Annotated in this window: 88 protein-coding genes and 1 pseudogene (2 of these 89 cut by a window edge); 38 read left to right on the top strand and 51 right to left on the bottom strand. The window is 43.5% G+C overall.

The window, feature by feature from the left end; all coding sequences use genetic code 11:
- On the bottom strand, nucleotides 1-788 hold the 5' portion of the coding sequence (locus OQJ75_RS02340) for a site-2 protease family protein (protein ID WP_265970721.1). Its footprint begins 295 nt before the window's first position; 788 of the gene's 1083 nt are visible here — the first part of the coding sequence; it begins with the start codon at nucleotides 786-788; the stop codon falls past the left edge of the window.
- A gap of 358 nt (nucleotides 789-1146) precedes the next feature.
- Between OQJ75_RS02340 and OQJ75_RS02335 the strand changes: the two genes are divergently transcribed.
- From OQJ75_RS02335 to OQJ75_RS02325, 3 genes are all read left to right on the top strand, one after another.
- Nucleotides 1147-2400 carry an outer membrane protein transport protein gene (locus OQJ75_RS02335; protein ID WP_265970722.1) on the top strand — a complete coding sequence of 418 codons (1254 nt, stop codon included), beginning with the start codon at nucleotides 1147-1149 and terminating at the stop codon, nucleotides 2398-2400.
- A gap of 18 nt (nucleotides 2401-2418) precedes the next feature.
- Nucleotides 2419-4950 carry a VolA/Pla-1 family phospholipase gene (locus tag OQJ75_RS02330; RefSeq protein WP_265970723.1) on the top strand — a complete coding sequence of 844 codons (2532 nt, stop codon included), beginning with the start codon at nucleotides 2419-2421 and terminating at the stop codon, nucleotides 4948-4950.
- 264 nt (nucleotides 4951-5214) lie between these two features.
- Nucleotides 5215-5772: a PhnA domain-containing protein gene (locus tag OQJ75_RS02325; protein WP_017074335.1), complete on the top strand. Its 558-nt coding sequence runs from the start codon at nucleotides 5215-5217 to the stop codon at nucleotides 5770-5772.
- 86 nt (nucleotides 5773-5858) lie between these two features.
- On the opposite strand, the gene OQJ75_RS02320 is transcribed toward OQJ75_RS02325, so the two are convergent.
- The 7 genes from OQJ75_RS02320 to aspT form a co-directional block, all read right to left on the bottom strand.
- On the bottom strand, nucleotides 5859-7010 hold the full coding sequence (locus OQJ75_RS02320; protein ID WP_265970724.1) for a BamA/TamA family outer membrane protein: 1152 nt from the start codon (nucleotides 7008-7010) through the stop codon (nucleotides 5859-5861).
- A 258-nt stretch (nucleotides 7011-7268) separates the two neighbouring features.
- Entirely contained in the window at nucleotides 7269-8174 is a 906-nt protein-coding gene (locus tag OQJ75_RS02315) for a LysR family transcriptional regulator (protein ID WP_265970725.1), read from the bottom strand.
- Between the two features lie 155 nt (nucleotides 8175-8329).
- Nucleotides 8330-8755 carry a hypothetical protein gene (locus OQJ75_RS02310; RefSeq protein WP_265970726.1) on the bottom strand — a complete coding sequence of 142 codons (426 nt, stop codon included), beginning with the start codon at nucleotides 8753-8755 and terminating at the stop codon, nucleotides 8330-8332.
- A 16-nt stretch (nucleotides 8756-8771) separates the two neighbouring features.
- The gene (locus OQJ75_RS02305) at nucleotides 8772-9944 is read right to left on the bottom strand and encodes a patatin-like phospholipase family protein (protein ID WP_265970813.1); all 1173 of its coding nucleotides are present in this window, start codon (nucleotides 9942-9944) and stop codon (nucleotides 8772-8774) included.
- Between the two features lie 225 nt (nucleotides 9945-10169).
- A complete protein-coding gene (gene pdxY, locus OQJ75_RS02300) occupies nucleotides 10170-11027 on the bottom strand; it encodes a pyridoxal kinase PdxY (RefSeq protein ID WP_265970727.1) in 858 nt (285 codons plus the stop codon).
- A 201-nt stretch (nucleotides 11028-11228) separates the two neighbouring features.
- Nucleotides 11229-12827, bottom strand: coding sequence for a bifunctional aspartate transaminase/aspartate 4-decarboxylase (locus OQJ75_RS02295; RefSeq protein WP_265970728.1), 1599 nt, complete (start codon nucleotides 12825-12827; stop codon nucleotides 11229-11231).
- A gap of 153 nt (nucleotides 12828-12980) precedes the next feature.
- Nucleotides 12981-14696: an aspartate-alanine antiporter gene (gene aspT, locus OQJ75_RS02290; RefSeq protein ID WP_265970729.1), complete on the bottom strand. Its 1716-nt coding sequence runs from the start codon at nucleotides 14694-14696 to the stop codon at nucleotides 12981-12983.
- 471 nt (nucleotides 14697-15167) lie between these two features.
- Between aspT and OQJ75_RS02285 the strand changes: the two genes are divergently transcribed.
- The 6 genes from OQJ75_RS02285 (at nucleotide 15168) to OQJ75_RS02260 (ending at nucleotide 23359) form a co-directional block, all read left to right on the top strand.
- Complete coding sequence (locus tag OQJ75_RS02285) at nucleotides 15168-15380, top strand: DUF1656 domain-containing protein (protein WP_010429574.1); 213 nt, start codon at nucleotides 15168-15170, stop codon at nucleotides 15378-15380.
- Between the two features lie 10 nt (nucleotides 15381-15390).
- Complete coding sequence (locus OQJ75_RS02280; RefSeq protein WP_265970730.1) at nucleotides 15391-16257, top strand: HlyD family secretion protein; 867 nt, start codon at nucleotides 15391-15393, stop codon at nucleotides 16255-16257.
- 9 nt (nucleotides 16258-16266) lie between these two features.
- On the top strand, nucleotides 16267-17622 hold the full coding sequence (locus OQJ75_RS02275; protein ID WP_265970731.1) for an FUSC family protein: 1356 nt from the start codon (nucleotides 16267-16269) through the stop codon (nucleotides 17620-17622).
- Between the two features lie 322 nt (nucleotides 17623-17944).
- Nucleotides 17945-19603, top strand: a complete 1659-nt coding sequence (locus OQJ75_RS02270) for a hypothetical protein (RefSeq protein WP_265970732.1) — start codon at nucleotides 17945-17947, stop codon at nucleotides 19601-19603.
- A gap of 130 nt (nucleotides 19604-19733) precedes the next feature.
- Nucleotides 19734-21818 (top strand): carboxylesterase family protein, encoded by a 2085-nt coding sequence (locus OQJ75_RS02265; protein ID WP_265970733.1) that lies wholly within the window; start codon nucleotides 19734-19736, stop codon nucleotides 21816-21818.
- Nucleotides 21819-21901: 83 nt separating this feature from the next.
- A complete protein-coding gene (locus OQJ75_RS02260) occupies nucleotides 21902-23359 on the top strand; it encodes a phospholipase D family protein (RefSeq protein WP_265970734.1) in 1458 nt (485 codons plus the stop codon).
- Nucleotides 23360-23461: 102 nt separating this feature from the next.
- Here the strand turns inward: OQJ75_RS02260 and OQJ75_RS02255 are convergent, their stop codons facing one another.
- The 7 genes from OQJ75_RS02255 to OQJ75_RS02225 form a co-directional block, all read right to left on the bottom strand.
- A complete protein-coding gene (locus tag OQJ75_RS02255) occupies nucleotides 23462-24343 on the bottom strand; it encodes an aspartate/glutamate racemase family protein (RefSeq protein WP_265970735.1) in 882 nt (293 codons plus the stop codon).
- A 111-nt stretch (nucleotides 24344-24454) separates the two neighbouring features.
- Nucleotides 24455-26173, bottom strand: a complete 1719-nt coding sequence (locus OQJ75_RS02250) for an autotransporter assembly complex protein TamA (RefSeq protein WP_265970814.1) — start codon at nucleotides 26171-26173, stop codon at nucleotides 24455-24457.
- 198 nt (nucleotides 26174-26371) lie between these two features.
- Entirely contained in the window at nucleotides 26372-27658 is a 1287-nt protein-coding gene (locus OQJ75_RS02245; protein ID WP_265970736.1) for a DEAD/DEAH box helicase, read from the bottom strand.
- A 201-nt stretch (nucleotides 27659-27859) separates the two neighbouring features.
- Entirely contained in the window at nucleotides 27860-28600 is a 741-nt protein-coding gene (locus OQJ75_RS02240) for a DUF1223 domain-containing protein (RefSeq protein ID WP_265970738.1), read from the bottom strand.
- Nucleotides 28601-28752: 152 nt separating this feature from the next.
- On the bottom strand, nucleotides 28753-28941 hold the full coding sequence (locus OQJ75_RS02235) for a hypothetical protein (RefSeq protein WP_017059812.1): 189 nt from the start codon (nucleotides 28939-28941) through the stop codon (nucleotides 28753-28755).
- 312 nt (nucleotides 28942-29253) lie between these two features.
- Nucleotides 29254-30255 (bottom strand): TerC/Alx family metal homeostasis membrane protein, encoded by a 1002-nt coding sequence (locus OQJ75_RS02230; RefSeq protein ID WP_265970739.1) that lies wholly within the window; start codon nucleotides 30253-30255, stop codon nucleotides 29254-29256.
- A 561-nt stretch (nucleotides 30256-30816) separates the two neighbouring features.
- Nucleotides 30817-32556 (bottom strand): bifunctional metallophosphatase/5'-nucleotidase, encoded by a 1740-nt coding sequence (locus tag OQJ75_RS02225; RefSeq protein ID WP_265970740.1) that lies wholly within the window; start codon nucleotides 32554-32556, stop codon nucleotides 30817-30819.
- Between the two features lie 238 nt (nucleotides 32557-32794).
- On the opposite strand from OQJ75_RS02225, the gene OQJ75_RS02220 reads away from it, so the two are divergent.
- Entirely contained in the window at nucleotides 32795-34561 is a 1767-nt protein-coding gene (locus tag OQJ75_RS02220) for an ATP-dependent endonuclease (protein ID WP_265970741.1), read from the top strand.
- A gap of 177 nt (nucleotides 34562-34738) precedes the next feature.
- On the opposite strand, the gene OQJ75_RS02215 is transcribed toward OQJ75_RS02220, so the two are convergent.
- Together OQJ75_RS02215 and OQJ75_RS02210 are read right to left on the bottom strand one after the other, a co-directional pair.
- Nucleotides 34739-35233, bottom strand: a complete 495-nt coding sequence (locus OQJ75_RS02215; RefSeq protein WP_017631155.1) for a DUF1097 domain-containing protein — start codon at nucleotides 35231-35233, stop codon at nucleotides 34739-34741.
- 204 nt (nucleotides 35234-35437) lie between these two features.
- Nucleotides 35438-36343 (bottom strand): LysR substrate-binding domain-containing protein, encoded by a 906-nt coding sequence (locus OQJ75_RS02210; RefSeq protein WP_010429535.1) that lies wholly within the window; start codon nucleotides 36341-36343, stop codon nucleotides 35438-35440.
- 259 nt (nucleotides 36344-36602) lie between these two features.
- Between OQJ75_RS02210 and focA the strand changes: the two genes are divergently transcribed.
- Nucleotides 36603-38054, top strand: a complete 1452-nt coding sequence (gene focA / locus OQJ75_RS02205; protein ID WP_265970742.1) for a formate transporter FocA — start codon at nucleotides 36603-36605, stop codon at nucleotides 38052-38054.
- 393 nt (nucleotides 38055-38447) lie between these two features.
- Here focA and OQJ75_RS02200 read toward each other — a convergent pair whose 3' ends face one another.
- From OQJ75_RS02200 to OQJ75_RS02190, 3 genes are all read right to left on the bottom strand, one after another.
- The gene (locus tag OQJ75_RS02200; RefSeq protein ID WP_017059819.1) at nucleotides 38448-39017 is read right to left on the bottom strand and encodes a YceI family protein; all 570 of its coding nucleotides are present in this window, start codon (nucleotides 39015-39017) and stop codon (nucleotides 38448-38450) included.
- A complete protein-coding gene (locus OQJ75_RS02195; RefSeq protein ID WP_017067366.1) occupies nucleotides 39014-39553 on the bottom strand; it encodes a cytochrome b in 540 nt (179 codons plus the stop codon). The genes OQJ75_RS02200 and OQJ75_RS02195 overlap by 4 nt, the downstream gene beginning before the upstream one ends.
- 153 nt (nucleotides 39554-39706) lie before the next feature.
- Nucleotides 39707-39952, bottom strand: coding sequence for a DUF2164 domain-containing protein (locus OQJ75_RS02190; protein WP_017059821.1), 246 nt, complete (start codon nucleotides 39950-39952; stop codon nucleotides 39707-39709).
- A 290-nt stretch (nucleotides 39953-40242) separates the two neighbouring features.
- Here OQJ75_RS02190 and OQJ75_RS02185 point away from each other — a divergent pair, with 290 nt between their 5' ends.
- Together OQJ75_RS02185 and OQJ75_RS02180 are read left to right on the top strand one after the other, a co-directional pair.
- Nucleotides 40243-40875 (top strand): hypothetical protein, encoded by a 633-nt coding sequence (locus OQJ75_RS02185; RefSeq protein ID WP_017631160.1) that lies wholly within the window; start codon nucleotides 40243-40245, stop codon nucleotides 40873-40875.
- A gap of 577 nt (nucleotides 40876-41452) precedes the next feature.
- Nucleotides 41453-42190, top strand: coding sequence for an EAL domain-containing protein (locus tag OQJ75_RS02180; protein ID WP_265970743.1), 738 nt, complete (start codon nucleotides 41453-41455; stop codon nucleotides 42188-42190).
- Between the two features lie 231 nt (nucleotides 42191-42421).
- Here OQJ75_RS02180 and OQJ75_RS02175 read toward each other — a convergent pair whose 3' ends face one another.
- Genes OQJ75_RS02175 through OQJ75_RS02165 form a run of 3 tightly spaced genes read right to left on the bottom strand, consistent with a single transcriptional unit; the run spans nucleotide 42422 to nucleotide 47621 of the window.
- A complete protein-coding gene (locus OQJ75_RS02175; protein ID WP_265970744.1) occupies nucleotides 42422-45481 on the bottom strand; it encodes an efflux RND transporter permease subunit in 3060 nt (1019 codons plus the stop codon).
- Complete coding sequence (locus tag OQJ75_RS02170) at nucleotides 45478-46533, bottom strand: efflux RND transporter periplasmic adaptor subunit (protein WP_265970745.1); 1056 nt, start codon at nucleotides 46531-46533, stop codon at nucleotides 45478-45480. The genes OQJ75_RS02175 and OQJ75_RS02170 overlap by 4 nt, the downstream gene beginning before the upstream one ends.
- Nucleotides 46533-47621 (bottom strand): efflux RND transporter periplasmic adaptor subunit, encoded by a 1089-nt coding sequence (locus OQJ75_RS02165; protein WP_265970747.1) that lies wholly within the window; start codon nucleotides 47619-47621, stop codon nucleotides 46533-46535. Before OQJ75_RS02165 ends, OQJ75_RS02170 begins: the two co-directional genes overlap by 1 nt.
- Before the next feature lie 150 nt (nucleotides 47622-47771).
- Here OQJ75_RS02165 and OQJ75_RS02160 point away from each other — a divergent pair, with 150 nt between their 5' ends.
- Entirely contained in the window at nucleotides 47772-48518 is a 747-nt protein-coding gene (locus OQJ75_RS02160) for a TetR/AcrR family transcriptional regulator (RefSeq protein WP_265970748.1), read from the top strand.
- Between the two features lie 97 nt (nucleotides 48519-48615).
- Here OQJ75_RS02160 and OQJ75_RS02155 read toward each other — a convergent pair whose 3' ends face one another.
- The 3 genes from OQJ75_RS02155 to OQJ75_RS02145 form a co-directional block, all read right to left on the bottom strand.
- Entirely contained in the window at nucleotides 48616-49887 is a 1272-nt protein-coding gene (locus OQJ75_RS02155; RefSeq protein ID WP_086713919.1) for a DEAD/DEAH box helicase, read from the bottom strand.
- A 57-nt stretch (nucleotides 49888-49944) separates the two neighbouring features.
- Nucleotides 49945-50556 (bottom strand): ACP phosphodiesterase, encoded by a 612-nt coding sequence (locus OQJ75_RS02150; protein ID WP_265970749.1) that lies wholly within the window; start codon nucleotides 50554-50556, stop codon nucleotides 49945-49947.
- Between the two features lie 205 nt (nucleotides 50557-50761).
- Nucleotides 50762-50890, bottom strand: coding sequence for a hypothetical protein (locus OQJ75_RS02145; protein WP_017059831.1), 129 nt, complete (start codon nucleotides 50888-50890; stop codon nucleotides 50762-50764).
- A 447-nt stretch (nucleotides 50891-51337) separates the two neighbouring features.
- Between OQJ75_RS02145 and OQJ75_RS02140 the strand changes: the two genes are divergently transcribed.
- Both OQJ75_RS02140 and OQJ75_RS02135 read left to right on the top strand, forming a co-directional pair.
- Nucleotides 51338-52561, top strand: a complete 1224-nt coding sequence (locus OQJ75_RS02140; protein WP_265970750.1) for an aromatic amino acid transport family protein — start codon at nucleotides 51338-51340, stop codon at nucleotides 52559-52561.
- A 148-nt stretch (nucleotides 52562-52709) separates the two neighbouring features.
- Nucleotides 52710-54134, top strand: a complete 1425-nt coding sequence (locus OQJ75_RS02135; RefSeq protein WP_265970751.1) for a methyl-accepting chemotaxis protein — start codon at nucleotides 52710-52712, stop codon at nucleotides 54132-54134.
- A 402-nt stretch (nucleotides 54135-54536) separates the two neighbouring features.
- Here the strand turns inward: OQJ75_RS02135 and OQJ75_RS02130 are convergent, their stop codons facing one another.
- From OQJ75_RS02130 to OQJ75_RS02120, 3 genes are all read right to left on the bottom strand, one after another.
- Nucleotides 54537-55262: an HAD-IA family hydrolase gene (locus tag OQJ75_RS02130; protein ID WP_265970752.1), complete on the bottom strand. Its 726-nt coding sequence runs from the start codon at nucleotides 55260-55262 to the stop codon at nucleotides 54537-54539.
- A 303-nt stretch (nucleotides 55263-55565) separates the two neighbouring features.
- Nucleotides 55566-57374 (bottom strand): HD domain-containing phosphohydrolase, encoded by a 1809-nt coding sequence (locus OQJ75_RS02125; RefSeq protein WP_265970753.1) that lies wholly within the window; start codon nucleotides 57372-57374, stop codon nucleotides 55566-55568.
- Nucleotides 57375-57434: 60 nt separating this feature from the next.
- Nucleotides 57435-57929, bottom strand: a complete 495-nt coding sequence (locus OQJ75_RS02120) for a hypothetical protein (protein WP_265970754.1) — start codon at nucleotides 57927-57929, stop codon at nucleotides 57435-57437.
- Nucleotides 57930-58177: 248 nt separating this feature from the next.
- On the opposite strand from OQJ75_RS02120, the gene OQJ75_RS02115 reads away from it, so the two are divergent.
- From OQJ75_RS02115 to OQJ75_RS02100, 4 genes are all read left to right on the top strand, one after another.
- Nucleotides 58178-58654 (top strand): CreA family protein, encoded by a 477-nt coding sequence (locus OQJ75_RS02115; protein WP_215405687.1) that lies wholly within the window; start codon nucleotides 58178-58180, stop codon nucleotides 58652-58654.
- A 128-nt stretch (nucleotides 58655-58782) separates the two neighbouring features.
- Nucleotides 58783-60087, top strand: coding sequence for an inosine/guanosine kinase (locus tag OQJ75_RS02110; RefSeq protein WP_248376253.1), 1305 nt, complete (start codon nucleotides 58783-58785; stop codon nucleotides 60085-60087).
- A gap of 294 nt (nucleotides 60088-60381) precedes the next feature.
- Nucleotides 60382-62130 (top strand): formate--tetrahydrofolate ligase, encoded by a 1749-nt coding sequence (locus OQJ75_RS02105; protein WP_265970755.1) that lies wholly within the window; start codon nucleotides 60382-60384, stop codon nucleotides 62128-62130.
- Nucleotides 62131-62352: 222 nt separating this feature from the next.
- Entirely contained in the window at nucleotides 62353-64257 is a 1905-nt protein-coding gene (locus OQJ75_RS02100) for a diguanylate cyclase (protein WP_265970756.1), read from the top strand.
- A 60-nt stretch (nucleotides 64258-64317) separates the two neighbouring features.
- On the opposite strand, the gene OQJ75_RS02095 is transcribed toward OQJ75_RS02100, so the two are convergent.
- Nucleotides 64318-64923, bottom strand: coding sequence for a beta-phosphoglucomutase family hydrolase (locus tag OQJ75_RS02095; protein ID WP_265970757.1), 606 nt, complete (start codon nucleotides 64921-64923; stop codon nucleotides 64318-64320).
- Nucleotides 64924-65010: 87 nt separating this feature from the next.
- On the opposite strand from OQJ75_RS02095, the gene arfB reads away from it, so the two are divergent.
- Nucleotides 65011-65421 (top strand): alternative ribosome rescue aminoacyl-tRNA hydrolase ArfB, encoded by a 411-nt coding sequence (arfB, locus tag OQJ75_RS02090; RefSeq protein WP_017630397.1) that lies wholly within the window; start codon nucleotides 65011-65013, stop codon nucleotides 65419-65421.
- Between the two features lie 92 nt (nucleotides 65422-65513).
- On the opposite strand, the gene OQJ75_RS02085 is transcribed toward arfB, so the two are convergent.
- The gene (locus OQJ75_RS02085; protein WP_248393292.1) at nucleotides 65514-65831 is read right to left on the bottom strand and encodes a helix-turn-helix transcriptional regulator; all 318 of its coding nucleotides are present in this window, start codon (nucleotides 65829-65831) and stop codon (nucleotides 65514-65516) included.
- 201 nt (nucleotides 65832-66032) lie between these two features.
- On the opposite strand from OQJ75_RS02085, the gene OQJ75_RS02080 reads away from it, so the two are divergent.
- A complete protein-coding gene (locus tag OQJ75_RS02080; protein WP_265970758.1) occupies nucleotides 66033-66359 on the top strand; it encodes a hypothetical protein in 327 nt (108 codons plus the stop codon).
- A gap of 125 nt (nucleotides 66360-66484) precedes the next feature.
- On the opposite strand, the gene OQJ75_RS02075 is transcribed toward OQJ75_RS02080, so the two are convergent.
- From OQJ75_RS02075 to OQJ75_RS02065, 3 genes are all read right to left on the bottom strand, one after another.
- Nucleotides 66485-67537, bottom strand: coding sequence for a S1 family peptidase (locus tag OQJ75_RS02075; RefSeq protein ID WP_260811671.1), 1053 nt, complete (start codon nucleotides 67535-67537; stop codon nucleotides 66485-66487).
- A 251-nt stretch (nucleotides 67538-67788) separates the two neighbouring features.
- Complete coding sequence (gene gcvT / locus OQJ75_RS02070) at nucleotides 67789-68922, bottom strand: glycine cleavage system aminomethyltransferase GcvT (RefSeq protein WP_139685130.1); 1134 nt, start codon at nucleotides 68920-68922, stop codon at nucleotides 67789-67791.
- A gap of 448 nt (nucleotides 68923-69370) precedes the next feature.
- A complete protein-coding gene (locus OQJ75_RS02065) occupies nucleotides 69371-69994 on the bottom strand; it encodes a helix-turn-helix domain-containing protein (protein ID WP_017105927.1) in 624 nt (207 codons plus the stop codon).
- 441 nt (nucleotides 69995-70435) lie between these two features.
- Between OQJ75_RS02065 and OQJ75_RS02060 the strand changes: the two genes are divergently transcribed.
- The 3 genes from OQJ75_RS02060 (at nucleotide 70436) to gcvP (ending at nucleotide 75129) form a co-directional block, all read left to right on the top strand.
- Nucleotides 70436-71728 carry a serine hydroxymethyltransferase gene (locus OQJ75_RS02060; RefSeq protein WP_019822188.1) on the top strand — a complete coding sequence of 431 codons (1293 nt, stop codon included), beginning with the start codon at nucleotides 70436-70438 and terminating at the stop codon, nucleotides 71726-71728.
- A gap of 51 nt (nucleotides 71729-71779) precedes the next feature.
- Nucleotides 71780-72160 (top strand): glycine cleavage system protein GcvH, encoded by a 381-nt coding sequence (gene gcvH / locus OQJ75_RS02055; RefSeq protein WP_004730871.1) that lies wholly within the window; start codon nucleotides 71780-71782, stop codon nucleotides 72158-72160.
- A gap of 89 nt (nucleotides 72161-72249) precedes the next feature.
- Nucleotides 72250-75129 (top strand): aminomethyl-transferring glycine dehydrogenase, encoded by a 2880-nt coding sequence (gene gcvP / locus OQJ75_RS02050; RefSeq protein ID WP_265970760.1) that lies wholly within the window; start codon nucleotides 72250-72252, stop codon nucleotides 75127-75129.
- Nucleotides 75130-75285: 156 nt separating this feature from the next.
- Here gcvP and OQJ75_RS02045 read toward each other — a convergent pair whose 3' ends face one another.
- From OQJ75_RS02045 to OQJ75_RS02035, 3 genes are all read right to left on the bottom strand, one after another.
- The gene (locus OQJ75_RS02045; RefSeq protein ID WP_265970761.1) at nucleotides 75286-76119 is read right to left on the bottom strand and encodes an alpha/beta fold hydrolase; all 834 of its coding nucleotides are present in this window, start codon (nucleotides 76117-76119) and stop codon (nucleotides 75286-75288) included.
- A 340-nt stretch (nucleotides 76120-76459) separates the two neighbouring features.
- On the bottom strand, nucleotides 76460-77443 hold the full coding sequence (locus tag OQJ75_RS02040; RefSeq protein WP_265970762.1) for a DUF4238 domain-containing protein: 984 nt from the start codon (nucleotides 77441-77443) through the stop codon (nucleotides 76460-76462).
- 105 nt (nucleotides 77444-77548) lie between these two features.
- Nucleotides 77549-78202, bottom strand: a complete 654-nt coding sequence (locus OQJ75_RS02035) for a hypothetical protein (RefSeq protein ID WP_265970763.1) — start codon at nucleotides 78200-78202, stop codon at nucleotides 77549-77551.
- A 424-nt stretch (nucleotides 78203-78626) separates the two neighbouring features.
- Between OQJ75_RS02035 and OQJ75_RS02030 the strand changes: the two genes are divergently transcribed.
- Entirely contained in the window at nucleotides 78627-80009 is a 1383-nt protein-coding gene (locus OQJ75_RS02030) for an MATE family efflux transporter (RefSeq protein WP_265970764.1), read from the top strand.
- Nucleotides 80010-80141: 132 nt separating this feature from the next.
- Here OQJ75_RS02030 and OQJ75_RS02025 read toward each other — a convergent pair whose 3' ends face one another.
- Both OQJ75_RS02025 and OQJ75_RS02020 read right to left on the bottom strand, forming a co-directional pair.
- Nucleotides 80142-80687 carry a type II secretion system protein gene (locus OQJ75_RS02025; protein WP_265970765.1) on the bottom strand — a complete coding sequence of 182 codons (546 nt, stop codon included), beginning with the start codon at nucleotides 80685-80687 and terminating at the stop codon, nucleotides 80142-80144.
- Between the two features lie 320 nt (nucleotides 80688-81007).
- Entirely contained in the window at nucleotides 81008-81892 is an 885-nt protein-coding gene (locus OQJ75_RS02020) for a LysR family transcriptional regulator (protein ID WP_265970766.1), read from the bottom strand.
- Nucleotides 81893-82045: 153 nt separating this feature from the next.
- Here OQJ75_RS02020 and OQJ75_RS02015 point away from each other — a divergent pair, with 153 nt between their 5' ends.
- Nucleotides 82046-82651 carry a short chain dehydrogenase gene (locus OQJ75_RS02015; protein WP_265970767.1) on the top strand — a complete coding sequence of 202 codons (606 nt, stop codon included), beginning with the start codon at nucleotides 82046-82048 and terminating at the stop codon, nucleotides 82649-82651.
- A gap of 75 nt (nucleotides 82652-82726) precedes the next feature.
- Here OQJ75_RS02015 and OQJ75_RS02010 read toward each other — a convergent pair whose 3' ends face one another.
- From OQJ75_RS02010 to OQJ75_RS01980, 7 genes and pseudogenes are all read right to left on the bottom strand, one after another.
- Nucleotides 82727-83353 carry a LysE family translocator gene (locus tag OQJ75_RS02010; RefSeq protein WP_248376242.1) on the bottom strand — a complete coding sequence of 209 codons (627 nt, stop codon included), beginning with the start codon at nucleotides 83351-83353 and terminating at the stop codon, nucleotides 82727-82729.
- Nucleotides 83354-83614: 261 nt separating this feature from the next.
- A complete protein-coding gene (locus OQJ75_RS02005) occupies nucleotides 83615-84475 on the bottom strand; it encodes a delta-class carbonic anhydrase (protein WP_248399829.1) in 861 nt (286 codons plus the stop codon).
- A gap of 359 nt (nucleotides 84476-84834) precedes the next feature.
- Complete coding sequence (locus OQJ75_RS02000; protein ID WP_265970768.1) at nucleotides 84835-85314, bottom strand: hypothetical protein; 480 nt, start codon at nucleotides 85312-85314, stop codon at nucleotides 84835-84837.
- Between the two features lie 137 nt (nucleotides 85315-85451).
- Nucleotides 85452-85819: pseudogene (locus OQJ75_RS01995) on the bottom strand (VOC family protein).
- 135 nt (nucleotides 85820-85954) lie between these two features.
- Nucleotides 85955-86323: a hypothetical protein gene (locus tag OQJ75_RS01990; RefSeq protein WP_248376240.1), complete on the bottom strand. Its 369-nt coding sequence runs from the start codon at nucleotides 86321-86323 to the stop codon at nucleotides 85955-85957.
- A gap of 263 nt (nucleotides 86324-86586) precedes the next feature.
- Complete coding sequence (locus tag OQJ75_RS01985) at nucleotides 86587-87396, bottom strand: hypothetical protein (RefSeq protein WP_265970769.1); 810 nt, start codon at nucleotides 87394-87396, stop codon at nucleotides 86587-86589.
- Between the two features lie 160 nt (nucleotides 87397-87556).
- A complete protein-coding gene (locus OQJ75_RS01980) occupies nucleotides 87557-88888 on the bottom strand; it encodes a D-serine ammonia-lyase (RefSeq protein ID WP_265970770.1) in 1332 nt (443 codons plus the stop codon).
- 133 nt (nucleotides 88889-89021) lie between these two features.
- Here OQJ75_RS01980 and OQJ75_RS01975 point away from each other — a divergent pair, with 133 nt between their 5' ends.
- A complete protein-coding gene (locus tag OQJ75_RS01975; RefSeq protein ID WP_265970771.1) occupies nucleotides 89022-90215 on the top strand; it encodes an MFS transporter in 1194 nt (397 codons plus the stop codon).
- 30 nt (nucleotides 90216-90245) lie between these two features.
- Here OQJ75_RS01975 and OQJ75_RS01970 read toward each other — a convergent pair whose 3' ends face one another.
- Both OQJ75_RS01970 and OQJ75_RS01965 read right to left on the bottom strand, forming a co-directional pair.
- Nucleotides 90246-91043, bottom strand: a complete 798-nt coding sequence (locus OQJ75_RS01970; RefSeq protein WP_265970772.1) for a helix-turn-helix transcriptional regulator — start codon at nucleotides 91041-91043, stop codon at nucleotides 90246-90248.
- Between the two features lie 24 nt (nucleotides 91044-91067).
- Nucleotides 91068-91601, bottom strand: a complete 534-nt coding sequence (locus OQJ75_RS01965; protein ID WP_260811657.1) for a YbhB/YbcL family Raf kinase inhibitor-like protein — start codon at nucleotides 91599-91601, stop codon at nucleotides 91068-91070.
- A gap of 243 nt (nucleotides 91602-91844) precedes the next feature.
- Here OQJ75_RS01965 and OQJ75_RS01960 point away from each other — a divergent pair, with 243 nt between their 5' ends.
- From OQJ75_RS01960 to OQJ75_RS01940, 5 genes are all read left to right on the top strand, one after another.
- Entirely contained in the window at nucleotides 91845-93254 is a 1410-nt protein-coding gene (locus OQJ75_RS01960; protein WP_265970773.1) for a DUF3404 domain-containing protein, read from the top strand.
- Nucleotides 93232-93879, top strand: a complete 648-nt coding sequence (locus OQJ75_RS01955; RefSeq protein WP_265970774.1) for a response regulator transcription factor — start codon at nucleotides 93232-93234, stop codon at nucleotides 93877-93879. Before OQJ75_RS01960 ends, OQJ75_RS01955 begins: the two co-directional genes overlap by 23 nt.
- Nucleotides 93879-94691, top strand: a complete 813-nt coding sequence (locus OQJ75_RS01950; RefSeq protein ID WP_265970775.1) for a DUF2861 family protein — start codon at nucleotides 93879-93881, stop codon at nucleotides 94689-94691. The genes OQJ75_RS01955 and OQJ75_RS01950 overlap by 1 nt, the downstream gene beginning before the upstream one ends.
- 103 nt (nucleotides 94692-94794) lie before the next feature.
- A complete protein-coding gene (locus OQJ75_RS01945; protein WP_265970776.1) occupies nucleotides 94795-97194 on the top strand; it encodes a glycoside hydrolase in 2400 nt (799 codons plus the stop codon).
- A 248-nt stretch (nucleotides 97195-97442) separates the two neighbouring features.
- Nucleotides 97443-98300, top strand: coding sequence for a polysaccharide lyase family 7 protein (locus tag OQJ75_RS01940; RefSeq protein ID WP_265970777.1), 858 nt, complete (start codon nucleotides 97443-97445; stop codon nucleotides 98298-98300).
- Between the two features lie 188 nt (nucleotides 98301-98488).
- Here the strand turns inward: OQJ75_RS01940 and OQJ75_RS01935 are convergent, their stop codons facing one another.
- Entirely contained in the window at nucleotides 98489-99400 is a 912-nt protein-coding gene (locus OQJ75_RS01935; RefSeq protein WP_248376231.1) for a LysR family transcriptional regulator, read from the bottom strand.
- A gap of 129 nt (nucleotides 99401-99529) precedes the next feature.
- Here OQJ75_RS01935 and OQJ75_RS01930 point away from each other — a divergent pair, with 129 nt between their 5' ends.
- The 5 genes from OQJ75_RS01930 to OQJ75_RS01910 all read left to right on the top strand — a co-directional run bounded on the left by OQJ75_RS01930 (nucleotide 99530) and on the right by OQJ75_RS01910 (nucleotide 105696).
- Nucleotides 99530-100594: an HlyD family secretion protein gene (locus OQJ75_RS01930; protein WP_265970778.1), complete on the top strand. Its 1065-nt coding sequence runs from the start codon at nucleotides 99530-99532 to the stop codon at nucleotides 100592-100594.
- Between the two features lie 3 nt (nucleotides 100595-100597).
- Entirely contained in the window at nucleotides 100598-102148 is a 1551-nt protein-coding gene (locus OQJ75_RS01925) for a DHA2 family efflux MFS transporter permease subunit (protein ID WP_265970779.1), read from the top strand.
- Nucleotides 102149-102435: 287 nt separating this feature from the next.
- Nucleotides 102436-104025, top strand: a complete 1590-nt coding sequence (locus OQJ75_RS01920) for a response regulator (protein ID WP_265970780.1) — start codon at nucleotides 102436-102438, stop codon at nucleotides 104023-104025.
- Nucleotides 104019-104351 carry an Hpt domain-containing protein gene (locus OQJ75_RS01915; RefSeq protein WP_265970781.1) on the top strand — a complete coding sequence of 111 codons (333 nt, stop codon included), beginning with the start codon at nucleotides 104019-104021 and terminating at the stop codon, nucleotides 104349-104351. Before OQJ75_RS01920 ends, OQJ75_RS01915 begins: the two co-directional genes overlap by 7 nt.
- A 448-nt stretch (nucleotides 104352-104799) precedes the next feature.
- Complete coding sequence (locus OQJ75_RS01910; RefSeq protein ID WP_265970782.1) at nucleotides 104800-105696, top strand: sigma-70 family RNA polymerase sigma factor; 897 nt, start codon at nucleotides 104800-104802, stop codon at nucleotides 105694-105696.
- Between the two features lie 224 nt (nucleotides 105697-105920).
- Here the strand turns inward: OQJ75_RS01910 and OQJ75_RS01905 are convergent, their stop codons facing one another.
- Both OQJ75_RS01905 and OQJ75_RS01900 read right to left on the bottom strand, forming a co-directional pair.
- A complete protein-coding gene (locus tag OQJ75_RS01905) occupies nucleotides 105921-106274 on the bottom strand; it encodes a hypothetical protein (protein ID WP_265970783.1) in 354 nt (117 codons plus the stop codon).
- 195 nt (nucleotides 106275-106469) lie between these two features.
- Nucleotides 106470-115343, bottom strand: partial view of a tandem-95 repeat protein gene (locus OQJ75_RS01900; RefSeq protein WP_265970784.1) — the final stretch only. It continues 13797 nt past the right edge of the window; only the last 8874 of its 22671 coding nucleotides appear in the window; the start codon falls outside the window, past its right edge — the gene reads right to left on this strand; it ends in the stop codon at nucleotides 106470-106472.

The raw sequence follows: 115343 nt of genomic DNA, 5'->3' as shown, positions 1-115343 counted from the left end.
ATCGAAAAACTGATGCTTTTCAACACGTGGCCACCATCGAGCGGCAAAATCGGCAATAGATTGAACAGGTTTAATAGAGCATTAAACACCGCAAGCCCGGCGAAGAACATCTCGCCAGTTGCCCAGTACAAGACCGTAAATATCAACGACAATATCAAGCCAAACAGTGGGCCCATGATAGAAATAACCACATCTTGCCATCGAGTATTAATCTTTTCGTCTGAAAGCGCTAATCCACCAAGGAATGGGATCAAGTAGATCCCTTTTGTCTTCATCCCAAAGTACTTCATCGCTCTGATATGACCGTACTCATGGAACATAAGACAAGCGATCAAGGCCAGTGCGAACTGAATAGAAAACAGCCATGAATACGCCGCTAAACTCGTAGAAGCAAGCACGACTTTAATCAACTTAGCACTCTTCAGCGCTTTCATTCCGAGCGACACCAAACCAATCAAGCTAAAACGTTTTTCAGGCTTAGGTGCCACAACCGGAGTTTGTTGTTCGATATCTTTGGTGCTGCGATTTCCTTCGGTAATGGTTTGCCCATTAACCGATGCTTTATACGTCATCTCAAAGGGTTGCCACTGAACGGTCGATTCAACGTGACACTGCAACGTTTCCTCACCCGAACGAAGCGTAAATGTGTGCGTTCTCACATCGTCGTCTTCTGAAGTCGCATCCAATTGAGACACTAACGTGTTGTCCCAAAACAACTGCTGCCACCCTGCCATTGATCCTTCTAAACGAAGCGGTTTACCAAGAAACTTTATCGCGAGTAATTCCAAACTAAAAATTCCAATTTAATGACTTCTAACGAGTGTCGATATTATGCCGATTTAGCGATCGGCGGTAAACATAAACAAAGTTGTTACATATTGAGCAATTGAACACTATTTGCACCAATAGCTGACATAAACATTCTGGTCACACCTCCAACCACGAACAAGCCATTGATTGTAATTATATTATTAGTGTTAAAGTGCCGCCCCTCAAAAATATAACCTCACAAAATAACAACTCTTTCTTTGACTTTATATAAAACATGAATTTAACATGCTGTTTACATTGGAGCTTCAACACCAACAATGCTCAGTGTGTTTTCAAACGATAATAATGAAATTCGATGCCCTAGGAGGGTCAAGGATGAAAACAATACAACGCTCTCTCGTTTCACTTTCAGTACTATTTGCATGTAACTCACTTGCGGCTGGCTTCCAAGTTGCTGAGCATTCTGCTTCAGGTCTTGGTCGTGCCTTTTCAGGTGAAGGTGCAGTAGCTGATAACGCGAGTGTACTAGCGAGAAACCCCGCCGCAATGACCCTATTTGATACAGCCCAATTTTCAGGCGCGGTTTCTATCGTTGATCCAGAGGTTAACGTCACTCAAACCAAAATTAATGATAGCGATTTCAATCAGAAGTCTTCTGACGTAGCCCCTTTGCAAATAGTCCCAGCCGCTTACTACATCAGTCCGATCAATGAAAAGTGGGCATGGGGGATTGGCATGTTCACTACATATGGCGTTGCTACTGATTATCCCGACGATATTTATGCAGGTGATTTAGCTGGTGACACATCACTAATTTCAGTCAACTTAAATCCAAATATCGCGTACAGAGTTAACGATAGTTTTAGTGTTGGAGCTGGCGTGAACTTTGTTTATGCAGAAGCCGAACTCAACAGACACAAAGGCAGCCTCCCTGTTGGTGGTTCACCAAGCGACAAATTGATCTCGATGACTGGTGAGACTTTTGCTTTTGGTTGGAATGTGGGCGCGTTGTATGAACTGAACGAATACAACCGATTTGGATTTGGCTACCGATCATCCGTCGAGCTCGATTTTGATGACGGTGAGTTCACAGACTACACAGGTTTAAAAATGGAAAACGACGCTCCTGGCAAAACCACAGGACGTCTAGAAATTGAACTGCCCGATATCTTCGAATTATCAGCTTTTCATCAACTTAACGATGCTTGGGCAATACACTATGGTTGGCAGTTAACTAAGTGGAGTAAGTTCAAAGAGTTAAAAGCCACTAGTTCAGATTGTAAAAACAATGAATGTTTCTTAAAAACCGAACATTACGAAGACAATCAGAGATGGTCTGTAGGTGCAACTTACATGGTTAATGAAAATTGGACGGTACGAGCGGGTCTAGCGTATGACGAGCAAGCTGGTGAAGCGACATTAAGCATTCCAGACAGTGATCGTATGTGGTATTCAGCAGGTATCACCTACTCTATTTCAGAGAATATGACTGTCGATGCAGCATTTGCATTGGTACAAAGTGAAAGCGGTTCGTTTACCGAAACCGATGCTGCCGACGACAAGTTAACATTTGATGCTCAAGGCGCTGCTTACCTTTCAGCGATACAAATTAACTATACCTTCAACTAACCGTACGGGAATAATTACATGAACAACAAATTTTCTTTATCTCTCGTATGCTCGGCATTACTGCTGGCAGGCTGTGGGGACAATACTGAAAGCTCTGGTTCTATCTATTCAAATGCAATTGAACAGTCATTAGCACGCAGTTCTTCAGTTAGCTTTACACTTCTTGGCAACGAAGCAGATATCCCTCTTCCTTCATTTTTCCTATTCGATACAAACGACCATACGTTGAATATTCCGTTGGACGCTAACTCAACGGGTTTGCTAAATGATCCAGCAGTTGCGATGGGAGAAGCTGATGGTTGGAGTACTATCATGCCATTTACTATTAATGTGAATCTGCCAAGTGATAGGACACTTAAGAATGATGTTGTAATGAACGGGACGACACCATTTAGCGCGCACCTAAATGCCGGTGTAAAAGTTGCTAAAGTGGATGTTGACCTGAGCACCGGTGTCATGTCTAACTTTACTGCGCTAACTGCTGGAGTTGACTACTTAGTGGCATCTAGCGACTTTAAGACCATACAAGTTTTACCTCTTAAAGGTTTAGATCCTAGCTCTGACTACATCTATGCATTAACTGACTCAATTATTGATAGTGCAGATGAACCACTTGGAACATCAAGCTCCTACGCGTCTTTAAAAACGACAGATATAGACCAAGCAGGCTCGCTCGATTTACCACAAAAAATCATCCATCAAGTTGAAGCGTTATTCGCTGGCTATGGTTCTGTATCAAGCTCAGATGAAATCATCTACTCATCTTGGTTTACTACGGCGTCAGCAGGTAACGTAATGCAAAATACTAAAAACGCGTTAGCACTAGGGTATGAATCAACCCAATCTCAGATTTGGCAAGGCAGCGCCAACCCGAACAATATTGATGCAGATATGCTCAATAGCCTTTACGAGATAGAAATTGATACTGCGAGCCAAATTCCAAATACCATGGCATTTGATACCGCACTAAGTGTTGATCCATACGCAAAAGCGGTACTGGGAACAAGTGGCATTAATGCCCTCACCACCAATTATGCTGATTTAAAGTTAACGGGCAGCGAAATCACGGTCTACCGTGCTAAAGTTAAATTGCCGTATTTCCTATCTAATGACACAGCGAACAGTGGTTGGAAAACTCAGCCTTGGCGCAGTAGCATGCCGAGTGTCCTCAAGATCCTCAAAGTTCTAACGTCTGGTTCGGACGCAGACAAAGGTGAAATAGCAAGGCAACTATTTGTACTGGGTATCACTGACCCAGTCACTCAACTACTCGATCCAAACTACCAAAAGAACCTAGTTGGTACGGAGCTGACCTTAGCGGACGGCTCTCAACTGGACCCAGAACGAATCTTAACCAAATACAGTGCCGTTCCACAGATTCGCTCTGTAGAAAGCGTTGATGTCATTATGTTTATCCCTTCTGGTGGCCCTGTAGGTAACAGCCTTCCAGTACTTCAATACCAGCATGGTATTACTAGTTTAAAAGAGACCAGTTACGCTTTCGCGTTGCAGCATATTGCGGGCGCAATCCAAACCGGCCAACAACCTTATGCCATTGTTGCGATTGATCAACCACTGCATGGCCAGCGAGGTCTTGGACAAAATGGAGAAGTCGTGACTACGCCAAACACACCGACTGTGTACATGAACCTTGAGTACTTACCGGTTGCCCGTGACAATATTAGACAAAGTGCGATTGATGGCATTGGTTTGAGACTTGCTCTCAATAACGGTACTGGTGCACCATTTAGCTCTTTAGATACGAGTAACGTCTCTTTGATGGGACATTCTATTGGTGGCATCACCGGCATTAGCTCTTCAGCGGTAGCCAACACCAAGATTGATACGACATTCGGCATTACGGTTGATGACGAACTTGCTTATAAAGCGACAACGCTTGCGAATCCAGGCGGTGGTATCGGTCCATTCTTACTGGAATCTGGCTCATTTTCCGGAACAATAAAGCATACGGTAATAGGTGCTCAAGTCACCGCCTATCAAGACTATTATGCCGTCAATTGTTATAACAAAACGCCGGCAGTTGACGATGGTGATTGCTTTGATGATTTCTATACAACGCTCAGCGGCTCAAACGCAAGTGATGAACAAAAGCAAACAAAAGCCGTGGTTGATGCAACGCTCACGTCATTCACTTATGCGGCGCAAACCGTGTTAGATAATGTTGACCCGATTAACATTGCGACACTTATGTCTGGCCCAGTACTTGGCATACAAGCAGAAGGTGATGAGACAATACCTAATACGACTCAACTGCCTACAGCTGGCACACAAGCTCTGTTTAGCAAACTTGAGTTAAAGAACAGTGTTAATAATTCTACAGGCCAATTATTGGCGTCTTACTTTGCTCGAACTTCATTTGCTGAGCATAGTACCGTGATTGCACCACAAAAATCTCACCTACCTGCAGAAGACGACAGTGCCGCGCATGAAGAAATGGTGTCACAAATTGTGCAATTCAATCTCACCCAAGGTAATGCCACGGGTAGCTTAGCCGTTAACCCTGCACTGCTTGATGCAACGATTGATTAGCAACAAGCAACTAATAGTTAAAAGGCAAGTAGTCCAGATCATTAAGCCAAGTTATAACTTATTCATGCCAGCCTAACCGCTGGCATTTTTGTTTTTGTGACTAGCTAACCTTCCCTAGTTAACCGTTTGCATAAAACTTTAAAACACAAATGGTTGATCTCGGCTAAAATTAATCAAGACAGAATACCGTACGACCTCTTTCTTTATTGTAAATAAAGTGGATAATAGCCCCGTAATTTAATACCTAATAAATGTGAGTCCATTATGTCTTCTGAAGCTACGATGCTAGAACGCTGCCAATCTAAATGTGAACTATGTGGTTCTGATTCTTCTCTTACTGCATACGCAGTGCCGCCACACAGCCACGTAACAGTGGATCACGGCATCATGGTATGTGACAAATGTCTTGGTGAGATTGACGATCCTAAAGATATCAACCACTGGCGTTGTCTAAATGACAGCATGTGGAGCCAAGAAGCGCCAGTACAAGTTACTGCATGGCGTCAACTGACTCGCCTAAACGCCGAAGGTTGGGCTCAAGACCTGCTAGACATGATGTATCTTGAAGAAGAAACGTCTGTTTGGGCACAGATCGGCATGTCTGATGACGACAAACCTCTTGATGTAAACGGCGTTGAGCTTAAAAAAGGTGACGACGTAACAGTGATCAAAGATCTGCCAATCAAAGGTACTAACCAAGTGATTAAGCAAGGTACTGTTATCCGTGGTATCAGCGTTGGTGACGATCCTAAGCTTGTTTCTGGTAAAACAAACGGCGGTCAATCAATGTACGTAATCGCTGAGTTCTGCCGTAAGAAGTAATCTTAGTGTAAGAAAGTGTGATAAGAAATTGAAAAGGCGCTGAATAGCGCCTTTTTTCTTGGGAAAATTTCAACTCATGAGTTGTTCTAGAAACCACTGCCTACATTAAAGTAGATAGCTCGCTCTTCATGGCTCTGCGCGTAATCCATTCCAAGATGCAAACCATAACGTCTTGCAATTTGGTATCGGAAACCAACACCTCCAGCATTGATGGTGCTATCGTAACTTACGATATTATCTTGCTTTGCAGTACCAGAACCGTAGAACCCAGACACCTTCCAACGATGATTAATACTATAGGTGAGCTGCCCCTGTATCGTTTCAATTTCATCACCTTGGTAGCGGTAAGAAGACACTCCACGCAACGACACATATGGTTTCGCTGTTGGGGATACAAAGCGATCTTGTTGGTCGAAGTTTTGATAATTCGCGGCTAACCCTAGCATCCATTTCTGAGTGATTGGGATATAGGCTTCACCATCTATGTTCAAATTGCGGTAATTGTAATCACTGCCAATCGCATCGTCGTACACCATGTAGTCTGCAGACAATTTGTAACCTTTGGTTGGATAAAATAGATTATCTCTTGTGTCATATTCAGCTTCCAACCCTAGGCCAGAAGTCACCGATTCATTACCCAAAATTCGGTCTAAAACCGTATTATCAAATTCAATCTCAGACTTAGCTAGTAACTGTTTTATCCCCAACATCCAAGGCGACTGTCCGATCCTAAATTGTACCTTTTGTGAAAGAACGGCCACTGAAGTTGATGTGCCTATTCTAAGATCACGGTCTATCGGTCCCCAGTTAATTGATGTGTACAAATCCAAATTAGCAACACCAAAACCGCCACCTCCCGTGTAACGAATTGAATCATTCATCCATGAACGTCTGTGCCCCCCAAATACAAACCATGTTTCGTTCTCTGTCCCTACCGCGCCAACCACTGACATGGCAGAAGGAACAAGCTGCGCACCACCATCAATAGCAGATAGCGCTGCCTGCTTTCGTTGTCGCTTTTCTTCATCTGTCTCGTGTAAAAACAAGCCAGCTACACCGCCACCGTAACCCACCGCAGGTTCGGTAATCAAAATCGGAATAGGCAAAAAGCCATGGGCATTTTCTGCAAGGTGATGCCCCATATCAAATTGACCATCAACAGGATCATAAAACGATGCTAAAGAAGAAGTTGTAAACAGAGAGTAGGAAAGAAGAACAAAGCCGCCGCAGCGAGTCATAAGATTGGCCTCATAAAAAAGGCCGGGTAATGAAACCCGGCCGAAAGTTTGCTTCCTTGCAATAAACATTAAAAATAATAACATTTTGCTACAAAGATCGTTCTTTGGCAGCGCAAGCATAATAGCTAGCTCTTAATATTTCCCCTACTCTCATATGGAGGATCTCGCCCTACAAAATCAAATCATTCTAATGATGACAGATACGAAAAAGGCTCATATAAATGAGCCTCTATAAAAAATAACTGTGTGATTGGTTTATTAATCTCGCTTTAGCAATCGCTCTACGTTTTCTTTGATAACTGATAATACTGATGACTTAACTTCGCTAATTTGTTTAGAATGAGGGCACCACAGTGCAAAGCCAAATTTAAATCCTTGTTCCATTTCAGACGATTGTATAGGTTCGATGTCGTAATGCGAAAATTCAGAATGAGCGAACGTTTTTGGTAGAAGCGCCCACCCTAGACCAGCTTCAACCATTTTGATAACCAGCGCTAATTGGTCAACTTCTTCATTGTCAGAACTAACGGTTATTTTTTCGGACATTCCTTCTTCAATGAAGGATCTTAAGACAAACTGCTTCGCATTTCTTAGCGCTAAAAGTACATCTTCTTTTGCTAAAGTAGAAAACTCGCCATTTTTTTGGACGAAAGGAAAAAATTCTATATGGCCTAAAAAGGTGGCATCAAAACTGTGTATTCCACGACTGTCATGCACGTTGACCAGTCCAAAATGATACTCACCACTCTGAAGGCCTTGTTTAATGTCTTTTTTATTTCTTACTAGAAAATTCACTCGCATCATAGGGAAATCACGACGCAACTTCTTTCGAATATCCACAAGGATTTGATGAGGAATCACACTTGAATAAGCAAAAGTAATGTTTTCCAAACCGCCATAAGACAAGCTCAAGGCTACCTTGTCGAAAGTGCGTGCTTGTTCAATCGTTTGCTTAGCATAGTGATAAAGGTGATGGCCATCTTCTGTTGGCTTAACCGACCTTCCAACTCTTTCAAATAGGTTTACTGCGAGTTGGTCTTCAAGGTTTGTAATCACCTGCCCGATTGTCGTTCTGTGCTTGTTGAGCTTAACGGCAGCTTTACTGAAGGAAAGCTGATCATAAACGGTAACGAACGCGAGAAGTTGTTCAATGCTGAAATTCATTTTGTTGTGCTTACTTTTAGTCGTTATGTATTTAAATTATCACAAGTTGACGAAATATCTACTTTGTCAGAATAATAATGAAATAAATTCGTCTGGTTTAAACAGAAAAACCTACTTAAGTCAGTAGGTTCTATCATTAATGTGTAACGAATAACTTAAATGTATTCGATAACTCGAGCTAGGTAGTTAAAGTCGCCTGAATCACCGTGGTAATTGCGGTAAACATCGACACTGAAATATCTAGGTTGATCTGCTTGAATATGTTCAGCAATGCGCTGCTCAATCGACTCTAGAGTTTCACCCGTTTGCGAGTAAATGTATTTCTTGGTGGTCTTTTGAAGCTGGCGTTGCTTGGCTTCTTTATGTGTGACGTAATTGTTCACCTCAACCCACTGACCAATGTAATCAATCGCCACGTAATCTGAATTTTCTTTAACCATGATCAACGCCGCTTCTTGCTGAACGTCAGTCAGTTGTAGCATGTCGTTATCGACTTTTTGCTGATCCAGTGAGGTCACGTTTTGTGCCATTGCAGCGCTAGACGTTGCCATGATAAGTAGCGTTAATGCTGTTTTTTTCATCTTACTATATCCCTAATTAAGGTAATTCTGTTACCCAAGGTTTGCCCTGAGTTGCTTTGTGATAACCATATTCGTATATGGTTAATAGGTAATGTTCATCAAACATGTCTTTGGTTCGTTTGGCGTAACCAAAGTCGTGCTCGATGTAAGTAAATTGCATATCAATGTTGTTGATTTTGCTGATGTATTTCATTCGATATAAATCACCACGTGTTTGAGCAAGAGTCAGGCTTGATACGCTCTTTGCTACCAAATCGAGTCCCTTATCTCTCAACGAGTGATACGGGGCTTTTAGCGCGCCATTTCGAATAACATCAAGCTGTGGTGGTGTATCTAACCCAAGTGCATCTGAGATCTGTTGATAGTCGAAGTTGGAGGGATTGAAGAACACTTGAGTCGCTAAACCGCCATCGACGTGCAGTTCTTCAAAGATTTCACCTTCATGCTCTACATCGATGAACTGCGGTGGGAACACACCAGGAATAGACGCACTTGCGGCCAACACCTTATATATGAGTTCAGACTTATCTGGCATGTCGCTATTTGCTATTGCACCCACATTCCAAATGACAAGCTCACCAGAATCAAAATGAGTGCTACCAATAAACAGACGCTTACCGCTACGATGTTGTGCTGCGATTTGCTCAATCATCGGTTCTGGGAAAGCTTCAGCAATAAACTGATACAAGTTTTCGCCATCGGTAAACGCGTCTTTAAAGACGGTGTTCAAAAAATTCTTTTTACCGAGTACGGATTTGTCGTTTATGTTCAACATCACGTCCTTCATCTTCGAGAACGCATCTCCTCCGATGAACACAAACGGTGCTATTAAAGCGCCTGCGCTGATACCAGTTACTATCGAGTAATCTTTCAGCTGGCCTGATTCTTCAAGCCCTATCAAGATACCGGCACCAAAAGCTCCGTTGGCACCAGCTCCTGACAAGGCCAAAATGTTCAATTGGTCACCTGATACGGTAATCGGCGTGGTTTGATCGGCTGGGGAGTATAAGAAGTCTGGCGACTCACTCGCCCAAATACGCAATGGCTCAGCGACTGATGATGTATCTTCTACAGTGACTTCTTTGTAATTGTCTTTGTTTACGCGTACGTCTAGCGTGTGAGGTGAACTGCAAGCCACTACCAAGAATGACAAAGCAACGGTAAGACCCGAAGAGATTAGACGGTTCATATTTAGGCTCATTTAGTGTTCTCTAAAGTGATTCAGAGACTCTGTTTAATAAATAAGAAAACTAAAAAACAGAGAGGTTAATAAATAGGGATAAAGTGAAGTCCATCTCTTTATGGTCGTAATATAGCTAGTATCCGGCTTAACTCGTAATCTCGTTTGTAGGACGCTATCCATCGAATAGTCGCCCCCCTTACTTGACCTTAAGCACTGTTGGAGTTAATCGCTCTAGCCTATTTTGACCACGTTGAAATCGTGGGTAGGCTCTACAAATTCATACTGAGCATTAATGGTTTGTAACTCCCAAGTGCCATAGCTCTTAGTCAGCTCTAACACACCATAAACCGCGTTGTTTGCATGACGGAATGCAGCCACCGGAGACATTCTCTTCATTAATCCTGCTGTAAATAAACCTGAGATAAGGTCGCCAACACCAACTGGTTGTTTATCAAATTCGATATTCGGCCGTTGGGCTAAATAGCATGCTTTTTTCGTTGCGAGGATCATGCTGAACGCATCATCGGGTAACGAATGCAGATGTTTCACGAGCACCATCTTTGGCCCAAGTTCCAGAGCTTTTTTACAGGCTGTAACCGCATCATAAAGCGAGTGGATTTTGGTATCGGTCAACTCGCTCAGCTCAAATTGGTTTGGTACGATGACATCAGCTATGGGCAGCAAATGTTGGGCAATAGCCGCTTTAACGCCATCATCAACAATGCAACCTTTGTCTGGGTCGCCCATTACAGGGTCACAAATGTAGAGCGCGCTGTGGTTCTTTTCTTTGATGAGGTTAACCGCCTCGGCGACCGCTTTGCATTGGTCTGCACTTCCTTGATAACCCGAAAGGATCGCGCCACAGTCTTTCAATGCACTGATGTTGTCTAAGCCTCGAATTAAGCTTCGAATATCATCTGAACTAAATGTCTTTCCAGTCCAACCTTGCTCATATTGAGTGTGATTCGAGAACTGAACAGTATGAATTGGCCACACATCGAGTCCCATTCTTTGGATTGGAAAAACCACAGAGCTGTTGCCTGCATGCCCATAAACCACGTGAGATTGAATAGAAATAATACTTTTCATACGCCGCTCTTCTGATTTTGTCGGAATGAATTTCGCTTGGATTTGGCGACTAAATAAACACAACGATTGCATCCAATAGATAGCTACTTGAACACTGTGCTTATTTGGTCGGAATAGCCTCGACATCGCCGAGGCTTATTCTTAGTGATTTGAACATCGTTAGCTTAAAATCATGAATTCGATCCTAAGCCTGATTAGAACTTATGCGCCTTGGAACTCAGCGAAGTGCTCGTCCAACACCTTGCGAGTTGCGCGGCCAATCAGTTCGTACTCATGGTGAGTCAGGTTAGCTAGCGATACACGTACAGAAGCGTGCACTACATCGAAGCCTTTGCCTGGAAGCAAGATAACGCCAGTTTCATGTGCAAGTCGGAACAAGAAGTCTTTGCCCTTCTCGTTCGCTTTGAACCATTCAACGAAAGCTGGTCCGTACAATTTGCCGCCCAAAGTGTCGAGCTCAAGCAGTGTGTAGTAGTCCACACGATCTTTGTTTTCTTCAATTTCGACACCCATGTTTTTGTACAAAGTTTTGTAACGTTCGCGAATAATGCGTTTGCACGCTTCTTTGTAGTTTTGCTCTGAATCCATTAGGCAGTTCAATGAAAACAGTGCCATCTGAACTTGTTGTGGTAGTGAAAGACCTGCTGTGTGGTTTAGTGCAACACTGCGGCTGTCTGCAACAATACGGTCGATGAATTTAATACCGCGTGGTTCTGGGTCTAGCGTTTTGTATCGATCATCCAGTTCCAGTTGACGAGATTCTGGTAGGCTGCGCATTGCATCATCGAACACGTTGTTGTGCTGAATCGCAATTGAACCAAGGCGCCAGCCTGTCGCACCGAAGTACTTAGAGAATGAGTAAACACAAAGCGTGTTGTATGGAAGTTTGGCAAACAGAGAAACGAAATAGTCTGCGAATGTGCCGTACACATCATCGGTGATAATGAACAGATCACTACGTTGTGTGTTGACGAAGTCTGATAGGTTATTCAGAGTCTCATCAGAGAACTTCACTGATGCAGGGTTTGCTGGGTTTACCACACACAGCAGTTTAATGTCTTTGTCTTCAAGTTTTTCGATTTCAGACATAGGTAACTGCCATGTTGTCTCATCTAAACGAAGCTCTACAATCTCAAGTTCGTATTCTGAAAGCTCAGGGATTTCTAAGTAAGGTGTGAAGATTGGTGTGATCAACGCAACCTTATCGCCTTTCTTTAGTAGACCGTTGTGAAACATGGTTTGGAACGTGTACGTCATTGATGCCGTACCACCTTCCGTTGCAAACAGATCGAAATCTGTCGTCATTGGCATTGGGCCGTACATCTCTTCTGCAATGTATTGTTTTACAACGCTTTCGATATTCGTCAGCATGCGTGGCGGTACTGGGTAGTTACACGCTAAGTACGCATTCACAAGCTCATTTAAGAACACTTGCTTCTCGATACCTAAGCGGTCTTTTGCGTAGCTCAGCGCTTTTTCAATGAATTGAACACCCGGGTTCTGTTGATTGCTGTTTGCGTAAGAATCAAAACGCTCAACAATACCAACACCATCTGGAATGCCACCAAAGCTACCGTCTAAATATGAGTATGTACGCTCCGCTTCCATTACTGCGAATTCACCTAAACGAATAAATGCTTTACGTGGCAGTGTTGCTAGGAAGTTTGGGTTACCACGGCCTGCATCTAATAAAGCACGATCCGGCACTGTTTGCGCGACTTCAATTAATTTGTCTTTTAATTCAAACGGGCTTAAATCAGCGAATTTTGAAAAATCGATAGTTGTATTTTGTGTAGTCATAATATTTACCTAATAATTTAATATTAAACACTTGTAATTAAATAAAGTGCTTTACTTAATCGTGATTATTCAGGCCTACCCTATTTTTTGATTGGGTAGGTCTGTTAATAAGTTGATAATTGTTTTAAATCTATAATGAGTTCGCGGTTTTAATTACATACCCGCATTAACGGTAATAATTCCGACGATAATTGGTCCCCATAGCGTCAGTAACACGTTGGCTACTGCGTAAGTCACAGTGAAAGAGAATACTGGCGTTGCATTGCCTGTTTTTTCCATCAATGCTGCGAATGCTGGGTTTGCACTTCGACCACCAGTCACACAACCTAACGCCTCTACTGGGTTCTTGATCTTCAATACAAAGTACGAGAAGAAGAATGAAATAATCTGTGGAATGATAGTGACCGCCATACCCAAGAACAGAAGTGACATACCATGTTCTTTGATGGTGTCAACCGCTTGAGGGCCAGCTTCTAGGCCAACGATGCCAACAAACGCTGCTAAACCAAAGTCACGAATGAAGTTTGCTGCACCCGCTGGGAATTGAGCCACATGTGGGTTTCGGCTACGTAACCAGCCAACAAGTAAGCCAGAGATCAAACAACCTGCACCAGAACCAATCGTTACGGGAATACCTGCAATTTTGAAGCTGATTAAGCCGATAAGAAGGCCCAACACCATACCGAAACCCAGTACGATGAAGTCAGTCATAGTCGCAGAACCCATACGCTTACCGATGTATTTTTCAACTCGGTTGATGTCTTGAGCGGTACCCGTTAGCTGGATAACATCGTTCTTCTCAACAATAAGGTCTTCGGTAATAGCCAATGAAGTACCTTCACGCATGTAGTCTGTAACATACACACCACGGAACGAACGTTGATTTGAATTATCTTTGATCTCTCTTAGCGAACGACCAATCAGCTTGCGATTATCAGCGATAAGTTGACGATTTTCTTCAATAACTTCATAGCTTTCCGGTAATGCGACTTCATTACTTTGCGCCTTGCTCTGTAGCTCATGAACCGCATTTCTACGCCCGGTAACCACAACAAGGTCGCCCGCTTTAAGTGCTGTGAACTTATCTGCACTCAGCTCTTTTCCGTCGCGCTCAATAAGTTCGATACACGCAGCTAGTGATGATTGATTCAATTGCGCGAGTGTTTTTCCAACCAGTTTATCGTCGTGAGTTACTTTAAAAGCACGTGTCACTAGAGCAGTAACTGCGTTAAATTCGCCATCTGCTAAATCACGTTTACCGTTAGAGTTTTTCTCTTCTAGTGCGATAGCTTCAGATCGGATATCCCACTTCATCAACGTTGGGAATACCCAAGTCACCATCAATATTGGGCCTAAAGAACCAAAGATGTATGTTACCGCGTAACCAACTGCTACGTTTGTTTGCATCAGGTGTTTGGCTTCTTCAGATACGCCGCCTAAACGTGCAATCGCATCACCTGCAGTACCAATGATCGCAGATTGAGTTAAGCCACCAGCCGCTAGACCTGCAGCTGTACCTCTATCTAGGTCAAATAACCACGCAGCGGCAAGTACACACAATAAGCCTGAAACCGTCATCACAACCGCGGAGAGCAGAATGTTAATGGTTCTGAAGTTAAGGGCTTTAAAGAATTGTGCACCGCCTTGATAACCCACAGCATAAATAAAGAGCGCAAAGAAAATACTTTTTACGCCGGGATCAATCTGAACACCAAATTGCCCAATAATTACGCCCATTAATAATGTTCCGGCTACCCCGCCTAAAACAAATCGGCCGATAGTAATTTTACCAACCATATAACCTAATGAGAGTGTAATAAATAGTGCGACAAATGGTGCCATGTCAAACAGATTAGAAATAATGTCCATGACAAATTTACTCTTGTTACTAAATATAAGGAGTAAATAATCTAACGAATAACTTCATAATGATATTTGTTGGATTATTCAAAATAAATAAAGCATCTCGTTGCTTCGAACCGAATATTAAAAACAAAAGGTTTTATTATGTAATCCCATTTGATGGATCAAATCATCACTTTAACTGTTTGGAGAGTTATTTAAGTTCAATCTACATCTGAAGTCACTGTTTTTAATAGATTTATCTTAAACCAGCAAAAGTAGATAATTTTCAAATCAATTTCAATTAAGTGTTTTGACATCCAGAACAACAACCTACCTACACTTGTTTTACTGGCTTTCGGCACTAAACAAAGATGCAGTTGGCATAGTCACCGAATAAAGTCGGATTTTTGATGGATCCAATCCTCTATAAGCGATTATCACAATAAATCGAATTCCGTTATCGTTGCATTCATCAAACAAATAGAGAACAGAACCATGAACACAATGCCACATGAACTTGTGTGGGGTGAAGTCTACTTCCCACCGCTGTTATTGGTTATCGCACTGGCTTACATACTGACAATGCTAACAGGGTCAATCGCTACAAGGTTTGGCCTTCATAAGTACGTCGCCTTTCCTGCAATAGCAGAACTGAGCTTGATCGTGATTTTTACTGGCGCTATCGGCCATTTTATTACAATTTTTTGAGGCACTTACTGTGATCAAACGTTATCTCATCACACTTTTATTATTGGCTGCTGCGGGATCTGTGGTTTATAGCTATTACCAATCATACTCAAGTAACCCATGGACCAGAGACGGGCAAGTTAGCGCTTATATTGTCTCGATTACACCTCGAGTCACGGGTCAAGTGATTGAAGTGCATGTCGAAGACAACTCGAAAGTAAAAAAAGGCGATCTTCTTTTTGAAATCGATCCGAGTATTTACAAAGCGACCTACAGAAAAGCACTTGCGACTCAAAAACAAGCGTTTGCCCTACTCGCCAAAGCCAAAAATGAAGAACAACGCGCGTTGAATTTAGAGAAAAGAACGCCCGGTGCTGTGCCCGTTCTTACTCTAAACAACTTAAACAACGCAGTAGAAACTAGCACCGCGAATGTGGAACTGGCAAAAGCTAACGTAGAAGAAGCACATCTAAACCTTGAGTACACCAAGGTATACGCGCCTACTAACGGCTACATCACTAATCTGAGCCTACGCGTGGGCTCTCAAGTTGTCGCGAATTCACCTGTGGTTGCGTTAATTGATGAAGATAGCTTTTGGATTGAAGGCTATTTCAAAGAGACAGATTTAGTCGGCGTCGACGCTCAGGACACGGCCTATGTGACCTTAATGATGCACAACAATGTTCAGCTAGAAGGACATATCAAAAGTATTGGTTTTGGTATCGCGAAGCAAGACGGCAGCACAGGTAATGATTTATTGCCAAACGTGAATCCAAACTTCCAATGGATACGTTTAGCTCAACGCATCCCTATCAAAGTTAAGTTAGACAAAATACCAGAAGACGTGCAACTACGTGTTGGTATGACTGCCTCGATTAAAATAATCAAAAATAGCTAGGTGATTCTTATGTTCACTGCATCGACTAAAGACGCGATTAAAGCCGCACTATCTATCGTTATCGCAATCTGCCTAGCGTTGTGGTTTGGTTGGGAAAAACCGTATTGGGCTGCGATAGCCGTGGCAGTGATGGCATTGAATGAGAGTTTCGCCCATGCAATAAACAAAGGCCATAACCGGTTAATGGGAACCTTGTTAGGAACCAGTTATGCCTTTTTCCTTATCGCCATATTTTCTCAAGATCGCTTCTTGTTTCTTACTTTTTTCACCCTATTTCTTGGCGTATGTATCTTCATGTCGAGCGATGAAAAGTACGGCTATATCTTTTCAATAGGATTTGCCGTGTGTTCGATTGTTGCTTGCATGGGCGGGTTTGATAGCCAAACCACCTTTCACTTTGCTGTACTTCGACTTCAAGAAACACTACTAGGTGTTGTTGTGTTCTCGATTGTGTATCGCATCGTTTGGCCTGTGAATACAGAACTCAACTTTGTACAACGTTTCGAAACCAGTAAACAAGCCTTGCTAGATGCAATGGAAAATACAGACGACATCGACATTGCCGCACTTGAAAGCAATACCGCAAATATTGATAAGCTGTATCAACTTTTAGATCTGCCACTGACCGGAAGTTACCACCTTAAAGAGAACATCCAAACATGGCGTTTGCGTGTCGATGAAATGGCACATATCCAAGATACATTACTCAAACAAAGTAACAGCGAATCAAACTTGGGTATCCAATGGGCAGTTCTTACTCATAACTTGAAGACGTTCGATGTGTTAACACCAGATCAATCTCTGGTTGAGGGTGAACTCAAGGTAATGGGCGATCAAAAAGAAGTGTCTTGGCATCATGCTCATCGCACATTTGTTGAACATTTGAATGAAGATCGGCGAAAAGTGCTGCAAGGCGTGTCGATGTTTATCACATCGCTGTTGATTTGGATTTATCTTCCAGTGCCGGGCGGTTTTATATTTCCTATGTTAGCCGGTGTATTCTCTTCTATGGTGCCGACCATGCCACCAAGCGTTATTAAGGATGCCTTTTATGGCGTATTGGGCACAGGATCGGTGATTCTGTTGCAATACATCTTTGTGATGCCATTAATGACAGAGCTATGGGAGTTGGGACTGTTCTACTTCCTTAATATTATGGTGATATGGAAAGTGTTCGCGACACCTAAGCTCATGATACATAGAATTTTGGGTATCAACTTATTGGTTGTTCTTACATCTGGTGCTCTCAACCTCACACCGACATATAGAATAGAAACGCCACTATTGATGCTAGTAAATATTATGATCATTTTGATGATAGCCAAGCTGTTTACTGATCTATTTAGAGTGAAGATAACCGCTTAAAACTCAATACATTTACCACTACAACAACACGGCCTGCAAAGTTTTTTACTAAGCAGGCCGTTTTTTATCTGATTAAAACACATACAAATCATAACCTTAGTATCAAAATTAACTAAAGTAGGATAGCGTCCATCAAACGCGATTAACGCGATCTGTCACATACTCTTAAAATCCTCTCATTGATTGACGCAATGCATTTTTAGTCGCGACATTCACACTAGCAATCCTAATGGATAAATACATAACAACTGAACACGAAGTTCAGTTTTACATCGACTGTATGAGCCTCGAAGGTTTGAGGTTACTCAGCGTGGAATCCGTCATGAGTTTTTTTGAAATACGCACCAGCGCCTGTAAGACCCATACTCTTTCTGTGTTAGCGAGCGCCCTATTACTTACCACACCCACCTTTGCGTCAGCAGCAGAAACCAAGACTTACAGCGAAGTCATGGAAAAAGGTCGAGCACTGTTTGACAAATATGGCATCAGTCATGATTTACCAAAGCTAGCAATCAGTTCACTCGTACAGGGCGAACACCTAGTTGAACACGCACATCGTACACTGCAAATTGGTGATGAAGTTCGTGACTCAAGCGTCTATCTCGTTAAAAACACCGACACTAAAGGCAACATCGATCTTCGCATCAAATATAACCCAGAAGAGCTGGATGATAACGAAAACCTACTCGATGAAATAGAAGCCTTCACACGTACCGAATATCGTTTACGTGACTATGCAGAAAGCTTTGATTCATCTTCGGTTCGCGTAAAAGAAATTGACGATAACAAAGTAATCATCAGCTTCGATTATTCGAAGTATGGACTACCTCAAGACATCGCATATTTCCGTTTTTTGAATGTCAACATTGAGTTAGTCAACGGTCAACCAAAACGCATGCTGATCAGCAATGAAAAGCCGTTTAAACACCACATATACAAGGTAGAAAGCTATAAGCAAGAGATTGAGTTTCACACTTTACCGTCGGGTAAGTTAGTCATCGCGAGTAAAACAACTGAAGTCGTTGGTACAACCAAGAACAAACCAGTGAAGATGACAAGCATAATCGAGCCAGTCGCGTTTTATGAAGACGATAACGGCATACAGGTGCTTAACGAAGCAAGGCTTCAAGAAGTATCAGACCCAAGAATGTTAGAGGCAAGCGTAAAACTAGACCGAGTCTTCCCTTTAATGGGTGATATGGTCCGTCGTAAAGGTATCGATATGCCACTTCCATTCGGTGTATCCGTAGCTTATCGCAACCAAGACATGGACATTCCAATGACTGATTACGTGATTGGTGGTGTGCGCTTGAATGACTTATTTGACCCGGAAGATAGCGTTGCGACGGTAAAAGCGGAAAGCCTTTCGATACGCGGTGACGTAAATATCCTGCCATTCTGGAATGTATTCGGTTATGTAGGAAAGGTAAACGTTGATGCGAACGTGGATGCCTCTTATACCGGCGCAGCAGGTGAATACTTAAGAGACAAGCTCAATGATCGATTTGATGGCGCAGGTGACCTGCTTTGTAACAAAGTTTCAGCTCTGTGCAACCGTGGTCGTTTAAATGTTCCACTTCATCTCGAGTATGACTTACGCGGTATGGGTACAACACTGTCCGTTGGTTACAAAGAGTTCTTTGCTTCTGTTACTGGCACTTATTCACAAACCCGTCTTAAAGGATTAGACGACTGGGGCGATGGCATTGTTACGGTTCAACCTATGTTGGGTTACCAATTAGTCGATTATCGAGCTCAGTTTTTCGTTGGCGCTGAATATCAAGGTTTAAATTCACGTATGCAAGGCACCGTAAAAACCGATGACATCGAATTTGATTATGACGTTGGTGTCGACATCGATCAGTGGGCATTCCTAACAGGGGTTAACAAACAGATCGGCAAGCATTACAACATGACTGTGTTGTACAACAAAGGCGAAACTCGTTCGGCTGTAACGCTGAATCTTGGCTACCGATTCTAGTCACCGAACTTTGATTACCAGCCCTGCTCTTAAAACCAGGTTGTTCTTGATAAGAAATTTTGTAGCTCTGTTATCTAAGTAGATGACGATGAAACAGACTACGCCGAATACTATTGTGGAAACTCTTTTTATGACTATTGCATACCGCTCTATGATCGCCCTTACTATTGCTGCTGCGTTAGCAGGTTGCGATACTGATACTGCCCCTACAGTTCCATTGCCAGACAAACCAGAACCGTTAGTTCCGGCACCTGCTGAACCTTTTACCGCTCAAATCGGTGACGTAACGATTAAAGCGACCAAAGAAGAACTGGTTATTACTTCAAATACCGAAGACAACAAACTGGCTTCTGTTGAGTCTTTTAAAGGTATTAAATTTGCTGAGGCAGAGCGCTTTGAGCACAGTGAACTTATCGATCTTGGGACTGACATTGATGCGACTGCGTTCGGTGATGCTTGTCCTCAATTGCAAAACGTTTCACAGACACAATCTGAAGACTGTTTGAACCTTAACATTTGGCGTCCAGTAGGCGTAGATGCTGATGCAGACCTACCGGTTTATGTATTCATCCACGGTGGTGACTTTGAATATGGCTCAGGTTCTGAAGCACTTGTGTACGGTGATACCGTGGTTGCTCAAGGAAGCGACGATGGTAAGCCTTTCATCTATGTAAGCTTGAACTACCGTCTTGGTCAGTTAGGTACTCAATGGATTAAAGGCGCAAACGAAGATGGCAACTATGGCTTAGGTGACCAAAAGCGTGCCTTGGAGTGGGTACACAATAATATTGCTGATTTCGGTGGTAATGATCAAAACGTAACCGTCATAGGTCAAGGCTCCGGTGCTATGTCTATTGGTTTCTTGCAACAGGATGACGATATTGCAGGTCAATATTTCCAACGTGCCATCATGCAGAGTAACCCTTATGGCTTTGAGTATCCTAGTTATGACGTGGCTAAGGACCGCAACAATGACTTTGACGTAGACACTTCGATCGACGAAATCATGGCGTCACAAGAAACGACTTTGAATGGTATTGAACAGCTTAAGAATTGGTTGTTAGGTTCTTTGCAAATCCCAATTCTGAGCCCAACAGCAGATGAGACTCCAATGTCAAACCTGATGCCTTTTGCCCCATACATATTGTGTGAAAAAACTAGTTTTCTTGGTAGCTGTAGCGAATCAGCAAAATCACCAATGCAAGCAGGCTTCTCAGTACCTACTGTCCTCGGTGAAAATGCACATGAAGCGAACAGTTTTGGCATGCTCTTTACTGCAACGTTCTTGATTCCGACAGTCATAGAACTACTAACAAATGATGAACCTGAACTACTTACTAATGAAGATCCCGCAAAGCTTGCTCTAGTTATGCTTAATTGGTTAGAAGATGAAAACAACATCGTTCTTCTGCAACAAAAACTATCTGAGCGAGCAAGTGATGAAGTTTCAGCAGAGCTTGCATTACCAAGCAGTGCTTACAGCGCAGTAACGGGTTTATTTTATGGTGCCAAGCTAGAAGGTGATGTAGCTGAAATGATTGGATGTATTGATTCCAATGATATTGCGGGTACCGTAGGTTGCTTGGTTGATATTGTTGATATCACAAGCCACCAACAAACCCAAGATATTCTGGCTCTAACCGATTACTACCCTAACTCAGAAGCAACTCTGGGCGGCGCAACAGCGAACATGAAGCAATTTAAAACCTTGCTAAATGACACCTTGTTCAATGGTCCAGCTCGTCACATGGCAGCAAACAGCGGAGTAGAAGCAACGCTATACCACTTTGAGCACAAACCAAGCTTTAACATGTGGAACTACAATACCTTGCTAAATGGTGAGCTATCTATTATCGATTTATTTAAAACTATTGGTTGTATCAGCGGTACATGTAACGGTTCAGAACTGCCGTTTGTGTTTAACAAAGCCGTGCGTTTTGATGGAGGTGAAGTAAATCCATCAAGCAAGGAAAAAGCACTAATGAATGAAATGTCGCGTCTTTGGTTTAGCGATGAATTGTTCCAGAACGACTACCAATACAACAATACAACCGACAATGTGCTTGTAATTGATGGTGCAGGATTCAGCGAAAACAGTACTACCTTCGACTGGGACTATGTCACAAACCCAGGTGTTGATCCAAAGCTTCGTGAAGGTCGCTTAAGCGGTCTAGAAGATCAAGCTCTTATGCCTTGGCAGTGGTACCTAAACTAAACGTACTCACCCCCCTTCTACTGTAACGGCCAGCTCGCTGGCCGTTTTTATATCCAAATTTTACGTTCAAACGCAGGTTAGTTATGACACTTAGCAAACTAAAAACAGCATACACAATGATGTTGATTGCTTTGGTCACAGGATGTGCCCAACCTTATCCCGATGTTGAACCTGACTTCGAAGCAAACTGGCAAAGCACGGAACACCAATCAGAAGTGTACCTGATCCCGACTGCGCCAGAAGCCTTCGCTCGTCGTATCGACCTTGTTCGCCAAGCACAACACTCGATTGATATGACTTACTTCTCTTGGGAACGTGACACGCTTGGTTTGATGCTTCTAAACGAGCTAAAGCAAGCGGCAGATCGTGAGGTTCACGTTCGACTGACCTTAGATGACCTAATGGTTTTTAATGATAAATGGCTAGCGGAATTGGACTCACACCCCAATATTGAGATTCGACTGTTCAATCCTTTTGAGTCACGTAAAGCGGGCTGGATTGGTCGTGCGTTCAACTTCTCCACTCATCAAAAACAACTGGATAATCGGCTTCACGAGAAGTACTTCAATGTTGATCATCACTCGATGATTTTAGGCGGAAGAAACATCGGTAATGATTACTTTGGCTATAGCGAGAATGCCAACTTCTTTGATATGGACGTTTTGTTTCGAGGTGACGTAATCGCGTCTTTCGACAACAATTACCAAGCGCTTTGGGACAGCCAATATGCCGTGCCAATTCAAGAACGAATCAAAGTCAAAGAACAAGGCCAATACAAAGCGTTTACCAAGGCAATAAATAAAGGTGAGAAGAATAAAAAGCCGATCACTTCCAATGTTGAGCAACAGATAGATCGCCTAAGCGAACCAAGGTTTATTGAAGCATCGGTAACGCCTTTATTTGATTCATTAGAGAAGCTCAATGACAACAAGCCCTACTTTCGTCAACGTACAGAGCACTTAATGAAGCAAAAAGTACCGACACCTTCTAAGGCTGTTATTTCTACGCCTTACATGGTGCCAAGCGATAACCAGTTTGTATTCATCGATGCCCTCAAAGAGCACCAAGCCGAAGTCACCTTACTGACGAATTCATCGGCCTCCAATGATTCGGGCTTTGTGCCTGCGTATTACGAAAAGCACCGCCAGACTTTACTCGACAAGGGCATAAGTATCTACGAGTACAAAAGCCAAGCTATCAATGATGACCACTACTTTCATGTAGATACTTACTACCACAACAAGACAGTAATTTTAGACGACCGTGTCACCTATATTGGTTCTTCTAACTTCGACCCGAGATCAGATTTTCTTAACGTGGAGTTTGGTGTGTTGATTGACAGTGAAGAGTTTGCGAAGCAAGTGACACACTACTTAACGCGTCAGAAAGAGGATTTGTTCTGGGCTGTGTCGCGAGAACAATCAGGTGAGACTACCTGGGCTTCAGGGGAAAAAATCCACACTAAGAACCCGAACTACAGTTCATGGAACAAGGTACCGGATTGGTTATTTCGAAAAATGAATGGCGAGTTCGAGCTTTAAGTGTCGAGCTTCGAATTTTAATTTTTAATCTTCCACCAGTCCAAATGCAAAAAAGCCGCGTAATTCGCGGCTTTCTCATGTTTCAAATAGACGTATCTGAGCTTACAGACGGTAGGTCATCGCTCTTTTGGCTACGTAGTTCACCATATCAAGCGTTGTGAAGATCGAATTAACATCGTTAATGTCGTAATCCACATGTCCACGCTCAACATACTCCTCTGCGAGTCGATAAATATCAACGACACGCTCAGCTACCGCTTCCATAGGATCTATAAAAGTGACGGTTGGAAATGCCATTTCAAGTTGCTTTCTAACCAAAGGAAGTTCCGTGCATCCCAAAATAACCGTATCAACCCCCTTTCCTACGATGCTTTGAACCGCAATAGCAAGAAGTGCCGCATTACGGTCAAACTCGCCTGCTTTAATGCCGTTGGTCTCTCGGATTGCTTGTCCACATGCGCTCATCTCGCCCGTCACTTCGCCATAGATAGCGCTATGAACGTTATGTTCTTGCTCAAAAGCATCTGGCTTAACGAATACGAGGTTGGCGTCAGTTAGGTAACGGTCATAGATTCCCGAATTGTATGTGCCGTTAGTACATAAAATACCGACAATAGATTCAGGATTCTGCTCTTTGATTTGATCAACCGTAGTTTGAAGCATATCGACGATATAAACATTGGTATGTTTTTGAACTTCAGGCCTGAAATAATGAGCGGTGTTGCAGGTCATAACGCCAAATTGAACGTTCGCGTGTTCTAAAATGCACGCTGATTCAATTAGCTCAGGAACAGGGTCGATACCGCCTTCGTTAATGGCTTCAGAGCGGTCTGGGATATCTGAATTTTTAACCACAATCATGGCCATGTGGTCTTGGTCTTTTAGTGCGCCGTGTTCTATCTCTTTTTTGGCGACGATATCTTGGAACAGAGCATCCGCTTCAGGGCCCATGTTACCAAATACACCAAATCGTACCTTTTTCATTGTTTTTACCTTTGTGTTTGCTAGAGCACAAAGGTTATTACACTCTGTCGATTTGCTTGAATCCCATTGGATGGACCGTATCCTCGCAAAAGCTTAAACAACATACGAATATTAGAATTGAGTCCCCAAGGAAAAGTGAATACGAAACTCATCGCCTTGAGGCGCATCTAACCCGTAAGCAAAATCGAGTTTCACAGGCACCAATTGTGAGTTCCAAATCAGACTAAGGCCTGTACCGCGCTTCCAATCCGCTTCATCATCATACGCATCACCAACATCGAGAAATGCGCCTATCCAAATTGAGCGGTAAACCTGATGTTGGTACTCAAGCCCTGCTGTTAGCATATAACGTGCACCTGTTAATTCACCGTTGTCATCTTTTGGAGAAATCGATTCATAACCATAGCCTCGTAAGTTCCCATCGCCACCAGCAAAAAAACGCAGTGACGACGGTACATCCGACAACGATTTAGCTATGTTAATGCCGACATTTGAACGGAAATGAAGCTTCTGGCTTTCGCTAATATCCCACGAAAGCACGCTGTTTCCTTCCAACCGCAACAACCTTGAATCAGAGAACAAACTAGGCTCAGAATACTCAACAGAGTAGATGTGTCGATGATTGAGCTCCAATTGATCATTTTTACGATCAACCTGAGAAAAGCTGATGCCAGGTAACAGCAATTGTGATTGGTCTTCCTCAGAGGCCTGATGGTACTGTTCATGCAAGTATTTGACGTAAATGGTGCTTTGCCAATCGCTGTCTAATTGCCAGTAACGTTCGAACTTAAGATCGTTTGAAAGGCTATTGGTGTCTCGATGATCAATTCGTTTTGATTCAAACTGAATACCAAAGTAATCGGTCGTCACTTTCTCTGTGGGGATTTTGTACCCTAGCTGCAGTGATTGCTCTTGTTCAGACAAATACGTCTGTGTTTCAAAGCTGTGGCCTCTCCGGTTATACCAAGGCTTTGACCAGTTTAAAGACGCTCTTAAACCGAGATCGGTAGAGTAACCGCCACCCACCTGCACAATGTCACGAGAGCTTGGTTCAGCAATAATCTCAATTGGCACTTCTAGATTGTCATCAAGATGATTAAAGTCACCGTGTACCACGACACTGCGAAACCACTGAGTTTCAAACAAGTCAGACTGCAGCTCGCCCAACTTAATCGTGTCAAAGTCGTCCCCTTGTTTGAATATGGGAATTTTCTCGATACGCGCAGGCTCAACACCATCATCAGGAATGCTGATGGCGCCAAACTTGTAGCGTGGGCCACTAGAAAAATGCAGGTGAATATTGGCGATGTTTTCGCTAGGAATCACCTCAATCTTTGACTCGATAAACCTACCGTCAAAATAACCTTTCCGCTTTGCTAAAGAGAAAATCGCCCGTTTAGTTTGGTCGTATTCTTGGTGAGATAATGGAGAGCCTGAATCTAACTTACTTTGCGTGAGTATTTTGATGAACTCTTCGTCTTTACTCGCTTCACCTGTGACTTTTACAACCGATTCTGCAATGTACATGACAGGGCCAGAATCGACGTTCAAGGTGAGGTTATCACTGTCATCAAGTTTGAGTTCTATCTGAGGATGATAGTAGCCATAAGGGTTGAGCGCGTCTTGAACCCGTTTCAATAACTTAGTATGGGATAACTGGGAAGCTGGGACATCAACCAAAGGTTCTAAGTATAACTCTACATTTTCAGTGAGAGTTTTGTTCAGCCCTTCAACCTTAAAGTCTGCGCCTATCGCTGCGGGGTGACTAACCATGAAGAGTGAAGCTGCCAATATTACTTGTTTAATCGAGGTCTTCACGCCGTTACCCAGTTGCTTAGAACCCGAATAGGTTATGAGCAAAACGTGAAATCACTGAATCTCATATGAAGGACGTAACCCTACGAACAAACTTGGCTCATTTTGAATACCAGCACAACGTTACTCTAGCTACTTACACTCCTCATATTACAAACACAAAAAAGGCGCAATTAAGCGCCTTCAAAATATCGATTATTTACTGAATCACTATCAGTTGTTTTTCAGCCACACATCTTGGTTTTGTGCTGCTTTCTTCTTTTTCTTCTTACCTGTGCCAGCCGGTGGCGCAACAGGTTTTAGTGCAGCGATAAGTTCAGCTGTCGCTTCTTCATCCACTTCAAAGCCTTCAATTTGCTCACGCTCAAGACGAATCTTGTTCTTCTTCTCGATGATTTTGAAGTGGTGGTAATCTTCGTGATCGATCAGAGATAACGCTAGGCCAACCTCACCCGCACGACCACTTCGGCCAATACGGTGCATGTAGTCTGATGGGCTACGCGGTAAATCAAAGTTGATTACCACTGGAAGCTTCTCAATATCCAGACCACGTGCCGCAATGTCTGTCGCGATAAGAACGTCAATCTCGCCAGATTTGAAATCTTCTAGGATACGAGTACGTGAACCTTGTCCTTTATCGCCGTGGAATACTTCTGCGATGATGCCGCGCTTGTAAAGCTTGTCTGCTAGGTGCTCACAGCTGTTCTTCGCATTAACGAAGATCAGAGCTTGGCGCCATTCGTGTTGTTGGATTAGGTGTGCGAGTAACGCTGTCTTGCGACCTTTTTCTACTTCGAATACACGTTGAACCAGTGTGCTCGCATTGGCACTTTGAAGTTGAACTTCAATTGGATCGCTTAGTAGTTCGTGAGTCAGCGTTTGAACTTGCTCTGGGAAGGTCGCAGAGAACAATAATGTTTGTTTCGTGCTCGGCAATAGCTTCAAGATTGCATCAAGTTCTTCGGTAAAGCCTAGGCTCAGCATTCGGTCAGCTTCATCAAGCACTAACGTTTTTACTTTGTCTAGCTTGATTGCGTTGCTCGAAATTAGGTCGAGTAGACGACCTGGCGTTGCCACTAAGATATCAGTGCCGCCACGTAATGCCTGCATCTGAGTATTTACCGATACACCACCAAACACACAAACCGTTTTAATCGCGCCATTGAAATGTACAGCGTAAGATTTAACGCTGTCAGCCACTTGCTTAGCAAGTTCACGAGTAGGAACCAAGATAAGGCCAGAAACAAAGTTACCTTTGCCTGAACGACGGTCCAGAGGGGCATCTTCATGGATCTGTTGTAAAAGTGGAAGTGCAAATGCTGCGGTTTTACCTGAACCTGTATTTGCGCCTGCAATTAAATCGCGTCCTGCTAACACACTTGGAATAACTTGCGCTTGGATAGGCGTTGGCTGTTGGTATTCAAGCTCAGTTAGACGAGCCATCAAAGGAGAAATTAAGCCAAGATCAGAGAAGTTGGTTGGTGCTGTGGTGTTAGTCATTAATTGCAGAAACTCAAAGCTAAAATAATAGCGCGCTATATTAACGTATTTCAGCAGTATTACGTAACTAAATCGCCCTTTCGCTTCTATTTCACCGATTAATACTAGTCAGAAAGCAAGCTATCGATGTGAGAACCTCGATACTAGCCCTACCTACTTCGCCTAAGTGTATTCCAACTAAGCAATTGTCGTGGTTGGCACTTAGTTCAGCCACCCTGCTACCGTTTGTTCCGGCACATACGAGTTAGGCTCGGTTAACCACACGGCCACGGCATCTGGCGTGGCGACTAATGGATCAAAGTCGACATTGAATTGCCATTTGGATTCGCCGCGTTGGTAACCATCGTAAACCACCACAAAATCATGCTCGAGTTTCTTACCTTTGTTCTCACCTGCTTTAACGCTAGTGACTTCGTTCATCGCCAATAAGGCAATATGAGCCACATAATCCCCTTTGTCTTCGTAACTTACACTGAACGTATCGCCTTTATGATTGACGGTTAACTTAGGGTTACTTTGTTGTTGGAGCGAAGGGAGATTTCTATCGAGCCAATTAAAGTAACCGCGCCACTCTTTTCCATCGACCACAAACCCAGGCGTATAAACCCCACTGGTTACACCATAAGCTTTATACAAACGTTGCTTCTGACTGAACGCTTTGCTCGCAAACTTATCTCCCCAACCGAGGTAATCCCAGTAATCGACGTGATACGCAAGCGGGATGACTTGTGTCCAGAGTGCTGGATCATCTTCAAAAGTACTGAGGTAGGCATCAGCAGGTGGACAACTCGAACAACCTTCAGAGGTGAACAGTTCGATAACCTGCGCAGGTTGCCCTTCGTTACTCCAGGTTTGTGCATTCGACACTGAAGAATAGAAGCCGATCGGTAAGGCAAATAAGCAGAGTTTGATCAATGATGTGTTGTGTTTGGCGTGTGACATACCGTGATCCTCATAGAAGCTACTTATCTAAAGACCGCGATACTTAACGTTTTCTTTCAAATACAAATTGTTTCAGATACAAAAACGCCAGCTGGAGTAGCTGGCGTTTTTTTAATTCTGTCTTTCTTTTATTCTATGCGTTTACGCTGAGATTAACGGTTGATACCGATATCGCGTTGCATGTGACCAGATAGATCGCTCGCGTAGTAACTACGTGGAGAGTTATCTACGAAAAGAATATCGAAAATGTGTGCAATCAATCCTTTGAAGTTAACCGAGTAGGTCTTCTTATCCATAGAGTTAGGAACAGCGATAGTATTCATTTGTACTGCTTGAGCCATGATTGCCTCTCTATAAATTTGTTTGTGTGTTTCGTTCTGATGACAAGAATAATAGGTGATCTTTTGCAGGTTAAAAAATGACTAAAACTGGTTGTTCAGATTAGTTTTTCTAATAAAACAAACCATTAACAACACCACGAAATACATATGCACGATACGTGAGTATAAATTCAACATAGTGTTTAAATCATGCATTTAGTACAAATACCCCGCAAACAACAGTGGCCAATGTCACAGAAATTTTACATAAATAAATTTCCCGCTTCATCGACCACCTATCTCTTATCGAGTTTTCGATAAGTTATATTTGTTTTAATTTACTTGTTCAATGTCTGGCTTCTTTGCATAAATCGACGCTATAACCGCAATCGTCATCGTTGAAATCAGCACCGCTAAAGACCAGTAGGTTGGGATAGCCCATTCGCTGTCGACCAGTAGCATTTTCACACCAATGAAGACCATGATGAATGCCAGTGCTGGCTTCAAGTAGATGAACTTATCCATCATGCCTTGAAGTACAAAGTACAACGAGCGAAGACCAAGTAACGCAAACACGTTTGCAGCCAATACTAAGAATGGCTCTCGCGTAACGGCGAAAATTGCAGGGATAGAGTCCAGTGCAAACATGACGTCCATGACTGCGATAGCACCAATCACCAACATCATTGGTGTCAGTACCCATTTGGTACCCTGCTTAATCATTAGTGCTGGGCCATGAAAGTCTTCTGTTACTGGCATGATTTTGCGAAGTAGCTTTTCAGGCAGTGTATTCACACTCTCTTCTTCGCCTTTGTCTAACGCCAGTTTAATACCAGTACCAATCAAGAACGCTGCAAACACGTAAAGCACCCAGTGGTATTCCGCCAATAGTTGCGCGCCTAGTGCGATCATAATTGCACGAAGCACCAATGCGCCAATTACGCCCCAAAGAAGCGCACGAGGTCGTAGATGCTCAGGAACTTGGTATTGAGCGAAGATCATCGCGAATACAAACAGGTTGTCTACGCTCAGTGACTTCTCTAGCAAGTAACCGGTAATGAATGACACTGTTGCTTTTTGCGCTGTGTAGTCGCTATTAGGCGCGTAAATGTCCCAAAATAGGTAGATAGAACCTGCAAACAAAAACGCAAGTACAAACCAGAAAACGCTCCAGATTGCCGCTTTCTTGATAGTGACGTTGCCACCACGAGTCTGATAGATATCAATAGAGACAAGAATCACCGTCAGCAGGAAAAAGCCCGCATAAGTCGTCATGATCGGCGATGAAAAAAAGGATTCACTATTTGTAGCTAATAGAGATTGAGTTGAGTTCATTATTCCTCCGGGCGGAAGAACTGTACAAAGACCTTCCGCAAACAAAGCATATCAAGCTCCATTACGGATCTTGACTGTGATTGCGTTGGTCTCGTTGAAGTGAAATATGGGATTTCACCTTTACATACCGGATAGACACTTGGCCTAACGAGATGACGATATGTAAACTTGCGCTAACTACTCCCCAAACGCGTGGATAATAATCCTCTGATTGTGTTTCGTCTATATAAATTTGCACGGAAAAAGCAAAAAAGGAGCAATCTGCTCCTTTTTTATTTCTTTCACTTACGCTTAGTATGCGTGTATTGATAATAAGAATACTGCGACTGTTCAAAAGCTAGTCTTATCCAGCAAGCAGAACCATTACAAACCTGTAGTAGGCACCAAATACACTAACGCTGACCAAACTGATACCCAACCGACAACCGCTACCGCATCTAACCAATTTTTCTTATCCATGCATATCTCCACAAGAAGGCGACCTGCAGAGATGAAGCATAAACAATGCCAATTTTATAAATAACCCAACGTCATAACATTAAGCATCAGCATCAGTTGTGGTTATCTAAAACATTCCATGCAATTTAACGGTTCATTGTGTTGAAGCGACTCTGGGTGGTCTTGTAGAAACTCGATGAAGCAGTCTGCCATAGAGTCAGTGGTGACCGTGCCATCACCTATCATGTCCAACACGGCGTTATAGCCCTCTTTCCCTTTCATTGTGTAGGCTGAAGACGCGCCACGGTAAATATGGCTGCGAGAAACAGCTTGCCACCCCGATTCTTCAGAGTGGATTTCTAGATGGTGAATCCTATGTCCTATAGGCGCTTCTTTGTGGTAACAAAACCTCAGGTTATGCGTATAAGGAAAGCTACCTGAACCTGTGCCTACAACGCCATTATCCAGCGCGTTATTGATTGCGCCTTCAAGCATGCCAGCGATCGTTTCACCTTTAACTTCATACACACCAATGGGTACGGCAAACGGTAGTAGTTTTCCGGCAATATCAGCAACCGAAACATCGCCGCTATTAAGTGAGTTTCTCACCCCTCCAGAATTATGGATCGCAAAGTCTACCTGGTGGCCTTTCTTGTTCATCAAGTAATGGAATGACTGAGCAACCAAAGGCGCGAGTTGGCTTGGTCCTTTCTCATCAGGGATACGCACATGGCGTAGTTTAGTATCTGCATGAGCAATGACTTGCTGCTGAAGTTTACGAACTCTAGGTTGATACTTGTCCGTCAGAATGCTTTGTAATTCAGGATCTTTCTTACACACTGCAATATTAGGGTGATTGTTCAAAAACACACACGCCATATCGTGGGCATCGTCTTGCCCGACTTCACTGAGTTTCGCGTCTATAAAGAGTCGACGACCTAATAAAAGTTCGTTCTTACCGTTAAAGTGCGTCACTTTGCCTTTTGCATCGAACTCAATTTCACAGTGGCCTAAGCTCATTGCGTGGAAACCGGCTTGTACAACATAGGTATCGCCAATTTTTACGCCGTAGTCATCATCTTTCACTAAGCCGATATCCGAGAAATCACCTTGCAAGCGGTGACTATGACCACCAACAATCACGCCGATGCCTTTCACATTCGCAGCTAGCTCTAAATCAGCTTCATAACCCAGGTGACTAAGCAGCACTATCTTGTTAATACCAGTTTGGTGAATTTGTTCTATCGTTGCTTTTGCCGTTTCTAATGCGTTTTCAAACGGTGTATCAATATCTGGGTTAGCGATACCTGACATCTTGTCGATGCTTAAGCCGAAAATGGCAACTTTCTCGCCATCAAACTCTTTCGTTATAAAACAAGCACTGCGTGTTTTCGTCAGGTAAGGCTTAACAATGTCGTTGTCTGCTAAGGTATGAGTTTTATTGATATCCTCATTCGATAGATTCCAGTTACCGGCCAACAGCGGGAATTTGATTCTTTTCGCGAAAATCGCCACGGGTTCATTACCCATGTCTAGCTCATGATTACCAAGTGTCATGGCATCAATATTAAGTGCATTCAACAGATCGGCGTTGGCTTTCCCCTTGAACAGAGAAAAGTACAAAGTGCCTTGAAAGCAGTCCCCAGCATGCAAGAACAGGGTTCCAACCTTTTGTCGCTGGGCATCTTGTTCTATTTGTTTAAAGCGCGTTGAAATTCGAGCAAAGCCACCAGCACTGACATAAGGTTCAATGATGTGGTTATTCATTTTAAGTGATAGCTGTAATGAGGTTGGTTCGAAGTATGAGTGGGTGTCGTTGATGTGTGCCAACACTATTTTGGTCGGCTTATTCTTTTTAGTCATATTTTCTTCTCTCTTTGTCCCTTCATACTAGGTCGAGAATCATGACAGAATCGTGAATTTTATGAAACTGCACTGCAAAAAAATACTCGAGATAGATCAAAAATCTCATTTTGCACCGTATAAATAATCAATGGGTTTTGTGACCGATGAGCATACCGAATTGGTGATTTTCGATTATGATTAAAGATATCTGTTAGCTTTCAAACAATTAGCAGAGCCTTCCGTTAGGAGTAAGCCTATGCAACTAGAAAGAATCGAGATTTCTGGCTTTCGAGGTATCAAGCGCATGTCACTCGCGTTTGACGAGCTAACCACGCTTATTGGTGAAAATACTTGGGGTAAGTCTTCATTATTGGATGCCCTATCCGTCGTTCTTCCCTCAGACGGTGTGCCATATCACTTTGAAATGACCGATTTTCATGTCGATTACTCCGTCTCACACCCACAGTCTCAACATCTTCAAATTGTTCTCGCATTAAAAGCTAACGACAAGAGCGAACTTAACGCAGGCCGTTATCGCAAACTCAAACCTATTTGGGTTCAAGATGAGTTTGGCGTATTTCGCATCTATTATCGAATTAGCGCGACGTTGGAACAATATGAGACCACCACACATTACGCGTTTCTTGGTTTGGACGGTAATCCGCTCAAGCTTCATCATTCTGAAAAACTCGCTCAAGAATTAATGACCTTACATCCCGTCATCCGTTTGCGTGATGCAAGGCACTTTGATCGTCCTTTCAACAGTAAAACAATCAATCAGAATGCCGTTGTTAATGTTGGTTCTAATGGAGACTCCAACGTCAGCTCTAATGGAATTGGGAACGGTAATCACGCCAACAATGGCAGTGCTGTTAACTCTAGCGGAAATGGAAACGGCAACGGAAATGGACGTCAGGCTAGAATAGAAAAACGCATTGATAATACCTGTCGTCGCTTAATGGCAATCCCTGGTCATGTTAATAAAGGCGAAATGCGCAGTAGCCTTGATTCGATGCAGAGTTTGATAGAGCACTACTTCTCTTTTAAGAGTAATTCTCGTCGTAACCCAAGAAAACAGAGGGATGGCTTATTGTATTCTGCTGGTGCTAATGATCAGAGTATTCATCAGCTCGTCGAAGAAACGAAAAATAAACAAACTCGCTTATTATTCATGGGGTTACTGAACGCTTACCTACAGGCTAAAGGGCCAAATGACTTAAGACGATGTGCGCGCCCTCTTTTGATCCTAGAAGATCCCGAAGGTCGATTACACCCAACCCACTTGGCAAGGGCTTGGAGTTTGATGCAGAAATTGCCTATGCAGAAAATCCTAACCACTAACAGTGGCGATCTACTCGCAGCTGTGCCTTTACAATCGATTCGTCGATTGGTTCGTCAGTCCGACAAAACCATCGCGAATCAACTCAACATGAATCACTTCAGTAAAGATGAACTTCGTCGAATTGGTTTCCATATTCGCTTTCACCGTTCAGGAGCACTGTTTGCGCGTTGCTGGCTATTAGTAGAGGGGGAAACCGAAGTTTGGCTGTTTAATGAGTTAGCCAACCAGTGCGGATATAACCTTGCAGCGGAAGGTGTGCAAATTATTGAGTTTGCTCAATCGGGGCTAAAAGCGCTGATTAAAGTCGCTCAAGAGTTTGGTATCGATTGGCATGTGGTGACTGACGGCGATGCAGCAGGTAAAAAATACGCAGCGACCGTTTTATCAAAGCTTGGTAATGACCAAGAACGACACCGCTTAACTGAATTGCCTGATAAAGACATAGAACATTACTTGTATATGAACGGCTTCGAGAATTTTTTCCGTGACATGGTGAAGATTCCATACGATCACCCTATCCCTCCTAAGAAAGTGGTCGCCAAGGTATTGAAGAAGCACGCAAAACCTGACCTCGCATTGGCGATAGTTTCTCATTGCGAAAATCAAGGACAAGAATGTATTCCATTATTGCTAAGGTGGACGTTAAAACGCGTAATCACTATGGCAAACGGAAATACCTAAGCAATATTTGTTTTATAGATGCTATCAGTTGCTCTGCTGATGAAATCTTTAGTTTATTGCCTAAACCAAAACAAAAAAGGCACACCAAACGGTGTGCCTGTATAAATCGATATACAAATTAATTGGGGGTTATCTTGCAAGAGTTCACAGTGGCTAAACTAGAGTCAGGTTAACGAATTAAGCCTTTGCCTGTTTAGCGTGTTGTTCAACAACTTCCGAAGATTGAGTCGATTTCTCGTGAAGCCATAGTCCCGTTGCTTTCATCAAGTATCCGAATACACCACCAAGCAGTAAAGATGGCACGACAAGTTGCCAATCGCCACCTGCCGCAAACGTCGCACAACAACCAATAAAGGTTCCTGGGATATAACCTAGCCACGCTTGTTTCGCTTGAATGCACATGAAGAAAGCCACAATAGCAGTAATCACATAGCCTAAAATCTCTAACCCTGCGAAGGTAGAGCTTTCTATAATCACCATTGCCCAGAATACGCCGGTCATGTTAGTTAGTAAGCTACCTGCCAATCCTTTTACACCGCCGGTTGGCGAAGCAAAATAACTGGTGCAACCTAAAAAACCTGCCCATGACAATAAGCCGAAAGAGATAGCTATCCATCCCCATAGACCTGACAAAATACCTGTTGTTAATGAAATCGCGACTAATGTACTCATACTATTTCTAAAGCCTAATTACGCAATTTATCGCAACCGGATTTAGCCTCACTTAAAATCAAGTAAGCATACTATGGGAAGATAGCCCTTGTTTAGCCGATCACGATCACATTAATAATGTATGCAATTGTGCATTTATCACTAGATAGAGACCGGAATCGCTTATTCAACATATTTAGTTATTAGTATTTTATCAAATCTAGGTTAAAGAACCGACCGTTTGCCTTTCATCATGCGCTTACCTTCACGCTTGATACATTCAGCAAGTGGGTTCTCTGCCATGTCAGCGCGCCAAATAAAGGACAAGGTTCTTTCCATTTCCAGCTCAGGAACATTCAACGTCACCAGTTGGCCTGACTCAACAAACTGTTCGACATCTAGATAAGGTAAACACGTTAAATATGGGCCGTTTGCAACCAAACTTCTTAAAACAGGAACGTGTTCATACTCTCGCCAAACATCGAGATCGCCAATTAAATGGTGAATAGAGCTATCAAAAACTTTGCGAGTACCTGAACCATGTTCACGTAATACCCACTTTGCTTGTTCTAATTGTGCCAAGCTTACTCGTTCACGCTTCGCAAACGGGTGATGAGCCGATGCAACCACCGTTAAATGGTCTGTACACCACACTTCTTGGTGAACCCTGTTGTCATCACAACGACCTTCGATAACGCCTAAGTCATATTGATAATCTAATACACCATCAATGACAGCATCGGTACTTTGTACGCCGAGCGAGATTCGCATCTCAGGAAAGTCGTTATCAATAATACTGATGAGATCCGGAACGAGGTGTTCCGCTGGGGTTTGGCTAGCACCTAATTTGAGTTCGCCACTCAACAAATGCTGCTCGTAAAAACCCATCTCAATTTGCTGCGCATCTTGCAGTAAACGCTTCGCTTTTGGTCTTAACCACATGCCCCAATGAGTCAAAGCCATTTGCTTGCCCTGCCTTTCAAACAAAGGCCTGCCGAGCATTTTTTCCAACTGTGCAAGAGACATACTTGTCGCCGACTGAGTCAACGCCAATTTGTCTGCTGCCTGACTAACGCTCCCGGAGTCTGCTACTGCATCAAATACCGCGAGTTGCTTTAATGAATAACGCAAAATTCATCCTTAATGCTTTTAATTATTTGTGTCCTGATGCTCGTTTTTTATAAAGCCGATGAGCAATCAATTTCATTCTACGCGTAACCAAATCTATATCAATAAATTTGATGTGGTTTCTAAAAATTATCAATTTTACCTCTACCCCTCAACGCCCTAATCTGAAATGGCAGGACACAACGAGCCCTGCAAAACATTACTGATTAACCAAGTCATTAACACTAGGAATTACACATGACGGATTGTTCAAGGGGGGGATATGGCAACCAGCACTTCTGAAAATCATCAACTGTTCTCACCAACAGAAATGATGGCGGAAGCAGAAAAGTTTGCATTAAGCAAAGCAAATAAAACCAGCAGCATGACATTGAGTTTGGCAATCATGGCTGGCGCATTCATCGGGCTTGCTTTTCTATTCTACATCACGGTAACCACGGGCAGCGCTGATGCTGGATGGGGATTAAGTCGCTTAGCCGGCGGTCTTGCATTCAGTATGGGTTTGATCTTGATTGTGATTTGCGGCGGTGAGCTGTTTACCAGCTCAGTGTTATCGAGCATCTCATGGGCTAATAAGCAAATAACCTTCACTAAGATGCTGTCTATCTGGGGCAAGGTGTATGTCGGTAACTTTATCGGTGCCATGTTCCTATTGGCTTTAGTAAGCGCCGCAGGCTTATATCAACTGGATAGCGGGCAATGGGGCTTAAACGCTCTAAACATTGCTCAACACAAGCTACACCACAGCCCTGTTCAAGCGTTTGCTTTGGGTGTGCTTTGTAACTTATTGGTGTGTTTAGCTATTTGGTTAACGTTCAGTTCTGCTAACGCAATGACTAAAGCAATGATGACCGTGTTACCCGTTGCAATGTTCGTAAGCTCAGGCTTTGAACACTGTGTGGCGAATATGTTCATGGTGCCACTAGGCATCACGATTCAAGCATTCGCACCAGAAAGCTTCTGGATGCAAATCGGCGCGACACCGGCGCAGTACGCAGACTTAAACGTTGTGCAATTTGTTACCGCAAACTTAATACCAGTGACAATCGGCAACATCGTAGGTGGTTCAGTATTGGTCGGCTTAGCTAATTGGAGTATCTACCGTCGCCCACAACTTAAAGCAGCAAAAATTACCGCTATTACACAAACAACAGAAATTACGTCAGTTAAGGAAATTACTATGAACACAGCAACTACTATCAAGCAAATCATGAACACTCAACCAATTACACTGAGCGTAGAAATGCCAACATCAGTGGCAATTGATTCACTTTTAGACGCGCAACTTGTTAGCGCACCTGTTTGCGATGTTGAAGGCCGTCTAGTTGGTATCTTCTCTGTTCATGACGTAATGGTTGACCTTTGGTGTCAAGATTACATTCCAACTAAAGGCCAGAAAGTCGTAGACCTAATGAGCCGCGACGTTGTGGCAATCGATGCAAACGACAAGCTAGTAGATGTTGCTGAGTTCCTATGCATCGACAAAGAGCAACTGTACCCAACTACAAGTATGGGCTTCGCAACTCGCCTGACTTCTCTTTCTCTAGAAGAGCGTGCAAAAGCGATGAAAGTAAGCCAACCACATATGCTTCCAGTATTGGAAAACGGTGCGATGGTAGGTGTTCTTACTCGCACTGAAGTGATGCAAGCTCTTCGCCCAATCTACGGTGACCGTCTAAACGTAGTACCAAAAGCGGAACTAGAAACGGCTTAACTGGCTAAGGGTTTATCTTACTGTGGCTCAATCTACAGTGGATTAACTTGCAACGGTTTAACTAGGAAACGTGTAGCTAGCGACTGTTTTACTAGGAAGTGATTAGCTAACTAGGACAAGGTTGAACAATTAGGGATTAGTTGTTCTCCTAGAAAATCAGTCATGGCAACGTTGACTGGCTAAAAGTAGATGGTGGCTTAAAGCGCAACTAAAGGTTTGACACAAAACAGATCTAAACGCGTTACCATTTACCATAATAAAAAGGCGCAAAGTGAATACTTTGCGCCTTTCTCTTTTCTAACTGTTGCTTTTGCTTTCTAGGTTTCAGGTATCGATTCAACTTTTGGTGCTACATAAAAGATTGATACCAGCCAGCAATCATCAATAGCTAGATTACTTCTTTACACCTTCAACGTGTAGATCCATGTCTACGTAGCTTGAAGCGCCCATTACTGGAATGTTGAAGTCAGCAAGCTCTAGACGAGTTGTACCAACGAAACCTGCACGCTCACCGCCCCATGGGTCTTGACCAGCACCGATGAATTCAGCTTCGATAACGATAGGCTTAGTTACGCCGTGAAGTTTAAGGTCGCCCATTACTTCAAGTTTTCCGTCGCCTTTATCAACCACTTTTGTACTGTTAAATGTTGCATCAGAGAACTTACCAGCATCAATGAAATCGCCACTACGGATGTGCTTATCACGTTCTGCGTGGTTTGAATCAAGGCTTGTAGTGTCAACTGTTACGTTTACTGTAGACGCTTCAACATTGCTTTCATCAAATGAGAAGTCACCTGAGAACGTGTTAAAACGACCTTGGATAAAGCTGTAACCTAGGTGGCTAACTTTAAAGTTAACTGAAGCATGCGCACCTTTTGTATCAATCACGTAATCAGCGGCGTTCGCAGCGAAAGGCATTGCCATTGCAAATGCTAATCCTGTAGCGATAATTGACTTTTTCATTTTGAAGCTCCTATCATTTTTCGTAGCGTATCGTCTTTGTCGATAACGTGGTGTTTTATCGCCGCTAAGGCGTGCACTGATGCCATAATGATCAGTACCCATGCAGCATAGTAGTGAACCGTACCTGCGAGATCAGATTGGTTTGCAAACAGTTCGCCCATACTTGGTACAGTGAACCAGTTGAATACCTCTATCCCGCGGCCATCTGATGTCGATATCAAATAACCTGAAATAAATAAAACCGCTAAGTTGATGTACATGAAGCCGTGAGCGATTTTTGCTGCTGCCACTTCATAGCTTTTACCTTCCACTTTAGGTGACGCGGTAACTAGTTTCCAAACCAAGCGGATAACAGTAACGGCAGCCAAAAGAATGCCTACCGAACGGTGATAGTCTGGTGCTGTTTTGTACCACTCGCTGTAGTATGAAAGATCAACCATCCACAGACCTACACCAAATAAACCAAATACTGCGAGAGCTGAAATCCAATGCATCGCTCTTGCTAAAGGGTTGTAATTTCTAACGTTGTTGTCCATGCATCTCTTCCGAATGTTAACGAGTAGTGTAGTTTCGAAAAGCGTACCCTACACCAAGTTTGTGTAACATATTATTTACCAAGCTTTACATTGGTAACATCATTTCAAATTAAACGAGTTATTCAAATTATTTGAACAAGTTTGGGCTAAACGTTAGATTTCAACGATCTGTTCGATCTCGTAAAGCTCATCTGAGATATCTAACATTTTACGTTCCATTACTTTTTGGGCGTCTTCTATCCCTTTGTTGTAATAAACCGCCCCAAACTTTTTACTTATGAAGTCGACCAAGAATTCCGTGTCGAACTGGCCGAGCTCCACATCGAGTTCATCTTGGAGGTATTTTTGAAGAGTATGGGTAAGCTCAGACTTTTGCTTCGAATCTAGTTGAATGGTCATGAATGTTTCCAAGTAAAGAGTAAATAAATCCATCGTGAACAGCTGACTAAACTATAATCTAGCTAACTCACTTGTAACTTTGCTGCTAAAGATAGTCTTTCTAACTGATTAGAATTCCTCATAATTTAGAATACAGAACAGCGAAGTGCCAGTGCTATCCATAAAATCGCTCCGCAATCGCTAATTTTGATAGAGGGATCAAGAACTCGCACTTTGGCGATAGGTAATGACACATTAATTACCGTACTATTGCCCATCAATAAGATAGTAACTGTGTATAAGGGACTTCATTGTTATTAGATCTCGTGATTAAAAGCGTCAATCAGTTTCAAGACGATTGTCTTAAACTCTGTGAGCGTCATTATCCTACGGTGCACAACCAAGGGATCAGTGAGCATCACATCGGTAAAGCCTTTGCCCGACGAATGGAACACACCTTCGTAAGCTTTAATCATGCAAGTAACATTAGTCCACTTGAAATGCTCTCCTCTCGAGAAACGCCCCGCCACTTCCGAATCTCTTCTGAAATCGGCACGGTTTGGATGATTAGTCATCATATGGTGAGCGCGGGAAAAACGTGTCGTAAAAAGTTGATGTTAGACATTCATAACTGGCAGCAAGAGTACGGATTCGCCATTCAACCCAATGACGTTTTGATCATTGTTTCTGACCATTGGATAAGCCGAAGTAAAAACAGTGGTGAGTTGTTGCATTGGTGGATGGGAGAACTCCCAGACGAGATAACCGAATACAGCCAACAAGGCATCACGTTAAGAGAGAGTGATTCTCAATTCGCTGCTGATTTAAATAATAACTTTAGAATCAGTCCGTGCTTTATTAAATTTGGTCACCCACTAAAACGGTCAGGGAATCAACAATTGGTTCGTAAATACCTGCAGCTTTATGCCGTACTTCAATGGTAGGGATAATACGGGTCAACTTTTTCATTCAATATTGAAAGCAAATTGTTAGACCTTCATCCCAATATTTTATAAAAGACACCCAATCATTGTTCATTAATTATTCGAACGTTCTAATCGAATTATTAATAACTATTCTTCCGATGCTATCGATTTTGAGAGATAGATATCACTTCTATGTAACCAGTTAAGTATCTTTATTTTCTAACTTTGACATTCACCCATAATCTAAGCCTTTAACCCTACTTTTCGCTGGTGTATCGCTGTTCTAGCTTTATATTGGTTGGGATTGATATGTGAGGCGTTACTCAGCCATTAAATTCACAGCAACCATCAAACCTAGTGAATGATAAGTTAAATTAATGGTTAATATCATTTATCATGCTGATTTTTCGTTAATTATATTTATTTAAATATTGACCCTGCAAATGAGTTTTTATTAATTGACAATTTACTAACACCTGTCAATATTGTGACAGCCATGACGTATATTTTCGTCATTGAATAAACACCTTTATTAGCGACTATGATTTTATCAGACAGAAGTGAATTTATTAGCTGTATATCAGTGGATGCCGATATGCAGTTTATTGCGAAATATCAAGACCTAACACTGAGAAGTGTCTATCAACCTATATTTGACGACTCAATGACTCAGATAGGTGTAGAGGCTTTGGTGCGTATTTCGAATAGCAAAGGGGATATTGTTCGTCCTGATCACTTCTTCCATTCCGATGACACCTCATGCACAGATAAGATCAATGTAGAGAGACTTAGTCGCGCTATCCACATTCGTAACTTCGCACAGTCAACTATCCGTCATTTGCACCTATTCTTGAACGTTCTTCCAAACGTTGGTGAGTTATTTGCTGCAGAAAAGGTCAGTGACAGCCTTCTGGCAAAACGTCTTCATGAGTTGAACCTTTCATGTGAGCAGATCGTGATGGAATTAGTGGAGTTGAATGCCGAAAGTGAAGAGCGCTTGAAAGATGCAGCCCTCTCCCTTGCGGAGAATGGTTTTCAGATCGCGGTCGATGATTTCGGAACACAAGCATCAACAGAACAACGCGTCCGCCACATTAATCCTCACATCATTAAGATCGATCGCTCAGTGATGTTAGATTTTGAGCAAGGCGACACACGAGAAATGGAATTAGTTCTAGAGCTCGCGAAACAAATTGGCGCTAAGACTGTCATCGAAGGCATTGAAACAGAGCATCAACTTGCGGCAATGCAAAGCTTGGGCTTCGACATGTACCAAGGCTATCACCTAGCGATGCCCAAACCGATTGAGTTGGATATCCGTTTAGCAATCTAAAGCCGTCCCTACTCTTCCTAAAGCCGCTGACTACTGGTTAGCGGCTTTTTTTATACCTGTCGAATAACACATTCCTCTGTTAACGACGTGCTTTGTCTGTGTAGCGGTCTTCACATCGCTTTCTCTGCATACAGATGATGACTTAAGCCACGCTTTGCCATATCACATGCATAAAAAAGCCCAGTCAAAAATGACTGGGCTGGCTTAAAAGAATCTGTTTTATATCAATCCCTAATAACCCGCAGTGGACGGTTTGATTCTATATATAACAGCGAACATCACTGGTACTACTATTAGCGTTAGTACTGTTGCAAAGCCTAAGCCTGCCATGATGGTAATCGCCATCGAGCCGAAAAATGCATCGAATACCAAAGGAATCATACCCAAGATAGTCGTTAGTGCTGCCATAGATACCGGTCGAACACGACTAATCGCACTGTCGACAACCGCTAAGTATGGGTCTTTACCTGTTGATAGCTCACTGTTGATCTGGTCAAGAAGGACGATACCGTTCTTCAAAATCATGCCGCTTAGACTCAACAAGCCTAGGAACGCCGTGAAGCTGAATGGCATATTGGTACCTAACAGACCAATTGAAACACCAATGATAGAGAGTGGAACCGTAAACCAAATTACAAGCGGCTTACGAACCGAGTTAAACAGAAGCATAGTGATGATAAACATCAGCAAGTAACCCATTGGCAGTGAACCAAACAGAGATTCCTGCGCGTCTTTAGAGCTTTCGTACTCACCGCCCCAGCTAATGCTGTAGCCTTCTGGTAAATCTAATGCTTCTACCTTTGGTTTCACACGAGCAAACAGACTCGCTGGCGTCTCATTACCAAGAACATCGTGGTCAGCCAATACCGTTAGCGTACGTTTTCTGTCGCGACGCTGAATCAGTGGCTCAGACCATTGAAGCTCTACACCATCAATCACTTGCTCAACCGGGATGTAAGTTTGTAGCGATGGGCTCCAAATCTTCACATTGTTCAGTGATTCAAAATCAAAACGCTCTTCTTCAGGTAAACGCGCCACGATAGGTAACATATGAGTACCATCACGCAGTAAACCGATGTTGTAACCGCCGAACGCCATTTGTAGCGTCTCAGACAAATCAGTTTTTGAAATGCCAAGGCGACGTGCCTTTGATTCGTTAAACAGTGGCACTAGCTCTTTAGTGCGCTCACGCCAATCGTGACGAACATTTCGTGAGCCTGGATCGGCAAGTAAGACGTCTTCGACTTCAACTGCAATGCTACGTAATACTTGAGGATCAGCACCGATAATACGCGCTTCAATCTTTGAAGCCGGTGACGGACCAAACTCAATCAGTTTGAACTGGAATGTCGGTTGCTCAAATTCGTTCGCTAAGTTTTTGTCTAACTCCGCTAAAACCTTAAACATGGTGTCACGGTCAGTGGTTCTTACTTGTAGCTGGCTGTACGCTTCGTAACTTTTCTCTGGTTGGTATGTCAGTGCGAAACGTTGCATGCCCTGCCCAACCGTCGTAGTTACAAACTCTACTTCATCTTCTTGACGAATGTAGCTCTCAACCTTTTCAGTCTGCTTGATCGTTTCACGTACATCCGTACCTTCTGGCATCCACATGTCGACGTAAAACATTGGTGTATTTGATGGCGGGAAGAACTGTTGCTTCACCTTACCAAAACCAACAACAGACACGGCGAGCAATACGATCATGCTGACAACAGTTAACCATCTAAAACGCAATGCAAATTTCAGAGACGCACCGAATACAACGAACAGAATACCTTTGTATGGATCTTCGTTCTCATCAACTTTGTCTTCTTCTTTAAGCAACATTTCAGCAAGGAATGGCGTCAGTGTTAGCGCCGTTACCCAACTCAAGAATAACGAGAAACACAGTACCCAGAACAATGAACCCATGAACTCGCCCGTTGCATCTTTCGATAATCCGATAGGTGCAAAAGCGGTAATCGCAATAATGGTCGCGCCCAATAGTGGCCATTGTGTTTGTGTCACGATGTCTTTTGCTGCTTGAAGCTTGGTCTTACCTTTCTTCAAGCCAACCAAAATACCTTCAACGACAACAATCGCGTTGTCCACCAGCATACCGAGCGCGATGATCAAGGCACCTAGCGAGATACGGTGCAGTTCGACATCGTTGTAGTCCATAAGAATGAACGTACCAAATACGGTCAGTAGCAGTACTAAACCAATGATCAAACCACTACGTAAGCCCATTGCAAAAAGCAGTACGATGATAACGATAGCAACGGCTTCTACTAGGCTGATTAGGAAGTCAGCCACTGACTTATCTACTTCTTGCGCTTGGTTGTAGAAGTAGTTCAGCTCTACACCGGCAGGTTTAATGCTTTCTAAGCGGTCTAGTTCCTCATCTAGCGCGTTACCAATCTCAACGACGTTTACGCCTGAAGAGAACGCAATGCCTAGGTTGATCGCTGGTTTACCGTTGTAAGTTAATACATTACCCGGTTTTTCTTGGATACCGCGAGTAACCTCAGCGACATCTTTCAAGCGAATCAGGTTACCCGTATCACGACCATGAATGATCAGGTTTTCTAGCTCTTCAACCGTGCTCAGCGTGCCGTTAGGTTTGATTGTTAGGCTTTGGCCATTCAACATAACCTCGCCTGCCGACACCACGCTGTTTTGTTGTGCTAACAGTGACGTTACCGTCGACATATCTAGGTTCAATGCGGCTAAGCGTTCCAGAGACATCTCAACAAACAGTTGTTCTTGTTGGTCACCTGCAATGCTTACTTTGCCGACACCATCGACCAGTTCGATTTCACGCGTTAGGTAATCTGCGTACTGTTTTAGCTCAACGTAATCGTAACCGTCACCGGTCAGCATGATCATCACACCGAATACGTCACCAAAATCATCAATGATCTGAACGGAATTCACACCACTTGGTAGTGTTGGCTGTAGATCGTTGATCTTACGACGCATTTCATCCCAGATTTGCGGTAGCTCGTCGGGACCATAGTCCATCTTCATGCTGACCATAATTTGAGACATACCATTCGATGAGGTCGATGTGATCTTATCGATGTAAGGGAGCTGTCTTATCTCTTTTTCAAGCGGGTAAGTCAGTTCCTCTTCAACTTCCATAGACGTAGCACCAGGGTAAGTTGAAATAATCATTGCATCTTTAATGGTAAAAGCTGGGTCTTCTAAACGGGATAGATTACCAAAAGACGTCACACCGCCAATGGCCAAAATGACTAGAAACAGCCAGCTGATTACTTTGTTCTTTATTGAATATTCTGCGATGTTCATTCTGCTTTTCCTGACAATTGGATTCCGTCACGGAGTTTTCTTAGATTCGAATTTACGAGTAGCTCACCTTGCTCAACACCATGAGCGATAAGTGCGCCTTGGCCGCTGATCTTGTCGACTTCCACTTCGCTTTTGAATGCCTGGCCATCTTCCATTTTCCACACGTAAAATTGGTTCGCTTCAGCGCCTGCTTGCAGAGTCGTCATCGGCAACTGGTAGCCTTGAACATCACTTAGGCCTGCTTTTGCCATGTCGACATTTACTGTAACGCTCGTACCCGGCAGAATTTCACTTTCAGGTTGCTGCATCTGCATCCAAAACTCGTATGTACGTGATTGTGGGTGCAATTCGCTGGTGTGCTCTAGATACGTCAGAGGATATTCTCCAGAGTGACCACCAAAGGTCGCTTCAGGACGGTAGCTGCTTGAACGCATATCAGGGCTGATCGACGCTAAGATCGAATCGGATACTTGGATTCGTACGTAGACCTTATCGTTCTGATACAAGCTAAGAAGCGTTTCGCCCGGTGTCGTGTTTTCAAAGCGTTGCTTATCCACGGTTGAAACCGTGCCTGAAAATGGTGCCAGCAGCTCTGTATAGCTCAGCTTGCGTTGTGCCGCAGCCAAATTCGCCGATGCCAGTTTGTAGTTAGCGGTTAGTTGGTCGTGCTCCGATTGCGACAACATCTTGCTACCAAACATCTCACTACCACGAGACAGTTGCTTGCTCGCTAATTCAAACTGAGATTGAGCGTCCGTTAGATCTTGTTTGTATGTCGCGTTGTCTAGGGTCGCCAGTAGCTGACCTTTTTCGACCTTGTCACCCGCTTCAACCAATACTTGCTGAATCTCACCAGCAAGCTTAAATGCCAACGGTGTCAGTTCTGCCGGCATCACCTGTCCGTTAAAACTTCTGAATTGATCAGTAAGTGGTGCGCCAACTTCAAAGGTTGAAACTAAAAGTGAAGGCTGTTCACGGTGGTCTGTTTCGTTATTACAAGCTTGAAGTAATAACGCAGATGCAACCACAACTGATAATTTGGAAAGGTTCATTAAATACCGCCCTCACGTACCCAAGCTTTTACTTGCTGTCCATCTGATAACACATCCACACCTGCTTCTACGATCAGGTCGCCAGAAGATAGGCCATCGATCACCTTGCCTTGTTCATCAAGGGTAACTTGTACTTTAGAAATCAATTGCGACTCTGGGTTGTAGCGCCACAGTTCACCGTGGTCTGCGTCTTTGCTTAACCAAGCAGAGTCAACAATACCGATGCCGTAGTCCGATCTGTTTTTCTGAACTTCCACTTGCGCTGTCATGCCAGAAAGCAGATTGATGTCTTCAGGCTTTTCGATAGACACAACTGCTTGATAGCTGTTGGTGTCTTCGTCTGGCTGAGTTGAAATCTCTTTGAAGCGCGTTGGGATACGAATGCCGCGGTGGCTATCCATCACAACCCACATGTTTGAACTTGTTAGGTCTTGAATTGAACGGTCTTCAAGCTTTGATACCGGAATAGAGAAAGTCACATCCATTTCGCTGTGATTCAAAATGTTAAGTACCGGCTGCTTTTCTACGATCAATTGATATTGCTTACCAAACACCATCGATACCACGCCATCGAATGGAGCAACTAATGTGGTGTAACCAAGGTTTGTTTTTGCTTGGTCCAACTCAACTTCAGCGGCAGTAAAGGTGTTTACGGCTTGGTCGTAGTAATCCGTGCTCACAAGCTTCTTCGAGTACAACTCAGACGCTTGCTTGTATTGGCTGTTCGCCAGATCAAATTTTGCTTGTGCTGCATCAACTGCAATACGGTAATCCGTCGCATCTAACACGGCGAGCACTTGCCCTTTCTTCACTTCTTGTCCCATGCGAACAGAGAAAGTTTCAATATCTCCACCCACATTGAAAGAAAGCGCAGCACGGTCGGTCGCATCCACTTTTGCGATAAAACTATCAAGCTCAATATCTGTCTGTTGAGGGATCTCAAACAGCTTTACTGGCTTAACAACTTGAACGGTTTCTTCTGACTGAACCTTATTACATCCGGTCAAAGAGCCTGCGAGTAATAGTGCGGCAAACGCCACGCCTATCTGCTTACTCGTCTTGGCTTGAATAGACAACTTGGATTGCATGATGCTTCTCCATTTAATTATTATGATTTATTACACAGGTGGGCAGTATATTGAAAATTTTAGATTGCACAAGCTTTACTTTCCACCTGTGCAGTATTTTTTATTTGAGTAAAAACAGTGTAGAATGTGGTAATCAGGTAAATGTGTGAAATGAAGATGACTGAAAAGAAACAAGGTAGAAGAAGCGCGAAAGACGCTGAAGAGACTCGATTTCAAATTATGGCGGTTGCCGCAGAGATGTTTTGCGACTCCGGTTATGAACGTGTTTCATTACGTAATATCAGCGAAAAAGCAGGCGTCTCGCATAGCCTTATTCGCCACCATTTCGGTAGCAAAGAAAAGATATGGCATGCAATAAGTGACTGTTTACACGTGTATTTTCAATCTTACATCAGTAAAATTATGCAGGAATTGCCAAAAGGCGTTGCACCGAATATTTCGATTTATTTGTTTGCTATGCGTCTGTTCACCAACATGATTCATTCACGTAGACCAATGCAACTTCTCTCGGATTCTGTACGTCAAGAAGACAACCTCGTCGATTACTTTATCGACAACGTCGGTGACCTTGAATACGAGATCAACATGCTTGCTGACCAATACAACAAAGCTAATCCAGAAAAAGCCGTTAATATTTATGAAATAAAATGGCAAATGATCATGTTCGCTAACGGGGCTGTCTGCCTGACTCCCTTCATGGAAAGTACTTGGAACGAAGGTGACATGGAGGCAACGGCTGAAGAGGCTCTAATGAAGCACTGGCAGATGTTCAACAAACAAATGGCCAATCAATTTGCTATTGATGATGAGTGGGTGCTTAACCCTAGTTGCTTAGAAGAACTGATTTATGAAGTACCATGTGAATGGAAGTGTAATCCTGAACATCACAAATCCTGATAGCCTATTACGAAGTTAATTAGCTTGATAAAAAACGCGCCGTTACAGAACTAGCTGTAACGGCGCGTTTATATATAGAGCTTTTTAAGCTGGCTGATTAGCGACGAGCTTTACCACGATTTTGGTGGATCTTAAGCTTCGCTTTCATCTTACGTTTTTCTGACGAGCGACTCTTGCTACGACCACTGCGGTCAGGTGCAAGGTCTTTCTCTAGGCTTGGTTCAAAGCCCTCTAGCCACTCTTGAGGCAGGCGCGTATCCAGCAGTCGTTCAATATCACCCAATAGGTAAGCTTCGTCTTGGCTCATCAATGAAATTGCTAAACCGCTGTTACCAGCACGACCTGTACGACCAATACGGTGAACGTAGTCTTCCGCTTTAAATGGCATATCGTAGTTCACAACTTGTTCCAGTTGCTGAATATCGATACCACGCGCTGCCACGTCCGTTGCAATCAACGCTCGCACCTTACCTGATTTGAAATCGTCCAGTGCTTTTTGGCGTGCACCTTGGCTCTTATCGCCATTGATTGATGCCGCTTTAATGCCGTCTAGTTTAAGTTCTTTTACTAGCGCATCCGTACCCTGCTTAGTTTTAGTGAATACCAACACTTGTTGCCAGTTCTTTGAACCGATTAAGTAAGCCAGGAGCTCACTCTTACGCGATTTATCAACCGGATAAACCATTTGAGTCACAGTGTCGGCTGTGCTGTTTTTCGGCGTCACTTGAATTTCACTTGGCGACTTCATCATGCGGTACGCTATCGCTTTGATTTTGGTATCGAACGTTGCCGAGAAGAACAAGGTTTGGCGAACTTCATTCATACGCGAAAGAATGCGTTTGATGTCTGGCATAAAGCCCATGTCTAACATGCGGTCAGCTTCATCCAATACCAACACTTCTGTTTGGCTTAACATGATGTTCTTAGTGAACATGTGGTCAATCAAACGGCCAGGTGTCGCGACTAAGATATCTGCGCCACCACGTAATTTGTCGGTTTGAACCTTCATGCTCACACCGCCGTACGCCACAACCACTTTAATGTCAGTGCCCTTCGCGTAGCTAGTGAGGTTATCAAACACCTGCTGCGCCAGTTCACGTGTTGGTACTAATACCAATGCACGAACTAACTTAGGGTTTGGAATCACGTTGTCTTTAGTTTCGATTAATCTTTGGATAATCGGTAAACCAAACGCAGCCGTTTTACCCGTACCTGTTTGAGCACCAGCCAATACGTCTTTGCCTTCTAATACCAATGGAATCGCTTGTTCTTGAACACTGGTTGGAGCCGTAAAATTAAGCTCTGATAGCGTAGCAAGAAGGTGCTCAGACAATCCTAGTTGGTTAAAAGATTTAGTAGATTCAGACATAGTATGATGCTCAAAGATTAAATAGGCGCGGATTGTAGCAAACCTGCATTACGCTGTTTACCTTTCCTTTTGATTTTTCTTCAATTGAAGCGCATTAAATTGGTTTGCTTCTTCTAAAACACTGGGATACAGCTCATTAAAGTGACACTGCAACGTATCATAGTGATATTCTAGGTCGTCATAGCAAGATTTAAGCATGCCAAGCTTTGGCCGTCTCAAAGCCATTCGTTGCAATACCATTTCTATGGATGACATCTCTTGATAGCTCTCTAACCACCTCTGCTCAGCCATTTTCTGGTGAACAGTAATGAAGTGCTCAGGCCAATGTGGCTCTTGGTGCTCAAAGATCTGCTGATGACTGTCGGAGCAAAAATTCTCAAGTGATTGCGTAGAGAACTGAGCCCAATGATTAGCTAAGCAATGGTCCCAGAATACATCGAGAGCAATAGGCGCAAAGCGCTTTGTTTGCTCTGAAAAGAGAGATTTTGCTGAACGAGACACATCATGTCGGTCAGTATAACTATCGACAAATCGATGAAGTCGAATGCCATCAGAAAGTGAATCTGAGTAGTGTTTATTTGGGTCGCCTTTAACGAAGTCACCTAACAGGTTACCTGCTAAGTTGCTGTTACAGTGCTGAGCGATGTGAAGGTGTGCGAGAAAGTTCATTGAACCTCATTAAAGTATCGAGAACTAAGTAACATGGTAAACGTACTCGTTTATCTTCGCGAACTTTAATGAGGATAGTTATGGCATGACGTGTGAGCGAATGAGATTTGCTCAGTTTAGAATTGTTTGCTTTAAGAAGCTTTAGCTAAGAAAACTTTTAGCTTTAAAACGTTTCAGTTGAAACTGAATTAAAGATCTTAAAAGCTTAGTTCGAAGACTTGAAAAGCTCTTCTGCTAACTGTTTCACTGTCTGTTCATAGTCAGACAAATCAATGCCAATTTCCATAGCATCTAACAACTCTAGACTTTCGTCATTATAAGATTGGTCACTCATTGTGCCCCCTCTATTCCTTGATGTGGACAAGATGTCCTATTAACTAGTGCACCATCTTGGACTTATATTATGTCACTTTGATGAACGCACTCTACTCTACCCATTCCATATTCATAGCTTAAAGCTACTCGCGATCATTAACGCTTTTTTACGCTAAAGGGGTATACGCGAACGACATATGTACTGCCACCTTACACCAAGTACAACAAATTACTCTATAAATTTTGAAGCCGATCATGGTCAAACGTTTGCTTTAGTCATTTGAATGCTGCCACGCCCTCTTGATGTAAATATTAGTTTACAGTGGATGTTTTTAATTACAATAGGCATTGCATTTGGAATTAAACTCAATCAGAATACTCCAAAATCGAGATATTCTTTGGGTTTATGCGCTTAAGCTAGAAGAATTACAATGAAAACACACTCTAACGTAAAGAATTATATACAATGAATAAATCAAAGGTTTTTGGTAGTACTTTGATCATTGCAGGCACAACCATTGGTGCTGGCATGCTCGCTCTTCCACTTGCTTCTGCAGGTATTGGCTTTTCAACTTCACTTTTCTTGATGCTCGGTTTATGGGCATTAATGGCTTTTACTGCGCTATTAATGGTAGAGCTTCACCAATTCGCAGAATCTGACGCTACCCTACACACGTTAGCTAACACCATTTTAGGGACAAAAGGAAAGTGGATTGCGAGCTTCGCGGTGATGTTTCTTTTCTACGCTCTGTGTGCGGCATACATCGCTGGCGGCGGTGCGCAATTTAACCAACGAATTTCGGATATCGCGGGTATCGAACTCAATGCTCAAATCACCACGCTTCTATTTACCCTATTAGTTGCAGGCATTGTGACGATTGGTACACACAGTGTTGATAAAGTTAACCGCATTTTGTTTGGCTTAAAGCTTATCGCGATGGTTTTGGTACTCAGCTTCCTAGCGCCAAACATTACCTCTCAATACTTAATGAGCATGCCTTTACAGCAAGGCCTGATTGTGGCGGCGATTCCAGTTGTGTTTACCTCTTTTGGTTTCCACGGCAGCATCCCTTCAATCGTTCGATACCTAGATGGTGACGTTCGTTCTTTACGTAAAGTAATGATTATTGGCTCGGCACTGCCTTTGGTTATCTACGTTTTCTGGCAAAGTGTTACTTTGGGTGTGATTAGCCAAGAGCAATTATTGTCTGATACAAGTTTAGGCGCGCTATTAGTCTCACTATCGCAGACTGTTCATCAATCCAACCTAAGCGTGATCGTCGGTGTATTCGCGGACCTTGCACTGCTGACATCTTTTATTGGTGTGAGCTTGGGCTTATTTGAATTCATGGGCGACTCACTGAGCAAGAAACTAGGTAACGCAAAACGTGTTAAGACAGCCGCTATCACCTTCTTACCGCCACTGGGTTTTGCCTTATTTTATCCACAAGGCTTCATCATGGCTTTGGGCTACGCAGCCATTGCACTTTCAGTGCTCGCGATTCTGTTGCCTACAGTGATGGTATATAAGGTTCGTTACACTGATTTCTCTGTCAAACCTCAATCTGCAGAAGCCAGTTACCAAGTGTTAGGCGGTAGCAAAGCGTTGTTTTTAGCAGGTAGCGTTGGCGTATTTATCATTGCCATTCAAGTTCTTATTTCAGTAGGGTTACTGCCTTCTTTGGGCTAATAAACCTATACAGAACTAATTTACTTGATATAGATCTCATAAATAACATGTCACCATCATTAATTTTCACAATTAGTCGATTGAGGTCACATTTTTATTGAGGTCGGTTATTTAGAGTCCACGGTAAAGGATTTACCGTGGAGTTTTTATGAAAGAAGTACAATTTCGAACGATAGACAAACTGTTTATCAAGATGTCGATCAACGACAAGTTTTGGGTCATTTTCTTAATCTTTTTTGCCACTTTGGCAAGCCTAGCTGGACGGAACTACGTCAACAAAATGGAACACATTGACGTAACTGCAAAACAGCAGGTCGAGTATCAACTACAAGGCATTTTATCAGCATCAGATTCCCCTGCTTCTGTTCGCTCTGTTAGCCAGCAAACTCGCGCTCAACAAACCACTATTTCAAACAATGGTTCGGTTACTGCCACAGCACTCGCACAAGATGGCAACTACTACTCACTTACCGTTTCAACTAACGATATACAGAATCAAAAGCAGCAAGCACTGTACACTTTATTACTGAGCTTTTTGTGGTGTGTGCCTTTTGGTCTTTTCTGTTACTGGGTAGCGACTTTCCTAGGCGGCGCACTTTGGGTTCTTTACTCAACGACTCAAAAGATTGGTGATGGGGACTTAACATCACGCCTTGGCTTCCACCCAGGCCGTGACGAGTTCGGCACGATTGGTTGTGCGCTTGACCGTTCAATGGACACGCTTAGTGAGTTAGTCAACAACGTAAACCACAGTGCAGCAACGCTAAGTGAAACGTCGGCTTCTTTCGAAACAGAGATGAAGCGCAGCGAAACACAAATTATGAGCCAAAATGCCTCTCTAGACTCTGTAGCGACAGCAATGGATCAGATGACAGCTTCGGCAAATGAAGTCTCTAACATCTCTGCACGTTCAACGGAACAAACCGAGCAAGACGCGCAGCAAATCAACGATAGCCACGCGAAGGTTCAACAGGCAATCTCGGAAATCACCACCCTTTCTTCTTTGATTGAGCAAACCTCATCTTCTGTTACTAGCTTGAATGTGAACACGAGCCAAATTAACGAAGTCATCACGACGATCAACGCTATCTCAGAGCAAACTAACTTGCTTGCTTTGAATGCCGCGATTGAAGCCGCTCGTGCGGGCGAACAAGGCCGTGGTTTCGCTGTTGTTGCTGATGAAGTAAGAACACTGGCAAGCCGCACTCAGTCAGCTACCGTTGAAATCCAAGCGATGATTGAGCGCTTGCAGCAAGAGAGTCAAAATATCGCGAAGATCACCGAACAAACAGTTGATCAAGCGCAAACCAGTAGCCAGCTGATTTCGAACATTGGTCACGACGTAAACTCTATTGCAGATTCTGCTCAAGCACTGATGGATATGAGTATCCAAATTGCAACATCAGCCGATGAGCAAAGTAACGTTGCCAATACGATTGCAGCAGAACTTAACGATATTCGCAGCCAATCCGATGTGATTAAAGACGTCGCTCAAAACTCTTCAAATGGCGTATCTAGACTAACAGAAGCGTCGGTTTCTCTGTCTCAAACTTTGGCAAGATACCGTACTTAAGGCTCAACTGGCGAACTAGTGACGTGAATTGAAAACAAACTCATAAGGACTCGTAATGGGTCCTTTTTTATTTGCGTTATTAACATTACAAAAACCATGGTCAATAACGATGACATTATCAATTACCATGAAGCAAGTCGCAAAGGAAAGATTAAGAAGCGTAAGAACTGTTTAATATTCGAGCTTAGGGGTAATCTAATTGAACGGGTCTTTTTCGCTTACCCTCTTGCTGCAGGTGACACATAATGAATAAAACAGAAGCACCAAACACCGACGACATTACATGCCCTTTGTGCCAACACGACGAGTATCTGCTTTCAGAAAGTGGAGAGAAGTTTACTTGTGCATCTTGTGGTTTCCACACCAAACAATTTAGTAAGGTAGTCAGCCTTCAACTAGGCTCTACCCCACCAAAGCTGCAGAATTCGATATACCACCATTTGAGCAGTGCTTGCCATTAATCCAAACTGAAATTTCTTCTAAACTGTAGATATCCTGAGCCGCGAATTCTGCTGAATCGGCTTCGGAATCTACGGTCGCTTCATCAATATTTGGACGCAATCGAAACGATTGGATACCCGCACGAACACCAGCCTCAATCCCTTTTAACGTATCATCCACGTAGATGCACTCATTCGGTAGAAAGCCCATGTTCATGGCCGTGTACATGATTAGATCAGGCTCTGGCTTCCAACTATTAGCATCAAAAGCTGAGAACACTTTACCTTTGAAATCGTCGAGCATGCCTGTCATCGCCAATGAAGATTCAACTCTCGATTTTGGTGCATTGGAAGCAATACAAAACTCGATGTCTTGTTGTTTGAGGAATTCAATAAGGTCGATAGCGCCGTCCATCGGCTTTAAGTGACGCTGGAACAGTCCTTCTAATTCAGTGCGATATAACGGTTCAAGTGTATCAATCGAGATAGATAGCCCAAGACGTTCTTGTGTATCCATTAAGATGTCAGCCAACTTCCCGCCTTGAAAGTGCGCATAGCAGTCGTTGACGTTTAGCTCAGCCCCAAAGCCAGTGAAAACGTTCACCAAAGCTTGGCAGCACAGCTTTTCACTATCGATAAGTGTTCCGTCACAATCGAAAATCACACATTTAGTCTGTTCTAACCGCATAGGTATCTCACTAAGATTGAATCCAAGTTTTATCCTATAGTGTTCTTTCAATGGGCGAGATGATTGAGGTAACAGTTTACAGACATAGGCTTATTTCTCTTCGCGAAATATGGAGTTGATCACTTTATCGCTCAGCATAAGCAACAGTTTTCATCAAATTAACCCAGATTCTACGAAACCAAATACTGCGAGGTTTACATAAGCGACTCAATTTCAGGAGAAAATATAAATCACCACTTCCTATCAGGATCGTGGTGAATCGATAAAAAACAAGGCTTATAAGCTACTCAGATAGAACGACAGTTAGCTAGCAACCGACTCTTCTAATACCTTAGCTTCAACTGGAGGTGCAGACGCATATTCTACAGTTCCAGTATCAGGGTACGAATTTCGGATAGCAACAAACTCGGGTAAGTGTTCCAGTAACAATTTGGTTAGCTGAGGGTCAAACTGGTAGCCGCACTCTCGCTCGAACAAATCGGCCACCATCTCTAATGGCCACGGTTCTTTATAGCAACGTGCACTAAGCAATGCATCAAATACATCGGCTACGGCTGTTATACGAGCAAACAGGTGTATTTCATCACCCACTTTGCCATTCGGGTATCCTGCTCCATCCCAACGTTCATGATGCTCGTTAGCAATGATTGCCGCTAAGTTGGTAATATCACCCGCTCCGCTCTTCAATAAGTTATAGCCAGCCGTAGTATGAAGCTTCATCACCTCCCACTCTTGGTCGGTTAATTTCCCGGGTTTATCCAAGATCGATTCAGGGACAGAGATCTTACCCACATCGTGCATCGGGCTGATAATCTCAATCATCTCGACCTCGCGATGGCTCAAGCCACAATACTTAGCAAGCAACGCAGACAACTTCGCGACACGCTTAACGTGATTACCAGTTTCGCCAGAGCGGGTTTCAATCGCTTCTCCAAGAACATGAATCATATCCTTTTGGATATTCAAGGTTTGTTTCTGAAGCTTTAAGATTCGTTTGCTCTTATTCGCCAACTCTTTCTTTTGGCGTAGAGTGACAAATTGCATCAAGATGATCAGGCTTAAACCCGCAATCACCATCGACAGCCCCAATAACAACTGGAAGTTTTTGCGGATAAAGGATGAAGGCTCGTTAATGAAAACCGCTTCGTCAGGTAACGCGTTTGCACTAATCCCGTATCGCTGCATTGCAGGGTAATTAAATACAAAACGCTTATTGTCTCCGGGAATTAACGGTGTCGTAAAGCCAAGAGGAAGGTATTTATCCAATGCATCAACAGCCTCTTCACCCATGCTTTGTGAGTGATTAACGTATCCACCGAGCACATCACCCGAAATATAGAACTGCCACAAAGCAAACACCGGAGCAGCACTCGCTTTTGACAACGTATCCGCAATCTCTTGGTAAGTGTGGTAAACCCCTTGCTTCAACTCGGTGTTGTAATGACTGAGCAATACCGCATCGTCCGCAGAAATCCCTTCCAAAAATTGGCTCGTATACTCAAGCGACAGATCGCGAATTTCTATGAGGTTAATATTTGGAAATTCAGCCATCATTCTGTTCATTTCTTTGTGAATTAACTCAGACGTGACACTGTAATCATTTACAAAATAGAGATTCTTTAGATTAGGTCTTAATTTGGAGATCAGCTTAATATTAACGTCTATCTGATCGTTCTCATAAAGCACGGTTGCTCTGTCAGACACCGCGTACATGTCAGTGCTGAAATCATTGATGCCGGCAGCAACGACAGGTGTGGAGCGATCAATCAAATTAGGCAGAGATTCAAGGAAATTGGCCGCGTTATCGTCCGTCGCGATTACTCCATCAAATTTATAACCTGCATATTTCGTACGTAAGTAGTTCGCGAGAGAGTCGTAGTACTCTGGGCTGTGGACACGCTTTGAATCCAAATACTCTATTGAGAGTTTAACTTCGGTTTGAGACTGACTGAACGCACTGTCTATCCCTTTTTGGAAGTCAGCAGTCCATTGATAAGAAGGTTCGTATGAGTGTAAAACTAGGATGCGTTTTATGTCCCAGTCGTTAGCAAAGCTGAGTGAAGAATAAGCGCTAACACACAATACAGCGATTGATATCAATAGCTTGTACATACAATACTCTTTAAATAAGACGGGGTATTGTACTTAGATTAACGCTTTGTCAAAGAATCTTTAGTTCTCGAACCACACTTTATCGCAAGAAGCATGATCTTGTGCCCAAAAATCGTGTAACTGCTTAGCAAAGTTGTTGATACTTTGACCATTCCCAGCAACGACATCCGAGATCAATAGGGAGCCATCCGCTTCTGTGACGATAGCGCTCGCCACAACTTCACCATTTTGAGTACCAATATATAAGACATGATCGTCAGAAAGCATAATTTGGCTCAAGAACTCAAGCATGTGTGCCCTTTCGGTTTCATCTTGGTAAACGCTTGCTTGGTTAAGTGAAAAAAGCACGGTCAATTTATGGAAATCGACTTTATGCAGTTCATCAATTTGGGAAGGAGTTTGATCTTGTGCTAGGAGTTGGTATGTCTTGGATGGAAGTTTGCTTTGATAAAGTTCACGGCCGAGGAGGCTCTCTTTTGCGGGGTAAGCAATATCGAGCTGGCTAAACAGCCATTGGTTTTTCTTGTGTGCAATTTCAGGTATTTCGTTATTCATTCTTTTAGTACCTACGGTTAGTATCCCCAAATATCGCAGTTATTTGGAAGACATACGGTCGGCTGAGGTGCCGAGCTACAAGCAGAGAGCATACAGAGCATGACCAAGGCCAACAAGTACTTTAAATGCTTCATATTTTTCATTATCCAACAACATCCTTTAAGAACTTAGCAAAAAGCTCTACACTCGTATTCAAGCTTTCAATATCCTTATAGTAAACAGAACTATATAAATAAAAAGGACTTCTTATGAAAAAAGCCTTAATAGCAGCAGGTATCGTGACAATGTTAGCTGGCTGTTCGGACAACGAGGTTGGCGACGTCTCACTGGGTTTCTTCACAATGAAGGATATCAAGATGTCTTCATTAGATGACGATAAAATAGCGGGTGTTACCTGTCATATCGCGTCAATCGAAGCAAACCTCAGCCTTTCTGACCCAAGCGATAGCTCTATCTCTTGTCGTCAAACAGGTGAAATCACACCAGAAATGATTGCTCAAATAGACAAGAGCAAGTCAGGCGAAGTGGTATTCAAGCAATCGAAAAGTATCTTCTTTAAAACAATGAAGGTTCGTCGTATCTACGATGCAGAGAATCAGTCGCTGCTTTATTTGTCTTATACCACCAAAGAAACGGAAGGCAGTTTCAAACATAGCCTTTCAACCGTTCCGCTTTGGGGTACAGAGGCTTACGTAGATCCAGCAACGCTTGTTCCAGCTCAATAGCCTTAATCGAAAGTAAACCGAATTACCTGTACAGACATTGTGCAGGTAATTCAAAATGTAATAAAAATGAAAGAAACAGGAACAAAATGTGATATCATGCGGCAAAATTTTTTCACTGTATTTTTCATATGAAGTTTCCTGGACAGCGTAAATCTAAGCACTACTTTCCAACTCACGCACGTGATCCGTTGGTCAACCAAATTCAACAAACACCTAAGCTACACCGCGCAACAGTTGTCGGTATAGGTCAAACGATTGTTGACATCGAAGCCCGTGTTGACAACGAGTTCCTAGAAAAATACGAGCTGAGTAAAGGTCACTCACTAGTATTGGAAGAAAGTAAAGCAGATGCGCTGTATGAAGAGTTAGTTGAGCGCGGTTTGATCACGCATCAATACCCTGGCGATACTATCGGCAACACACTGCACAACTATTCCGTACTTGCAGACAGCAAATCAGTCCTGCTTGGCGTTATGTCTAAGAAGATTGAAGTTGGCTCATTTGGTTATCGTTACCTTTGCCGTACTTCTTCTCGTATGAATCTAAACCACCTACAAACTGTTGATGGTCCAATTGGTCGTTGTTACACACTAATTACCGAAGATGGCGAACGTACGTTTGCGATCAACGAAGGACACATGAATCAACTTCTTCCAGAAAGCATTCCTGAAAAAGTGTTCGAGAAAGCGTCTGCATTGGTTGTGTCGTCATACCTAATGCGTGGTAAACCTGAAGATCCGATGCCAAAAGCGGTACAAAAAGCGATTGAATACGCGAAAGCACACAATGTGCCTGTTGTACTAACACTTGGTACTAAGTATGTGATCGAAGGTAACTCTGAATGGTGGCAAGAATACCTGAAAGAAAACGTAACCATAGTCGCGATGAACGAAGACGAGGGTGAAGCGCTAACGGGTGAAAAAGATCCTCTGCTAGCTGCTAACAAAGCACTTGAGTGGGTTGACCTAGTTCTATGTACTGCTGGCCCAATTGGCCTATACATGGCAGGTTACACTGACGAACCAGCAAAACGCGAAACCACACTACCATTGTTACCGGGTAACATCCCTGAGTTCAACAAATATGAATTCAGCCGTGCGATGCGCAAGCAAGACTGTAAAGACCCAGTAAAAGTGTACTCTCACATTGGCCCTTACCTAGGTGGCCCACTTGAGATTAAGAACACCAATGGCGCTGGCGATGGTGCACTTTCAGCACTACTTCACGACATGGCAGCAAACAGCTACCACCACGTGAATGTGCCAAACTCAGAGAAACACGAGCACGCTTGTCTGACTTATTCTTCACTGTCTCAAATTTGTAAGTACGCAAACCGTGTAAGCTACGAAGTGTTGACTCAACACTCTCCTCGCCTTTCTCGTGCACTACCTGAACGCGAAGATAGCTTAGAAGAAACATACTGGGATCGTTAATCAACCATGTCTGGTTGTTGACTCATTGAGTTTGATGACCAACTAGATAACCTATTCCTTGAAGGGCTGCTATATGCAGCCCTTTTTGTATTCAACACCAATATAACTGCAGCGGAAGGTAATCAAATCGAATATTTTGCTCGTTTAAGATTTGATCTCGCGCAATGACTCTTTAGATCTGTTATCTTCCAGCACATAATTCGTGTGGTTTGCCTTTACTTGGCAAATTTATACAGTACTATCGCCACGCAAACGTTTACGTACCACCTTTCGGTTCTGATATAAGGATCAAATATGCTGTCTGATATTGATATTTGTCGCTCTACCCCCCTTAAAAACATCAGTGAGGTTGCCAAGCAAGCTGGGCTGCACCACAACGAACATCAGCCATTAGGGCAATATAAGTCTAAAGTGTCTCTCACATCACTTGAACGCCTCACCAACCAACAAGATGGTAAATTAGTCGTGGTGACTGCTATCACACCCACGCCTCTTGGTGAAGGTAAAACCGTCACCACTATCGGATTAGCGCAAGGCCTCACAAAGATTAACCAATCGGCTATGGCCTGCATTCGCCAACCTTCTATGGGTCCGGTATTTGGTGTAAAAGGTGGCGCTGCAGGTGGCGGTTACTCTCAAGTAGCTCCTATGGACCAATTAAATCTACATCTGACGGGCGACATTCATGCTGTTACGGCCGCTCACAACCTCGCCTCTGCCGCTATTGACGCTCGTTTGTATCATGAGCAACGTGAAGGGTTAGAAGCCTTTGAAGCGCGCTCAGGCTTAAAAGCATTGGATATCGACCCAACTAGAATCGTTTGGCGACGTGTACTTGATCATAATGACCGCGCATTACGCATGATCACGGTTGGCAAGAACGAAGCAGACAAAACAATTAATGGCTTTGAACGTGAGGATGGATTTGATATCTCAGCCGCTTCAGAGCTGATGGCTATCCTTGCTTTAGCTGATGACCTTCAAGATTTAAGAAAGCGCATCGGACGAGTGGTACTTGCTTACAACAACCAAGGCTTGCCATTAACCGCAGATGACTTCAACGTTGCAGGTGCAATGACCGTAACCATGAAGGATTCTATTGAACCGACATTGATGCAAACCCTTGAAGGCGTTCCTACCCTAATTCACGCTGGGCCATTCGCAAACATCGCACATGGTAACTCTTCAATTATTGCCGATAAGATAGCGTTAAAGCTGAGTGACTTTGTGGTAACCGAAGGCGGTTTCGGCTCAGACATGGGCTTTGAGAAAGCGTGTAACATCAAAGTGAAAGCCTCGAACAAGAAGCCGGATTGCGCCGTAGTGGTCGCAACATTACGTGGATTAAAAGCCAACTCTGGTTTATACGATTTGAGACCAGGTACTCCGCTACCAGATTCAATCTTTAATGATGACCAAGACGCGCTTGTTGCAGGGTTTGAGAACCTTAAATGGCACATCAACAACGTTAAGCAATACCAAGTGCCTGCAGTTGTTGCGATTAACCGATTCCCACAAGATTCAGCTCAAGAGCTAGATGCTTTGAAACAGATGATCACGGACTTCGACCCAAGCGTTAGCGTTGAGGTAAGCGAAGCATTTGGTCAAGGTGGCGAAGGGGCGACTCAACTGGCTCACGCTGTAGTAAAAGCTTGCCAAAAAGAGACTGAATTTAAGCCTTTGTATCACTCAGAGCAAAGCTTAGAAGAAAAGCTGATGGCAGTTGCTGAAGTTGGTTATGGCGCAGCAAGTATTTCCCTATCTCCGCTGGCTAAAAAACAACTGGCTGAATTCAAATTGCATGGCTATAACGACCTATCGGTTTGTTTGGCAAAAACGCCACTATCGATCTCGACAGAAGCGCACGTAAAAGGTGCTCCCACTCAATTTGACGTGCCTGTTAGAGAACTAAAATTGTGTGCTGGTGCTGGCTTTATTTATGCGTTGTGCGGCAATGTGATGACCATGCCAGGCTTACCTGACAAACCGGCGTTCATGTCGTTAGATATTGATAGTAATGGAAATATCGTCGGCCTAAGCTAGATAAACGGCAATTAATCGCGATTAATTTCGCCCAAGTTTCAGTTCTGCGTTCTATATGAGCAATCATTTCCCAACGAAGTGATTGCTCAACAATCAAGACCAAGTGCAAATAGTTGCACTAAAGTCGTAGTTATATGCGAATCTTGTCTTAACTTCTGGGTAAAGATCACATTAAAAACCTTATAAAATATATAGTATTGCGCTGATTCTTTGAGGGCAGTGATGAATACAAGTATAAAAAAACTAGTCAGTCAATTTCTATGTACCATCTTTGCCTTAGGACTAGTCCCTGCCCTCTACATAAACTCTGAATTTGACAGGGTTGAAGCTCAGCACACGCTAAATATCAAACAGTCCAGCCAGAACCAGATCGAATACAGCTTTCACGAACTCGCCGTTATTGTTGAGCAAATCTCTAACTCTGTTCCTTCAATCGCCGACTCTCAAACACTCCTCCGAGCGATTCAAGAGCCTTCTATTGTTCACAAAGAAACGCTACAAGATCTTTGGGTGATGCTAGCTCGTGGCCAAAAATACTATTCCCAGCTTCGTTATCTCGATCTCGCCGGTAACGAAGTGTTCCGCGTTAACTACAAAGACGGTCGCGCGACTGTCGTCCATGAGAACGAACTGCAGAATAAATCTTCTCGAGATTACTATGAGGTACTACAAAAATTAGAGATTGGCGATGTCAGTTCTAGAGGTATTGACCTTGAAGTGGAAAATGGAGAAATAGTCCACCCGTTGACGCCAGCACTTCGCATTATGACACCTGTCGCTAAAGGTAATCGAATTATTGGTTACTTCATTGCCAATCTAAACATGCTTGAGATCTATAAACGCCTTCATTACCAAATTGGAGCCTCAGCAGCAGTCCCAGTCATTCTTAACAAAACCGGGCATGTGATCATGGGCCCTGACCCAGCTGAATCATTTGGGCATGTGATTGAGTCACGTTCAGACAAGACATACGCAAAGCTATATCCATCGCTTTGGAAAGACATTCAAGACAACTCTTCGTCTAGCTATTTTGATGGTAAGAATTGGTATTTCCATTCTGACATCAGCCCAAAGATAAAGCAGTTTGAAGGCCCTATTTACATGGTTCTTCATATCGAGAATCAGCAGTTCAGTAGTCAATACCGACAAGAAAAACAAGCGATTGTCGTTCAGGTCATCACCTTATCTTTCTTAATTTCGATGATCTCCGCCGGCTTCGTATTGTGGAACAGTAACCACAAGAAGAACAGTATCGATAGTCAACTGGCGAAAGCGGCAATGAATGGTATGTCCGCCTTGGTGATTACAGATAGAAATAACCGTATCATCAAGGTAAACCAAGAGTTCACCCGTGTTAGTGGATACAACTTAGAAGACGTAAAAGGCCGCCAACCTTCCATGTTTGCCTCTGGTCGCTACAATCAAGAGTTCTACATCAAAATGTGGAGCATAATCACTAAAACTGGGGTTTGGGAAGGCGAAGTGGTCAATCGCCGTAAAGACGGATCTTTGATCACGGAAATACTACGTATCCAAACCATCAAAGATTCAAATGATGTGATTCAATTTTATGTCGCTTCATTTGTGGATATCAGTAAACACAAAGAGCTAGAAAACAAACTGAGAAACCTGAGCGAAAAAGATGCCTTAGCTGGCTGTTGGAACCGTCGTAAGTTCGATCTTGAGCTACGAGATGAGTGCTCACGTGTGAATCGTTACCCTACTCGGGAACAGTCTTGCTTAGCGATCTTGGATATAGACCACTTCAAACGCATCAACGACAGGTTTGGTCACGATTATGGTGATCGCGTCATTCAAACCGTTGCTCGAGTATTACAACGTGAGTGCCGTGAAACTGATTTTGTGGCTCGTATTGGTGGTGAAGAGTTTGGGGTGATATTGCCTCATACCACAACTGAAGAAGCCGAATATGTGCTTAACAGATTGAGAATCGCAGTCAGTATTGAACTCGACAACGTGGTGACGGTCAGCGGCGGAATCACCAACCTGACCAACGATCCTGCTCTCAACTACAAGTGCGCCGATTTAGCACTTTATGAAGCTAAAGCAGCAGGTAGAAACAGTGTGTGCCTGTTCCTAGACAGCGAAATGAGCGAAATCGCCTAACAGAAAATCAGTATTGTTCCGTTAGGCTACAGTTTGGCTTGACACACCAATTCTTTTCAATCAGCTAGGTACCGGGTAGAATTCTAACTTGTTTCCTTCTACTACCAGAATACAATCCATGTTCGCAGCATGAGCAGCCTGCTTTCCTAGGTTTGTATCTTCAAACACAACACATTGCTTTGGCTGCAATCCCATACCAAAACACGCATCTAAGAAAGTATCCGGATTTGGTTTGTGATTCTTAACGTCTGTTGCTGTCACTAGGATATCGAGCTTACTCAAAATGTCTGTCTTATCCAATAACTGTTCGGCACTTTTACGTTGACTGCCCGTCCCAACTGCAATCTTCTTATTACCCAGATGCTCTAACAACAGAGAGTGGGTACACGCGATAACGTCTCCTTTGTCTTCAATAGCCGCAAACGAGGCCATCTTAAACGTAGAAACCGCTTGTGGGTCGAGCGATAAACCGTATTTACTGTTCACCTCACCCGCTATCTTATAACTCGGCATTCCACCTAAACTATGCAGCCAAGACGCTTCAAAATGAAAGCCGAACTCTTCAGCCGTTTGCTGCCAAGCCTTTACATGTGCAGGCATTGTATCGATCAACGTACCGTCCATATCAAAGATTAACCCTTCATATACCGTTAAATCTAATTTCATCACTACTACCACTCTTTAATAAAGTTACTGATACCATAACCAATATTCAGTATCATGACCCCATATTACCGTTCAAAATGGATGTTTATGTTACAAATATCTAACTCTGTTTCGATTCAAGACTGGGAACTCCAGTTAACCGCGATCAGAGCACAAGGAGCCGGCGGTCAAAACGTCAATAAAGTATCGAGTGCGATACATTTACGTTTTGATATCAAGCACTCCACCCTACCTGATTTCTATAAAGAAAAACTTCTCGCACACAAAGACAGCCGCATCACTAAAGATGGCGTGATTATCATTAAGGCGCAACAATATAGAACGCAAGAACAAAATCGAGATGATGCTTTGGTGCGTTTGAAAGAATTGATCTTGGAAGCGACAAAGGTTCAAAAAGTAAGACGAGCGACCAAGCCAACACGCGGCTCTCAGAAAAGACGTCTAGAAAGCAAGAAACAAAGAAGCACCACCAAACAGCTACGTGGCAGAGTGAACTGATGGCTCATGCCCTCAATGAACACATCGCCCTAAAAATAACTGGCAATTTAACGAAGGAATAGATCCATTGCGCTGTTTATTTGAAAGAACGACTACTGCTTCTTTTTGACCGATAAAATCAATTTGATCAAGAGCATACGCTCTTCGCTGGTTAGCAGACGACTAACCGCTGCTACATCTTCCGCTGTCGCTTGTGATGCGCCAACAATATCAAGTACCACATCCAAATCCGTCACTTTCAAGGTTCTGGTGATTGAGCGGTACTGTGACATCTTTATGTCCGCCTCACCGCGTTCAATCCGTTGATAGGTTTTTAAACTCATTCCGGCACTCGAGGCTAACTTTTCTTGAGACAAGTTGGCTTGCTTCCTACGCTCAATCAGCGCCATTATTATGGGTTCTTGTGACATAAGTTCATCCTCAAAAGACAGTTATGTCCTAAATTCAGCAAGAAGCAGACCATATTGACTTATGAAGGTTTACATAAGCCATTAAAGGCATATTATTCGCTTGATAAAAAGCGTTATGTTTCATAAACCTTCACACTGATATCAGTAGTGAACGTACAGGCTAGGTAACTTGAGTATTCAAGTGTTGGGAAATTAGAAAAATTGCAAATTGCAAATAAGAAAGACGTTATATTGGAAATTGCGAATCGCTATGAATTAGCATTTCCTTGCATTAAGCACGCATTAGAAACTCACAATGCCCGATCCGAAATTATTGCAGTGCAACATAGGCTACTCACTTACAAAGAAGTGTTGCTGCACGGAAGTATGTTAGAAGAGAAGGAACTAAAGCAGGCCTTTTTAGCTCTGAACAAAAATGAAAAAGGCGTCGCACAAGGCGGGATTCAAAGTATCAACGACGCAGTCAAAGAGATGGATGAGATTATCGAAAGATACAGTAGAAAGGCGACTACTGAATTGTGCTTCTAATCTATTAATATCAACGAGTATCGCCAAGCTCTCAACGGCTTAAACAAACAAAACAAAACAAAAAACGGCCAGTCATTATTGAATGACTGGCCGTTTGTTTAACTAACATGAAGGCGTGAAAGTATCTAGCGAGAGATCGTTCTTCTAAACCCACCTAGTAGCATCAACGCGCCTAGTAAGCCAAACGAAACACTACCGCCTGAGCCAGATGAAGTTCGCGCATTCACATAAGCCGTTCGTTTAGCGTCTGTTGATACAAAGTTAGCGGTTTCATTTCCAGCAATGACACTATCAATCCAAGCTTCATAGTCGTAGATTTCAGTAAATACAGACGTCACCGTAGGGCGACCACCACATGTATCAGGCCCAAAACTGGTGATACCAACTTGTCTATAATCTGCACCATCTCTCCAATACACAGGGCCGCCAGAGTCACCTTGACAAGTACCATTATAAAGACCAGTGAATACGCTGTAGTCACCATTAAAACAGATTTGATTATCAGTTAATGCCGAACCATCGATAAAGGCAGTCGTGCAAGTCGCGTTATTTACGTAATTAAGAGATGCTTTTTGTAATAAAGTCGTACCGTCAAAACCTGAACGTGTATCGCCATGGCCAACAGCAACGAAGTTATTAACACCAATTCGATAATCAGCGTTTGACGGACGCTTAACTACATCATTAATTGAGTCGACATTCAGTGCGCTTTCAAGCTTTAGAATAGCAACGTCGTTGCGTAATAAGTCACTCAAGCTATTCGAATAATCGCTGCGATAGTAAACCTCATATACACGAGACTTTTGAATATTACCGTTAGGAAATTGAGAACTGTCTTCTAATTGTGGGACGACAACCGTAAACAACTGACCTTCTTCATTACCGTAAATACAGTGCGCGGCGGTTAAGATATGCGTTGGATCTAAAATTGTCGCACCACAGTAAGGGCTTGTAGAGTAAACACCATCATAATCAATACGGTCGATGAACAAACTGGCCATTGAAGGAAACTCAGCAACAGAAGCGTCGCTACCATTCACAATATACGGTGTTACACCCAAACTAGGAGTGCTTTCGACCGTGTTTTCCGTTGCCATAACACTTGATGTGTAAATCAATGGCGCTAAAAGTCCTAAAACGACTTTACGAACCGGGCTCATTGTGTGGTTCACATTCATAGTTAACTCCTTGTAACCCCTACTACTTATACACAAAAATGATAATTCAACACCATAACATGCCATAACTACCAGTATAGTAAGTATTTATAACGAAATGGTCACATATCTCACTATTTAAGCTGATTTTCAAACCAAGTTGAGTGAATTAAGTACGCCCCAAATAACAAAAAAGCCCATTGTCTTATTTCTCTATCCAGAGAAAACACAATAGGCTTTTTGTTAATGTGGACGAATTCTCTTAGAAGAGATTAGCCACGATAGTAACGCTGAGGTACAAACGGCATTTTTTCTACTGTCATCGGTAGTTTCTTACCACGAACTTCAGCGAATACTTCAGTACCAATAGCTGCTAGGTCAGTGCGAACGTACGCCATAGAAACTGGCTTGCCAGCGTTAGGGCCCGCAGTACCACTTGTTACAACACCAATTTTGTTGTCTTCAGCGTCAAACAGCTCAGCGCCTTCACGCACTGGTGCTTTAGTTTGACCAACAAGACCAACACGCTTGCGTTGAACATCTTTCGTTGCGATTTGCTCAAGGATGATATCAGCGCCAGGGAAACCGCCTGCACGTTCACCGTCTGTACGACGCACTTTTTGAATGCCCCATAAAAGGCTAGCTTCTACTGGCGTTGTCGTTGTGTCTAGGTCATGACCGTACAGACATAGACCACACTCAAGACGCAGTGAATCACGAGCACCAAGGCCGATCCACTCTACTTCCGCTTCTGATGTTAGCTTGCGTGCTAGTGCTTCAGCGTGATCGTTAGGAACAGAAATCTCGTAGCCATCTTCGCCCGTGTAACCACTGCGGCTCACAATACATTCAACGCCGTCGATATCCACTTTTTGAACATCCATGAACAGCATGTCAGCAACGCTAGGTTGGAAACGAGCTAGAACTTCCGATGCTTTAGGACCTTGGAGGGCTAATAGAGCGCGATCATCAATCACTTCCATTTCTACGTCAGCTGGAAGGTGCGCAGTTAGATGGTCGATATCTTGTGTCTTACATGCTGCATTTACAACAACAAACAGGTGATCGCCTAGGTTAGCAACCATCAGGTCATCCATAATGCCGCCCTGCTCGTTAGTAAAGAACGCGTAGCGCTGTTTACCAGAAGGAAGGTCAATAATATCTACAGGAACCAAAGATTCTAAGACAGCAGCTGCGTTCGCGCCATGAAGACGAAGTTGCCCCATGTGAGAAACATCAAAAAGACCGGCAGCATCACGAGTGTGTAAGTGCTCTTTCTTTACACCTAGTGGATACTGAACTGGCATATCGTAGCCAGCGAAAGGAACCATTTTTGCACCCTCTTCAACGTGAAGTGCATGCAGTGGTGTTGTTAGTAGGTCTTGATTAGCGTGTTCTTGAGTCATTTTCTTCTCCATGAAGCGTTGCAGGCTGTCCAAAATCGAGTCTGCCGCTTATATCTCTATTTAGAGTCGCCTCTAACGATATGGATTAACGTTAGAAACAGTAGATAGTAAAAAGTGATGTCTTTTATATAGGCTTATCTTGTTAGCTTTATAAATATGAATAGCTGTACAAATCCTATACGACTCACTTTCTAAGAATTCACTTCAGTAAACTTCAATCAACATGAGTAAACCGTGTTCACTATAATAAACAAGCCTGAGTCAGTTTTACACCCTTAACAAGATTAAAACAGCTCAAAATGTGACATTTAACAATTTAAAAACAATTTATAGATGTATACAAAAACGCGATATTGATGATTTTCACATCAACATCGCGTCTGTTAGCTAACGTTAGAAACAAAAGCAAACGTTTGCATTCACTATAAGAAATTCTAAGTTTGTTAACTTATTTTGCAGTCACCCACAAAATAAGTGCATCTTCTGCGCTGGTCGAGATAAGCATATGACCCATATTGGCATCGTAATACATGCTATCGCCTTCACTCATCGGTACGGGTTCGTAGAATTCTGAGTAGAACATCACATCGCCAGAGATGATCATTAAGAACTCTTCCCCGTCGTGGCGAACCCAATCATTGTACTCTTCAAAAGTACGCGCTCGCACGCGGCTCTTGAACGGCATCATCTTCTTATTAGACAGCTCTGTGGCAAGCAGTTCATGTTCATAAGTCGGTGTTGGGTGTGGTTTACCTTGGCCAGCCTTGGTTAAGTCACGTCGTCCTGTTGCAACTTTTTTCCTTGGTGGTTCAAAGAGTTGAGGCATATCAATTTGTAAACCCATCGCCAGTTTTTGCATAGCCTGAAAAGTTGGCGAGATTTGTTCGTTCTCAATTTTGCTGAGCGTAGAACGCGCCAAGCCTGTTCGTTGGCTTGCTTCTTCTAGCGTAATCCCAAGCTTGCCGCGGATATCTTTAATGCGCTGGCCAAGCCTAAGTGGTTCAATATTTTGATCTAACGTTTCCTTCGCCAACGTTAAAGATGGGTACTCATCATAAATGTCTTCTGACATAGGTCCCTCATTAATTTCTTGCTTCCTGTCTATTAATTTCATTGTTGCATGAAGCGCTTTGTTGATTAAAGAGCACACAGAGAAATAAAGCGTGCTCCCCGTAGCAAAACAAGAAAAGTTGTTTCCTATTGGAAATTTTTGTTGAAAATTGATTTTATCGGAGCTATGTTATCGACTTGTTAGATGAAGAGATGCTACTTCAGCTTGCAGCAAATGATAGATTTAACATTTGTAAGAGCTGTTTTTTACCCGAACTTTTTGGGAAACAATTCGTGCTGCATTGACCCTACAACGATCGCTTAGACGCTGTAAGAGTATATTTATAACGCAATTATCGTTTATCTGTACCTATATAGCGCAAACGATACCGATGCAGAAATCAACGTAAGACCTAATGGACTATAAAAACAATCACCATTAGCTTAATGAAAGGTCTCGACAATGAACGCTTACCAAAACCATAGCTTAGACAGTTTTTTCTCTACAAACCTATCTGGTACTGACGACGCTGTATTTGCTGGAATCCAAGCAGAGAACACTCGTCAAAACGAACAAATCGAACTTATTGCTTCTGAGAACATCGTTTCTAAGGCAGTAATGCAAGCTCAAGGCACTTGCCTAACCAACAAATACGCGGAAGGCTACCCTGGCCGTCGTTACTACGGTGGTTGTGAGCACGTAGATACGGTAGAAGCTATCGCGATCGAACGCGCTAAACAGCTGTTCAAATGTGAATACGTAAACGTACAGCCTCACTCTGGCGCTCAAGCAAACGGTGCAGTTAAACTTGCACTACTTCAACCTGGCGACACTATCTTAGGTATGTCTCTAGATGCTGGTGGCCACCTTACACACGGCGCACGTCCTGCAATGTCGGGCAAGTGGTTCAACGCAGTACAATATGGTGTAGACCGCGAAACTCTTGAAATCGATTACGAAGCAGTTCGCGCTTTAGCTATCGAAAGCCAACCGAAAATGATTATTGCTGGTGGTAGTGCTATCCCACGCGTTATTGATTTCGCTAAGTTCCGTGAAATCGCTGACGAAGTTGGCGCTATCCTAATGGTCGATATGGCACACATCGCGGGCCTTATCGCGACAGGTGCTCACCCTAGCCCACTACCACACGCACACGTTGTTACTACAACAACGCACAAAACACTTCGTGGCCCACGCGGCGGTATGATTCTTACGAACCACGAAGACATCAACAAAAAGATCAACTCTGCAGTGTTCCCTGGCCTTCAAGGTGGCCCACTAATGCACGTTATCGCAGCTAAAGCAGTGGCGTTTGGCGAAGCACTTGGCCCAGAATTTAATACTTATATTGATTCAGTGATCGACAACGCAAAAGTTCTTGCTGAAGTGTTGCAAACTCGCGGTTGTGACATTGTGACTGGCGGAACAGACACGCACCTAATGCTGGTTGACCTTCGTCCTAAGGGCTTGAAAGGTAACGTAACTGAAGAAGCATTAGAGCGTGCAGGGATCACATGTAACAAAAATGGCATACCATTCGATACAGAGAAGCCTATGATTACTTCTGGCATTCGTTTAGGTACGCCAGCTGGAACCAGTCGTGGTTTTGGCACTGAAGAATTCAAACTTATCGGTGAATGGATCGGTGATGTACTTGATGGCTTAGTTGAAAGCCCTGAAGGCAATGCTGAAGTTGAGCAACGTGTACGCAAGCAAGTTAAAGAGCTTTGCAAGCGCTTCCCTCTTTACCGTTAAACCGTTTTTAAGATTTAAATTAAAACCTCATAAATTTTTGGAGAATAAGCAATGGACAATACACTAAAGTTTGCAGACAGCCACGAGTGGGTAAAAGACAACGGTGACGGTACTGTAACTATCGGTATTTCTGAGCACGCTCAAGAGATGCTAGGTGACGTTGTGTTTGTTGACCTGCCTGACACTGGAGACGAAATAGAAGCTGGCGAAAGCTTCTCTCTCGTTGAGTCAGTGAAAGCAGCTTCTGATATCTACGCACCAATCTCTGGCGAAATCGTAGAAATCAACGAAGAATTAGAAGATAGCCCAGAGTTAATTAACGAAGAATCTTATGAAGGTGGCTGGATTGTTAAAGTGAAGATGTCTGATGCGTCTGAACTAAACAACCTTAAAGATGCGGAAGAATACCTAAGCTCTATCGAAGAAGACTAATAGGTAACCTCATTACGATAAAGCTGCTCTTTTGAGCAGCTTAATTTTAGGGGCTAGCTCACGGCTCCAGAGAGAAAGTAGAACATATCATGACTGAATTACTTCAAAGCCAATTACTAAAAGACTTGGGTACGCAAAACGAGTTTGTTGCTCGTCATAATGGCCCAAATAAAGCAGACCAGCAAAAAATGCTTGAAGCGATCAACGCGACTAGCCTAGACGCACTGATCGACGAAACGGTTCCTGCACAAATCCGTCTTGAAAAACCAATGACACTTGCTGCGCCACTGAGCGAAATGGACATGCTGACCTCTCTTAAAGAGATCGCTAACCTAAACCAAGTGAAACGTACTTTCATTGGCCAAGGCTACTACAACACATTCACTCCAAACGTTATTTTACGTAACGTTTTAGAGAACCCAGGCTGGTACACAGCTTACACACCATACCAACCAGAGATTTCTCAAGGTCGTCTTGAAGCTCTACTCAATTACCAACAAATGGTAATGGACCTAACAGGTATGGAAATCGCAAACGCATCACTTCTTGATGAAGCGACAGCGGCTGGCGAAGCAATGACACTGTGTAAGCGTGCTGGTAAAAGCAAGAGCAAAGTATTCTTCGTTGCTGACGATGTTCACCCTCAAACACTAGAAGTTGTTAAAACTCGTGCTGAGTACATCGGTTTTGAAGTAATGGTTGGCGCTCTTGAAACACTTCCAGAGCAAGACGTATTTGGTGCGTTAGTTCAATACCCTGGTACGACAGGCGAAGTTCGTGATCTAACAGACATCATTGCGAAAGCTCAAGCAAACAAAACGCTTGTAACGGTTGCTACTGACCTACTTGCTTCTGCTCTACTTAAGCCAGCTGGGGAAATGGGCGCAGACGTAGTAATCGGCTCAGCACAACGTTTCGGCGTTCCTATGGGTTACGGCGGTCCACACGCTGCATTCATGGGTACTCGTGAAAAGCATAAGCGTACAATGCCAGGTCGTGTAATCGGTGTTTCTATCGATACTCACGGTAACCAAGCACTACGTATGGCAATGCAAACTCGTGAGCAACACATCCGCCGCGAGAAAGCGACATCGAACATCTGTACAGCTCAAGCACTTCTTGCAAACATGGCGTCTTTCTATGCGGTTTACCACGGTGCAGAAGGCCTACGTACTATTGCTCGTCGTACACACCACATGACCGCTATCCTAGCGGCTGGCCTGACTAAAGCGGGTTACGAGCTAACAAACAACAGCTTCTTTGATACCATCACAATCAACTCTGAAGAGAAGACAGATGCACTGTACGCGAAAGCGCAAGCAGCAGACATCAACCTTCGCCTTCTTAAGGGTAAGATCGGTATCAGCTTAGATGAGACAACAACGATCGACGACGTGAACGCATTGTTCGCTATATTCGACGTGAAAGAAGACGTTCAAGCACTCTCTTCTGACATTGCATCAAATGAGTTTGCAGCAATTCCAGAAAACTGCCGTCGTGAATCAGAGTTCCTAACTCACCCAGTATTCAACACGCACCACAGCGAAACGCAAATGATGCGTTACCTAAAACAGCTTGAGAACAAAGACTTCTCGCTAACGCACGGCATGATCCCACTGGGCAGCTGTACGATGAAGCTGAACGCTGCGGCTGAGATGATTCCAGTAACATGGCCTGAGTTTGGTTCAATTCACCCATTCGCACCTCTAGAGCAAGCGGCTGGTTACACGGCACTAGCGAAAGACCTTAAAGAGAAGCTATGTGAAATCACCGGTTACGACGATTTCTCACTACAGCCTAACTCTGGTGCATCTGGTGAGTACGCGGGTCTAATCGCGATTCAACGCTACCACGCAAGCCGCGGTGAAGGTCACCGTAACGTTTGTTTGATTCCAAGCTCTGCGCACGGTACTAACCCTGCAACAGCATCCATGGTTTCTATGAAGGTAGTGGTTGTTAAGTGTGATGAAGATGGCAACATCGACATGACAGACCTAGCAGCGAAAATCGAGAAGCACAAAGAAAACCTATCAAGCATCATGATCACTTACCCTTCTACGCACGGCGTATACGAAGAGCAAGTGAAAGAAGTGTGTGAACAAGTACACGCAGCGGGCGGTCAGGTTTACCTAGACGGCGCGAACATGAACGCTCAAGTAGGTCTAACTTCACCTGGCTTCATCGGTTCAGACGTATCTCACTTGAACCTACACAAAACTTTCTGTATCCCACACGGTGGTGGCGGTCCGGGTATGGGTCCTATCGGTGTTAAATCGCACCTAGCACCTTTCCTACCAGGCCACATCGAAAACGGTGTACAAGGTTCTGACTACGCGGTATCAGCAGCAGATTTAGGTAGTGCTTCAATCCTACCTATCTCTTGGGCTTACATCGCAATGATGGGCGAACCTGGCCTAACAGACGCAACCAAAGTAGCGATTCTGAACGCGAACTACGTGATGGAAAAACTACGTCCTCACTACCCTGTTCTTTACCGTGGCACTAACGGCCGCGTAGCGCACGAATGTATTATCGATATTCGTCCACTTAAAGAAGACACAGGCATCAGCGAAGAAGATATTGCTAAGCGTCTAATGGACTTCGGTTTCCACGCGCCAACTATGTCTTTCCCAGTTGCTGGCACGCTAATGGTAGAGCCAACTGAATCAGAAGACCTAGAAGAGCTAGACCGTTTCTGTGAAGCGATGATCGCAATCCGTCACGAAATGGCAGCAGTGAAAGCGGGTGAATGGCCACTAGACAACAATCCTCTAGTGAACGCACCGCACACACAAGTTGACCTTTCAGGCGCAGAATGGGATCGCCCTTACTCTCGCGAACTAGCTTGCTTCCCATCGAAAGCAACCAAGAACTCGAAGTACTGGCCTACTGTTAACCGTGTAGACAACGTATACGGCGACCGTAACCTAATCTGTTCTTGCCCAAGCATCGACAATTACGAAGATTAATTCGTAGCGGTGCTCAGCAGCAAAACATAACAAAGGCGAACCAAATGGTTCGCCTTTTTTATTTTTGGAGAATCAATCATTTCAAGGGGAGAGGCAAAGATCGCTCAAGCTGACCAGCAATCCACATATTGGCTTTCTATTATCGTTATTCAATATCTAAGCATTTGTGCTATTTGTAACGCCAGTAATAAACTTATCTACCTCTTCATAGAATTTGGCAGGGTCGTTTTGCACCCAGTGGTTGGCCCCCTCAAACGAAACATTGTCTAGCGTACTAATAAACGCTTTCGCACGTTCACACCCCTTTAGGCTGTCAGTACCCCAAAAATATACTTTAGGTATGGATAAGTTTTCGTAGATTTGCCCCCAGCCAACCACGCCATGGATATCTTGAGTCGCATGTTGCCCGTAGATTTCACTGGCGGTTTGACCAAGAACCTCTGGCTCACATCGTCTAACTGACGAAAGATACTTAACACCCGCTCCGCGTCCCCACGCCATGGCAAAACGTTTTGCGAAACCTTCTCCTTTCACCCAGTTCGTAAATTCGTCAGTACTTAATTCAGAATATGTGTCTGCAATAATCTGGGATAGGATGATGCTTTCTTCGTGCAACCCGCCTTCAGCATTAATGAAACCACGCACGATACCTTTCGTGTCGTATTCACAAACCAACGTCGATGTATCACCTCCCCAAGAGTGCCCAAGCAGAAAACAATCATGGATGCTCAATTGGTCGAGTGCTTTCAACATTCGCTTTGCTTGGCTTTCTGTTGAGTGGGATATATTTGAAGCAGGAGAATAGCCATAACCACACAGGTCGAACATGATTAAGTTGTAATTCGGCAGCCAATCTAACGCGTCAGCAAAGCATAAATGGGACTCACCTAACCCATGAATTAACACCAATGTTTCCTGAGACTCTTTGATGTCAGTAGACAAGCAATAAAGCTGGTCACCATCAATCTCTAACCACTTTTCTATCAGCAACTTACCCTCTCACTTCTAATCGCAGAATTTGAATTTATCATAACGAATCCAACACGATAAGAAAGGTTAAGTTGATTAAATTTTATAAACCCATTGACCTTACTGTAAGGGGAAGGTTTAAGGTTAACTCACAAGCTCAATATGACTAGGAAACGATGATGGGATGTTGTAATAAAGCGCCAAAAGGTGGCGCCCCTCTTGGCTTACTTCTAAAAGTCACGCTTGGGATTGGACTTTTCGTGTTTCTGCTGGCTCTGTGGCAGTAGGAAGCTCATACAGCGCCAGATTAAAAGCTAAGAAATGATGGTATGAACAAGATAGATAGCGCCATGGTTGTTGGTTAGAAAACTTTACTTCCGTCCATAACTCTCGATTTATATGCAATACTTGGATCATTTTTAATCATGTCCTCTAGTAACTGAAAATTATCGGTACTTGAGTATACGAACCTAGAACAATGTAGTACTTGCAAAGAATTATGGTAATCCATATTCGGACTTGTAAGAACCTGAGTTTTCTTATTATCAATGTTCTCCAACATTTGTATAGTATCTGCTTGATCATCTCGCGGAATTAACCCCGTAATCAGTCCTGACTGATACTTTTCTAAAGCATTTCTGATGTCACCAATTAACTCAGTACATAAATAACTTAAACAGTATCTTGGAGAGATTGGAAAATGTACTTCGATACCTTTAAGCGCTAAGCCTAGATCGCCACGATGCTCTCGTGGCAGGTTGTTATATTTAACTATTGGGTTATCAGATAGGTAAAATGACTCACCTTTTGGAGCTTTTACCAACGATAGCGATTTATCTAATATATGTGGCAATAGCTCTTGGGGAGTTTCTTTGAGCATGTCTATTGATTGCGTTTTAGAATCTTGCTCTGAGAGAGAATTAAGGAACGCTTCTGCCTGAGAACCGGAAGCAATAGAATCTCCTTTCAATTTTTCGAAAATCATTTCCGTCATTTCAGTTAAGCTTTCACGTAAAGAATTTACTCGCATCATTTGCACTATTGTAAATAGCCCAATCAATTCATTCTCTCGAGTAGTCAAATGCCGAATCGAGCCATTGGAGATTATTCCGTCAATGATAGGGGCGACTTGGGTTTCTAATTTTCCAAGCTCAAATTCCATTTGATTCCCATCTTCCGGGTGATGATAGAAGTTATTTTCATGTCCAGTGTCTTTGGCATGAGATGTAAAATGTTTCCCAGTCTTTATATCGAAAACATGAATACGTTTCTTTTTGCCAAGAGCAAAGTTTCTCAAAAGAAACTGAGGCACGTAATGTTGTTTTTTAGGCTCTTTACTCGCCATAACTTACCTTGTTTTCTTACGCCCTGTAAAATGTGAGCAACGCAATACTGAAGCTCACGCATACCACCTTAATCACTAAATTCAACGTATTGTGAATCTTTAACACTAATTGTCTTTGTAGCCGCATTTAGATTCATCGTCAAAGTTACTAATTGCTATGTTCTTCGTTTCGTAATAGACAAAGCTATTGCTATTTAACGGAGCACCAACGCAAGAATTAGCGCCACAGTACAAATTTATCACTAACTTGCTATTGGACTTGTCATTTAGTCTCTCGATACACTGAAGATTGAAGATATTACCCTCTGCGATAGCATCTTTGACTTCCTTGCCTTGTTTCATACCTTGTCGTTCAAAACTCGCCAATATGAATATATATACTACCGAGACAATAACTAGAAGTAGGGACAAAAATAGCCAAGACTTAAGGTAAGGTTTTATGTTATTGAAATCATAAAGAGCAAGTTTTAACAAATTTGGTTTCACATTCTTTAACTTCCGGTATTTATAATGTGTACCAAAAGCAAGGCACATCATCACCACGCATGCAATGATGAACAGAGCTGCCGCTATGTTCATCATTCTGGGATATAAAAAGATAAAACCATGGTAGAGAACTTGGTCGACATTTCGATGCAAGATATCCGTATCTAAGGAAAACACATGAAGGTAACCACCATAATAGGCGACACTACTCGTATATAACACACCACATATAATTACTGATATCGCTGCAATGCGAGCTAGCACCGAAAGCATAGAACCCCTTTTAGATAAAATTTTTTAGTCAGATTTTTCGATTGTGGTATAGCAATTCTTAGACCGAAAAATTCTTCATTTAAATACAGAATTTTTCCATCAAGCTCCATACGCCACCAATTGTACTGGCCTTTGCCTTTTCATAACAATTACTTATACCGAAACATTAGTGATTAGCGTGGCAAATATAGAATTTATCCGTCTAGTATGATTCCTACAAAATCATGAGCTTACGCGCGTTAAACCCGTGTTGTAACCATCAGAACCTATCCGTACCTCGGAGCAAGTGAAACTCTATAAATCCAAAGCTTGACCCTATACGGTAAGGTGTTTATATTGTCGCCCGCCCAACGGGGCACATCCTAAAATGCACACCGGCCATCCTGCCATCATTCGTGTATTTATATTGGTGTTGTGAACTTCCATGCTAACGAAATTTCGTCCTTTTACTCGTGAATCGGGTGCGCTTATGCATCTTTCGATTCCAATCATTTTGACTCAAATAGCTACCCAAGCGATGGGATTTGTCGATACGACAATGGCTGGCCAAGTAAGCCCTGCCGACCTCGCCGCGATTGCACTTGGCACCAGCCTTTGGATCCCAGTGTTACTGCTACTGCGTGGCGTGATTATGGCGTTAACACCTGTTGTCGCTTACCACCGCGGCGCACGCGACTTTCAAAGTATCTCTGTCGAGTTCTTCCAGATGGTTTGGCTGGCATTGATTGCTAGCGTATTGCTCATCGCTTATTTGGTGAGTGCAAAACCGATCTTAGAATGGATTGGTGTAGCCGCTGAGATTATTCCTATCGGCAGTGACTATGCGTTTGCCCTAGCCTTCGGTGTGCCGGGTATTGCCCTGTTCTACACCTTGAACGGCTTCTGTGAAGGTATGAACAACACCAAAGTACCGATGATCATTTCTGTCGTTGGTCTGTTGGTGAATATTCCAGTTAACTACGTGCTTATTTACGGTAAGTTTGGTTTCCCTGAAATGGGCGCTGTGGGTTGTGGCTGGGCAACAAGCTTAGTGTATTGGTTAATGTCGGGAATGCTCTATTCCTACATTAAAGGTCATCACCACTACAAAACCATTATTAGTTTTGCAGACGCTAAACCAAAAGCAAAAGAGATGCTTCACCTTCTAAGATTAGGTTTACCTATCGGGATGAACATCGCGGTATGTGGCAGTATCTTTGCGGTAATCGCGTTGATGATTGGCCGTATTGGTGCAGAGAACGTGGCAGCCGCGCAAATTGCACTTAACATCTCGAGCCTGACTTACGTGATTCCTATGAGTATCTCATTTGGCATTACGATTCGTGTTGGACACGCATTAGGTGAGAAAGACGAACTAGGCGCAATTGAACGCAGCAAAGTCGGCATCTTGGTTGCGGCGTTGATTTCATTACTTTCAGTTGCGATGTTCCTTCTGTTCCCTGAGTGGATCATTAGGCTTTACACCACCGACCCTGCAATTAGCGCAACAGCAGCAGTATTGTTGACCTTTACTGCGATGTACCAGTTCAGCGATGCATTGCAAACGTCTGCTAACGGTGCACTGCGTGGTTATAAAGATACCAAGATCCCGATGATCTTAGCTATCGCTTCATACTGGGGCTTAGCACTACCATTAGGTATGGTGTTGGGTTTAACAGACCACATTGTGCCTGCAATGGGTGAAGAAGGCTTTTGGATTGGTATTCTGACGGGCTTGAGCGTTTCAGCGACGCTGATGTTAATTCGCTTACGACACGTGATTAAGAAACGTGACTTGCCACCAGCAAGTGCTCCATTGGTAAACTAAGACAGAACATTAAACTAAGACAAATCATTAAGCTAAGACAAATCATTAAGCTAAGACAAAAAAGCGCGTTATTGCTACTCGGCAATAACGCGCTTTTTTATTGAATTTCTATAAGTCAGTTAATGTATTTGGTTAACATTCGTCATTCACTACACGAACGGTGCATTCACAACCACCAGCAGGACATTCATTTCCGGTTACTCGCCCACCAAAAGAATCGTAAAGAACATAACAACCTTGGCGCGTCTCTAGATCCGCATCCGTTATGTTCGTGCTATCTAATTCAGCTTGGGTAAAATCGTAGTCATACCCGATCACAGTGTGTCGATTACCAAAATCAGAAGTTAAGCTGTCATCATCTGACAAAGTCATAAAGTCGATCATCGTCAATTTGTCGCCCGACTCTCCCCGGCTCTCTGGGCAAAGCGTTCCCCAATCAACCTCAACGCTACCGATACCAAAATCGATTACATAGCTACTCTGATCACCTGGATTTGATGCGTCAGGATCAAGCCCTGCGATAATAGCTTTAGAAGTCACCTGCGTGATCACGCCTTCCATCGCACCCGCAACACCTTCAAGTACTGCTTCTCTCGCTGACTCTTGAATATTGAGGAACCTCGGGGCTGCTGTAACGGCCAATACTCCAAGTATCACGATCACAATGATTAATTCCATTAAAGTAAATCCGTTTTTCTTCATAACACCCACATCAACTGACAACTACAGATACAATTACTGAATGAACTATCAATAACTATACATCTTGAACAGCACACTTAAAACTCAACCTGATTTTCTATAACCCAGTATATTTAAGTAATTTTATAACTTTAAATCTCTCATATTTACTGGAAGCATTGTCAAATAAGGCGTGAATGGGTTTTCTATCAGTAACACTGTAGGAAAAACTTGAGTTAGACACTGATTAAGTTTAACCCATTTCTTTGAGCCCACGCATGATTGAACAACCTACTTAAACGACGTCTTGATCCTGACTATTCAACTTCTAATAAGGAGGTGACCCACTTTTGCAACGGATCATCGTTGTATCTTGGGTGCCATGCAGCTACCACATCGAAACTCTCTGGTGATTGCTCCATTGGAAGTGTGACTAGATTCAGCCCTTCTATCGCTCTGGATGGTAAGAACGCAATCGAGTCAGTGGTATTTAGATACATGGGCACGATGGAGAAACACGGAGCTGACACCACCACATTGCGCTTTAAACCAAACTTGCCAAACCATTCGTCAATCGACCCTTTAAAGTTTGGGCGAGATGGTGAAGCGATGATCGTCGGATAACTCGCGACCTCTTCCAACGAAGGATTGGTTTGAGCGATAGAGGAATGAGGTGAAGTGACGCAAACATGGTGCTCTTCAAACAGCTTAATGACCTTATAGCTATCTGGAATGTAATCAGGGAATGCGATAGCTAAATTGACCTTACCGCTTTCCATTAACTCGTGCAGGTTATCGATTTCGAAATCACGCACAATCAGCTTTAATTCCGGCGCTCGCTCCCTTAGCTTTGCTATCAAACTCGGTAAAATAATTTGCTGGGCATAATCTGTCGCCGCAATCACAAACGTCCCTTTGGTTTTCTCTGGTACAAAGTTCGTCTTTGATAACAGCAAATTGAAATCAATAAGCAGACGATCTACACCAACAGACAACTCTTGAGCAAATGTAGTTGGAACAAAACCATTGGTCTTCCTCACAAACAACCTATTGTCGAACACTTCACGGAGTTTCTTTAAATGCTCACTGACGGCTTGCTGAGTCATCCCTAATTGGTTGGCAGCTTTAGACGCGTTCTCTTCACGTATTAGCGCTTGGAAAACCCTAAGTTGTTTTATGTCTAATCGATCTAATTTGCTCACACTCACCTACTGCCGTGAAATTGGATTCTGTATGAGTGTAACACTGCACAAGCAAAACCAGTAACACTTACAATTAAGCTTTGTTTCTACTTGTTTAGCGACTTAGTTAAAGTTCTTCCATCGAAACGAAACACATACAGATCGGAGAACAACATGAAAACAATCATTCTAATTGGCGCACGCGGCAAGATGGGTCAAGCAGCATTAATGGGCTTAGGCAATCACAACATAATCACAGCGGGTCGCTCTGGCGATGTCGACCATATTGTTGATATCACCGACCCACAGTCGATTGAAGCGCTTTACAAGAACGTGGGACACTTTGATGCGGTAGTGAACACAGTCGGCCTTTGTGAATACAACACCTTTGCAGATATGACAGAAGAACAGTGGATGACCACCGTAACGAGCAAAATGATGGGACAAATTAACCTTGTTCGCATCGGCCAAAAGTACATTGCTGATGGTGGTTCATTTACATTGATTAGCGGTATTTTGAATGTTAAACCAATCCCTTTCGCTATTGCAGATGCGACCACCAGCGGCGCGATTGACACCTTCGTAAAGTGTGTCGCTTATGAGATGCCAAGAAATACCCGCATCAATGTCATCAACCCTACCGTGCTCGCTGAAGCGTGGGATGTGTATGGTGAAATGATGCCAGGTTTTGAACCCGTACCAAGCAAATTAGTCGGCAAAGCGTTCGAGCGTTCGGTCGATGGCTTTCTTACTGGTGAAGTGATTTTCGTAGACGCTTAGATTTACAAACAAAACGCGCAGCTATAACGAAAAAGGCGAACCATTTGGTTCGCCTTCTTGTTTAAAGAGTCGTATTTATCGATTTATCGCCAAATATGAGCCAGCAACAATCATTATTCCACCAGCACTTTGATTTAACCTTTTATGTGCGCGTGGCGTTTTTAGCAAACCTGCCATTCTGCCCGCACCTACGGCGATAAGCATCAAACCTGACATTAGAGCAACAGATGCTAAAGCGGAAACCAAGACGATATCTTGTGAACGTAAAACCGTCAGATCAATAAAAGTCGGCAAGAACGAAATATAAAACAAAATCACTTTAGGGTTTGATGCTGATATCAAAAAGCCTTGCGCGAAACTGGCAAGTTCGGATTTCTGACTCTGTTTGGCCGCGAGCTCCGCTGAACCTTGCACTTCAGGTAGGCTCTTAAACATCTTGTAGCCAAGGTAAATCAAATAGGCTGCACCAACGTAGCGAATCACCTCAAACGCAAACGACCAGTTTTCAGCAAGCGTCGCTAGACCAAAACAGGCAAGCGTAAGATAAATAAGATCACTGCATATCATTCCTAACGAAAGAGTGACGCACTTTCGCCACCCTTGAACCATAGCACGAGCTAAAATGGCAAATACGCCAGGCCCCGGAGTAATACCAAATATAAACATGGCAATAAAGAATGTAATCGCACTTTCTAATGACATTGGACTGTCCTTTTCTATAACCCAACATAATTGGTCATGAACGTATCATGGAGCTTCGATTCTGGTAAAGAACGTTTTTGACTAAATACGATTTACACAACCCGTGTTTTGAATAAGTGTCACACGTAATTTCCCCTCTAAGCATGACCTTAAAGTTAAACCTACGTGTTTTTCGTTAAGACATAAAAAAGGCGAACCTAGTGGCTCGCCTTTGCAAAATATTGATTACAACTCAACTTAACTTAACTTAACTTAACAAGATTAGTTCGCGATTGGTGATAACAACTCTGGGTTTACAACTATGTTTCTCACACCATGTGCGTGATCTTCGTTGAAATCGTTTCCTTCACACCAGTTGCCAACCGTTGCGATATTCACTTTTGCTACTTGAGGTCTCACGCTCCATGTTACTTGGAAAGGCGAACCTTGCTCATTGTAACCAGGACCTGTTGTAGAGCCTGCGTATTGAATCGCTGAACCCGTATCTTGTGGGATGTTTGGTGCTTGATGTAGGCCGTTCACCTTTGAATGTTTAGCGAGTGCTTCAAAGTCGAGTGCTTTGTCATCATTCACTAAGACTAAAACTTGGGTTTCTACACGCAGTTGCGGATTGGTAATCGCATCGTTAAAGCAAGCGCCCAACGTTTCACCCGGTTCAACTTGTGCTGTCGAGTACACATAATGCACTTCAATGGTGTCACCCGAATGCAAAGAACCATGATCGCTTGGACAAACCTTGCCCTCAAATGGTTTCAGCTCAGCAGAACTCAGCTTGCCCGTGTATTTAAAGCCACTCTGAAATCCCTTACCATCACCGTTGCCAGCGTATTGAGTAAACTCGCCGCCTTTATGCTCAGCATTTTTATGGAAGTGGATATTACATAAGTTCATCGCTGTTGAATCAGGCGCATCTGAAAACAACCTGGTATTTGTTCCTTTCAATGAACCCAAATCTCGCGGGGCTTGCGGTCCAAAACCTTGTCCTTGGGTATTTTCAGAAAGCTTCGCTCTTTGTTCTGCAATAACACCATCTGATACAGACTCATGATTCGCATCTGATGCAATTGCATGAGCTGACAACATCACCATCGCGACACTAAAAAACACACTCTTATTCTTCATTTTTCTTCCCTAGAATATTGATAACTAAACCTAAACCGAACTTAACAGCAAACATCTTACTATGCTCGCAAGTGAATATAAGACTTGTCTTTGTAAGATTAGATTTCATTACTTGCTTTGGGATAAGTATTAGAACCCTTGATGCATATAACAAGTCAAACAAGGTAAATTCGGCGACTCCCTTCCAGAACTAATAATTTCCTATTTTCGTTCACCGTCGCCTGACTCAAACGCTCAGATAAATGAACACGATTCTTAAGAATAACGATGGCAAGATTTAGAAGATCAAAAAAGGCGAACCACTTGGCTCGCCTTCACGTTTGATTCTATCTAATAGGTTGGCTTTCTTGGTTAACGGTTTAACCATTACCGGTGGCAAATATCCCAAACGTCATAACGTTCAATGCATCTGTCACGCCCTCTAGTGATTTAATCACGGTCTTAGTTGGTTGGTTATGACGAATAAAATAGCTTCCGATGCCTTTTTCCCCGCCTGTCTCTGCTTGGATTTCATTTGTCTCTGTCGCTGCTACTTGAGAAGGTTCGACTGATTCTGGCTCTGCATTAGCGTGATCTATCGTGTCTTTATTTGAATCAAGATTTGAGTTTGATTCATGATCAGTTATTGGTTGATTATTAACGATTGATTCATGGGAAGATTCAACGCTGGTCTTCGTATTTGTGTCCTTTGAAGTCTCAAGATGACTCTCTCCCTCTACGCTTTTCGACATAGCGTCTTCGTTGCTCAATGTCTCGTCGTCCAGGTGATGATTACTCTTTGAAGAACAAGCTGTTAAGAAAAACAGACTAACGATGAATATGAGTAAGTTTCTCATCATAGTGATAAAGCACGAATTAATAAAACATTGTTCGATTGTATTTTATTTGGCTGACGACATCCAGTGATATGCGGAGTAGACGTGAAAAGTTGTGTTCTTGAAGAGTAAAGAAATGCGTACGGATTTAGTGCTTAAGCTTAATAATTGGAGAGCTCAATTAGGTTGCCATCAGGATCTCGAATATAAACAGAGACAACGTTTCCCATTGCACCTGTTCGTGGTACGGGCCCTTCTTCTATCACGACTCCTTGCGCTTTGATATGTTCGACAACTTCAGCAATTGGTGTATTGGTAATAAAGCAGAGGTCTGCACTACGCGCTTTGCTTTTGGTTCGAACTCATTATCTAATTGATGAAGGTTTATCTTTTGATTACCAAATGACAACGCCACGCGACCTTCTCCGAATTGGATAGGCTTCATACCTAATACGCGCTCATAGAAATCTACCGTCATCTCTATATATTTAACGGTTAGTACCAAATGATCCAACTGACTGATTTCCATCATTACCTTCCTGTAACTAAGAGTGATAAGGGCTTATTGTCGGAGACTAGGCATAAACTAGGCATAAATAGGTGAACAATGTCATTCGGCAACCTACATAACTCTTAACAGAAATGTAGGTTGGATTTACTTAAATTAGCCTTGGTTCTTACTGAGCGTGTAGGAAATTAAACTATCATCACCTACCTTGAATACCCAAACATGCTCGCCATCTACAAAACCAAATTGATTGGTTGATTTAATCGGCTTCAATTTCGCAATAAACTCCGATAACTCAGGCTCGTTGATGATGAAGCTTCCTTCTGAAGTATTCGCATCCAGATCATTATTCACTTCAATCTTCACGGTAGACTTAGGCAGAATCTCGGGTAACCATCCCCTATCGAATAAGTGCTCTTGCTTGGCTTGCGCGTAAGTCGAGTACTCATCGCTGACTACCTCTGAACAGCCCGACATTAAGGCTAAAGCCGAAAACAATGCAGGGAGTAAAACGTTAATTTTCATTTAGTCACCATAATTTTAATGCTGGCGTTTGAGATCATACTTTGCCATACAATCTCATTTTCATTTACAAAATCAATTTTATAAATCAATCGTAATCAGCATTCAAATTAATTGACTTTATTTACATCCAAGCCAGGTATTGAATATAAAATTTTGATTGTTAAAGAGTCGTTATTTCCTTGCCATATCGTAGATATTACTACCGGCAAATAAAAACGAACCACGCACCAAGAAAATAGTTTTAAGTTTAACAGGTTATAGTTCTAATCTTCACCCAAGCACAATGCTGTGATTTGGTCACACATGGCTTGGTTGATTGTAAAGTGGGTTTTGAGGAACGCTAGTTGGGCAAGTGCCGATTCAGCGGTGCGCTCGTAACCTTGGGTAAAGGTTGGCAGCAATTGGGCAAACTTAGGGAAGCGCGCCTCTAGCCTTCTGTCAGACATAAATTCATCGACAAATTCAGGTTGTGGGCTTTCAGTTTGATCCACAAGATCGATCAAACGATCAAGCGCGTAAGATTGAACAAATCGACTCCCAGCCAGCTTTTCACCGCGGTTATAACGAGACATACCCACATATAGATTGGTTAGCGCCTCACCGAGGATCCATTCTTGAGAATTGCTTTCTGCCGCATCCTTCGCTGGTGGAACACAACACTGCGTATCAAATTCAGGTTGTTGCCAAACAATCCGCCCTTCAGCAAATGGGATATGCGCTAACTCGTGGGGTTCAAACACTGCAAACTCACAAAAGATTCCGTCAGCGTACAGTACTTTATATCCATCGACGGTATTTCTCACTGCGTAGTCGATTGGGTTAATATCTGAGAGCCAATGCAAACTGTCTAAGAAATACTGCTTGTGCCCTGCTTGCACTATCGCAAAGAAATCGACGTCTGAGTATTGATCCAGTCGCTCTGTTTCAATGCCAACTGAGCCAAGCCCCAACAAGGCGTGCGCCTTACCAGAAGATCTTAAAGATTCCCCAATGGCATCTAGGCGCTGTAGTAATTTTTCTGGTGTGTTTGGCTTTGGTGTTTGTATTGCTTTCAGCACTTTATCTGTTTGCATCTCTATATCCCATCAAGTTGAATGCCACTCAACCTAACTGATAGTTAGAACACCTATGAAGCCTAATTTATAAAATATGTGTTTGGGATAACGATCTGCGCAACTTCTTGCTTCGTTTAAATCCATAAATCATCAACCGGCGTCCGACTTTCTATCTGATTTAGACCGAAGACTTAGCTAAATACGCCGCCATTTCTTGCTCAGGTACCATGCCTCCACCAGTCGCCCAAACAAGATGTGTTGCATTGGCTAACGTAGAATCATCGATGTCTAACCTTTCCAGATACTCACTATTGTGTTCGACATGAACTGCGCCCGTCATACCTGCTAGCGCAGAAGGCTCTAACTTAATACCTTCGGCTTGATTCAATTCACTTAGCAACTGATACATGCGTTCGTCGGTTAATGTGTAATAACCATCAAGCAAACGCTCCATCTTGCGACCGACAAATCCAGATGCTCGCCCCACTGCTAAACCGTCTGCGGCTGTTAAGTTGTCGATACCAATATCTTGCACCGCAATCTCATCATGCAAACCCGTATGAACACCGAGCAACATGCAAGGTGAATGAGTCGGTTCAGCAAAAATACAGTGCACGTAATCACCAAAAGCCATCTTCAATCCAAATGCAACACCACCGGGGCCGCCACCTACGCCACATGGCAAGTAAACAAACAAAGGATGCTGTTCATTAACCACAATCTCCTGTAGCTCGAATTGCTGCTTAAGCCTTTCTCCCGCGACAGAGTAACCAAGGAACAGGGTTTGAGAGTTTTCATCATCAATGAAAAAACATCGCGGATCTTGTTCTGCCTCTTTGCGACCTTGTTCGACTGCAACGCCATAATCTTCTTCATATTCAACAACGTTGACGCCATGCTCACGGAGTTTGCTTTTCTTCCAAGCTCTCGCGTCTGCCGACATATGAACAGAGACAGTAAAGCCCAATTTTGCACTCATGATACCGATCGACATGCCTAGATTACCCGTTGAACCGACCGCAATGCTGTATTGTTGGAAGAAGTCACGAAACTCAGGTTCGAGCAACTTGCTGTAGTCATCGCTCTCACACAGTAACCCCGCTTCAATCGCAAGCTTTTCGGCATGCGTTAGTACTTCATAGATACCACCGCGCGCTTTGATTGAACCTGAAATCGGTAAATGGCTGTCTTTCTTCATCATCAAACGCCCTTTTATTGGCTGCTGATAATAGGCTTCTAATGCTAATTTCATCGAAGGAATATCGATAAGTTCAGACTCGATGACGCCATTGGTCGCTTGAGTTTCAGGAAACGCCTTGGCTAGATAAGGGGCAAACCTTTGTAACCTCAAACTCGCATCATGAATATCTTGTTCGCCTAATCCCACATAAGGTAAACCGCGCTCCAAAGTCGTCACATTTGGGTTAAACCAAACCACCTCTTCCAATGCAATCAATTGTTGAAGTAATGGGAAATCTGAGATGAGTTTATCGATATTCAATACAGTCATGGATTACCTTCTTTGGTAAAGCGTGCGCGACGCTGGTTCAGTCATTAGTAAACCTATTTAAACGGTATTTGTGTAATCATTCAATGACCTGTAGGCTAGCCTGTCTTCTCATAAGCAAACTGTAGAACAACCTATGAGCGCCTCTCTTCGTAATAGCATTTTCGTCATGTTAGGGATTCTATTCCTAGCACTTAACCTTCGTGGGCCTTTTACGAGCTTGGCTCCTGTGCTTTCTCAGGTTATGGAAGGCCTCAACCTTACGTCGTCGGCTGCTGGCTTCTTAACAGCTTTGCCACTGTTAACTTTTGCCTTATTTTCACCATTAGTCACCAAGATATCTGAACGAATTGGTCTAGAACCAAGCTTGCTCTTAGGCTTAGTTTTGATCACTACGGGTATTACACTGCGCTCTTTTGGAGCAATTCCGACTTTATACATCGGCACAGTGATGATTGGACTTGGTATCGCGATTGGTAACGTGTTGTTGCCTGTTGTAGTGAAAATTAGCTTCCCTACTCGTATTGCGACAGTCACTTCTTTGTACATCTTTACGATGGGCATCGGTTCGACGTTAGGCTCAAGTTTGATGGTGCCGTTTTCAAATCTAACCTTATTCACGATTACGGGTTGGCAATTAGCACTGTTAATGAACCTAATATTCCCAATATTAGCTTTGATGATTTGGTTGCCTAAGATCAGAAAGCGTTCTTCTTCAGCAACCAATAACAAGCATCAAGAAAAGCCTATTCCGATGAAGAAGATGATCAAGAGTGGCGTTGCATGGCAAGTGACACTAGCTCTTGGGCTTAACTCATTTACCTTCTATTCTTTGGCAGGCTGGCTTCCACAGATCTTGAGCGACCTTGGCTACAGCGAAATCGATGCGGGTTACATCTACGGATTTCTACAATTTTCAACTATGGTTCCGGGATTGCTGTTACTGCCGTTCTTAGGTAAAAGCTATAACCAACAATGGCTCATTACGCTTTGTACTTCTAATGTATTTATTGGATTGATTGGGCTGCTATATTTTCCTGAGTTTGCGATATTTTGGGTGGGACTCTTTGGATTAGCCAACTGCTCTACGTTTATTATCGCGCTCTCTTTTGTTGGCCTGAGAACATCGAATAGCAGCCAAGCGGCATCGCTGTCGGGTATGACTCAAGGAATTGGTTATGCTTTAGCGGCTACAGGTCCAACGCTGGTGGGTAAACTTCATGCTCAAACCGATTCTTGGAGCGTTCCCATTCTGCTGATCGCATCTGTTGCATTTGCGTGCACGACTTTTGCGGCATTGGCAGCCAGAGACAAAAAAGTGAACGTTTAGGACAAACAGAATGGTTATGGCGTCGCGACTTTATTTGTTCGCTATTCTATTGCTGACGACGGTTTTGATGTATTCACTTGGCGACAAACCAAATTTGCCTTTAAAGCGCTGACTAAAGCGCCCTTCCGATTGGTAACCGCAAGACTGAGCCAACACAGCAACATTCTGCTGTCCGTTTTGCATCAGATAAAGCGCATGACTCAACCGAACTTCTGCCAGTACCTCACGATATTGCATGCCTTCAAGTTTCAATTTACGGATAAGCGTGGCGCGGCTCATCGCAAAGCGTTCCGCTACCGACTCTAGCGGATGCTTCTCATCAGGTGAATGTGAAAGGTAATGGCTGAGCTTTTGGCTAAACGAGACGTTGGCACTGGCAAACAATCGATGCAACACCCCTTTTTCGGCTAATTGCTGATATAAGCCCTGTAACCAAAACTGCTGGGTCTCTTTACTTATGCTCTGTCTATCAAAGGAAAACAGGGCATTGAGTGAGTCTTGTAAGCTACGATCCGCTTGTACTGTAGGCAACCCCTGATCATTAGAACGTTCCTCACTTAAATCAAGCATCCCTTGAGAAGGTTGGAATTGAAAGCTAAATACTCGCGATAAGAAACGTCCTTTGTGGGGCATGTTCTCAAAGCTTAATGACGATGATGCCTCACACAACAACAGCTCAGAATGTGAGAGTTCTGCCGCTGAATCTTTCCAAAACAGGCGCTTACTGCCTGTAATGATCTGAATGATACTAGGAGATAGAATCCTCACATTACGAAGCTTTTGTAACTGCTCTGCGCGAAAGATCGTCACTTGATATTGATGATTCATCTCATCCCCCTTGTTTACTTATTATCAACGTGTATAAGTTGCAGTCAGTTTCGCTTTGTCTAAAGCCATGCTGTTCAACGTAAATCCAACCACAGCCGACGGCGTGTTTTCGTCGAGGTTGAGCTTATCCGTTGGCAATGCCCAAACCGTGAATTGATAGCGGTGCATACCATCTTTTTCTGGAGGACAAGCGCCACCGTAGCCAACTGTACCGTAATCAATGCGACCTTCTTTGCCACCCACTTTAGAGATATCGACACCACGAGGTAGCTCGCTCACTGTTGCTGGAATATCAAACGCGACCCAGTGCCAAAAACCACTTTCAGTCGGAGCATCTGGATCATAAGCCGTGATTGCAAAGCTTTTGGTTCCTGCTGGCGCATCGTTCCACATCAATTGTGGTGATAGGTTATCGCCGTCACAACCCCAGCTTGAGTATTCAAACGTCTTCGCCATTGGGTGACCTTCTTGAATATCGTTGCTGATTAATTCGAACGCCTGAGCAGAGCCTGCAGCCAAAATACTGATTGCCAATACGGATTTGATGATGAGTTTCATGATGGTTCCTCTTATTAGGTATGAGCCCAGTATAATCCCCGCCACCAGCTCAATAATGACAATAAGTACACAATTATCTAGTTTAATACTCTCGAATGATACTTACTGTATTTTCAATTTATTATTTTAAAACATGACCCACTCGACAATTTGTTGTTAAAGGAACACTTGTTGACATTCAGGTTACAAATCATGTCCAAAACTCTTTAGACTCGCCCCACGACTTTTAACGAGAATGATTGGATGCTCAGGTTTACCTTAGCCCTTTGCTTGACCTTTTGGCTCCCAACTCTAGCCAATGCCCAAAGTTTGCAAGACAAGTGGCAAACCCTGTATCAACTGAGCTGGCAATCATCCCCAATCCTAGTATCTCAACAAGAGTTATCTCAGTATCCAAAAGTTCTGCTTCATGAACGGAGCCGTTATCCCGATTTCAACCAATTCAGTTGGGGCGACATCGCCGCTTTAGCGTCAATACAAGATCATTGCCGAACGATTGAAAGCTATAACCCTTCATTACATGACGCCATCGAGTTTGAAGTCGCTCTGTGTCAGCAACAAACATTGGATTCCATTTGGTTTGCAGCACATTCCAAACGACACCCTGCCGGTGGTAGCTTTGCTGATCGTTATTTGGCAGCTTACCCTGACGTAAGCGAGCAAATACGCCCATTTTTGAGTCTTACCAACCCTCAGCACCCTTTATATACCAAGCTAGAAACGCTAACCGCTCAAGGCAGAGAAGCACTGCTTAATGGGTACCGCGCTTGGCAACAAGATGATGTGCTTTGGTTAAGTGGCGAACAAGGCTGGAAAGCGATTCCATCGGAAGTTTGGCAACCTATCGCAGAGCAGCAAGAGGTTTCTTTGACGGGTGAAACCTGTACTTTTCGTTACAGCAACGTGTGCTTAAGCGAGCCTAGCAATGACAACCTGATCATGAAAACCTTGATATTTTCATTACTGTTAACGTTGCTTTCCGGCCTCGCTAGAGCCTTGTACCTAAGAACAAAACAACGAAAAGAGAGGCAGTTCGTTTTACAGCTTCTTACTCATGAACTGCGCACGCCCATTACTAGCCTAGGCTTAACCGTCGAGATGTTTAGAAATCGGTACGACGACTTTTCTGATGACACTCAAAGTGCGGTTTGGCGTTTAATATCTGACTATCAAAGGCTTTCTCAGCTCACCGAAAACAGCAAAGTGTACCTAAGTTCAGATCAGTCAGAACCTTTGTTGAAGCAAAACGCATCATTAGAAGAATGGCTCGATCATGTATGTGAAAAGCACAATATTTCTTATCAATGTGAAGCGCGTGAAGTTGAACTGAACCTTCCCTATTACTGGCTAACCATCTGTTTGGACAATCTGATCAAGAATGCCAAACAACACGGTAAAGGTGAGATTTTAGTAAAGGTCGAACTCGGAGACAAGCTGACGATTGAGGTGCAAGACGAGGGACTCTTCCCTTCTTTAATCCAACGCCTTTTGTCTCGAGTAACGCCAAGCACTGCACACAAACAAGATAACATGGGCATTGGCCTGACAATTGTCGAGCACTTGATAAAACAAGCGAATGGCCGACTCATTATTCTTCGTAACCCAACCCGATGTATTTTGGAAATTACTTATGAACACCCTACTGCTGATTGAAGACGACCAACTTCTTGGACAAGGCCTCGTCAGCTTCTTTGAATCCAATGGTTACCAATGCCTCTGGGCGAAGGATTCAGAGAGTGCCAGTAAGCAATGGTTTCGAGCCGATCTTGTGATATTGGATCGACAGCTTGAAGATGGCGACAGCTTGCAACACCTTCCAAACTGGTTGCTCCTCAAAGCGCTTCCTGTAATTGTGCTGACCGCTAAAGTAGAAGTTCAACAACGTGTTGAAGGTTTAATAGCGGGTGCCAAAGATTACGTGACTAAGCCATTTTCTAACGATGAATTACTTGCTCGAGTCATTACCCAACTTCGTCCGTTAGGTGTGAGCCTCTTAAATTACGCAAATATCCAAATCAACTTGTCGGAACGGATCGCTTATCTGGATGAAAGCCCAGTCACGTTGAAACCTAAGGAGTTTCAGCTATTGGTACTGTTTGTTCAGAACCAAAGCCGAGTGTTTCACCGAGATGAGTTACTCAATAAAATTTGGGGTTATCAGGCTTTCCCGAGTACTCGAACTATTGATAATCACATACTGCGCTTACGCCAGAAGCTGCCAACATTGAATATCGAAACACATCGCGGCGTTGGTTACCGCTTGGCTGGGGAGTCATAATGAAAGTTACTTCGTTAACCACACTGCTCTGCTCCTTGCCGTTCGCAAGTCATGCGGCTTGGTTTACTGATACGCCATTGCAGCACACCTATCAATCGCTGCTTGATGGTCACCCTCAAGTCGCGTGGCAAGAGCTGCAAATCGCACTCGATCACCAAACACTCGATAGTGATCTTTGGCTACCTGTCAAACAAGAGATATTGAGCCAAACTCAATGTGGAACCTCACTAAAACAAAGTGCTGAGCCGAAACACCACATTCAAGTTAGCTTCATTCGACGCTATGGCTTGTCATCGCACGGTTATCAAATCAAAGTCTCTGCCGAGCAACTCAACAAAGACTTAGAAACCCAAACTCTTTCTTTGGTATCGCCTAAAGGCAAAGTCCTTCTTGATGGACAACTCGCTTCCAATAATGAGTATCAAGAGATCGAAACCAATGAAATGTTCATCAAACCCGAATCTGGTGTTTACCAACTAAAGATAGGCTCAAACCACTACCCTATTATTGTCGCTTTAAATGACAGCAATCGATGGCTGACGCTCGAGAGTAAACTCAGCGAACCACATATTGTGCTCTCGCCTCCAAAGATGATCGACAACTGCCCTGACGCTAATGTGAGTTGGCAATGGTTTGATGAAAACTACAACCTGCTGGGTTACAAAGTACCAATCAAAACAGCGCAAGCACCCGTTCCCACAGAAAGCCCACTTGGAACCAAAGCTAAGCACTTAAGTGCGTCGGTTGAAATGTTTGAATACCAAGGCGCTATTGAAGTCCAATATGTGCAACGCGTCGCCGTGCCTTTCTAATGGCATGCTACTAAATCCAAACAGAAAATAGAGACATATAGGTGACAAAGCACTAGCGTTACTTGGGTGTAATAACCGTACTTATCCTTTGCGGAATCTAAATATGCTCAGCGTACGTCACCCATTCAATCTTTCTACTTGTGCCATTGTGGCTTTAACAACCTCTTGTCTGTTTTCATCCAACTCACAAGCGAGCCAAATAACGCTAACCAATAATAGCAGCGTTAGCGGTAGCAGTATTCGCGACAACGCTAACGCCACTACCAGCAATAACGTCTCTATATCATCGAATACTCTAGAGATAGATTGGAATAACTTAAGCGTTAACAGCGGTACTCTCACCGTTGATAGCAAACCACAGAAAGCGACTAATCTGGTCATTGGCTTTTCCGATAAAGCTGACTCAGTAAAAATCGCCACTTGGACCTTAGTACCCAGCGGGATAAACATTGAGGCCGAGCTTAATCAAGACCAGCTCACTTTTCAGTTCAGCTTGCCTTCGAATATACAAGTGAAGCGAAACGAACCCATTGAGTTAGCGTGGTTTGATCTTGCAGAACAACAAACTCAGACGTTATTTCTTCCGTTTAGTGAAGGCATGCGCGTACCTACAAATAACAAGCTTTGGGCAAGCTATCTCGTCGGTAATTATTCTGGGAGCAACACCACTCAAGACTTAAAGATGCCTTTTTGGACGGTGCAACAGAACAATCATTTCATTAGCTATCAGATGGTTAATACGACCAACAATCAACTGCTTTTTTCAGATGCATCCTCTGATAGCACATCTAATTCAAAGACCAAAATTGACATGAAGGCATCGCACCAATTTACGATGCTCAACCAATCACAGCCTTTTATTGTTCGTATCACCCTTGGATACTCGTGGTTAGATGGAGCGAAACGCTACCGCGATTGGCGCATCGAAAATGACCTTTCTGAAACACTGGTTGCTAAACAAAAGCGTAATCCAGAGGTGAGTAAGCTGATCGGCGCAAGCCACGTTTACCTGTTTGGTAAAGACCCATTAAGCATCCAAGATGTGAGTGACTGGTGGGGATTGAAAACATGGTATTTAGAGGGCTCTAAACTCAGCATTTCTGCGGAAGCGAAAAGAGAGCTGTCGTCACTCTCCAAGGGTAAAGATTGGTTCATTCAGTACCACAAACAAGTGCTGCTAGACTCTATTAGCCAATCATTGCAGGTCTTATTTCCTGTTGGGAAGCCGACACTCGAAAACAACACGATTAAAGCGCAATACAAGGCAGCACAGAACAAGAAGAACTGGTTGCTAGAGCATGCTTCCCCTTACCTAAACTCGCCAGACACTTGGGGACAAGCGTTGTCTTCAGACATGGTCGCTAATCTAAATAAGGCAGGTTTAAACAAATTGTGGCTTGGATTCGACAATTGGACGCCAGCATTCTATCAACGAAACGCTGTTACTCTGGCAAAACAGTCCGGATATATGGTCGGTACTTACGATTCCTACAACACAGCTATTCCTGCAAAGCTAAACGACAATTGGCTAACCGCTCAACTACCAGAGCCGATGCGTAAAAGTTGTGCCATTGAATTGGCAGATGGCAGCCTAAAAAGAGGGTTTCGAGATAACGGATTCTATCTAAATCCTAACTGCCATTTAGAATACGTAAAGCAGCGCGCCCAAGACATTATGAGATTCGGCAACTTCAACAGCTTGTTCTTAGATGTTGATGCGACGGCAATGGTCAGAGAGGATTACAGTGGCAATATCGACACCATTAGTAACAGCAATACGAATGAGTCCGACATGCTGTTGGCGTTCAACAACCGAATGCAGTGGTTGTCTGAACAGCCGTCATTGGTTTTAGGTTCTGAAGATGGTAATAGTTTAACGACAAAGGGGATCGCATTTGCACACGGCTTAGAAACGGTAGGCTTTGGTTGGACAGATAAAGACATGAAAGAAAATCGTCAATCACCTTACTATTTAGGTCGTTGGTATCCAGACCACAAGCCCGATTTTTTCTTTAAACCCGCGCAGGTCAAAGAGCCTTACAAATCGCTGCTGTTTTCACCTAAATACAGAATCCCGCTTTACCAAGCCGTATTCCATGATGAAGTGATCAATACACACCATTGGCATTCAGACAGTCTTAAGTTCACTAATGTACAAGCAGAACGTGACTTAACCGCGATGCTGTACAACACTCCGCCGATGGTTCACTTAACCAGAGACGAAGCCTTAACAAGTTCTAGCCCTAGGTTAGCGGCACTAAAACACTACCAAAACGGGTTTGAACCGATTCACAACCAGTTATGGGATAAACAGTTAGTCGATTTTGTATGGTTGGATCAGACCGGCGATGTTCAACAGACTCTCTTTAATGATGGAAGCAAGATCATCGCGAACTTTTCAGAGCAAGCCTTTCACCTGGGTGGTCTTGAAATCGCGCCTACCGCTATAAAAGCCGTGTTAAGCAATGGAAAAGTCGTAGAGTGGAAATTAGAGCTTAATTAGTTTGATCGTGCCGTTTTAAAGCGTAACCTTATTCACTATTACGGGTTGGCAGGTAGTGTTGTTAACGAGCAAAAATCCACACCTTTTGACATTCAGGTACCAATCCCAATCGACACCTAATTCTCTCTATTTTTGTACAAGAAAATTGGGTGTCGACCACAATTTCAAACACAGATGTTTTCACATAAATCTCAAAAGTGATATCAATGCCTATATTGAATGATAATAATACAAAAGAGATATTTTTGATGAAAAAAACCCTACTCGCTTGCTGTGCACTTCTTGCTTTTTCTTCTTCGGCAACGGCTAATGTTCAGTTTTCGAACCCAGAAGGAGCTTTAGGCGAACCTTCTAATTACTCTCAATACCAAAATGTTCTGTCAGTGTCTGAACTTCAAATTTCAGATCCTAACGGAAAGAAAGGCAACAAAGACTATTTTGCGCTCGATAATAACTACGATGGCATAGTGAACAACAACTTCTATGTCGACAAACAGAGTGAGGCGCTAGTCTTTACTATGAAGAATGACCACCTGCGTAACGAGCTACGCGTTCAGGAAAACTTTCGAACAGACTTAGCAAATGAAACATACACATTGAGTTCGGAAGTTGAGATTATAAACCCTGAAGAGTCGATGAAGAACTCAGACTCTAAGCAAGACGAGATTACTTTTCTACAGGTTCACAACAAAGGCCTAGATAACATCGGTACTCACAATGTCCCTCACCCCTTGCTGCGCGTTGTATGGAAACGTGACAATAATGGTATTGAAGGGCATTTCTGGGCAATCGTTAAGAACAACGCAGTAATTTGTAAAGGATCGTTCGGTAAGAAAAACAAAGATAAGGAAATGTGCAAATCAGACGTAGCATATTCTCAGTTCGATTTAGGCAAAGCGCCAGAAGGCAAACCAACAGCATTTGACCTAATCGTGGGTGATAAAAAACTCATTGTTGACGTAGACGGTGAACGTAAAGTTGAGCAAGATATTGATTACTGGCGCCACCTATTAAGCTACTTCAAAGCTGGCGTATATAACCAATTTACAAATGGACAAAGTGAAGCTCACTTCTACAAGCTAGAGTACACAGAGAAAAAGAGCTAATTTAAAATTTAGCTTACAACCACATTGAGTCATCAAAAACAGAACAACGGACTTGTTAGAAAGTCCGTTTTTCTGTGAGTGCTGTTGAGCATTGTTAATGGGTTAACCCGAACAGCAGGATAGCTAGAGTTAAGCAGTTAAGCAGTTAAGCAGCCGATTACTTTTGTTGCTTCCAATATAATATGCCTTTATTCAGTTCTTTCATTAACTCTATTTTGAAAGGCGGTTAATAGGTAATCGATAAAAACTTTCTTGCGCTTTGGCATCAACTGCCTGTCTGCATATACCAAACTCACGGACACCTCAGGCATGTCATACTCAGGCAATAGTCGTAATAACTTCCCTGTCTGAAAGTGGTCTCGACAGATGAACTCCGGTAAAACGGCTATCCCTAACCCATCAACACAAGCAGTAAGGCAGGCTGTAATCGTGTTTACCCTCAACTGACACGGCAACTCTATCAAAATCGATTCTCCATCCTCCAACTGCAAATGCCATTTAGGCAAGCGTGCTGCTTTGTTCACGACTTCAATCAACCTAAATGGTGGTTTTAGATCTGCAGGAGTTTTGATATCACCAAATTGCTCTAAATATTCGGGACTCGCTACCAGCGCACGTTTGGATGTTGTGAGATATCGAGAAACCAAGCTTGAATCCACCAGCTCACCAATTTGCGCGTATAGATCAATACCCTCCGCAATGATGTCGACTTCTCTATTGGTCAATTCCAAATTCAAAGTCACATTTGGGTGTTCTTTCAAGAAACTATGAATGTATTGCGCTAACACTTGATGCCCAAGCTCGACAGGAAGTACCACATTGAGAGGGCCTCTGATCAAGTCTTGATTGGCAGAAACCTCAAGTTCGGCTTGATTCATGATCTCATGCATCTGCAAGCTCGATTGGTAAAAACGCTCGCCCTCAGGTGTTAACACTAAACTTCGTGTCGAACGAGTGATCAATCTCACACCTAAATGCTGTTCTAACTCTGCCAATTTTCGACTTACAGTCGACTTAGTCATGTTGAGCGCTTCAGCAGCATGCGTAAAACTGCCACAATCAACCACTTGTGTAAAAACCGTAACTGCATTTAAGTCCATCCTACCTCCCCCAAGCTCACTATTAGTAAGATTTTTGCAACAGTGTTTCTTTTTTTTCCTATCTTATCAATTAATGGCATTCATTTACAATTCGTTACATCTAAACGAAAACAAAATGAGAAAAATGAAATGGCAGAGAACAACAACGCTTCGCAATCAGTAAGCACAAAAAAACGTAAAAAAGCTCCGCTTATTGCCACTGCGATCATGCTGTCATTGGGTTTAGCAGGCGCGGGATATTGGTACGCCTATGGTCAGTACTTTGAATCAACCGATAATGCCTACCTTCAAGGCGACATTACTAACATTAGCCCTAAAGTCTCAGGCTATATTGTGAAGTCTTACGTGAGTGACAACCATTCGGTAAAAGCTGGTGATTTGTTGGTGCAAATTGATGACCGTGATTACCAATCGGCTCTTGCTCAGGCCAATGCCCATTTATCTGTCGTTCAATCAGACGTTAAAAACCTTGTAGCACAACAGACGTTACAACGTAGCAAGATTAATCAAGCAGAGAGCCGCGTCGATTCTGCACAAGCTGAATACGAACGTGCGACTCAACAAGTGGTTCGTTCTCGTAGCCTATTAAAACGCAATTACGCCTCTCAAGATGAAGTCGACAGCATGGTGGCACAACAAAAAGTGACCCTTGCTGATTTAGAAGAAGCAAAAGCTAATCTCGTTGCGACCAATGATCAGTTAATTGTAATTGCGAGTGAGATAGAGCAAGCCAATGCATCCGTGACAGAAGCTCAAGCCCAAAAAGATCAAGCCCAACTTAACCTTGATTACACCAAGGTTTACGCGCCAGTAGATGGCGTAATTGGTAAACGCAGTGTGCGTGAAGGCTTATTGATTCAAGCAGGCGCACCACTTATGAGTTTGGTACCAAACAACCAAGTGTGGATTGAAGCCAACTTTAAAGAAACACAGCTAAGCGGCATTCACAAAGGTCAGACGGTTGAAGTGGAACTGGATGCATTCCCGGGGCAACCACTTGAAGGCGTGGTAGACAGTTTCTCCCCTGCGACTGGCGCCAAATTTGCGCTCTTGCCACCAGAAAACGCGACAGGTAATTTCACTAAAATCGTTCAACGTGTCCCTGTGAAAATTACGATTCCAGATCAGCAAGAGTTGAAAGGTCGACTGCTTCCTGGTTTGTCTGTGGTAGCGACCATCGATAAACGAGGCTAGACCATGAGTAACACTGGTGTTGTCACCCAAACTAATGAAGATGGAGAGGTTTCAAGACGCCACTGGATTGCCCTATTTGGCGGCTTGATCGGCGCATTTATGGCGATCTTGGATATTCAGATCACCAACTCGTCTCTCAAAGACATTCAAGGTGCGCTGTCTGCCACCTTAGATGAAAGCTCGTGGATCTCTACGTCTTACCTAGTCGCAGAAATGATCGCTATCCCGCTTAGTGGTTGGCTTTCTAAAGCGCTCGGTAAACGCCGTTATATCACGTGGACGACGGCCATTTTCACCATTTCATCTTTGTTGTGTTCGTTCTCTTGGAACATGACCTCGATGATCGTATTCCGAGCGATGCAAGGCTTCAGTGGTGGCGCTTTAATCCCGCTTGCTTTCTCGTTAGTGATTCAGTTATTGCCTGTTAACAAACGTGCTGTGGGTATGGCACTGTTTGGTGTAACCGCGACCTTTGCTCCATCGATCGGCCCAACATTTGGTGGTTGGTTAACCGAGAACTTCTCGTGGCACTATATTTTCTACATTAATATCCCGCCGGCTTTGCTTGTGATCACCATGATCCGCTATGGCTTGAACGATGAAAAACTCGACCTTGGCACGCTTAAAAAAGCAGACTGGTTTGGTATCGCCACCATGGCATTAGGGCTAGGTTGTTTAGAAGTGGTACTAGAAGAAGGTAACCGTGAAGAGTGGTTCAGTTCGAGCTTTATTGTTGGCTTGAGTATCGTGTCGGCGGTAAGTTTGGTTTACTTCGTGATAAACGAGCTTCAACACAAGAAGCCATTGGTTAACCTGCGGCTATTGCGGGATGGGCAGTTTGCGATGTCCTGTATCGCCTATTTGATTCTAGGGATGGCATTGCTTGGTTCTATCTATGTTCTGCCGATGTACCTCACTCAAATTCAGCAATATAATGCGATGGAAATTGGTGAAGTGCTGATGTGGATGGGGTTCCCACAGCTTCTGATATTCCCAATTGTGCCTAAGCTAACACAGATCATTAAGCCTAAGTACTTGGTTACCTTTGGCTTCGCGATGTTCGGATTAAGTTGTTACGTAAATACACACATGACAATCGACTTTGGCGGGCAACAACTGATTTTATCTATGGTTCTGCGTGCTATTGGTAGTCCATTCATCATGGTTCCGCTGTCTTTGGTTGCGATGAAGAACATCAGCAAAATGGACACGCCAGACGCATCAACGTTAACCAACGTGATGCGAAACTTAGGTGGCGCTTTCAGCATCGCGATTATCGCGACTCTACTGGATAACAAAACCCGTGAACATTTGGCTCATATCAAAGAATCACTGCCTTCAGTGAGTCAATTAGGTTGGCAAACACTCAAAGATCAACAAGCGTTCTTTATTCAGTCAGGAAGTGATGCAGCAACGGCAATGCAACAAGCTCAGGCTAGCTTACTAGGAACCATGCAACGTGACGCCGCAATTATGGCCTACAACGATGTATTCTTAATGATGACTGCGTTCTTAGCGTTAGCTGCGGTTCTGATTTTGAACATGCGCGATTAGAGCTAGAGTTTCGGTAAATAAAGCTTCAAGCAAAGAACAACATTTCGAATAAAAGCTCGAACAATTAAACCGAGAGGTAAGCTTATCGGCTGCCTCTTTTTTATTTCTAAAACACGTATAACCCCACAAAAATCAGGTAAAAGCAACCTGCGTTTAAAGGCTTTCATAAATGTTATCGAATACTCTTTAATTACCAATAGTTTATTGAGTGTTTGTATGTGATATAGGCACCTTGACAATGTGCAACTTGACACCTAAATTAAGAATAACATTTGGTATTGAGGAAAATGGATTTGACCTTACCAACAGACTTACGGATTTTGATTGTCGACGACTCTAAAAGCGCAACAATACTTATTAAGCAGCAACTGGCTAGTTTGGGAGTTGCGCGCGACTGTATTTTTATTGCAACCGACTATCGACAAGCCATTAAAGCAGTCGAGACGCACTCTTTTCATGTACTCCTCATTGACTACCACTTAGAACAGTCTTTTACTGGCTTTGAGCTGTTGGGTATTCTGTATCGAAATCGCCTCATAGACCACACTGTGGCGACAATCTTGCTCTCTGGAGATATGCGTCAGGAAACAGTATTAACCGCCCTTTCAGGTGAAGCACACCACTTCGTTTCTAAACCGATTCATACTCAAACGTTGGGTAAAAAGATCCAAAGTGCTGTGTCCGTTTCTAAGAAGCTCACCCAACTCAATGACTTATATCCGATCACTAGTCAGGAGAGATTAGCTCAAGCTTTGGCGATCTCTCCCAATGGCACTAGCGTCCAGTTCGAAGCGACATTGATTGAGCATTTAATAGCAGGTAAGAAATGGCAGTTACTCTCTAGCGTCATTAACAACTCTAAAACCAACATGCACCCAACAAAATTGGTGGCTGAAGCGCTGATTCTCGACAGCTTAGGCAAGCCAAATTTAGCCATAGATAAGCTTCACAACTTTCTAATAGCGCAGCCACTCTCGTTGAGCGTTATTGATTGCTTAAGCTGTATCTACGAAAAACATAAGATGCTGCTACCTGCTCTTAAACTGGCGATTCGTGCATTTGAGATGACACCGAGTATCAGCCATCGTGCAATCAGGGCGATCGACTTAGCTGAGAACGCAGATAACACACATATGATCATAAAGTTAGGTGAGATGTATGCAACCCACATTTCAGCTGCTGACATTGATGTCATCCATTCCATTGGTGCGCACTTTAATTCGTTAAAAGCGACTTACCAACGTGAGACACAACTAAAGTACAAACGTATTTTGCTTGAGCACGCCAACCAATTCACAGAGTTGGTAAACCTGAAACTTCCGGTAAAACAACAGCAGCAAGTTCTGGCTAGCCTTGCCCTATTTCAGAGCAGCATATTGCTCATTGAAAATAGCCCTCAGGTTGCCCACAAAAAAGTGATTAGAGCTTCGGCACTGTTAGCGAACAATTTCCACAGCCAACCAACTTACTTGCTCGCTCAGCTATTACCACTGCTCGTCCACTTTGGTGAGTACTCTCTTTATCATTTATCAGTTGAATGTCTAAAATCTCGTGGAGAAGCAATAAGCCACAAACTTGAGTCCAAAAATGTCGACCCTTCAACTTGTATAAACATTGAAAACTTTGGGTCGATCCAAGAATTAAAGGACTACATTCACAGTTATCCATATTCAGTTGCCGCCAAACTTGACTATATATATGCAGTCCATAAAGCTCATATAGATGAGAAACTTAGCGACGACTATTTAGAAGAAATCTTACAATTAGACCTTCCTCCAAAATGGAATCAATGGATTAGTGATTCATCACGGTATGGTTTTTCCACTAAGCCGCCTAGCCCATTTTCAACATTCAGCCGACAGGAGTCCACATGCTAGACTTTGATGCTTTAAACGCCTACTTAGACAACGACAAAGAAGTAATTTTCGCAGTGTTGTCTGTGTATCAAGAAGACCATGGCAACTCATTAGAAGAGATACAAAATTTGGTAAAACAGCAAGATTGGGGCAAGCTTCATTTTACTGTGCATACCTTGAAAGGCATATTAGCCAGTTTCGGCGAAGAAACGGCTACAGTGGCCTTAGAAAGAGTGGAGCAAAACACGCTCAACAAACTTGCGCCTCAAGATGAGGACCTTTCCGTTATCTATAACGAAGTGAAGATCATCAACCAGCAAATTGATGAAGTACTGAGCACTTATTAATAAGTTCACTGAGCTTTTAGTTGCTAGATAGTTTCTAGGTTTAAGCTTAAGGCTTAATCTGCCATAAATACCACCTAAATCGGATAAAGAGTTGAGATAACTTGAGACATTGAACCTCGACTCTTACCATTTTTCTCATCATTTCCCCTCTCAATTATAGATCTAACCCACACCTATAAATTCACAGAATTTATCTAGATGAAGTAATGCATAACACATGCTTTATAAACCAGCCATCTTAATGTTTTAAATGAAAAACCAACACACTTGATGAGATGCAAAATAGTTAAATATTTGTAGATCTTTTTGTGACGTAAACATACGAAATTGCATTTTATTTATTGGTAAAGAAGAAACTGTTATCTACACTCTAATGAAACCAAGCGTTAATCACTTGGTGGCATAATAATAAAATAAAACGTTCAGTCGGCTAGATAAGGACAAGGAAATGAACAACGATAGTTTTGCTGCGTTTCAGGGGCTCACGGATGAAACACCCATTACCGAATCATTTTCTACCAGCGCAGACCCTTATGCTCATTATCTAAAGGATATTGTTGGCATTGATCTGCTGTCGCGTGAAGATGAAGTGTATTACGCAAAATTGAATCGCGCGGGTGATAAAAAAGCGCGTGATGTTATGATCGAATCAAACCTACGCCTTGTTGTGAAGATCGCAAAGAGTTACCTAAAACGTAAAGGCAATAATTTCACCCTGCTCGACCTGATCGAGGAAGGCAACATTGGCTTGATTAAAGCCATCGACAAATACGATCCAGAACCAGGTTATCGTTTTTCAACCTATGCTGTGTGGTGGATCCGTGAAAACATTGAAGCCGCACTCATGAACACGGGTCGAACCGTTAGATTGCCAGCCCACGTGTGTAAAGAAATAAACAGCCTCGCCTCAAAAAAGCTCGATGTAAGCAAAAAAATGAGTAAAGAGGTTTCAATTTCTGAGTTATCAGACAGTTCAGGTGTTAAGGCCGAACGCGTCGATCAACTGGTGGCGTTAAGTGGGTTTATTGACGTGACGACAACGGTTGGAATTAGCCATGCACCTATGGTGCTTGATCAATGCGAAAGTGAATATATCCTCGACCCTCAACAAGATTGTGAAGATCAATCCTTCACCCAAGCTCTAGAACAAATCATCAATACACTTCCTCCAAAATTACAAAAGGTGCTAATCCACCGTTTTGGTTTCTTTGATAACAACGTGAAAACGCTGTCTGAGGTCGGACAAATGTTGGATGTGAATGTTTCTAATGAACGTGTTAGACAAATGCAGAAAGAAGCGGTCGAGAGAATTCAAAAACGACTCAAATTTGATGGTTGGGTGTAAGTCGTAACCCAGTTTAGAATTAGTTGAAAATAACGTTAAGCCAAAACAACAACGTAAGTAAAACAGTAACGTTAAGTAAAACAAAGAACCTTAAGGGTGAGCCTCAAAGCTTGCCCTTTTTGTTTGCCTGATTCGCTAGAAAAACAAAACTATCTTAAGCACACGAACCCTAAGTCGCTAATGGCTAATGGCTAATGGCTAATGGCAAGTGCCACAGCATTAACTTACGTTAAAGAAGTGACTCGCTCACTGCGCAAAATGAGATAATTGATATAAGTGGTTTCAAGACAATCTTGTTCCCACACTGATAAAATCCGTTTGGCCGAAAAATAATAATCTTTGTTTCTCAACAACATCCCAACGGTGCGGCTAAGCTTTTCAAATCGAACGTGATCGCTCGCAGAGATGTAGTCATCTTCACTTTCAATAATCGGCGCTAAACCATCAGCAAACCAATTATTCAATATTTCTCGCATCTCTAATTCAGACTCAGGCACATCCACACTCGACAACTCACGATGTTGAGGCGGTGGCACTATGTACTTCGACGCTTGCGGTGAACTGACATAACGATACATGTCGTCCCTCCTTTTTAACTCTCTCTATAGTAACTAAGAACATTCTTGTGGATTCTCAAGTTTTTTTAAGCCAAAGAATGAATCTCAGCGACAAATAAGAAAGCCATGCAAAGGTCACTCTACATGGCTTTGCTCAGAGCAACTTTACGCTGCCCTATCTACTTGTCGGTTTAGACTAAAACTAAGCTCTCTCGATTAAATCGAGCTTTGGTCGAAGTCGTTGCCTTGATCAGTTCCAGTTTGAGAATCTGAATCGAAGCTTCCAGAGTCGTCCGTGAAGTCAACACCTTGGTCTTGGCCTCCCGCACTTGTCCAGTCGCTGCCACCAGATTCCATACCCGCCATATCCGGTTGCTGCTCTTGCGTAGAACCTTGCATGGTGTATTGATCATCGACCTCAACTTCAACAGAACCGCTAGCACCGTCTATTGAGCTACCCAATTCGTCGTAACCTTGGAATTGGATTTCGCTAGTACCTTCATAACCTTCTGGAAGTTCAACAGATACAGGCTGCTCTAGGTTGCCACTGATTGTGAAGCTACCATCACCGTTATCTAGTGCGTTACTTACAGTAGAGCCCTCAGGTAGGCCTGACATATCAGCGTAATCAACCGATTCGTTACCACTCACCTCATCTGGAATCGAGATAGAGATGGTATCGCCCGGTGCCGCGGTTACATCTGCTGTACTGTCTTCAGTTTCAGCATCTTGAGCTTGGTCATCAGCTTGTTGAGTCACTTCCACTTGTTGCTCTTCTGTTGCTTGAGCAGCTTGGACTTGTGGTTCATCACTTTGCACTGAATCATCTTCAACTTGGATGCTTAAGCTGTGGCTTGATACTTCACCGCCGTCGTTAACTTCAACATTCATCGCTAAGTTGCCATCGAAGTCTTCGTTCGGCCAGTACGTCCACTCACCTTCACCTGATTCGGCAAAGAAGCCAGCATCGTTTGCGTCTGCAACATCAACAACTTGTGCAGAATCACTCACGCCTAACTCATCCACCAGCTGTGCATCCGTGATAGTTAGTGAACCATCATCAGCTAAGGCATAACCTTCGCTCGCCGCTGATTCACCTCCGCCTTGGATATCCACATTGAAGAAGCTTTCGATGCGATTTTCGCCATCGGTCGCTATAAACCCAACTTGAACATCTCCGGTGTAGTCTTCAGCAGGTGTGAATTGATAGTTACCTTGGTTATCGCTCTCAATTACGCCCTGGCCTTCCATCAAGCTCACTGACTCAATGCTCAAGCTATCGCCTTCTGCATCGCTCAGATTCGCTAACATGTCTTCATCAGTGAACGATAAGGTGGCATCCGCTGCGATTTCCGTCGTCGTGATGCTGTTAACTTCTGGTGCTGCATTCTCTTGTGAGTCACCTTCTTTCACGACTACGCCAGTTTGCTCATCATGAAGCACGCCATCTTTATCAACTACGTACGCAATGTCAGCTTCGCCCGTAAAGCCTGGTGCTGGTGTGAACGTCCAAGTGCCATCGCCATTATCAACAATCTCACCTTGGCTGCGGTCAGCAAGATGAACCAGTTTCACTTCATCATCGCTGTCTGCATCCACATTTTCAGCCAATCCGATTAGGTCATCAGCTGTTAGGATGATGGAATCACCCGCCACAGTTTCGAAATCACCCGTATCGATACCATCATCAAACGCTTCTGGCTCATCTCCGTAATCAACCGTTGTTGCGCTTACCGTTACAAAGAACTCACCATGGAAGTCTTCTGGAGGCGTCATTTGAATGTTTGAGATATCCCAGTCGAACAGGTCGATGTATTGACCCGGCTCGGTGATCATCACGGTATTCACACCATCTGTAACCTCGAATCCAACAGGGAAACCTGTCATCACCAAGTTGCTTATTGTTTCTGAATCATCGACTAGGCCAACGTTCAGTCCCAAGTGACCCGTTTCATCTTCACCGAAGACTAATGGACCGTCATGGTCAGTTGAAATAACCGCGCCATCTGCGACAGGACGTACGAACACAGGAACATCAAGAACCGTTTCAAACTCACCGTCACTCACGACAACTTGTAGGTCAGAAACACCTGAGAAGTCGCCTGTTGGTGTGAATGTCCAAGTACCATCACCGTTGTCTTTTACTTCCCCGCCATCTTCACCGTCTGCGGTGATAATGCGAGAAACAACAAGGTCAGCGGTATCAATGTCACCGAACAAGTTCATCAAGTCACCAGCATCGAAGGTGAACGCGCCATCTTCGTTTGTGGTCATCATTGCGTTACCGACGTTAAACGGTGCGTCGTTAACCGGAATGACATCCACATTCAATGAGCCATCAACCACTTCTTCGCCATCAGTTGCCTGATAACCCAGTTCTACCAAGCCATTAAAGTCTTGAGTAGTCACCAAGTGATACATACCGTCTGGTTGCTGAGTTATGGTTGCATTCGCTGGAGCGCGAACTGTGATGCTTTCGATGCTTATCTCGTCACCATCAAGATCCGTCACTTGATCCGCGATGTAAGCTGGGTCAATCACCATGACCACATCTTCTTCGCCTTGCATCTCAATCATTGGCGCTTCAGGTGCATCATTCACTGGCGTGACATCGATGTTGCCGTCGACTGAAATCGTCTCTTGACCATCGCTAACGTTAAACGTCATTGGCACATCGCCATTGAAGTTTTCGTTTGGCGTAAATGACCAAGTACCATCTTCGTTATCAAGCAACTCACCTAAGCTAGGATCAATCTGTAAACCAGAAGCTGACAGCTCGTCTGAGGTGTTATCGATGTCGGTAGCTTGAGCTAACAACATGTCTTGTGTGATAAGGATGGTACTGTCTTCGGCTGTGGTTAGTTTCACATCCTCAGATTCAGGCCCATCGTTCACAGCCAGAACTTCGATACCTGCCGTTGTTGTTGCAGTCGCACCGTCATCATCGGTCACGACCACATCTAGGCTGATATCACCATTAAAGTTCTCGTTTGGCGTGAAGGTCACAGACCCGTTATCGTTTTGAACCAAAGAGCCGTCAGAGCCTGAGTAAGTCACGCTTTCAAGCGACACTTCACCATCAACGTCTGAGCTGTTCGCAATCAACTGCTCAGGGCTAATGGTAATCGTGCCATCTTCGTTCATTTGGTAAGACGTTGAACCCGCCACTGGTGCATCGTTAACGTCCGTTACGGTCACATCAATATTGGCATCGACTGTCTCAGTGCCATCAGACACTGTAAAGCCTAGGTTTACATCGCCATTGAAGTTCTCGTTCGGAGCAAAACTGTAAGTGCCATCACCGTTATCCGTGAACACACCTTCTGCGCCCGTGTAAGACACATCCGTGATAGACAAGTCATCACCGTCAATGTCTGCAGCGCCTGCTAGTAAGTCTGCATCCGTGAAGATTAGCGTTCCATCTTCTTCAACGGTGAAACTTTGGTCTGCGGCTGTTGGTAAGTCATTGACTGGGTTAACCGTTAGGTCGACGCCAGCTTGAACAGTTTCAAGGCCATCTGACACATCGAAGCTCAAGTCAATGTCACCGTTGAAATCAGCATCCGGCATGATAGTAAATGAACCATCTTCGTTTGCTGTTACGGTTGCATTGTCACCCGCAGATAGGTTGCTTGCGGTCAGTGCATCACCATCAACATCGGAAGCGTTCGCCAATAACTGTTCTTGAGATAGCGTAATTGAACCGTCTTCATCAACCGAGTAAGCCACGTTTCCGGCTACTGGAGCGTCATTAACTGCAATGACTTCAATACCAGCGGTGGTTTGAGCCGTTGCACCGTCGTCATCAATAACCGTCACATCAAGGTTGATGTCGCCGTTAAAGTTTTCGTTTGGTGCGAACGTTACTGAACCATCTTCATTTTGAACCAAGATACCGTCTGCACCTGAGTAGCTCACGCTATCAAGAGACACTTCGCCATCAACATCGGAGCTATTAGCAATCAACTGCTCAGGGCTTAATGTGATGGTGCCATCTTCGTTCATCTGGTAAGTCGTTGAACCTGCAACCGGTGCATCATTCACATCTGTGACTGTCACATCAATGTTGGCATCAACAGTGTCAGTACCATCCGACACAGTGAAACCAAGGTTTACATCACCATTGAAGTTCTCATTCGGAGCAAAGCTATAAGTGCCGTCACCGTTATCGGTGAATACACCGTCGGTACCCGTGTAAGACACATCAGCAACTAATAGGTCGTCACCGTCAATGTCCGCTGCACCAGTTAACAGATCCTCATCAGTGAAGGTTAACGTTCCGTCTTCCTCAACGGTGAAGTTTTGATCTTCAGCCGTAGGCAAGTCGTTCACTGGGTTAACTGTTAGGTCAACGCCTGCTTGAACGGTTTCAAGGCCATCTGAAACATCGAAGCTTAGGTCAATGTCGCCATTGAAGTCAGCATCTGGTGTGATGGTAAATGAACCATCATCGTTTGCCGTTACTGTCGCGTTATCACCTGCCGTTAGGTTTGCAGCGGTGAGGTCGTCGCCATCTACATCAGAAGCTTGAGCCAGCAATTGTTCTTGGCTTAGGGTGATTGAACCATCTTCATCAACTGAGTAAGCCAAGTCGCCAGAGACTGGAGCGTCGTTGACTGCGATAACATCAATACCCGCAGTAGTTTGAGCGGTTGCACCGTCTTCATCTGCAACGGTTACATCTAGGCTGACATTGCCGTTGAAGTTTTCATTTGGCGCAAAGCTGTATGTGCCATCGCCATTGTCAGTGAAGATACCATCTGCACCTGAGTAGGAAACGTCGCTAACAGATACATCACCTTCGATATCTGAGCTGTTCGAAAGAAGCTGCGCTTCAGAGATAGTAATCACGTTATCTTCGTCAACGCTGTAGGTCGTTGAACCTGCAACTGGCAAGTCATTAACGGCAATGACGTCGATACCAGCAGTTGTTTCAGCGGTTGCGCCATCTTCATCCATAACAGAGACATCAAGACTGATGTCACCGTTAAAGTTTTCGTTTGGAGCAAAGGTGTAAGTACCATCACCATTATCGGTGAACACACCATCAGTACCGCTGTAGCTTACATCGCTGACAAACACTTCACCTTCAACATCCGAGCTATTCGCCAGAAGTTGTGCATCGCTTAGGGTGATACTGCCGTCTTCTTCAACACTGTAAGTTGTAGAACCCGCTACCGGTACGTCATTGATTGGAACCACTTGAACATCAATGTTCGCCGATACAACATCAGTACCATCACTCACATCGTAAGTTAGGTCGACATTACCATTGAAGTTCTCGTTTGGAGCAAAGGTGTAAGTACCATCGCCATTATCCGTGAATACACCGTCTGTGCCTTCGTAGTTAACAGATTCAACAGAAAGGTCATCACCGTCGATGTCTGTTGCACCAGCCAATAGTTGTTCATCGGTAAAGGTTAACGAACCATCTTCATTAATGGTGTAGTCATGATCGTAAATCACAGAAAGATCGTTGACTGCTGTTACGGTTACATCAAGCTCAGCTGGAGTCACCCCTCCGTTGCCATCATCCACGTTGTAGCTAATGGAGAATTCACCGTTGAAGTTCTCTTCCGGCGTAATGGTGTAAGTTCCATCACCATTATCAGTGATTAGCGCGTTCTCAATTGAAACATCTCCAACACTTGGTTCGTTCCCCCCCGTATCACCAGAGTCGCCGTCTTCATCGCCTGCTAACAACTCAGAAATATCAATGCCGTTTTCAGCCGCAAGCGCTTCTTCTGCTGTTGGCAAATCGAACGCATTCTCGCTGCCCACATCTTGGCTTGGAACAATAACGCCGTTCACGATATCGAATACATGCCAATGGTCACCCGATGGGTTATCAGCAAGGTCTGGGCTGAAGGTTTCAACCAAAGTATCGCCTACGAACACCTGAACCTGCACATCTTCAACGCCATCCACATCCCAACTTCTGCTGGTGTAGTTATGAACTGAATAGTGCATGTCAGCGTCTTGGTAATTTGGAATGGTGATGGTTTCAGGACCATTACCATTCGTATCATCAACATCTTGCTGAACGACGTTACCTTCACCAAGGTCGTGGCTCATGTCACGGTAGTAAATATGGTCTAGCTCATTGCCATTCTCTGTATCATAGAGCCATAGGTGGTTGTCCATATCACGTGGGCTTTCACCCCATGTGACCACAATACGCATATCTGTTTCTTCAAGAACTTCAGATATTGCGGTTACGCCACCATTGGTATCTTCACCTGCTGGAACCAGGAAGCTACTGGTAATTGAACCTTCTTGCTCAATGGTCACCGTGCCTTGATCAACGACTGAACCTGTAACAGAGTAGTTTCCTGAATCATCCGTTACTGTGGTGTAGCTATTTCCAGCACTGTCGGTCAGGGTGACTTCCGCACCAGACACTGGATTACTGGTTTCAGCATCCAACACTGTGCCACTTACGGTTGTTTCATCGCCCTGCTCTCCGATAATTGCGGTCATGTCATCGTCTTCGATGTCAGTCGCGAATTGTAGGAGTTCTTCTTGAGTAATCGTGTATGAACCGTCTTCTTCAATGGTTATCGCTACATCAGCAGAAACAATTGGCGCGTCGTTAACTGGGTCAACAGTCAAGCCTAAGTTAGCTGCAATTGGTGTGTCGCCATCGCTAATGCTGTAGGCAACATCGATGTAGCCATTGAAGTTTTCGCTTGGAGTGATTGAGAACGTACCATCGCCATTGTCGACAATCGTTGCATCGTCACCCACTAAGGTTAAGTCGGAAGCGACAAGGTCATCACCCTCAATATCAGCGGCATTCGCAAGTAGTTGCTCCTGCGTGATAGTAATAACGTTATCTTCATCAACGTTCGCGTAAACATCAGATGTCGTTGGCAAGTCATTAACTGGGTTTACCGTCAGATCGGCGTTTGCCACAATTGACTCAGTGCCATCCGAAATATCAAAACTTAGGTCAATGTCGCCATTGAAGTTCGCATCTGGCGTGATAGTGAAACTACCGTCATCGTTTGCAGTGACAGTCGCATCACCACCAACGGTCAGGTTAGCTGCTGTTAAGTCATCGCCGTCTACATCACTTGCTTGAGCAAGTAACTGCTCCTGGCTTAGGTTAATCGAACCATCTTCATCAACGCTGTATGCCAAGCCACCCGATACCGGAGCATCGTTAACAGGCAGAACATCAATGCTTGCGTTGGTCGCTACGGTTGCGCCATCTTCATCAGTTACGACAACATCAAGGCTGACATCACCGTCGAAGTTCGCGTTTGGTGCGAAGCTAAATGTACCGTTACCGTTGTCAGTAAAGATACCGTCTGAGCCGGTGTAGTTAACGCTATCAATCGCCACTTCACCTTCGATATCAGAAGCGTTCGCCAACAGTTGCTCTGAACTGATGGTGATAACTTCGTCCTCGTTGACTGAATAGCTGGTTGAACCTGCGATTGGTGGATCGTTCACCTCAAGAACGGTAATTCCGGCGGTGGTCGCTTCAGTTGCACCGTCTTCATCGGTCACAACAACGGCCAAGCTTACTTCGCCATTGAAGTTCTCGTTTGGTGAGAAGGTATACGTGCCGTCACCGTTGTCTTCAAACACACCATCACTGCCAGTGTAAGACACGCTATCAATCGCCACTTCACCTTCGACATCAGAAGAGTTAGCCAATAGCTGCTCGTTACTAATGGTGATTGAGTTGTCTTCATGAACCGTGTAAGACGTGCTGCCTGCCACTGGAGGATCGTTCTCTGGTGTGACACTCACATCAATGTTGGCTTGAACCGTATCTGTGCCATCTGACACATCAAAGCTAAAGTTCACATCACCATTGAAGTTCTCGTTAGGTGCGAAGCTGTAACTACCATCACCATTGTCAGTAAGTACACCGTCAGCGCCCGTGTATGTCACGCTTTCAACCGTTAGTGTGTCACCTTCAACATCCGTTGCACCTGTGAGTAGGTCTTCGTCTGTGAAGTTAAGAACACCATCCTCACCAATGGTGAATGCTTGGTCTTGTGGCTCTGGCGCGTCATTGACTGGTGTTACCGTCAAGTCTAGGCCTGCTGCCACCATGTCTTCTCCATCAGTGACATCGTAACTAAATTCGATATTACCGTTGAAGTTTTCACTTGGTGTAATGGTGAAGCTGCCATCGTCGTTCATTTCAACGGTAGCATTTTCATCATTGGTGGTTAGGTTGATTGCGGATAGATCATCACCATCAATATCGACAGCGTGCTCTAGCAACTGCTCTTGCGTTAGCGTGATGCTGTTATCTTCGGCTGTAACGGCACTAATATCACCGTCAACTTCTGGAGCATCGTTCGCTGGCGAAATGTGAATCGTCACATCTTGTGTTGCCGTTGCGGTTGTACCTGTATCGACATCCGTTGATGTCGCATTGACCGTTAGTACCACATCGCCATTGAAGTCACCAGAAGGGATAAACTCAAGCCCTGCAAGTTCTTCTGGTTGTAGTGACCACGTGCCATCGCCGTTGTCTGTACCTGCAGAAAGCGAACTTCCCTCTGGTACATCTTCAATCAAGATAGCGAGATTTTCTGAACCATCGGTATCCGTTAGTGCCGCATCGATATCCAGCGGCACTGGTGTGTCTTCAGTACCAATGATTTGGTAATCCGCGTCTGACACTGAGATTTCGATGTTGTCGATACCAAACGACTCATCATTCACGCTTTGATTCAGGGTTGAACCAAAGCCTAACTCAAGTTGGCCATCTTCGACGGGTACCGTTAGGTTGATTTGGTGTGCTTGGTCGTTCCAACCACTGAAGCCTTCACCTTGCGACACGCCGTGAACAACTTCACCCACTTCATTGCCCGCTGAATCGTACAACGTTGTCGTGCCATCTTGAGTTTGGAACGCCGAGTTGTCTAACGAAGTAAGCTCTTCGCCGCCGACAAAGATTTGGAATGACTCACCATCCCAAGAATCAATTTCATAGAAACTGAACGAGATATTAACTTCGCTCACATCACTTGGAATGTCGTAAGTTTTGCTGACTGCTTCATCGCCACCAGTGCCACCAATACGACCTAGCATGTCACCTGATTCGAAGCCTTGTGAGCTTTC

Origin of the sequence: Vibrio sp. 14G-20 (assembly GCF_026241515.1) — a bacterium.
GTDB lineage: Bacteria > Pseudomonadota > Gammaproteobacteria > Enterobacterales > Vibrionaceae > Vibrio.
This window is presented reverse-complemented; position numbering and strand designations above follow the sequence as displayed.

Coding starts and splice junctions, on each gene's coding strand:
- OQJ75_RS02335 (WP_265970722.1), top strand. CDS start 1,147: ATGAAAACAATACAACGCTCTCTCGTTTCACTTTCAGTACTATTTGCA.
- OQJ75_RS02330 (WP_265970723.1), top strand. CDS start 2,419: ATGAACAACAAATTTTCTTTATCTCTCGTATGCTCGGCATTACTGCTG.
- OQJ75_RS02325 (WP_017074335.1), top strand. CDS start 5,215: ATGTCTTCTGAAGCTACGATGCTAGAACGCTGCCAATCTAAATGTGAA.
- OQJ75_RS02320 (WP_265970724.1), bottom strand. CDS start 7,010: ATGACTCGCTGCGGCGGCTTTGTTCTTCTTTCCTACTCTCTGTTTACA.
- OQJ75_RS02315 (WP_265970725.1), bottom strand. CDS start 8,174: ATGAATTTCAGCATTGAACAACTTCTCGCGTTCGTTACCGTTTATGAT.
- OQJ75_RS02310 (WP_265970726.1), bottom strand. CDS start 8,755: ATGAAAAAAACAGCATTAACGCTACTTATCATGGCAACGTCTAGCGCT.
- OQJ75_RS02305 (WP_265970813.1), bottom strand. CDS start 9,944: ATGAACCGTCTAATCTCTTCGGGTCTTACCGTTGCTTTGTCATTCTTG.
- pdxY (WP_265970727.1), bottom strand. CDS start 11,027: ATGAAAAGTATTATTTCTATTCAATCTCACGTGGTTTATGGGCATGCA.
- OQJ75_RS02295 (WP_265970728.1), bottom strand. CDS start 12,827: ATGACTACACAAAATACAACTATCGATTTTTCAAAATTCGCTGATTTA.
- aspT (WP_265970729.1), bottom strand. CDS start 14,696: ATGGACATTATTTCTAATCTGTTTGACATGGCACCATTTGTCGCACTA.
- OQJ75_RS02285 (WP_010429574.1), top strand. CDS start 15,168: ATGAACACAATGCCACATGAACTTGTGTGGGGTGAAGTCTACTTCCCA.
- OQJ75_RS02275 (WP_265970731.1), top strand. CDS start 16,267: ATGTTCACTGCATCGACTAAAGACGCGATTAAAGCCGCACTATCTATC.
- OQJ75_RS02270 (WP_265970732.1), top strand. CDS start 17,945: ATGAGTTTTTTTGAAATACGCACCAGCGCCTGTAAGACCCATACTCTT.
- OQJ75_RS02265 (WP_265970733.1), top strand. CDS start 19,734: ATGACTATTGCATACCGCTCTATGATCGCCCTTACTATTGCTGCTGCG.
- OQJ75_RS02260 (WP_265970734.1), top strand. CDS start 21,902: ATGACACTTAGCAAACTAAAAACAGCATACACAATGATGTTGATTGCT.
- OQJ75_RS02255 (WP_265970735.1), bottom strand. CDS start 24,343: ATGAAAAAGGTACGATTTGGTGTATTTGGTAACATGGGCCCTGAAGCG.
- OQJ75_RS02245 (WP_265970736.1), bottom strand. CDS start 27,658: ATGACTAACACCACAGCACCAACCAACTTCTCTGATCTTGGCTTAATT.
- OQJ75_RS02240 (WP_265970738.1), bottom strand. CDS start 28,600: ATGTCACACGCCAAACACAACACATCATTGATCAAACTCTGCTTATTT.
- OQJ75_RS02235 (WP_017059812.1), bottom strand. CDS start 28,941: ATGGCTCAAGCAGTACAAATGAATACTATCGCTGTTCCTAACTCTATG.
- OQJ75_RS02230 (WP_265970739.1), bottom strand. CDS start 30,255: ATGAACTCAACTCAATCTCTATTAGCTACAAATAGTGAATCCTTTTTT.
- OQJ75_RS02225 (WP_265970740.1), bottom strand. CDS start 32,556: ATGACTAAAAAGAATAAGCCGACCAAAATAGTGTTGGCACACATCAAC.
- OQJ75_RS02220 (WP_265970741.1), top strand. CDS start 32,795: ATGCAACTAGAAAGAATCGAGATTTCTGGCTTTCGAGGTATCAAGCGC.
- OQJ75_RS02215 (WP_017631155.1), bottom strand. CDS start 35,233: ATGAGTACATTAGTCGCGATTTCATTAACAACAGGTATTTTGTCAGGT.
- focA (WP_265970742.1), top strand. CDS start 36,603: ATGGCAACCAGCACTTCTGAAAATCATCAACTGTTCTCACCAACAGAA.
- OQJ75_RS02200 (WP_017059819.1), bottom strand. CDS start 39,017: ATGAAAAAGTCAATTATCGCTACAGGATTAGCATTTGCAATGGCAATG.
- OQJ75_RS02195 (WP_017067366.1), bottom strand. CDS start 39,553: ATGGACAACAACGTTAGAAATTACAACCCTTTAGCAAGAGCGATGCAT.
- OQJ75_RS02190 (WP_017059821.1), bottom strand. CDS start 39,952: ATGACCATTCAACTAGATTCGAAGCAAAAGTCTGAGCTTACCCATACT.
- OQJ75_RS02180 (WP_265970743.1), top strand. CDS start 41,453: ATGCAGTTTATTGCGAAATATCAAGACCTAACACTGAGAAGTGTCTAT.
- OQJ75_RS02175 (WP_265970744.1), bottom strand. CDS start 45,481: ATGAACATCGCAGAATATTCAATAAAGAACAAAGTAATCAGCTGGCTG.
- OQJ75_RS02170 (WP_265970745.1), bottom strand. CDS start 46,533: ATGAACCTTTCCAAATTATCAGTTGTGGTTGCATCTGCGTTATTACTT.
- OQJ75_RS02165 (WP_265970747.1), bottom strand. CDS start 47,621: ATGCAATCCAAGTTGTCTATTCAAGCCAAGACGAGTAAGCAGATAGGC.
- OQJ75_RS02160 (WP_265970748.1), top strand. CDS start 47,772: ATGAAGATGACTGAAAAGAAACAAGGTAGAAGAAGCGCGAAAGACGCT.
- OQJ75_RS02155 (WP_086713919.1), bottom strand. CDS start 49,887: ATGTCTGAATCTACTAAATCTTTTAACCAACTAGGATTGTCTGAGCAC.
- OQJ75_RS02150 (WP_265970749.1), bottom strand. CDS start 50,556: ATGAACTTTCTCGCACACCTTCACATCGCTCAGCACTGTAACAGCAAC.
- OQJ75_RS02145 (WP_017059831.1), bottom strand. CDS start 50,890: ATGAGTGACCAATCTTATAATGACGAAAGTCTAGAGTTGTTAGATGCT.
- OQJ75_RS02140 (WP_265970750.1), top strand. CDS start 51,338: ATGAATAAATCAAAGGTTTTTGGTAGTACTTTGATCATTGCAGGCACA.
- OQJ75_RS02135 (WP_265970751.1), top strand. CDS start 52,710: ATGAAAGAAGTACAATTTCGAACGATAGACAAACTGTTTATCAAGATG.
- OQJ75_RS02130 (WP_265970752.1), bottom strand. CDS start 55,262: ATGCGGTTAGAACAGACTAAATGTGTGATTTTCGATTGTGACGGAACA.
- OQJ75_RS02125 (WP_265970753.1), bottom strand. CDS start 57,374: ATGTACAAGCTATTGATATCAATCGCTGTATTGTGTGTTAGCGCTTAT.
- OQJ75_RS02120 (WP_265970754.1), bottom strand. CDS start 57,929: ATGAATAACGAAATACCTGAAATTGCACACAAGAAAAACCAATGGCTG.
- OQJ75_RS02115 (WP_215405687.1), top strand. CDS start 58,178: ATGAAAAAAGCCTTAATAGCAGCAGGTATCGTGACAATGTTAGCTGGC.
- OQJ75_RS02110 (WP_248376253.1), top strand. CDS start 58,783: ATGAAGTTTCCTGGACAGCGTAAATCTAAGCACTACTTTCCAACTCAC.
- OQJ75_RS02105 (WP_265970755.1), top strand. CDS start 60,382: ATGCTGTCTGATATTGATATTTGTCGCTCTACCCCCCTTAAAAACATC.
- OQJ75_RS02100 (WP_265970756.1), top strand. CDS start 62,353: ATGAATACAAGTATAAAAAAACTAGTCAGTCAATTTCTATGTACCATC.
- OQJ75_RS02095 (WP_265970757.1), bottom strand. CDS start 64,923: ATGAAATTAGATTTAACGGTATATGAAGGGTTAATCTTTGATATGGAC.
- arfB (WP_017630397.1), top strand. CDS start 65,011: ATGTTACAAATATCTAACTCTGTTTCGATTCAAGACTGGGAACTCCAG.
- OQJ75_RS02085 (WP_248393292.1), bottom strand. CDS start 65,831: ATGTCACAAGAACCCATAATAATGGCGCTGATTGAGCGTAGGAAGCAA.
- OQJ75_RS02075 (WP_260811671.1), bottom strand. CDS start 67,537: ATGAATGTGAACCACACAATGAGCCCGGTTCGTAAAGTCGTTTTAGGA.
- gcvT (WP_139685130.1), bottom strand. CDS start 68,922: ATGACTCAAGAACACGCTAATCAAGACCTACTAACAACACCACTGCAT.
- OQJ75_RS02065 (WP_017105927.1), bottom strand. CDS start 69,994: ATGTCAGAAGACATTTATGATGAGTACCCATCTTTAACGTTGGCGAAG.
- OQJ75_RS02060 (WP_019822188.1), top strand. CDS start 70,436: ATGAACGCTTACCAAAACCATAGCTTAGACAGTTTTTTCTCTACAAAC.
- gcvH (WP_004730871.1), top strand. CDS start 71,780: ATGGACAATACACTAAAGTTTGCAGACAGCCACGAGTGGGTAAAAGAC.
- gcvP (WP_265970760.1), top strand. CDS start 72,250: ATGACTGAATTACTTCAAAGCCAATTACTAAAAGACTTGGGTACGCAA.
- OQJ75_RS02040 (WP_265970762.1), bottom strand. CDS start 77,443: ATGGCGAGTAAAGAGCCTAAAAAACAACATTACGTGCCTCAGTTTCTT.
- OQJ75_RS02035 (WP_265970763.1), bottom strand. CDS start 78,202: ATGCTTTCGGTGCTAGCTCGCATTGCAGCGATATCAGTAATTATATGT.
- OQJ75_RS02030 (WP_265970764.1), top strand. CDS start 78,627: ATGCTAACGAAATTTCGTCCTTTTACTCGTGAATCGGGTGCGCTTATG.
- OQJ75_RS02025 (WP_265970765.1), bottom strand. CDS start 80,687: ATGGAATTAATCATTGTGATCGTGATACTTGGAGTATTGGCCGTTACA.
- OQJ75_RS02015 (WP_265970767.1), top strand. CDS start 82,046: ATGAAAACAATCATTCTAATTGGCGCACGCGGCAAGATGGGTCAAGCA.
- OQJ75_RS02010 (WP_248376242.1), bottom strand. CDS start 83,353: ATGTCATTAGAAAGTGCGATTACATTCTTTATTGCCATGTTTATATTT.
- OQJ75_RS02005 (WP_248399829.1), bottom strand. CDS start 84,475: ATGAAGAATAAGAGTGTGTTTTTTAGTGTCGCGATGGTGATGTTGTCA.
- OQJ75_RS02000 (WP_265970768.1), bottom strand. CDS start 85,314: ATGATGAGAAACTTACTCATATTCATCGTTAGTCTGTTTTTCTTAACA.
- OQJ75_RS01990 (WP_248376240.1), bottom strand. CDS start 86,323: ATGAAAATTAACGTTTTACTCCCTGCATTGTTTTCGGCTTTAGCCTTA.
- OQJ75_RS01985 (WP_265970769.1), bottom strand. CDS start 87,396: ATGCAAACAGATAAAGTGCTGAAAGCAATACAAACACCAAAGCCAAAC.
- OQJ75_RS01980 (WP_265970770.1), bottom strand. CDS start 88,888: ATGACTGTATTGAATATCGATAAACTCATCTCAGATTTCCCATTACTT.
- OQJ75_RS01975 (WP_265970771.1), top strand. CDS start 89,022: ATGAGCGCCTCTCTTCGTAATAGCATTTTCGTCATGTTAGGGATTCTA.
- OQJ75_RS01970 (WP_265970772.1), bottom strand. CDS start 91,043: ATGAATCATCAATATCAAGTGACGATCTTTCGCGCAGAGCAGTTACAA.
- OQJ75_RS01965 (WP_260811657.1), bottom strand. CDS start 91,601: ATGAAACTCATCATCAAATCCGTATTGGCAATCAGTATTTTGGCTGCA.
- OQJ75_RS01960 (WP_265970773.1), top strand. CDS start 91,845: ATGCTCAGGTTTACCTTAGCCCTTTGCTTGACCTTTTGGCTCCCAACT.
- OQJ75_RS01955 (WP_265970774.1), top strand. CDS start 93,232: ATGAACACCCTACTGCTGATTGAAGACGACCAACTTCTTGGACAAGGC.
- OQJ75_RS01950 (WP_265970775.1), top strand. CDS start 93,879: ATGAAAGTTACTTCGTTAACCACACTGCTCTGCTCCTTGCCGTTCGCA.
- OQJ75_RS01945 (WP_265970776.1), top strand. CDS start 94,795: ATGCTCAGCGTACGTCACCCATTCAATCTTTCTACTTGTGCCATTGTG.
- OQJ75_RS01940 (WP_265970777.1), top strand. CDS start 97,443: ATGAAAAAAACCCTACTCGCTTGCTGTGCACTTCTTGCTTTTTCTTCT.
- OQJ75_RS01935 (WP_248376231.1), bottom strand. CDS start 99,400: ATGGACTTAAATGCAGTTACGGTTTTTACACAAGTGGTTGATTGTGGC.
- OQJ75_RS01930 (WP_265970778.1), top strand. CDS start 99,530: ATGGCAGAGAACAACAACGCTTCGCAATCAGTAAGCACAAAAAAACGT.
- OQJ75_RS01925 (WP_265970779.1), top strand. CDS start 100,598: ATGAGTAACACTGGTGTTGTCACCCAAACTAATGAAGATGGAGAGGTT.
- OQJ75_RS01920 (WP_265970780.1), top strand. CDS start 102,436: ATGGATTTGACCTTACCAACAGACTTACGGATTTTGATTGTCGACGAC.
- OQJ75_RS01915 (WP_265970781.1), top strand. CDS start 104,019: ATGCTAGACTTTGATGCTTTAAACGCCTACTTAGACAACGACAAAGAA.
- OQJ75_RS01910 (WP_265970782.1), top strand. CDS start 104,800: ATGAACAACGATAGTTTTGCTGCGTTTCAGGGGCTCACGGATGAAACA.
- OQJ75_RS01905 (WP_265970783.1), bottom strand. CDS start 106,274: ATGTATCGTTATGTCAGTTCACCGCAAGCGTCGAAGTACATAGTGCCA.